This is a genomic window from Paraburkholderia rhizosphaerae, from assembly GCF_004366595.1.
Taxonomy (GTDB): domain Bacteria; phylum Pseudomonadota; class Gammaproteobacteria; order Burkholderiales; family Burkholderiaceae; genus Paraburkholderia; species Paraburkholderia rhizosphaerae.
Genome location: NZ_SORE01000008.1, coordinates 115344 through 230686 on the forward strand (window position 1 = coordinate 115344; position 115343 = coordinate 230686).

The 115343-nt window shown below is 64.0% G+C and carries 99 protein-coding genes and 3 pseudogenes (2 of these 102 cut by a window edge); 41 read left to right on the plus strand and 61 right to left on the minus strand.

Annotated features, from left to right (window positions below):
- Together BX592_RS12580 and BX592_RS12585 are read left to right on the plus strand one after the other, a co-directional pair.
- Positions 1–1378, plus strand: partial view of a sensor histidine kinase gene (locus BX592_RS12580; RefSeq protein ID WP_134192104.1) — the 3' portion only. It extends 1301 nt beyond the left edge of the window; 1378 of the gene's 2679 nt are visible here — the last part of the coding sequence; its start codon lies beyond the left edge, outside the window; the stop codon is at positions 1376–1378.
- On the plus strand, positions 1375–2076 hold the full coding sequence (locus BX592_RS12585) for a response regulator (protein WP_134192105.1): 702 nt from the start codon (positions 1375–1377) through the stop codon (positions 2074–2076). Before BX592_RS12580 ends, BX592_RS12585 begins: the two co-directional genes overlap by 4 nt.
- Positions 2077–2113: 37 nt before the next feature.
- Here BX592_RS12585 and BX592_RS12590 read toward each other — a convergent pair whose 3' ends face one another.
- A complete protein-coding gene (locus tag BX592_RS12590) occupies positions 2114–3841 on the minus strand; it encodes a SulP family inorganic anion transporter (protein WP_134192106.1) in 1728 nt (575 codons plus the stop codon).
- Positions 3842–3928: 87 nt separating this feature from the next.
- Positions 3929–4774: a polyphosphate kinase 2 gene (ppk2, locus tag BX592_RS12595; RefSeq protein ID WP_134192107.1), complete on the minus strand. Its 846-nt coding sequence runs from the start codon at positions 4772–4774 to the stop codon at positions 3929–3931.
- A gap of 608 nt (positions 4775–5382) precedes the next feature.
- Between ppk2 and BX592_RS12600 the strand changes: the two genes are divergently transcribed.
- The 9 genes from BX592_RS12600 to BX592_RS12640 all read left to right on the plus strand — a co-directional run bounded on the left by BX592_RS12600 (position 5383) and on the right by BX592_RS12640 (position 16137).
- Positions 5383–7854 carry a DUF3141 domain-containing protein gene (locus BX592_RS12600; protein WP_134192108.1) on the plus strand — a complete coding sequence of 824 codons (2472 nt, stop codon included), beginning with the start codon at positions 5383–5385 and terminating at the stop codon, positions 7852–7854.
- Between the two features lie 82 nt (positions 7855–7936).
- Positions 7937–8875: a phosphate acetyltransferase gene (locus BX592_RS12605; RefSeq protein WP_134192109.1), complete on the plus strand. Its 939-nt coding sequence runs from the start codon at positions 7937–7939 to the stop codon at positions 8873–8875.
- 4 nt (positions 8876–8879) lie between these two features.
- On the plus strand, positions 8880–10064 hold the full coding sequence (locus BX592_RS12610) for an acetate/propionate family kinase (RefSeq protein WP_134192110.1): 1185 nt from the start codon (positions 8880–8882) through the stop codon (positions 10062–10064).
- 41 nt (positions 10065–10105) lie between these two features.
- Positions 10106–10900 (plus strand): enoyl-ACP reductase FabI, encoded by a 795-nt coding sequence (gene fabI, locus BX592_RS12615; RefSeq protein ID WP_243849506.1) that lies wholly within the window; start codon positions 10106–10108, stop codon positions 10898–10900.
- A gap of 44 nt (positions 10901–10944) precedes the next feature.
- Positions 10945–11202, plus strand: a complete 258-nt coding sequence (locus tag BX592_RS12620) for an RNA recognition motif domain-containing protein (RefSeq protein WP_134192111.1) — start codon at positions 10945–10947, stop codon at positions 11200–11202.
- Positions 11203–11234: 32 nt separating this feature from the next.
- Positions 11235–12272: a hypothetical protein gene (locus tag BX592_RS12625; RefSeq protein ID WP_134192112.1), complete on the plus strand. Its 1038-nt coding sequence runs from the start codon at positions 11235–11237 to the stop codon at positions 12270–12272.
- A gap of 284 nt (positions 12273–12556) precedes the next feature.
- Positions 12557–14152: a class I tRNA ligase family protein gene (locus BX592_RS12630; protein ID WP_208327895.1), complete on the plus strand. Its 1596-nt coding sequence runs from the start codon at positions 12557–12559 to the stop codon at positions 14150–14152.
- A 189-nt stretch (positions 14153–14341) separates the two neighbouring features.
- Positions 14342–14989 (plus strand): cysteine hydrolase family protein, encoded by a 648-nt coding sequence (locus BX592_RS12635; RefSeq protein ID WP_134192113.1) that lies wholly within the window; start codon positions 14342–14344, stop codon positions 14987–14989.
- Positions 14990–15279: 290 nt separating this feature from the next.
- Positions 15280–16137 carry an oxidoreductase gene (locus BX592_RS12640; RefSeq protein WP_134192114.1) on the plus strand — a complete coding sequence of 286 codons (858 nt, stop codon included), beginning with the start codon at positions 15280–15282 and terminating at the stop codon, positions 16135–16137.
- Positions 16138–16305: 168 nt separating this feature from the next.
- Here the strand turns inward: BX592_RS12640 and BX592_RS12645 are convergent, their stop codons facing one another.
- Together BX592_RS12645 and BX592_RS12650 are read right to left on the minus strand one after the other, a co-directional pair.
- Positions 16306–16689: a VOC family protein gene (locus tag BX592_RS12645; RefSeq protein ID WP_134192115.1), complete on the minus strand. Its 384-nt coding sequence runs from the start codon at positions 16687–16689 to the stop codon at positions 16306–16308.
- A gap of 446 nt (positions 16690–17135) precedes the next feature.
- Positions 17136–18338, minus strand: a complete 1203-nt coding sequence (locus tag BX592_RS12650) for an MFS transporter (protein ID WP_134192116.1) — start codon at positions 18336–18338, stop codon at positions 17136–17138.
- Between the two features lie 272 nt (positions 18339–18610).
- Between BX592_RS12650 and BX592_RS12655 the strand changes: the two genes are divergently transcribed.
- Together BX592_RS12655 and BX592_RS12660 are read left to right on the plus strand one after the other, a co-directional pair.
- Positions 18611–19027, plus strand: a complete 417-nt coding sequence (locus BX592_RS12655) for a universal stress protein (RefSeq protein ID WP_134192117.1) — start codon at positions 18611–18613, stop codon at positions 19025–19027.
- Between the two features lie 150 nt (positions 19028–19177).
- Positions 19178–20188, plus strand: a complete 1011-nt coding sequence (locus tag BX592_RS12660) for a PTS sugar transporter subunit IIA (RefSeq protein WP_243849507.1) — start codon at positions 19178–19180, stop codon at positions 20186–20188.
- A 63-nt stretch (positions 20189–20251) separates the two neighbouring features.
- Here BX592_RS12660 and BX592_RS12665 read toward each other — a convergent pair whose 3' ends face one another.
- The 5 genes and pseudogenes from BX592_RS12665 to BX592_RS12685 form a co-directional block, all read right to left on the minus strand.
- A complete protein-coding gene (locus BX592_RS12665; protein WP_134192118.1) occupies positions 20252–20971 on the minus strand; it encodes a glutathione S-transferase family protein in 720 nt (239 codons plus the stop codon).
- Between the two features lie 250 nt (positions 20972–21221).
- Positions 21222–21944 (minus strand): HAD hydrolase-like protein, encoded by a 723-nt coding sequence (locus BX592_RS12670; RefSeq protein WP_134192119.1) that lies wholly within the window; start codon positions 21942–21944, stop codon positions 21222–21224.
- A gap of 145 nt (positions 21945–22089) precedes the next feature.
- Entirely contained in the window at positions 22090–23010 is a 921-nt protein-coding gene (locus tag BX592_RS12675) for a pirin family protein (RefSeq protein ID WP_243849508.1), read from the minus strand.
- A gap of 512 nt (positions 23011–23522) precedes the next feature.
- Entirely contained in the window at positions 23523–23855 is a 333-nt protein-coding gene (locus tag BX592_RS12680; RefSeq protein WP_134192120.1) for a DUF4148 domain-containing protein, read from the minus strand.
- Positions 23856–24277: 422 nt separating this feature from the next.
- Positions 24278–24687 (minus strand): annotated as a pseudogene (locus BX592_RS12685) (AtzH-like domain-containing protein).
- Positions 24688–25147: 460 nt separating this feature from the next.
- Between BX592_RS12685 and BX592_RS12690 the strand changes: the two are divergent.
- From BX592_RS12690 to BX592_RS12700, 3 genes and pseudogenes are all read left to right on the plus strand, one after another.
- Positions 25148–25391, plus strand: a pseudogene (locus BX592_RS12690) (ABC transporter permease); the annotation flags it as partial.
- A 177-nt stretch (positions 25392–25568) separates the two neighbouring features.
- A complete protein-coding gene (locus BX592_RS12695) occupies positions 25569–27401 on the plus strand; it encodes an SLC13 family permease (protein WP_134192121.1) in 1833 nt (610 codons plus the stop codon).
- Positions 27402–27479: 78 nt separating this feature from the next.
- The gene (locus tag BX592_RS12700; protein ID WP_134192122.1) at positions 27480–28952 is read left to right on the plus strand and encodes an alpha/beta hydrolase; all 1473 of its coding nucleotides are present in this window, start codon (positions 27480–27482) and stop codon (positions 28950–28952) included.
- Between the two features lie 111 nt (positions 28953–29063).
- Here the strand turns inward: BX592_RS12700 and BX592_RS12705 are convergent, their stop codons facing one another.
- Positions 29064–29537 (minus strand): hypothetical protein, encoded by a 474-nt coding sequence (locus BX592_RS12705; RefSeq protein WP_134192123.1) that lies wholly within the window; start codon positions 29535–29537, stop codon positions 29064–29066.
- A gap of 156 nt (positions 29538–29693) precedes the next feature.
- Here BX592_RS12705 and BX592_RS12710 point away from each other — a divergent pair, with 156 nt between their 5' ends.
- The gene (locus tag BX592_RS12710; RefSeq protein ID WP_134192124.1) at positions 29694–30506 is read left to right on the plus strand and encodes an AMP-binding enzyme; all 813 of its coding nucleotides are present in this window, start codon (positions 29694–29696) and stop codon (positions 30504–30506) included.
- Between the two features lie 119 nt (positions 30507–30625).
- Here the strand turns inward: BX592_RS12710 and BX592_RS12715 are convergent, their stop codons facing one another.
- From BX592_RS12715 to pcaD, 7 genes are all read right to left on the minus strand, one after another.
- On the minus strand, positions 30626–31507 hold the full coding sequence (locus tag BX592_RS12715; protein WP_243849509.1) for an amidohydrolase family protein: 882 nt from the start codon (positions 31505–31507) through the stop codon (positions 30626–30628).
- Positions 31508–31615: 108 nt separating this feature from the next.
- Complete coding sequence (locus BX592_RS12720) at positions 31616–32839, minus strand: sugar ABC transporter substrate-binding protein (RefSeq protein WP_134192125.1); 1224 nt, start codon at positions 32837–32839, stop codon at positions 31616–31618.
- 47 nt (positions 32840–32886) lie between these two features.
- Entirely contained in the window at positions 32887–33933 is a 1047-nt protein-coding gene (locus BX592_RS12725) for an ABC transporter permease (RefSeq protein ID WP_134192126.1), read from the minus strand.
- Entirely contained in the window at positions 33930–34937 is a 1008-nt protein-coding gene (locus BX592_RS12730; protein ID WP_134192127.1) for an ABC transporter permease, read from the minus strand. The genes BX592_RS12725 and BX592_RS12730 overlap by 4 nt, the downstream gene beginning before the upstream one ends.
- Complete coding sequence (locus tag BX592_RS12735; RefSeq protein ID WP_243849510.1) at positions 34934–36481, minus strand: sugar ABC transporter ATP-binding protein; 1548 nt, start codon at positions 36479–36481, stop codon at positions 34934–34936. Before BX592_RS12735 ends, BX592_RS12730 begins: the two co-directional genes overlap by 4 nt.
- Positions 36474–37232, minus strand: coding sequence for an SDR family NAD(P)-dependent oxidoreductase (locus tag BX592_RS12740; protein WP_134192128.1), 759 nt, complete (start codon positions 37230–37232; stop codon positions 36474–36476). Before BX592_RS12740 ends, BX592_RS12735 begins: the two co-directional genes overlap by 8 nt.
- Before the next feature lie 15 nt (positions 37233–37247).
- Positions 37248–38054 (minus strand): 3-oxoadipate enol-lactonase, encoded by an 807-nt coding sequence (gene pcaD, locus BX592_RS12745; protein WP_134192129.1) that lies wholly within the window; start codon positions 38052–38054, stop codon positions 37248–37250.
- A gap of 18 nt (positions 38055–38072) precedes the next feature.
- Between pcaD and BX592_RS12750 the strand changes: the two genes are divergently transcribed.
- The 4 genes from BX592_RS12750 (at position 38073) to BX592_RS12765 (ending at position 46199) form a co-directional block, all read left to right on the plus strand.
- Positions 38073–39047, plus strand: coding sequence for a GntR family transcriptional regulator (locus BX592_RS12750; protein WP_243849511.1), 975 nt, complete (start codon positions 38073–38075; stop codon positions 39045–39047).
- A complete protein-coding gene (locus BX592_RS12755; RefSeq protein WP_134192130.1) occupies positions 38974–39663 on the plus strand; it encodes an MBL fold metallo-hydrolase in 690 nt (229 codons plus the stop codon). The genes BX592_RS12750 and BX592_RS12755 overlap by 74 nt, the downstream gene beginning before the upstream one ends.
- A gap of 533 nt (positions 39664–40196) precedes the next feature.
- Positions 40197–45710: a trifunctional serine/threonine-protein kinase/ATP-binding protein/sensor histidine kinase gene (locus BX592_RS12760; RefSeq protein ID WP_134192131.1), complete on the plus strand. Its 5514-nt coding sequence runs from the start codon at positions 40197–40199 to the stop codon at positions 45708–45710.
- Positions 45711–45914: 204 nt separating this feature from the next.
- A complete protein-coding gene (locus BX592_RS12765) occupies positions 45915–46199 on the plus strand; it encodes a hypothetical protein (RefSeq protein ID WP_134192132.1) in 285 nt (94 codons plus the stop codon).
- A 78-nt stretch (positions 46200–46277) separates the two neighbouring features.
- On the opposite strand, the gene BX592_RS12770 is transcribed toward BX592_RS12765, so the two are convergent.
- The 22 genes from BX592_RS12770 to BX592_RS35150 form a co-directional block, all read right to left on the minus strand.
- Positions 46278–47282 carry a sigma-54 interaction domain-containing protein gene (locus BX592_RS12770; RefSeq protein WP_134192133.1) on the minus strand — a complete coding sequence of 335 codons (1005 nt, stop codon included), beginning with the start codon at positions 47280–47282 and terminating at the stop codon, positions 46278–46280.
- A gap of 208 nt (positions 47283–47490) precedes the next feature.
- Positions 47491–50526, minus strand: coding sequence for a DUF6519 domain-containing protein (locus BX592_RS12775; RefSeq protein ID WP_134192134.1), 3036 nt, complete (start codon positions 50524–50526; stop codon positions 47491–47493).
- 29 nt (positions 50527–50555) lie between these two features.
- Positions 50556–52760 carry a hypothetical protein gene (locus BX592_RS12780; RefSeq protein WP_134192135.1) on the minus strand — a complete coding sequence of 735 codons (2205 nt, stop codon included), beginning with the start codon at positions 52758–52760 and terminating at the stop codon, positions 50556–50558.
- Positions 52761–52779: 19 nt separating this feature from the next.
- On the minus strand, positions 52780–55674 hold the full coding sequence (locus BX592_RS12785) for a putative baseplate assembly protein (protein ID WP_134192136.1): 2895 nt from the start codon (positions 55672–55674) through the stop codon (positions 52780–52782).
- Positions 55671–58370, minus strand: coding sequence for a putative baseplate assembly protein (locus BX592_RS12790; RefSeq protein ID WP_208327896.1), 2700 nt, complete (start codon positions 58368–58370; stop codon positions 55671–55673). Before BX592_RS12790 ends, BX592_RS12785 begins: the two co-directional genes overlap by 4 nt.
- Positions 58325–58693, minus strand: coding sequence for a GPW/gp25 family protein (locus BX592_RS12795; protein WP_134192138.1), 369 nt, complete (start codon positions 58691–58693; stop codon positions 58325–58327). Before BX592_RS12795 ends, BX592_RS12790 begins: the two co-directional genes overlap by 46 nt.
- 40 nt (positions 58694–58733) lie before the next feature.
- The gene (locus BX592_RS12800; RefSeq protein WP_134192139.1) at positions 58734–59045 is read right to left on the minus strand and encodes a hypothetical protein; all 312 of its coding nucleotides are present in this window, start codon (positions 59043–59045) and stop codon (positions 58734–58736) included.
- Between the two features lie 11 nt (positions 59046–59056).
- Entirely contained in the window at positions 59057–59605 is a 549-nt protein-coding gene (locus tag BX592_RS12805) for a phage baseplate assembly protein V (RefSeq protein ID WP_134192140.1), read from the minus strand.
- The gene (locus BX592_RS12810) at positions 59602–60732 is read right to left on the minus strand and encodes a hypothetical protein (RefSeq protein WP_134192141.1); all 1131 of its coding nucleotides are present in this window, start codon (positions 60730–60732) and stop codon (positions 59602–59604) included. Before BX592_RS12810 ends, BX592_RS12805 begins: the two co-directional genes overlap by 4 nt.
- On the minus strand, positions 60732–61115 hold the full coding sequence (locus BX592_RS12815) for a LysM domain-containing protein (protein WP_243849512.1): 384 nt from the start codon (positions 61113–61115) through the stop codon (positions 60732–60734). Before BX592_RS12815 ends, BX592_RS12810 begins: the two co-directional genes overlap by 1 nt.
- On the minus strand, positions 61112–61762 hold the full coding sequence (locus BX592_RS12820) for a hypothetical protein (RefSeq protein ID WP_134192142.1): 651 nt from the start codon (positions 61760–61762) through the stop codon (positions 61112–61114). The genes BX592_RS12815 and BX592_RS12820 overlap by 4 nt, the downstream gene beginning before the upstream one ends.
- On the minus strand, positions 61759–65751 hold the full coding sequence (locus BX592_RS12825; RefSeq protein ID WP_166676347.1) for an eCIS core domain-containing protein: 3993 nt from the start codon (positions 65749–65751) through the stop codon (positions 61759–61761). The genes BX592_RS12820 and BX592_RS12825 overlap by 4 nt, the downstream gene beginning before the upstream one ends.
- Positions 65748–66032: a hypothetical protein gene (locus BX592_RS33775; RefSeq protein WP_166676348.1), complete on the minus strand. Its 285-nt coding sequence runs from the start codon at positions 66030–66032 to the stop codon at positions 65748–65750. The genes BX592_RS12825 and BX592_RS33775 overlap by 4 nt, the downstream gene beginning before the upstream one ends.
- The gene (locus BX592_RS12830; RefSeq protein WP_134192144.1) at positions 66029–67891 is read right to left on the minus strand and encodes an ATP-binding protein; all 1863 of its coding nucleotides are present in this window, start codon (positions 67889–67891) and stop codon (positions 66029–66031) included. Before BX592_RS12830 ends, BX592_RS33775 begins: the two co-directional genes overlap by 4 nt.
- Positions 67888–69135 carry a Pvc16 family protein gene (locus tag BX592_RS12835; RefSeq protein WP_134192145.1) on the minus strand — a complete coding sequence of 416 codons (1248 nt, stop codon included), beginning with the start codon at positions 69133–69135 and terminating at the stop codon, positions 67888–67890. The genes BX592_RS12830 and BX592_RS12835 overlap by 4 nt, the downstream gene beginning before the upstream one ends.
- Positions 69132–69728 carry a hypothetical protein gene (locus tag BX592_RS12840; protein ID WP_134192146.1) on the minus strand — a complete coding sequence of 199 codons (597 nt, stop codon included), beginning with the start codon at positions 69726–69728 and terminating at the stop codon, positions 69132–69134. Before BX592_RS12840 ends, BX592_RS12835 begins: the two co-directional genes overlap by 4 nt.
- Positions 69725–70429, minus strand: coding sequence for a T4 family baseplate hub assembly chaperone (locus BX592_RS12845; protein ID WP_134192147.1), 705 nt, complete (start codon positions 70427–70429; stop codon positions 69725–69727). The genes BX592_RS12840 and BX592_RS12845 overlap by 4 nt, the downstream gene beginning before the upstream one ends.
- 11 nt (positions 70430–70440) lie before the next feature.
- Positions 70441–70965: a phage tail protein gene (locus BX592_RS12850; RefSeq protein WP_134192148.1), complete on the minus strand. Its 525-nt coding sequence runs from the start codon at positions 70963–70965 to the stop codon at positions 70441–70443.
- Positions 70966–70974: 9 nt separating this feature from the next.
- Positions 70975–72519, minus strand: coding sequence for a phage tail sheath family protein (locus BX592_RS12855; RefSeq protein ID WP_134192149.1), 1545 nt, complete (start codon positions 72517–72519; stop codon positions 70975–70977).
- Between the two features lie 37 nt (positions 72520–72556).
- Positions 72557–72931 (minus strand): hypothetical protein, encoded by a 375-nt coding sequence (locus BX592_RS34385; RefSeq protein WP_134192150.1) that lies wholly within the window; start codon positions 72929–72931, stop codon positions 72557–72559.
- Positions 72932–72963: 32 nt separating this feature from the next.
- Positions 72964–73203 carry a hypothetical protein gene (locus BX592_RS12865; protein ID WP_134192151.1) on the minus strand — a complete coding sequence of 80 codons (240 nt, stop codon included), beginning with the start codon at positions 73201–73203 and terminating at the stop codon, positions 72964–72966.
- Positions 73204–73554: 351 nt separating this feature from the next.
- The gene (locus tag BX592_RS35150; RefSeq protein WP_134192152.1) at positions 73555–73854 is read right to left on the minus strand and encodes an acyl carrier protein; all 300 of its coding nucleotides are present in this window, start codon (positions 73852–73854) and stop codon (positions 73555–73557) included.
- A gap of 117 nt (positions 73855–73971) precedes the next feature.
- On the opposite strand from BX592_RS35150, the gene BX592_RS12875 reads away from it, so the two are divergent.
- Entirely contained in the window at positions 73972–76200 is a 2229-nt protein-coding gene (locus BX592_RS12875; RefSeq protein WP_134192153.1) for an NADP-dependent isocitrate dehydrogenase, read from the plus strand.
- A 124-nt stretch (positions 76201–76324) separates the two neighbouring features.
- On the opposite strand, the gene BX592_RS12880 is transcribed toward BX592_RS12875, so the two are convergent.
- Positions 76325–77005, minus strand: a complete 681-nt coding sequence (locus BX592_RS12880) for a VIT1/CCC1 transporter family protein (protein ID WP_134192154.1) — start codon at positions 77003–77005, stop codon at positions 76325–76327.
- A 556-nt stretch (positions 77006–77561) separates the two neighbouring features.
- On the opposite strand from BX592_RS12880, the gene BX592_RS12885 reads away from it, so the two are divergent.
- From BX592_RS12885 to BX592_RS12915, 7 genes are read left to right on the plus strand one after another with little or no spacing between them, the layout of a single operon-like run.
- Positions 77562–78593, plus strand: coding sequence for a universal stress protein (locus BX592_RS12885; protein WP_166676350.1), 1032 nt, complete (start codon positions 77562–77564; stop codon positions 78591–78593).
- A 51-nt stretch (positions 78594–78644) separates the two neighbouring features.
- Positions 78645–79121, plus strand: a complete 477-nt coding sequence (locus tag BX592_RS12890) for a universal stress protein (RefSeq protein ID WP_134192156.1) — start codon at positions 78645–78647, stop codon at positions 79119–79121.
- Between the two features lie 29 nt (positions 79122–79150).
- Complete coding sequence (locus tag BX592_RS12895) at positions 79151–79342, plus strand: DUF2964 family protein (RefSeq protein ID WP_134192157.1); 192 nt, start codon at positions 79151–79153, stop codon at positions 79340–79342.
- 39 nt (positions 79343–79381) lie between these two features.
- Entirely contained in the window at positions 79382–80518 is a 1137-nt protein-coding gene (locus BX592_RS12900) for an ABC transporter permease (protein ID WP_134192158.1), read from the plus strand.
- An 11-nt stretch (positions 80519–80529) separates the two neighbouring features.
- Positions 80530–81228 carry an ABC transporter ATP-binding protein gene (locus BX592_RS12905; RefSeq protein WP_134192159.1) on the plus strand — a complete coding sequence of 233 codons (699 nt, stop codon included), beginning with the start codon at positions 80530–80532 and terminating at the stop codon, positions 81226–81228.
- Positions 81225–82310, plus strand: a complete 1086-nt coding sequence (locus tag BX592_RS12910; protein ID WP_134192160.1) for an HlyD family secretion protein — start codon at positions 81225–81227, stop codon at positions 82308–82310. The genes BX592_RS12905 and BX592_RS12910 overlap by 4 nt, the downstream gene beginning before the upstream one ends.
- Positions 82288–83772 carry an efflux transporter outer membrane subunit gene (locus tag BX592_RS12915; RefSeq protein ID WP_377681470.1) on the plus strand — a complete coding sequence of 495 codons (1485 nt, stop codon included), beginning with the start codon at positions 82288–82290 and terminating at the stop codon, positions 83770–83772. The genes BX592_RS12910 and BX592_RS12915 overlap by 23 nt, the downstream gene beginning before the upstream one ends.
- Positions 83773–83805: 33 nt before the next feature.
- Here BX592_RS12915 and BX592_RS12920 read toward each other — a convergent pair whose 3' ends face one another.
- Positions 83806–84231 carry a hypothetical protein gene (locus BX592_RS12920; protein ID WP_134192162.1) on the minus strand — a complete coding sequence of 142 codons (426 nt, stop codon included), beginning with the start codon at positions 84229–84231 and terminating at the stop codon, positions 83806–83808.
- Between the two features lie 283 nt (positions 84232–84514).
- On the opposite strand from BX592_RS12920, the gene BX592_RS12925 reads away from it, so the two are divergent.
- The gene (locus BX592_RS12925) at positions 84515–85117 is read left to right on the plus strand and encodes a hypothetical protein (RefSeq protein ID WP_134192163.1); all 603 of its coding nucleotides are present in this window, start codon (positions 84515–84517) and stop codon (positions 85115–85117) included.
- Between the two features lie 139 nt (positions 85118–85256).
- Here BX592_RS12925 and BX592_RS12930 read toward each other — a convergent pair whose 3' ends face one another.
- A complete protein-coding gene (locus BX592_RS12930; protein WP_134192164.1) occupies positions 85257–85700 on the minus strand; it encodes a hypothetical protein in 444 nt (147 codons plus the stop codon).
- 243 nt (positions 85701–85943) lie between these two features.
- Here BX592_RS12930 and BX592_RS12935 point away from each other — a divergent pair, with 243 nt between their 5' ends.
- Positions 85944–86252 carry a DUF1488 family protein gene (locus BX592_RS12935; protein ID WP_134192165.1) on the plus strand — a complete coding sequence of 103 codons (309 nt, stop codon included), beginning with the start codon at positions 85944–85946 and terminating at the stop codon, positions 86250–86252.
- 138 nt (positions 86253–86390) lie between these two features.
- On the plus strand, positions 86391–87422 hold the full coding sequence (locus BX592_RS12940) for an Acg family FMN-binding oxidoreductase (RefSeq protein ID WP_134192166.1): 1032 nt from the start codon (positions 86391–86393) through the stop codon (positions 87420–87422).
- An 11-nt stretch (positions 87423–87433) separates the two neighbouring features.
- Here BX592_RS12940 and BX592_RS35155 read toward each other — a convergent pair.
- The 6 genes and pseudogenes from BX592_RS35155 to groL all read right to left on the minus strand — a co-directional run bounded on the left by BX592_RS35155 (position 87434) and on the right by groL (position 96311).
- Positions 87434–88434: pseudogene (locus BX592_RS35155) on the minus strand (chemotaxis protein CheB).
- Between the two features lie 28 nt (positions 88435–88462).
- On the minus strand, positions 88463–90121 hold the full coding sequence (locus BX592_RS12950; protein ID WP_134192167.1) for a bifunctional aminoglycoside phosphotransferase/ATP-binding protein: 1659 nt from the start codon (positions 90119–90121) through the stop codon (positions 88463–88465).
- A complete protein-coding gene (locus tag BX592_RS12955) occupies positions 90105–92513 on the minus strand; it encodes a serine hydrolase (protein ID WP_243849516.1) in 2409 nt (802 codons plus the stop codon). Before BX592_RS12955 ends, BX592_RS12950 begins: the two co-directional genes overlap by 17 nt.
- Positions 92514–92524: 11 nt before the next feature.
- Positions 92525–93706, minus strand: coding sequence for a putative glycoside hydrolase (locus BX592_RS12960; RefSeq protein WP_243849531.1), 1182 nt, complete (start codon positions 93704–93706; stop codon positions 92525–92527).
- A 92-nt stretch (positions 93707–93798) separates the two neighbouring features.
- Positions 93799–94692, minus strand: coding sequence for a polysaccharide deacetylase family protein (locus BX592_RS12965; RefSeq protein ID WP_134192169.1), 894 nt, complete (start codon positions 94690–94692; stop codon positions 93799–93801).
- A complete protein-coding gene (groL, locus tag BX592_RS12970; RefSeq protein WP_134192170.1) occupies positions 94692–96311 on the minus strand; it encodes a chaperonin GroEL in 1620 nt (539 codons plus the stop codon). The genes BX592_RS12965 and groL overlap by 1 nt, the downstream gene beginning before the upstream one ends.
- 317 nt (positions 96312–96628) lie before the next feature.
- On the opposite strand from groL, the gene BX592_RS12975 reads away from it, so the two are divergent.
- Genes BX592_RS12975 through BX592_RS12985 form a run of 3 tightly spaced genes read left to right on the plus strand, consistent with a single transcriptional unit; the run spans position 96629 to position 100425 of the window.
- Positions 96629–97474: a universal stress protein gene (locus BX592_RS12975; protein WP_166676351.1), complete on the plus strand. Its 846-nt coding sequence runs from the start codon at positions 96629–96631 to the stop codon at positions 97472–97474.
- 34 nt (positions 97475–97508) lie between these two features.
- Complete coding sequence (gene ftsH / locus BX592_RS12980) at positions 97509–99476, plus strand: ATP-dependent zinc metalloprotease FtsH (protein WP_134192172.1); 1968 nt, start codon at positions 97509–97511, stop codon at positions 99474–99476.
- Positions 99469–100425 (plus strand): universal stress protein, encoded by a 957-nt coding sequence (locus tag BX592_RS12985; protein WP_243849517.1) that lies wholly within the window; start codon positions 99469–99471, stop codon positions 100423–100425. Before ftsH ends, BX592_RS12985 begins: the two co-directional genes overlap by 8 nt.
- A gap of 176 nt (positions 100426–100601) precedes the next feature.
- Here the strand turns inward: BX592_RS12985 and BX592_RS33785 are convergent, their stop codons facing one another.
- A complete protein-coding gene (locus BX592_RS33785) occupies positions 100602–100757 on the minus strand; it encodes a hypothetical protein (protein WP_166676352.1) in 156 nt (51 codons plus the stop codon).
- Positions 100758–100872: 115 nt separating this feature from the next.
- Positions 100873–101988 carry a PAS domain-containing sensor histidine kinase gene (locus BX592_RS12990; RefSeq protein ID WP_377681480.1) on the minus strand — a complete coding sequence of 372 codons (1116 nt, stop codon included), beginning with the start codon at positions 101986–101988 and terminating at the stop codon, positions 100873–100875.
- A gap of 166 nt (positions 101989–102154) precedes the next feature.
- On the opposite strand from BX592_RS12990, the gene BX592_RS12995 reads away from it, so the two are divergent.
- Together BX592_RS12995 and BX592_RS13000 are read left to right on the plus strand one after the other, a co-directional pair.
- Positions 102155–102370 (plus strand): hypothetical protein, encoded by a 216-nt coding sequence (locus tag BX592_RS12995; RefSeq protein WP_134192174.1) that lies wholly within the window; start codon positions 102155–102157, stop codon positions 102368–102370.
- A gap of 272 nt (positions 102371–102642) precedes the next feature.
- Positions 102643–103077: an Hsp20/alpha crystallin family protein gene (locus BX592_RS13000; RefSeq protein ID WP_134192175.1), complete on the plus strand. Its 435-nt coding sequence runs from the start codon at positions 102643–102645 to the stop codon at positions 103075–103077.
- A gap of 63 nt (positions 103078–103140) precedes the next feature.
- On the opposite strand, the gene BX592_RS13005 is transcribed toward BX592_RS13000, so the two are convergent.
- Both BX592_RS13005 and BX592_RS13010 read right to left on the minus strand, forming a co-directional pair.
- Positions 103141–103809 (minus strand): nitroreductase family protein, encoded by a 669-nt coding sequence (locus BX592_RS13005; protein ID WP_134192176.1) that lies wholly within the window; start codon positions 103807–103809, stop codon positions 103141–103143.
- Between the two features lie 86 nt (positions 103810–103895).
- Entirely contained in the window at positions 103896–104486 is a 591-nt protein-coding gene (locus tag BX592_RS13010) for a rhomboid family intramembrane serine protease (RefSeq protein WP_134192244.1), read from the minus strand.
- Between the two features lie 147 nt (positions 104487–104633).
- Here BX592_RS13010 and BX592_RS13015 point away from each other — a divergent pair, with 147 nt between their 5' ends.
- The 3 genes from BX592_RS13015 to BX592_RS13025 all read left to right on the plus strand — a co-directional run bounded on the left by BX592_RS13015 (position 104634) and on the right by BX592_RS13025 (position 106121).
- Positions 104634–105284 (plus strand): BON domain-containing protein, encoded by a 651-nt coding sequence (locus BX592_RS13015; protein WP_134192177.1) that lies wholly within the window; start codon positions 104634–104636, stop codon positions 105282–105284.
- Positions 105285–105390: 106 nt separating this feature from the next.
- Positions 105391–105627, plus strand: a complete 237-nt coding sequence (locus BX592_RS13020; protein ID WP_134192178.1) for a UDP-glucose 4-epimerase — start codon at positions 105391–105393, stop codon at positions 105625–105627.
- A 44-nt stretch (positions 105628–105671) separates the two neighbouring features.
- Entirely contained in the window at positions 105672–106121 is a 450-nt protein-coding gene (locus BX592_RS13025) for a CBS domain-containing protein (protein ID WP_134192179.1), read from the plus strand.
- A gap of 222 nt (positions 106122–106343) precedes the next feature.
- Here BX592_RS13025 and arcD read toward each other — a convergent pair whose 3' ends face one another.
- From arcD to BX592_RS13045, 4 genes are all read right to left on the minus strand, one after another.
- Positions 106344–107831 (minus strand): arginine-ornithine antiporter, encoded by a 1488-nt coding sequence (arcD, locus tag BX592_RS13030; RefSeq protein WP_134192180.1) that lies wholly within the window; start codon positions 107829–107831, stop codon positions 106344–106346.
- A gap of 98 nt (positions 107832–107929) precedes the next feature.
- A complete protein-coding gene (locus BX592_RS13035) occupies positions 107930–108187 on the minus strand; it encodes a hypothetical protein (RefSeq protein WP_134192181.1) in 258 nt (85 codons plus the stop codon).
- A gap of 166 nt (positions 108188–108353) precedes the next feature.
- A complete protein-coding gene (locus tag BX592_RS13040) occupies positions 108354–111272 on the minus strand; it encodes an AMP-binding protein (protein ID WP_243849518.1) in 2919 nt (972 codons plus the stop codon).
- 54 nt (positions 111273–111326) lie between these two features.
- The gene (locus BX592_RS13045; protein WP_134192182.1) at positions 111327–111824 is read right to left on the minus strand and encodes a hypothetical protein; all 498 of its coding nucleotides are present in this window, start codon (positions 111822–111824) and stop codon (positions 111327–111329) included.
- A gap of 371 nt (positions 111825–112195) precedes the next feature.
- Between BX592_RS13045 and BX592_RS13050 the strand changes: the two genes are divergently transcribed.
- Entirely contained in the window at positions 112196–112516 is a 321-nt protein-coding gene (locus BX592_RS13050) for a hypothetical protein (protein WP_134192183.1), read from the plus strand.
- A 70-nt stretch (positions 112517–112586) separates the two neighbouring features.
- Here BX592_RS13050 and BX592_RS13055 read toward each other — a convergent pair whose 3' ends face one another.
- The 5 genes from BX592_RS13055 to BX592_RS13075 all read right to left on the minus strand — a co-directional run.
- On the minus strand, positions 112587–112958 hold the full coding sequence (locus BX592_RS13055; protein WP_134192184.1) for a DUF3564 domain-containing protein: 372 nt from the start codon (positions 112956–112958) through the stop codon (positions 112587–112589).
- 81 nt (positions 112959–113039) lie between these two features.
- Positions 113040–113387 carry a c-type cytochrome gene (locus BX592_RS13060; protein ID WP_134192185.1) on the minus strand — a complete coding sequence of 116 codons (348 nt, stop codon included), beginning with the start codon at positions 113385–113387 and terminating at the stop codon, positions 113040–113042.
- Positions 113388–113591: 204 nt separating this feature from the next.
- Positions 113592–114377, minus strand: a complete 786-nt coding sequence (fnr, locus tag BX592_RS13065) for a fumarate/nitrate reduction transcriptional regulator Fnr (protein ID WP_134192186.1) — start codon at positions 114375–114377, stop codon at positions 113592–113594.
- Between the two features lie 28 nt (positions 114378–114405).
- Positions 114406–114789: a response regulator gene (locus tag BX592_RS13070; RefSeq protein WP_134192187.1), complete on the minus strand. Its 384-nt coding sequence runs from the start codon at positions 114787–114789 to the stop codon at positions 114406–114408.
- A gap of 150 nt (positions 114790–114939) precedes the next feature.
- Positions 114940–115343, minus strand: partial view of a response regulator gene (locus tag BX592_RS13075; protein WP_134192188.1) — the 3' portion only. It continues 244 nt past the right edge of the window; the window shows 404 of its 648 coding nt (coding positions 245–648); its start codon lies off the right edge, out of view — the gene reads right to left on this strand; its stop codon occupies positions 114940–114942.

Genomic DNA, 115343 nt, shown 5'->3' on the forward strand with positions numbered 1-115343 from the left:
GCTGAACGTGGTGCTGCTATCGCTGCGGCTCGGGCGTCTCGCGGGAGCATGGGCGGCGTTACTGTCGGTCGGCAGCTTCGATTTCTTCTTCGTTGAGCCACGCTTTTCGTTCGCGGTGTCGGATACGCAATATCTGTTCACGTTCGTGCTGATGCTGACGGTTGCACTGGTCACGAGCCAGCTTGCGTCGCGGCTGCGCTACAAGGCCAAGGTCGCGACAGCCGGCGAGCGCCGCGCGACGGCGGTCGCGCGTGTCGCGCGTGATCTGTCGAGTGCGATCCGCCCTGCGCAGATCGCCGCGGTGTGCCGGCAAACCATCGCGCCGTTGTTCGATGCACAAGTCGCGCTCGTACTGCCCGATCCGAAAGATTCGACGCTGCGTGATGCGGCCGATGAATTCGTCGATACGTCAGTCGCGCAATGGACGTACGACCATGCGGAAGCTGCCGGCGCCGGCACGCAGACGCTGAGCGGCACGCGCGCACTGTACTTGCCGTTGAAAGGCCCGATCTGCACGCGCGGCGTGCTTGCGATCTGCGCGGAGCAGGGCGAGCTATCGAACGACGCGGACGACCGGCGTCTGCTCGACGCATGCTGTGTGCTGATTGCGCTGGCGCTCGAACGTACGCATTTCATCGAGATTGCGCAGGACACGCAGGTCCGCATGGAAGGCGAACGACTGCGCAATGCGCTGCTTTCCGCGGTATCGCATGATCTGAAGACGCCGCTCACCGCGATTCGCGGCCTCGCGGAGACGCTCGAGCAGGTCGGCGATCTGCCCGACACCGAGCGCACAGCGGTGTCGCGCTCGATTCGTCTGCAAACGGAAGAGCTGCACCGGCTCGTGACCAATCTGCTCGATCTCGCGCGCATGCAAAGCGAAGGCGTGCGGCTGAACAAGGAATGGCATGCGCTCGGTGAGATTGCCGGCAGCGCGCTGGCGCGGCTTGGCACCACGCTTGCCGCGCATCGCGTGCGCACCGAGTTGCCGGCTGATCTGCCGCTGATCGAAATCGACGCGATCGCGTTCGAGCGCGTGTTCGTCAATCTGATCGACAACGCTGTCAAATATACGCCGGCGGGTTCGACGATCCAGATCCGCGCGCGTGCGGTTGGCGACACGATGCATCTGTTTATCGAAGATGACGGTCCGGGCCTGCCGAACGTGGACCCTGAACGCTTCTTCGAAGCGTTTACGCGCGGCGTGCGCGAGTCGACGATCTCCGGGGTCGGCCTCGGCCTCGCGCTATGCCGCACGATTGTCGATGCACATGAAGGCGCGATCGACGTCGAGCGGCGTCTGCCGCAAGGCACGCGTTTCGAAATCCGTCTGCCGCTCGGCGCGCCGCCTGTTATCGAAGAGGAGAGGGGCACATGAAAAAGCCACGCATTCTGCTTGTCGAAGACGAATCCGATATCCGGCGTTTTATCCGGATGGCGCTCGAGCGCGACGGGATGACCGTATTTGAAGCCAGCACGGCCGCGCAGGCGCGCATCGAAAGCGCGAGCCGGCAGCCGGAATTGATGATCGTCGATCTGGGCCTGCCGGATGAGGACGGCAAGGTGTTGATACGCGATTTGCGTAGCTGGTCGCGTGCGCCGGTGGTGGTGTTATCGGCGCGAGACCGCGAGACGGAGAAAGTCGAAGCCCTGAATATCGGCGCGGACGATTATCTGACCAAGCCGTTTGGTGTGCCCGAACTGATTGCACGGGTGCGCGCTCAGTTGCGGCGCGCGAGCCTGGTTTCGAGCGACGGTCCGACCGCGTCGACGGTGCACTTCGGCGATGTGTGCGTCGATCTTGCGACTTATGAAGTCACGCGCAATGGCGCGCCGGTCCATCTGACGCCGACCGAATTCCGCTTGCTCGCTGCGTTGATTCGCGGCTATGGGAAGGTGATCACGTATCGGCAGTTGCTGCTCGACGTCTGGGGGCCGGGGTACGCGGACCGGCCGCAGTATCTGCGCGTGTATATGGTGACCTTACGGCAGAAGCTCGAGGACGATCCGACACAGCCGCGGCATCTGATGACCGAGTTGCAGGTGGGTTACAGGCTCGCGGGGCTTGCGACATAGCCTGGTGGCCAGGTTCGCCGGAACCATTTGAATACACTCACCGCGCGCGCCCCATATCGCTCGCCTCACCCAGCACCGCGGTCCGATAGTGATCCACCGCCTGCTCGAGATTGTGAAACATCCGCTCGCGCCCAAGCGTTTCGCCAAGCGGCGTACGCTGCACCAGCGCGAGCACTTCCGGATTCAGCGCAGCAAGCCACAGCGTAATGCCGCGCGCACGCAACCGTTGTTCCGCATCGATGAACATCTTCAGCGCGGTGTACTCGATATCGAACACCCCGCTCAGATCGACAATCACCGTTTGCGGCGCGGCCGCCGCGATCAGCCTGAGTATCTTCTGGCCGATCTGCTCGACGTTCGCGAAGTAGATGCGTCCTTCAGGCAGCAGCAGTAACAGACCCGGCCACGTCTCGTCATTCGGATGCGCATCGGACACCGGCCGGAACACATCGGTATTGCGCTTGCGCGCAAGCACATACACCGGCGGGTCCGACACCTGATGCGCGAGCGCCGCAAGTGACACGATAATCGCGACCACAATGCCTTGCAGCGTGCCGACTACGACCACTCCGCCAAGCGCGACGATTGCCCAGAGGAATTCCATGCGCCGCACGCGCGCGATCGCGCGAAATTCGATCGGATCGAACAGGCCAATCGAATAGACGATGACGACGGCGGCCAGCACCGCCTGTGGGATCAACGCGATCAGCGGCGACAGTAGCAGCATGGCAGCAAGCGCGACGGCCGCGGTCACCAGCGACGCGGCCTGGCTACGCGCACCGGCGCGCCGGTTCACCGCCGTTTGCGTCGTGCCGCCACCGCCCGGCATCGCACCGAACAGCGCGCCGACCAGATTCGCGAGGCCGGTCGCAAACAGCTCACGGTTCGCGCGCGGCGCCGGCTCGCCGTGATGCGCGAACGCGCGGCCGGCCGCTACCGTTTCAGTGAAGCTCATCAGCGCCATGCCGAGCGCGATCGGCCATAGCGTATCGGCCAGCGCGAGCACCGGCAGCCGAGGCGCGGGCAGTCCGGCCGGCACGGCGCCGACAGTTTCGACACCATGAGCGTGCAGATCGAGCAGCTTCGACACGACGATCGCGACCGCCACGACAACAAGCGGCGCCGGCACGCGCGGCACAAAGCGCCGCAGCACGATTAGCGTGACGAGCGCGAGCGCGGCGACGATCAGGGTGGGTGTCGAGGACCGGGGAAGGCCTTCCGCGATCCGGAGCAGGTTATAAAAGAACTCACCCTTGACGAAGTGAATGCCAAGCAGCTTCGGCAACTGATCGACGAAAATAACGACCGCGATGCCGGCCTTGAAGCCGACGAGCACCGGCGCCGAGATGAAGTTCGCGACGAAACCGAGGCGCAGCAACGACCCCACCATCAGCATCGCGCCGACCAGCACACCGAGTGTCGCCGCGGCCGCTAGCAGTTCGGCCTGACCGCCGCCCGGCGCGACGCGTGCGAGCGCCGACGTTGTCAGGATCGCAAGCGTGGTGGTCGTGCTGACGCTCAGCACCCGCGAGGTGCCGAGCAGCGCATAGATCACCATCGGGATAAACGCCGTATACAGACCGGCTTCGACAGGCAGTCCGGCGAGCGTCGCATACGCAAGGGCATTCGGAATGACGACCGCAGCCGCCGTCAGGCCGGCGATCACATCGCCCTTCACCCAATGGCTGCGGTAGTGGCGCAGCCATTCGGGCACGAGTAGCGCGTTGGGTCGGGAGGGTCGTCGAGGCGGTACGGACGGCGGCATGGCGGAAGGCGGGAAAGAAAATGCAAGCAGCCGCGCGCCAATCGCACGCGGCACCAATGCCGGTATTGCACAGTAAGCGCGGTTCCGTCAGAACTTCTCGTGAACGTATTTGAAAGAATAGTCCGGCTCACGATAGTCACCGCGCTTCTGCCGTTTCGGCAGCGTGATTTTCGCACGCGGCATCGCCTTATACGGAATGGTCGACAGCAGGTGACTGATCAAATTCAGCCGCGCGCGCTTCTTGTCGTCCGAGCGGACCACGTGCCATGGCGCGACGCCGGTGTCCGTTTCGATAAACATCTCATCGCGGGCGCGCGAATAGTCGTACCAGCGCTCGTATGAGCGCAAGTCCATCGGCGACAGCTTCCAGAGCTTGCGCCCGTCGTTGATGCGCGCTTCCAGCCGACGCGTCTGTTCCTCCTCGCTAACTTCGAGCCAGTATTTGAGCAGGAGCACACCGGATTGGATAATCGCGCGTTCGACCAGCGGCACGCTTTTCAGGAATTGCCGCGACTGCTCTTCGGTGCAAAAACCCATCACACGTTCGACGCCGGCGCGGTTGTACCAGCTGCGGTCGAATATCACGATTTCGCCGGCGGCGGGTAAGTGCGGAAGATAGCGCTGCAGATACATCTGCGATTTCTCGCGTTCGGTCGGCGCGGGCAGCGCAATCACGCGGAACACACGCGGGCTCACGCGCTCGGTGATTGCCTTGATCGTGCCGCCTTTGCCGGCGCCGTCGCGGCCCTCGAACACGACGCAGATTTTCGCGCCGGTCTGCACGACCCACTCCTGCAGCTTGACCAGTTCGACGTGCAGCTTCGCCAGCTCCTTTTCGTATTCCTTGTTCGCCAGCTTCGTGGGCGGGCCGGCTACGCCTGTGTCGCTGCTGGCTTCGACTGCTTCTTTCGCGGCCTTTTTGCTGTGAGCCATGACGGGGTCCTCGTACGATCAAACGGATGCACGATGAAGTGCCATATCGAGTATGGTCGTGCGACAACGCCGCCGCAACTGGACTTTGGTCCAATGCCGGCGTGCCCCGCGCAGCCGCATTGGCGGCTGCAAAACCGCCTGCCCAACGCGTTATGCATAGCGCCGGACGCAAGTCTGCGGCGGGTATAGAAAATGGTTATCGGCTATTCCATTTCGAAAGCGCGACGCTTAGTTCGACTTAGATCAACCGATACCCTTTTTTCCCATCCGGCACGCGTTACACCGTGAAATACTGCATGAGAACGCGACCCGCACGGCACACGTCAGCAAGCGCCGGAGCTATGGGACCTTGGTCCAATTGACCCAAAAGGCAATCGCTCGCAAGAATGCATTAGCGCTTGACGAGCGCTGTGTGCGCTGCGCGCCGTCACAGTGCGCACCTCCCGGACGATGCTCAATTGTTTCCCGGTTGACATTGCGACGACGCCCGCGTCGTATACATTCAAATGTGCGGTTAAGCGTGTTTCCCAACGAGGCATCGGTCACGAGCCGGCGCCGGTTGCCCGTCGCCCACGGCCATGCCGTTCTTCGACTACGAGGTCCACGTTATGAACGCAGGTACCCAGTTCGCACAAAGTCAACAGATTGGCGCAAAAGTCGCCCGTATTTTCCAGAAGCGCGCGCAGATCGCGCAGCAGAATTTCAACGAACGGGTGCACGAAGCACTCGACACGAAAACCGGCAATGGCGATGCGGCAGGCACCGCGTCAGACGCATTGAACGCGCCGCTATCAGCGCCTCTTGCCACTGCTTTCACTGCTCCTTTCGCTAATCCATTCACCGCCGCGTGGACGAAATCGTTTACCGCGCCGTTCACCGCTCCGTTTAGCGGCACGTTTGGCGCGGCGGCGTTCGACCCGCTTTCCGGCTACCGGTATGCGCTCGACTTCGCCCAGCGCACCGTGCTCTTCTGGGACACGCTACGCCAGCGCGGCAACCAGTTCGTCGACCAGACCGCGCAGGGCCTGAAGCCGGTGCTGCATTTCGACTATGAAACGGTGCTCGATGGCCGCACGTTCGACCATCCGGTCAACTATGCGTTGTTGCGCATTCGTCCGCCCGAGGGCGTGACCATCGATGCGCGCAAGCGGCCGTACGTGATCATCGATCCGCGCGCGGGGCACGGCCCCGGCATTGGCGGGTTCAAGGACGATTCGCAGGTCGGCGTCGCATTGCGGGCGGGCAGCCCGGTGTATTTCGTGGTGTTTTTCCGCGATCCGGAGCCGGGCCAGACAATGCTCGACGTCTGCGCGGCCGAGCAGCGTTTTGTCAGGAAAGTGCGCGAACTGCACCCGGACAGCCCGAAGCCGGCGATCGTCGGCAACTGCCAGGGCGGCTGGGCCGCAATGATGATTGCGACATCCGACCAGGACGATACCGGCCCGATCGTGATCAACGGCGCGCCGATGTCGTACTGGAGCGGCGCATGGAGCGAAGGCGAGGGCGACAACCCGATGCGCTATGCAGGCGGGATGCTCGGCGGCACCTGGCTCGCGTCATTGTCGGCGGATCTCGGCAACGGCAAGTTCGACGGCGCTCATCTCGTGCAGAACTTCGAGAACCTGAACCCCGCGAACAGCCTGTGGGACAAGTACTACCACGTGTTCGACAACGTCGACACCGAACCGCCACGCTTCCTCGATTTCGAACGCTGGTGGGGCGGCTACTACCTGATGAACCGTGATGAGATCGAATGGATCACGCGTAATCTGTTTGTCGGCAACAAGCTGTGGGCCGGCGAAGTGCGCGGCACTGGCGGCGCTGCGTTCGACCTGCGCGATATCAAGTCGCCGATCGTGCTGTTCGCGTCGCTTGGCGACAACATCACGCCGCCGCAGCAGGCGTTCAACTGGGTCGCCGATATCTACGGCAGCACCGCTGAAATCAAGGCGCGCGGTCAGGTGATTATCGGCCTGATGCACCAAAGCATCGGCCACCTGGGTATTTTCGTGTCCGGCAAGGTCGCGAAGAAAGAACATACGCAGATCGTCTCCGTGCTCGAAGCGATCGAGGCGTTTCCGCCGGGCCTCTATGGGATGGAAATCACCGAGCACAAGGGCGCGGACGGCAAACCCGAGTATGAGGTCAACTTTCACGAGCATCGTCTCGAAGATATCGCGGCGAAATTCAACCGCTTCAAGCGCGTCGACGAGTTGCCGTTCAATGCGGTCGAACAGGTGTCGGACTTCAATCAGCGTGCGTACGAACTGTTCGCGCAACCGTTTGTGCAGGCTTGCTCGAACGAAGCGACGGCGGGCCTGCTGCGTCAGTTCCATCCGTTGCGCGCGCAGCGCTGGATGTTCTCCGATCTGAACCCATGGCTCGCATGGCTCGGGCCGGCGGCCAACGCGGTGAAAGCGAACCGCGCGCAGAGCGACACGGACGGCGCGAACCCACTGCGTCAGGCCGAACGGCGCGGGGCCGAGCTGGTCAGCGCATCACTCGATTTTTACCGTGCGATGCGCGATGCGGCGACGGAGAGCCTCTTTTTCGGCATCTACGGCAGTCTGTTTGCTGCGCGTTCGCCGCATCCGCTCGATCTGGACGATCCGCTGGCGACGCCGGTTGCCGACCCGAAGGAGCTGCCGTTCGTCAAGGCCGCGCTTCTGTCGATTGCGGAAGGTGGCTACAACGAAGCAATTGCGCGGACCGCGTGTCTGCTCGCGCGTCACGGCGAGCCGCTGCCGCTGACGCGCCTCGCACTACGCAAAGAGCTCGCGGAAGAATATGCGGAGTACTTGCCCGCACTCGAACACGATCAGTGGCGCCGCCTGCGCGGCGAGCAGGAGATTATCGTGCGCTATGAACCGGAGCGCGCGCTCGCGTCGCTGCCGACGCTGCTCACCGAGCCCGGCGACCGCAAACGATTTCTCACGCTTGTCGAGAAACTCACCGAAGACGAGCGCCTGCAAGGTCTCGCGCCAACGGCCGCGCAGCGCGAGATGGTCGAGCGGATTCGCTCGCTGCTGCCGGTGAAACCGAGTCGTGGTGCGCGTCCGGCGTCATCGTCCGTGCATTGAGTCCGTGCATGAAACCCGTGCATCGGCATTGACCCGATCGACAGGCCGGTGCGCCGCACCGGCCGCTTGCGAGGACATGTTCATGGAACCCAGGCACGAAAAGTATCAACGGCTGATCAACTATTGCAAATCGCTGCCGCCTACGCCAACCGCCGTTGCGCACCCATGCGATCAGAGCTCGTTACAGGGCGCCGTCGAAGCGGCGCAGTTGGGGCTGATCGCACCGATTCTGGTCGGCCCGCGCGAGCGGATCGTCGGTGTCGCCAACGAGCACGGTATCGATATCTCGTCTTATCCGATCGTCGATGCGCCGTTTAGTCACGCGGCGGCAAGCGCCGCCGTTCAGGTGGTGCGCGAAGGCAACGCTCAAGCGCTGATGAAAGGCAGCCTGCATACCGACGAACTGATGAGCGCAGTCGTCAATCGCGACACGGGGCTGCGCACCGCGCGGCGCGTTAGCCATTGCTTCGTGATGGACGTGCCCGGCTACGGCGAGCCGTTGATCATCACCGATGCCGCGGTGAATATTGCACCGACGCTCGAAGAGAAGATCGACATTTTGCAGAACGCAATCGATCTCGGCCATGCGCTGAAGTTCGAGCAGGTGCGCGTCGCGATTCTGTCCGCGATGGAAACGGTCAACCCGAAAGTGCCGTCGACGATCGAAGCGGCCGCGCTATGCAAGATGGTCGATCGTCATCAGATCACCGGCGCGCTGGTCGATGGTCCGCTCGCGCTCGATAACGCAATCGACCTCGAAGCCGCGCGCATCAAGAAGATCGATTCGCCGGTCGCGGGCCGTGCGAACGTGCTGATGGTGCCCGACCTCGAAGCGGGCAATATGCTCGCGAAGAGTCTGTCGTTTCTGGCTGGAGCGGATGCGGCAGGGGTCGTGCTCGGTGCGCGCGTGCCGATCATCCTGACGAGCCGCGCGGATTCCGTGACGACGCGTCTGGCGTCGTGCGCGGTCGCGGCGCTGGTTGCGCAATCGCGCGCTGCAACGGCCAAAGTAATGGGGTAACGCAATGACCGATGTGATTCTCGTATTGAACGCGGGCTCGTCGAGCATCAAGTTTCGCTCTTACGCGATCGAAGGTGACGAACTCGGACTCGGACTGCATGGGCAGATCGAAGGGCTGTTTACGTCGCCGCGTTTCATCGCTTACGACCGCAACGGTGACCAGGCTGGCGAGAAGCGCTGGGGCGACGGCACTGCGCTGTCGCATGAGGACGGCATTCAATACATCTCGCAGTTTTTGACCACCCATCGCGGCGACAACCATCTGGTCGCGGTCGGACACCGTGTCGTACATGGCGGCGAGAAGTTCACGAAGGCGGTGCTCGCGACACCGGAGGTCGTCGACGAACTCGACAAGTTGACGCCGCTCGCGCCGCTGCATCAACCGCACAATCTGAAGCCGATCCGGATCGTTGCGGCGATGCATCCGGATTTGCCGCAGGTCGCGTGCTTCGATACCGCGTTTCATCGCTCGCAAGCCGAACTGGCGCAAGCCTTCGCGCTGCCCGAATCGATTACATCGCGCGGTGTGCGGCGCTATGGTTTTCACGGGCTGTCGTACGAATATATCGCGCAGGCGCTGCCGAATTTCTCGAAACGCGCCGCGCAAGGACGCACGATCGTCGCGCATCTGGGCAATGGCGCGAGCATGTGCGCGATCGACGCGGGCCGCAGTGTCGCGAGCACGATGGGCTTCACTGCCGTCGACGGGCTGATGATGGGCACGCGCTGCGGCAGTCTCGATCCGGGCGTGATGCTCTATCTGCTCGAAGAACTGCACATGAGTACGCAAGCGATCGAAGACCTGATCTACAAGGAGTCGGGCTTGCTCGGCGTGTCGGGTGTGTCCGGCGATATGCGTAAATTGCTTGCAAGCGATGCGCCGCGCGCGCGTTTCGCGATCGATCTGTACACATACCGGATCGGGCGTGAGATTGGTTCGCTTGCGGCGGCGTTGCAAGGGCTCGATGCACTCGTGTTTACCGCTGGCATCGGCGAAAACTCCGCGGAAATTCGTCGACGTGCGGCTGCGCAGGCGGCGTGGCTCGGTATCGAACTGGACGCCGCTGCGAACGATGCCAGCGTGCCATGCATCAGCGCGCCTTCGAGCAAGGTCGAAGTGTGGGCTATTCCGACCGACGAAGAACGGATGATCGCGCGTCACACGCGCGCGGTCGTCGATGCATTGTGACGGCTGTGATCGGCTATGACCCGCCAACAAGGAGCTCGACCATGACGCAAGACGCTTCTGCGATGCCCGCGCGCCCGATCCTGAAAGACATGAAGGCGCTCGTCACCGGCATCGCAAACGAGCATTCGATCGCATACGGATGCGCGAAAGCCTTCCGCGAGTTAGGCGCCGACCTCGCGATCACCTATCCGGACGAGAAGTCCAGGCGCTTTGTCGAACCAGTCGCAACCGAACTGGAAGCGGATATTTTCATGCCGCTCAATGCATCGAACCCGGACGATTTCGACGCGGTCTTTTCGCGCATTCGATCGGAATGGGGCAAGCTCGACATCCTCGTGCATTCGATTGCATGGGCGCCGAAGGATGATCTGCAAGGCGGCTTGCTCAACTGTTCGGCCGAAGGCTTTACGATTGCGATGAACATTTCGTGCCATTCGTTTATCCGGATGGCGCGCCTCGCGGCGCCGCTGATGAAAGACGGCGGCTCGATGTTCACGATGAGCTACTACGGCGCGAACAAGGTCGTGCCGAACTACAACGTGATGGGCCCGGTGAAAGCCGCGCTCGAAGCGAGCGCGCGATACCTCGCGTACGAACTCGGGCCGCAGCGGATTCGCGTCCACCCCATTTCACCGGGGCCGCTCAAGACGCGTGCGGCGTCGGGCCTGAAAGACTTCGAACTGCTGCTGACCGAAGCGGCCGAGCGCGCGCCGCTTGGTGAACTGGTCGACATCATGGACGTCGGTTTCACGTGTGCGTTTCTCGCGACGCCATATGCGCGGCGTCTGTCGGGCGAGACCGTGTACGTCGACGGCGGCGTGCACATCATGGCTTAGCACGGCGAGCATCGCCGTTTGTGTGAAAGGGAAGGAGATCGGCAATGGCTGACATGGTGATTGGCAATATCGAAGACGGCACCTCGGATGAAGAGATTCAGGAACTGCTCGTCAAATACGGCTTTCCGGTCTACGACCATATCGAACATGTGCCGGGCGACGGATCGCGCCCTGCGGTGCTGTTGAGTTTCAAAGGAACCGAGCCGGCCGCGTTACGGATGCTACAACCGCGGATTCACAACCTGTTCTGGAAGAATCGCCGGATCAATGTCGTAATCATGCAGGAACGCAGCGACGACTGATCCTGACGGGCGGGGCAGCGGATATGGGCTTTTTGAGCAGACTCTGGCGCGGTGCGAGCGGCACGGAGCACGGCGATACGCATGCGCATGCATCGAAGCACAGCGCAGCGGAAGTCACGCAAACGATCGCGCGCATTACAGGCGCGATTCCGCAACTGCAGCTCGCGCGGCAATACGACACGCGCCTCGCACCCGCGGTGCGCGGCACGCTCGACTATGCGACCGACCTTGTCGCGGCGCTGCCGGCGCCACGCGACGCGGCGGCAAGCACGTGGTCGAGCGACCCGTATATTCACGCGTTCTTCGCAACATCCGACGATGTTTGCACGACGTTCGGCCACTCGCAGGAATTGCGCGAATGGTTCGACGATCATATCGATTGCGCGGAAGTGTACGCGGTGCTCGGGATGGATATGGTCGAGCGCAGTGTGCTGGGTGTCGAGCAACGGGACGGCAAGACGCGCACCGACGTGCAGCAGACCACGGTCAGCTTTAGCGATCACCGGGTGCGGATCTGCGGGCGCAGCGAAGCCGAACTGCACGACGAAATCGTGCGGCGTCTGGTGGATCAACTGGCGCTCGAGGCGCTCGAGCAGATTGCGAGCGACAAGTCGCGCCGTGACGCACTCGAACAGGAGCGCGCGTTGTTGAAAACGCGCTTGCAGTTGTTGCAGCGGCAGGGCGCCGGGATGCATGCGGTGATTGGCGCGGCGCCGCTCGAACTGGCCGAGGTCGCGCGGCTCCAGCGCGAGATCGAAGATAACGAACGCAACCTTGCGGAATTGGGCTTCAAAACCGAGGCTATTGAACGGCAGTTCGATCTGGTGCAACGCATCTATGCGGACCCGGCGGTGCACACGTATGTGACAGTCAAGCAGTTGCGACTCGACCAGATGAATGTGGTGGTCGATGCAAAATCCACGCGGCCCGCTGCGGATATTGAGCTGCGTATTGCGCGCATTCCTGCGTATCCGTCTGAAATGCGTGCGTTCGCGATTGTGCGCTTCAAGCGTGCGGATTTGCCGCCGGCAGCGAGTCTGTTTGGGGATACGCGCCGGGTGATCGTTTGACAGCGGGGTTGGCGTGGGCGCGCGCACGCACGGTACGCCGCGCGCTTTTTTCCTGTCGTCACGACGCTTCAATGCGGCATCATTGACCGTCCAGCATGATCGACGAATCGGATCGCCTTAACGCTAGACAGGCGGAAAGTTAACTGGCAGGATAAACCCCTCGCGGATAAAGCCGTTCTGAATTGTCGTGAAGTTCAACTCAATGAAAATCCACGCTCGCCAAGCTCTCGTGCATTCGATGCGTATGCCCCAGGAAGGGTATTCCCCCGGGCGCTGAGGGCTTTTTGCTTCTAAAAAAGGGACGCCGCTGGCGTCCCTTTTCATTTTTGGAGCGGCAAATGACTTACCGTTACATCACCACGCCGATTTATTACGTGAACGACCGGCCCCATCTGGGGCACGCTTACGCGAGCGTCCATGCCGACATCATGGCGCGCTACCTGCGCGCGGCGGGCCATCAGGTAGTGCTGCTGACCGGTGCGGACGAGCATGGCGAGAAAATCGCCAAGGCTGCGATGTTGGCCAACGAAGCGCCTCGCGCGTTCGCGGAACGCCATGCAAGGACGTTTGAAGAAGCGTGGCGGCGCCTGGCGGTCGAACCGGACCTGTTCATTCGCACCACCGCGCCTGCGCACGCGAAGGTTGTCTCCAATTGCCTGACGCGGCTTTTCAAAGCGGGTGAAATCTATCTGGCCGACTATGAAGGGCTTTACTCGGTCGGCCAGGAGCGGTTTGTCACGGAAAAGGAACTGGTGGACGGCAAACTGCCCGAGGACAAGGAACCGCCCGTGTTGCGGCGCGAACCCAACTATTTTTTCCGCATGGAGGCGCACCGCGACTGGGTGCGCCAACTACTGCTGGATACCCCGGACCTGATTCAGCCGACGCAATACCGCAACGAAATCCTGAAGCTACTGGAAGAGCCCATTGGTGACCTGAGTATCTCGCGCCCGGTGGATCGGCTCGACTGGGGCATCCCGATTCCGTGGGATGCAGGACATGTGACTTACGTCTGGTTCGATGCGCTGCTCAGCTACGTTTCGCCGCTCGGCTATCCGGAACATTCCACCTTCGGTGATTACTGGCCGTCGGTGCGGCACGTGATCGGCAAAGACATCCTGCGCACACATACCCTGTTCTGGCTGAGCATCACGCATGCGCTGGGAATCCCGCCATATCGACGGCTGCACGTGTCCGGGCATCTGCTCGGCTCCGATGGTCGCAAGATGAGCAAGTCGCTCGGCAACGGTGTCGATCCGCTAGAGGCTGCGGACACGTACGGCGTCGATGCATTGCGCTACACGCTGATCCGCGAGGTCAGCTTCGGCTTTGACGGAATAATCAGTCACGCCGTGATTGAACAGCGGCTCAACCGCGACCTCGCTGATAACCTGGGCAACCTGGTGGCCCGTACGCTTGCGATGGTGATCAGGTACCGCGGCGGATCAGTGCCCGCGCCGAAGGTTATCGAGGCGTCGGAACATGCGCTTATCGCGCGGGCGAGCGAGTTGCCAGGCGCCGTTCTGGCGCTGGTCGAAGAGATGAAACTGGGCCGTGCCGCGGAGCGGGTGATGGAGTTCGTAACAGAGCTAAACGGCTATGTCGCGAGCAGTGCGCCATGGGCGCTCGCGAAAGACAGCGGGGCGTCCGACCGGCTCGATACGGTGCTCCATACGCTGTTGGAGGGGATATACAGTGTTTCGAACCTGCTTTCTCCGGTGATGCCCGGCAAGATGTCCGAGTTGCGATCCTTACTCGGCGTCTGCGCCGCACCGGTCTGGAACTTGCGTTGGGGCGAAGGCGTGAAACCGGGAAGCAGAATCAACGAGGGCATTCTGTTTCCGAAGCGAATCAGCACGGATATCGTAGAACGTGAATAGCCGTATGACGATGGCGAAGAACGCCGGACCCGTTGTCTGAGCATCGTCACGTGAATGTCCGCGGTGCTGCGGCGATATTTGCCGCTCCGTCGTTGCCTTTCAGTCCTCCATTTCCTAACCTGACCAGAGTGGCTCGCATCGCTGATCGTTGGCGATCCATCAGATCATGCGTTCTATTGGAGGTCCAAAGTGTCCTTTGATCAAACCGGGACGGGTGTCGTTTTCATCGATCCGCAAGTCGACGTCTTAAGCAAGAAAGGCAAGAACTGGGGCGCGGTTGGAGCAAGCGTCACAGAGAATAAGACCGTGGAAAACATGGTACGAATTTTCAAGGCGGCAAAGTCCGCGAAGTTCCCGGTGTTCATATCGCCGCATTATTTTTTCCCGACCGATCGTGCATGGAAATTCAATGGACCGCTCGAGGCGGATGAATTCGCGACCGGCACCTTCGCGCGCAGTGGTTCGCTGAGTCTGGACGGTTTCGAAGGCTCAGGCGCCGACTGGCTCGATGAGTTCAAGCAATACATCAACGATGGCGAGACGGTCGTCGTCAGTCCGCACAAAGTGTTCGGACCACAGACCAACGATCTCGTCCTTCAGTTGCGCAAGCGGCGAGTGAGAACGGTGGTACTTGGCGGCATGCTCGCCAACATGTGCGTGGAGTCACATCTGCGCGATCTGCTCGAACAGGGCTTTGAGGTGTATGTGGTCAGCGATGCGACGGCCGGGCCGCGCCATCCCGTTTGGGGCGACGGATACAAGGCGGCGATGATCAACTACGCATTTCTCGCACACCGCGTGATGACCACCGATGAAGTTGTGGCTTCAATGAAGTGATGCGTCGGAACGAGCGCGTCACATAGCGAACGCCGACGAGGCCCAGCCAACCTTGCGCGAGTCGCATCAATTCCGTTTCCTCGCACAACATGACCGCATGCGTTCGCGTATCGCGAACGCATGATCCAATCTCTCCAATCAAATCCAGTCATGCGACGTCCCACATACGAGGAACGTTTATCGCTACTCGTCGCGCATACGTTTACGATTTGAAGACAAGGCGAGGCCTTAGGTAATATCGCTTCCTTGGTTCGCTGGCTCAATCTTTCTTCATTTCTGGAGACTTCATCATGACTTCATCGACGACGCCCGTCTGGTTCATCACCGGTTGTTCGACCGGCTTCGGCCGTGAACTGGCGCAGGCGGTGCTTGCGCGCGGCTGGCGCTGCGTGGCGACCGCGCGTAACAAGGCGTCGCTCGCTGATCTTGCGGACGCCGCGGCAGGCGACAGGCTTCTGACGCTCGATCTCGACGTGACCGACACGAAGCAGATCAGTACGAGCGTCGATGCGGCGCTCAGGAAATTCGGCGCAATCGACGTGCTGGTCAACAATGCGGGTTATGGCTATCAGACGTCGATCGAGGAGGGCGTCGAGGCCGAAATTCGCGCGCAGTTCGACGTCAACGTGTTCGGCCTGTTCGCGATGACGCGCGCGGTGTTGCCCGCGATGCGCGCGCGCCGCAAGGGTCACGTGCTGAATATCACGTCGCTCGCGGGTCTCGCTGGCTACGCGGGCTCGGGTTATTACGCGGCGAGCAAACACGCTGTCGAAGGCTGGTCGGATTCGCTTGCGGTGGAAGTCGGTCCGCTTGGCATCAAGGTCATCTGTATCGAGCCAGGTCCGTTCCGCACCGACTGGGCTGGCCGGTCGCTGAAGCAGACGCCGAACCGCATCGCCGACTACGCGGAAACCGCTGGCAAGCGGATGCAGGTCACCGCGCAAAGCAGTGGCGGGCAGCAGGGCGACCCGGTGCGCGCGGCGCAGGCGATGCTGACGATCACCGAAGTCAGCGATCCGCCGCGCAATCTGGTGCTGGGTGCGGCGTCGCTCAATGGCGGCACCGAACGGCTGCGCGCGTTGCTGGCCGATATCGAAAAGTGGCGCGACCTGAGCCTCGGCGCGGATTTCCCGGCAAGCGGCAAGTGACGCAACAAGGTCTGGCTGCTGGTGGCCCTGCAGCGGTCAGATCATTTGCATGGACCCGCGATCCGAAGTGTGTGCTCGGGGCGCGGGCCATTAAAGCCTACGCAGCCAATGCAGCCAATGCGCCCACCATCGCCTGACGGCGCCGATCCGCGCTGCGCCGCAGTCCGCTTAAGCGTCAATCTGGTAAGGCCGGGTCATGATCTCAAGAAAATGACCGTCTGGATCGTCGAAATAGACGCCGCGGCCGCCGTTGTGCCGATAGGTTTCGCCCGCGCGCTGCTTGCTGGGATCGGCCCAATACTGAAGCCCTCGTTCACGAATTCGAGCAAACGCGCGGTCGAATTCGTCCTCGCTGGCCAGAAACGCATAGTGTTGCATTGAAATCGGGCCGTCCCTTTCGAAGAAGTCGAGCGACACGCCGTTGTCGAGTTGAACGACCAGCATCTGCCCGAATGGAACGGGAGCCGGAAGCCCGAGGATATCGATGATGAAGCGGGTCGACTTCTGCTTATCGCTGCACCAGACGATCGTGTGGTTTAGCTGTATGCCCATGTTGCGGCCTCACTGAACGCGACTGCGCGAGCCGATCCGACTCGTCACTGCTCGCTGGCACTCGATTCACTCGTTTGGCGATACGCACGAATGACCGGATCGCGCGACAGCGAAGCGCTCGAGCATGAGCATCGCGGCGCGCTGGAACCGACACCCGCGTTGCAAGAAGCGGTTTGGCCAACTGGACAACTTACGTTGCATATCTGATCTTCGTTGTCGTTCGATGCGACACACGACGATTGCGCGATAACGGGTGGCGAAAGCATCGCAAACGACATCGGGAGCATTATCAGCAGCGCATGCTTGCAGATCATTCGACGCATTCTTGCCTCCCATTGAGTTGTTCGACGCTTTAACAAGGATAGTCGTCGCCAGATGGATTTCCAGGCTAACAGCAAGCCCCCGGGCGATTGCTTCCGCCTGTTTGTGGTTGGTCGGCCTATCGTTTATTGGACAATGCGCGGCCGCGGAATCAGCGCGCACAGCGCTAGCGGCGGGACAGCCAGCGCGGCGCCCGCGAGAAACGTAACCGATGCGCCGTGACGATCCCACAACCATCCGGCAATCGCGCTAGCGAGCAGCATGCAAAGGCCCGCGACCAGGTTGAATACGCCAAAGGCCGTGCCGCGCAACGTGGACGGCGACGCGTCGGCCACCATCGCGGCCAGAATGCCTTGCGTGAAACCCATATGCAGTCCCCATACCGCGACGCCTGCGAACACGGTGAAGAGGGTCGGCCGCGCCGCGAGCAGCAGATCGGCGGCCACCAGCAGGCCCAGACCGCACGCGAGCAGCGCGCGCGGGTCGATGCGGTCGGCAAGCCGTCCCGCCGGATACGCGGACAGCGCATACGCGGCGCTCATCACGACCATCGACGCGGGAATCCAGGCCAGATCGAGTCCGGTCTGCTGCGTACGGAGAACGAGAAAGGCTTCGCTGAAGCGCGCGAGCGTGAACGTCGCGCCCGTTGCAACCACGAGCCAGTAACGTCCTGAAAAAGCGCGCAGCGCCCGCCAGTGCAGTGGTGGGCGAAAGAGCCGAGTCGCCGTGGCGTGCTCGGGCTCGCGCACGCACCATACGATCACCGAGACGGCGGCCAACGCCGGCACCACCGCGAACCAGAGCACCGCACGGATCCGATCGGCGAATAGCAGCATCAGCACGATCGCCAGCAGCGGCCCGGCAAACGCGCCGATCGTATCCATCGACTGCCGCAGCCCAAAACATGCACCACGGCTTTCCGCCGGCGCGACATCGGCGACCAGCGCATCGCGCGGCGCGCCGCGGATCCCTTTGCCGACCCGGTCGATCAGACGCGCGGCCACCACAACGGCAGGCGTGGTGGCGAGCGGAAAGAGCGGCTTCGTCAACGCGGCGAGCCCGTAGCCGAGCAACAGCAGCGCTTTTCGGCGCTGCAACCAGTCGCTCAGCGCTCCCGAGAAGATCTTCACGATCATTGCGGTGGCTTCGGCTGCGCCTTCGAGGATGCCCAGCGCGGCCACGCTCATGCCCATCGTGCTAACGAGGAAGATTGGCAGCAACGCATGCACGAGTTCAGACGACAGGTCCATCAAAAGACTGACGAACCCGAGCGCCCACACTGCGCGTGGAATGACAGGCTTCGATACGGATGTCGTGCGGGAAGTCATCGATTGTTCCTGGGTCGTCGCACCTTGACTGGCCGACTCGCGCGCGGCAAGTTTGGCCGACGCGGCGTTAACACACTCTTAATGGCGCGCCACGGGCTCGCCATCCAACGGACGCGCTCGGGCCAGCCTGATGTTGAATCCGCACGGCGACGACACGGTGACCGCCACGCAATTAACAGCATTTTTATATATTGCCGCTGATATTTTGCTGTGCGTTGACGCGCCAGTTGCTCCAATAGAGGCGGTACTTTTGACTGTCGGACGGACGCTCCATGTTACGGCTGCTGATTCCTGTGATCCATCGCGACGGCGCGCTGCAAGCGGCCCGCCACGCGGCGTTTCTGCACGCGGAGCGCTGCGTGTCCGAAGTCGAAATCGTCGAAGTGCTCGAACCGCTCGACTGGGGACGCACCGCCGCGTTCCATTCGCAGGGCGCGCTGCGGCTGCACGAAAGGCGCGGCATGCTGAGCGCGCTGATGAGCACACGCGCGATTCTCGACGATGCAGGCGTGCCGTACCGCTGGAGCCGCGCATTCGGCCCGGTCGCGGAGACGATTGCCGCGCGTGCCGCGTTGCAGCAGTCCGATGTGGTAATCGTCGACGCGAGCCAACTGGGCTTCCTGACCCGCTGGTGGATCATCGCAAGGTTGTGGCGGCTCACGCGCGCGCCGGTCACGATGTTGCACTAGCAGCCTTGCTCGGCCTCGACGGCCCCTGCCGCGCTGTAAACCCGTGCCGCTGATCTTCAACCTCGTTTTTATACCGACGAAAGCGGCTTTTACGCAGCTTTTGCGCGGCGTCGGATATCCTTTCAACAAGTAACGAACCGTGAGGGCGACATGGCGCACCCATTGGCGGGCCTGCGAGCGCTGCTAAAGCGCAGCAGACCGGAAAACCGCGCGGAGAATCACACCCGATCGGGCCGCGAGCCCGGGCGCAACGTGATGCTGCATGTAACCGTCGATGCGCAGCATACGACGCCGTTTCGCGAAGCGCTGATTCGCGATTGCGGCAACCAGCAATGGACGTTGCGTGTCGCGCCGCTGCGCGATAGCGGACGCGTGCGGCTGTCGCTGTACCTGCCGAAAGCCGATGTCGGTCATGCGATGCGGCGTCTGTCGCAGCTGACGCCCGACGCTGAAGTCGGGCAGGTAGTCGAGATTCCCGATACACCGAGCGACGCGTGGCGCAGTCTGATCCAGGCGGAAGCGCAAGGCGATGTGCCGCGGCCGAAGCACGCGGGCGCACGCAGTGCCGACGCGGTGCTCACCGAACCTCGCGATCGATCGTCGCGCGCGACCGATGCGCAAGTCGCCGCGGCCGCAGCCGAAGCCATGATCGAAAACATCCTCCCCACCCAGCCAAGCCTTGCGCAATTGCTGCCTGCGAGCCATGTGCTGCTAGGCTTGCGTGTCGATGGCCGCGAGCAGTTATTCGCGCAATTGAGTCAGTCTTTCGAAACGCTCGGCGACGTGCCGGCCGGCACCGTCACCGCCGGCCTCGCGTCGCGCGAAGCGCTAGGATCCACCGGACTGGGCCGCGGCATCGCCGTGCCGCACGGTCACATCGAAAACCTCGCGCAGCCGATGGCCATCTACGCGCGTCTGGCCGAACCGATCGCGTTCGATGCGCCGGACGGCCAGCCCGTCAGCGACGTCGTCGCGCTGCTGGTGCCGCAATGGGCCGACAGCGCGCATCTGCATCTGCTCGCGGAGGTCGCGCAATGCTTCTGCGATCATCAGTTCCGCGACCGTTTGCACGAATGTGTGGACCCCGCTGCCGTGTGCCGGCTGTTCAGCGGCCGTGAGACGCTCGAGCACGCGGCGCGTGGCAACCAGCGCCTCGTTTGAACGCGCGGCTTCGTCACGATGTAACGGGGCGGCCAGTTCGGCGGGCGTTCGCCGGAATCGTTTTCAACCGGATTGGCGCGTCGCCGCGCCACCTTGCGCGACTGCGTCCCGCAACGCCACGCAGTACTTCACCAGTTGCGGCTGTGACACAACGAACTGCTTGAGCGGCGTGTCAATGTCATAAAAATAGATATTCGCGACAAATCCATACGCGGCCGCATCGATGCTCGACGGCCGCTCGCCGAACAGAAAGCCGGTGTCATGGATCAGATGCGCGATCACCTGCAGGTCGCCGACCCCGCGCGCGTAAACCTGATCCGGCTGATAGCGGCCGATTCCCTGAAAGTGATACCGGTTGAAGTTGTACTGCCGTGCGGCTTCGAGCGCGTCGGCGCCGATGTCCGGGTGCTGCGCGAGCAATGCCGCGCGAAAGGTCGGCCAGAAGCGGTCGTCGCGCCAGCGCGAGTACGACATCACCCAGTACAGATCATCGAGCGTGCGCCGCAGCATCAGATCGAGGTCACGCTGCGCATCGGTCAGCGCCGCATCGACCGGCAACGCGTATTGGCGCTTCAGATAAGACAGAATCGCGTCGCTGTCGCCGATTGTTTGCTCTGCGTCGACTAAATACGGTAGCTGCCCGCGCGGCGCCGCTTTCGTGTCGAGCACATGACGGTGCTCGAACGGCAGTCCGCACAGGCGCAGAAACGCGAACACTTTCAGGCCATACGGATTGTTATCTTCGAGGCCGTACAGTTCCGGGTACGAGTACAGGGTAATCATCCGTGTGCTCCTTACGCGTCTTTGCGGCGCGACCCGTCGCGCCGCCCGCAAACACGATTTTATGCCGCGCCCGCTCGCGTGCCGCGCATCATCTCGGTGCACGCGCATCCACGCGCGCCATTACGCTGATGAGCATTCTTTAGCTTTAGTTCAAGCACCATGACGCGCTGATCAATCGCCTCGTCAACACCATGCTGCGCATCGACACCGCGGATGCGCAGCGCACGTCAGGCGTAATTGAAATTTTCAGTCATGACCAGTTGCCGCGGCTGTCGTCGTCGTGCCGGCGAACCAGCCGCACCGGCTCGGGGACGGCCACATCGGTCGGCGGCAGCGCGTCGGGCGTACGCGTATTCACGCTCGCCAACTCGGAAGGCGCACGAAAAACCATACCTGGATTCGTTTGCAACAGCGCATCGAAGCGGGTGTAACCCCACGCGACCGCGCCGAACTGCATGCCGACGCGTCGCGCCGCTTCGGCGTCGCGTAACTCGTCGCCGATGTAAATCGCCTGCTCGGGCGCAGTCGATGTCTGTTTGAGGATACGGCGCAAACGATGCGCCTTGCCGAACAGCGTCGACCCGCATTCGAGCGCCGCAAACCGTTCCGTCAGTTCCCGGCCTAACACCGCATTCACGTTATCGGCCGTGTTCGATGTGGCAACCGCGAGTTCGACGCCGTGATCGAGCAGGGCTTCCAGCGCGGTGACGATGCCCGCAAATGGGTAAACCTCGTCGATCCGGTGGCGCATCATCTTCCGGTAATCGGAGAGCACCGCGGGCACGCGCCACAACGGCAAGCGCAGTTCGCGCAAGATCTCGGCCGCGCTCATCGCACGCATGCGCAATTCGTCTTCCGGCACGACCTGGCGAAACCGGTGTTTGAGCGCGAGTGTATTCAGCGACTCGCCGAATACCGCAAACGTATTGGCCAGCGTGCCGTCGAAATCGAAAATCGCGAGTTTGATCGTCATCTTTCTGCGCGGTCGGCCCGGGTGCCGATGGAGCGAGGGTCGTCATTATGACGGTGTCGGAACAGGCCCGTGCGCAATCGCGCGCTGCGCGACACAAAAAACGCCCAGGCCGGCGACCGTCCATGCGATCGCGGCGGCCGGTTGCCTAAGCGCGAGAGCGCATTCTTTGCGCAATACTGGCGGCCTGTTCGGCGTCGAGCCGGCCTTCGCTGCGCATTTGCGCGCCGACGCGCGCGATTTCGAGTTCGCCGAACTGTAGCGCAGCGGCGTTCGTGTGAACGGAGAAATAGCCTTCGACGACATCGAATGGACTACGTTGTGCCGACCCGAGCATGAACCCGCAGTTGTCGTCCGCGATAAAGTCGACGCCGCGTTCTGATTCGTTGAAAACGATCATTTCGCCCGCTTCGACGCGTTCACCGGCCGCATCGAGCGATCCGGAATAGACCGCGATCCACAGCACGTCGTGCCCGGACGGCGGATCATAACGCCAGTGCTCGCCGGCATTCAGTTCGACGTGCAGGTAGGTCATCGGCATCGAAACGGGTAGCGGGCTTTCGACGCCGTTATATTGCCCGAGCAGCACGCGCGCGGGACCCTCGATCGGAATCTCGCTCGCGGGCAAGAATGTCTCATAGGGTTCGGCAAGCTCGAGCTCCGGCGGCAACGCGATCCACAACTGATAACCGCGCACGACGCCGGTCGGCGTGACCGGCCCGCCGTGCCAGGTGCCGCGGCCTGCCTGCATCCATTCGATCGCGCCGGGCGTCAGCATCTGGGGTTTGCCTTTGCTGGTCAGGATTTGCAGTCCGCCATCGAGCAACGCTGTCAAGGTTGCGATGCCCGAATGCGGATGAGGCTGGAAATGGATCGGCGTCTGCGCATTCAACTCGATACGATCAATCAACACGAATGGCTTGATCGCCTGGCCGATGTCCGACGGGCTCGCGAGCCGCGTCGACGGACCCTCGGTCCGGCCCTTCGTTCGCAGAAAGATGGTTCGCGCCGCTTGCAACTGGTCAGGTGTTTGCGCATCCATCATGGCCTTTTTGGCTGTTGCCCCCATAAAGCCCTCCAATTCGAAACGTTTAACGAATGGTTCCGCGCGATGTCGTCTGAGGAACACGCGGCACGACGGACCCATGTGAGAGTCAGTTGAGAATCAAAACACTTGATCTCGGCGTTCTATTCTGTGAAAACCAAAACGGAATGCCAGATAGCGCTGAATCGGCGCGTGCGGCTGACGGCGCGACACGACATGATGAAGTCGCGGCGCGGGCTTGCCTCGCGTCGCATGTTGCTTATTGCGCATTGCCTATTGCGCGTTGCTTACGCACGCGTTGCCGGTCGGGCAACGAAGCGAATCGGAGCGTGATGTGAAAGCGGGGCGTTTCGTTCGGCATCTCAAATGAGCGACGCAAGCTCGACCCGATGGTTATGTGAGGCAACGAGATGACTCTCACAGACAAATGCAGCGTCCTGAGCGTACCGCGTTAGAGGTGCGTGTTCGAGTATGCAAATGGCAGAGCGAAAGAATCGAAACCGGCAGCCATGCCGGTTTCGTATCGCCTGCGACGATCAGTGATGTTGATAAATCCCGTTGTTCTGCACCGCAATCGGCATTGCGCGATTGCCGCTTGCCGCGGTACCGCCCACGCCGGGACCGTAGTCGCTGCTGGCCGTTGTGTCTTGCGGGTGCTGCCTGCTTTCTACGGCCTGTACGTCAGCCGGATAGTGCGGGCCAACTTTGTGCGGGTCATAGCCGGCCTGTTCCACCCGCGCGAGATCGGCTTGCACGTCGGCTCGCGTGACCGGCGCATTGGACGATTGCGCTTGCGCGGCAAGCGGCACACTAACGGCGCAAACGGTGAAAAGGGCGGCAATAAAGGTGGTTGCGCGAGCGTACTTCATCGTGATGTTCTCCTGAATGGGGTACGTCGAATCGAAATGCGGCAGCGTCAAATCGCACGACATGAGTCAGATTAATTCCCGCACACGTGTTGATCGATGGCACCGATGTCATTGCATTGATGCGTTGCCGTCATCGATTCCTGTGCGCATGCAACGTATTCGATCACTAGAACAGCTGAAAATTGCGATCCATTCCGGCGAAGATCTTTTCGCGAATCCGCAACAGTCGGGTGCAAACGACAGGCTCCGTTTCGATACGAGGCCGCACACCCAATGCTCAGCGCGCTCGAGGATTGATCGCGGAGGATCGCTGACGGTAAAGCCGATCGTTGCGTGTGCAACCAGCGGCCATGCGGCAACAGGCTGTCCGCGTGCCCGCTGGTTCTGCTCACGCATCGCGCCGGCGCGGCGACCGCTCACCGTCATCGTTTATCGATCTGGCTCACGTGCGCGGCGACGATGCGCCAGCTACCGTGCAGACCCGCTTCCGGCTGCGAATCGGGGCCGACCTTGGCCCAGGTTTGCATCTGGCGGCCGATCTGATCGGTGTCGATGCTGACGAAGTCCGTACTGACCGTGGCGAAATCGGTGCGAACGTCGTGATTACCGTGCGCTGCAACTGGCGCGTTTTCGACACCGGCGCGCAGGTTTTGTGAAACGCGCGGATCTGGTCACAGCCGTGCTGCCTGTCGGCGATGCCGTAACGCACGGTGTCGGGGCGTTGCCAGAACAGCGCATTGATCATGAAGTTATCGTGGTCGACAAGCGCGCGCTCGTACGCGCGGAACGCAGCGTAAACCTCCGCTACGACATGGGGAAGATTGAGTTGCATCGCGAAATGTCCTCACGGGTTGAAGGGCGTACCGGTTGATCGCGCAACGCGATACCGGATGCCGTGATGACAGTTCGGCTCGGTGAATTATTCCGGATGCGGGTGTGGGGCACCGCAGTGCGAACAGCGTGATGACGCTTAACGGCATTCTGTATGCGAAGCGATTGCGCGTTTTGCGAAGCCGATGCACGGTTGGAACTGGATAGTGCATAGCAGCTATGAATGCCGCTTGATGGCTTGAGTACGTCGATTCGCCAACACTTGCGGTAAATCCATCTGATGCGCCGCACGTTATGTGAAAGCCGTCTATTGTGAAGGCGACCTTTGATTACTGGTGTCGCCCGGCTGGCCGGCTCTAACGTCGCGTCGAACCATAACCCGCCGCGCATAAATGTAGCGGGCGTCGGTTGAAGCGCGCTAATGCCGCCAATGCGCGGCATGCCGCGGTTCGCGCATGCCGCTGGTGCAATTGCCATTGCAAATGCTGTCGGGCGGCAACACGCCGCGTGAAAGCATGCCGCCCGTCGTGCAGAACGCTGATCGCGCCGACCACGCACTTCGTCGAATTGAGCCAGGCCATTCTGTATCGCGGCGCCGGCATCGGCGTCGTGTGGCCGCCGTTCCTCTGGCTCGCGGTGATCGGCAGCATGCTGTTCGGCTTCTCGTTGATGCGCTTTCGCAAAACGCTCGGCCAGATGGCCTGATGCAGCGCGCTTCGAGGTCCGCGTAACCTAAGAACATATCGATGAATACCGCATGCATGCCCTGGTAGACTCTGCAAAAACGTTGACTTACAACTAGACTAGTTCGTCGATCTTCAATCTCCGGCACTTCCGCGGTACGTGTGGCCCCTGTGGCCAATCGAATGGCGAAGCGAGACCATGTCTTTCGACCTTCTGATTACCGTTGCCTGCCTGGCCGTCGCGGTCGTGATGTTCCTGCTCGGGAAGCCTCGTGCGGACGCGGTCGCGCTGATCATGATCGTGGCGCTGCCATTGTCGGGAGTGGTCAGCGTCAATGAGGCGCTGGCCGGGTTCTCCGACCCGAACATCATTCTGATTGCCGCGCTGTTCGTGCTGGGTGACGGGCTCGCGCGCACCGGCGTCGCGCAGCGCGTCGGCGACTATTTGATCGAGCGGGGTGGTTCGAGCGAGCGCCGCCTGCTCACGCTGATCATGTCGATTGTCGGCATGATGGGCGCGTGGATGAGCTCGACTGCGGTGGTCGCGATCTTCATTCCGATTGTGGTCCGCATTGCGCGCCAATCGAACATTCCCCGCGCGCGGCTGCTGATGCCGATGAGCATGGCCGCGTTGACGAGCGGCATGCTGACGCTGGTTGCGACATCATCGAATCTCGTGATCAACAGCGCGTTGATTTACCGCGGCTTGAAAGGCTTCCCATTTTTTTCGTTTACGCCGATCGGCTTGCCGATCCTCGCAGCCGTCATCGCATATATGGTTTTCGCGAGCCGCTTTCTGAAAGGGGCAGCGGGCACGGAGGCGACCCACCGGCCGTCGGTAAACGATTGGGTCGCGCGATATTCGCTGCAGGGCCGCGCGTTCCGCCTGAAGGTCGCGCTCAATTCGCCGCTGGTCGGAAAGACGCTCGGCCGCGGCGGCCTCGGCGACAATCCAGATGCGCACGTGGTCGCGATCGAACGGCGTGCGGGGATGGGCACGAGCCTGCTGCTCGCCACGTCGGAAAGCAACATTGCCCCCGACGATGTGTTGCTGCTCGACGTCGATGTCGCGGCGTTCAATGTGCAAAGCTTTTGCGAGCGCTTCGCGCTGGTCTCGCTCAGAATGTCCGGCGCGTATTTCACCGATCAGCGACACGATGTCGGCATGGCCGAGGTGATCGTGCCGCCGGACTCGAGTCTGGTCGGCAACTTCGCGCGCAGTTCGGTCGCGTTGCGACGCCACGGGCTGACGGTCGTCGGCTTGCGACGCGCCGACGCCGCAATCGAACACGACTTGCAGACAACCCGCCTTAAAGTCGGCGATACGCTGCTCGTCGTGGGGCCGTGGATCAATATCTTTACGATGCAGTCGGTCGAGCACGACATCGTTTGCCTCGCGATGCCCGTCGAAAGCGAAGCGTACGTGCCCGCTCCGCATAAGCAGGTGTATGCGGTCGGCTGCATGGCGCTCGTCATCATCCTGATGCTGATACCGGCGGTGCCCAATGTGCTCGCGGGGCTGATCGGCTGTCTGCTGATGGGCTTTCTCGGCTGCGTGAGCCTCGATAGCGGATACCGCGCGATTCATTGGCGCAGCCTCGTGCTGATCGTCGGGATGCTGCCGTTCTCGATTGCGCTGCGTCGTACCGGCGGCATCGACATCGCCGCCGACGCGGTGCTGAGTGTGGCGGGCGGCTGGGGGCAGCATGGCTTGCTTGCCGCGGTATTCGCAATGACGCTGATCGTCGGACTCGTGATATCCAGCACCGCGACGGCGGTGCTGATGGCGCCGGTTGTGATCGCGATCGCCGAGCATCTGCATGCATCGCCTTATCCGTTCGCGATGACGACCGCGATCGCGGCATCCGCGGCGTATAGCTCGCCCATTTCCACGGCCGTCAACGCGCTGGTCAATACCGCCGGTGGCTATCGATTCCAGGAGTTCTTCAAGGTCGGCTTGCCGGCCGCGATCGCGTCGCTCGTCATTACCGTCGCGATCGTGCCGCTGTTATGGCCGGCTTATCCGCACTAGTGCCGCATTAGTGCGGCACGAGCGCCGCAGTCGCGGCGCACTATTGCGGGTCACCCGTTCGCGAGGCAACGACCGCACATGCCGAATATCAGAATGAAAGCATTCGCGCTGCGCTGGATCAAGCGGCTGTCAATTGTCGTGCTGCTGATCGTCGCGACGATCGTCGGCGTGCGGATGGTCGACACGCAGCGCAAACCGCCGTTAGCGTTGTGGCACACCTACGTGCCCGAAGAAATGCACGCGCACGAACTGGATCGTGCAAGCTGGGACGATTACATCGCGCAGGAGAACCGGCTGTTCGATGCGGTCAGAAAAAACGTGACCGACAAGTTGCCGCCCGACCAGCGCGTTCCGGCGAATCGCTATTTCGCAGGAAGCCCAGTGTTTCCCGGGCACTTTAAAATAGACTGGAATCGTTCGTACACGCTGGCGCCAGAAGGGACGCCGCGTGGTGTTGCCGTGATGTTGCACGGGTTGACCGATTCCCCATTCAGCTTGCGCCACATCGCCAGGCGCTATCAACGCGACGGCTTTGTCGTGGTGGCGATCCGTCTGCCCGGGCACGGCACCGTCCCCTCGAGCCTGACCGACGTCACCGCCGACGACTGGGAAGCGGCCACACGGCTCGCGGTACGCGAAGCGCGCCGCCGCGTGCCGGCACCCGCGCCACTGCATATCGTGGGCTTTTCCAACGGCGGTGCGCTCGCGCTTGAATATTCGCTTGAAGCGTCGCAGGACTCGCGACTGCCGCAAGCGGACCGCCTCATTCTGCTTTCACCGATGATCGGTATCACGCAATTCGCGCGCTTTGCGGGCGTCGCCGCATGGCCGGCGGTACTGCCGTCGTTTGCGAAGGCTGCGTGGCTCGACATCGTGCCTGAATTCAATCCGTTCAAGTACAACTCGTTTCCGGTGAGCGGCGCGCGGCAGTCGTGGCGGTTGACGCGAAAGATCCAGCGGGAAGTCGCGCAGGCCAACAATCGTGGACAGCTCGCGTCGTTGCCACCGATCTTGACGTTTCAGTCGGTGATCGACTTTACGGTCAGCACCAGCGCGATCATCAGTTCCTTGTACGCGCAACTACCGCCTAATGGGAGCGAGCTCGTACTGTTCGACATCAACCGGACCGCGCAATGGAGTCCGCTGCTGCGCGCGGCGATGCGTGACGCGTTGCGCCGTCTGACGCCGCCGCCGCCGCTGCACTATCGGTTCACGGTCCTGACTAATGCGTCGACCACGTCATCGCAGGTCGTCGAACAAACCATCGAAGCAAGCACGAAAACCGCCACGGTGACACCAACCGGGCTCGATTATCCAGGCGACATTTATTCGCTGTCGCATGTGGCGCTGCCGTTTCCCGAGACCGATTCGTTGTACGGACGTACGCCCGATCCCAGCGATGACCTGGGTGTACATCTTGGCGCGCAATCGATAAGAGGCGAAACCGGCGCGCTGATCGTCGGCGCGGGGCTGTTGACGCGACTCTCGTGGAATCCGTTCTATTCGTACATCGCGGCGCGTATCGACCAGTTGAACGGCGCACCGCAGTAGTCGATGCCCAACGGGTCGATGGGCGCGCGTCGCGGCGTCTGAAAACACGATCAATTGATGGTGTACGTCGGCTGGGATATCCGGTGATCCGCACCGGAATCCGGTGCTCTTCTACTTTGCCGCGCCGACCAGCGAAAACGCATCCCACTTCGGGTCTTCCGGCGTGTGCGGATTGTGCGTCAGCGCTTCTTCGACGAGCGGCTCACACGCGCCGTAGTCGGAGCCGATACTGTCACTATGCGCTTGCGGGAAGTTCACGGCGAGCACCTTGCCGCCCCAGCGTTCGACCGTCGCGGTCATGCTGCATTTGCCCGCACCACCCACCTTGATGTCGAGCACGAGCGCGTTCATATCCAGCGCGGCGTCGGAGTTCGAAAAATTCCATTGCGCTTCCAGCCGGTCATTCGGTCCACCCGTGTCGACCAGTTTCATTGTCTTGTCGGGAATGCCGACGGACTGCGCCAGATCGAGAATGTTCGAGCCGACCAACTCGCCTTGCGGATCACGTGCTTCGTGAGTTCTTAACGCGCCACATGCGGTTAGCGTGGTTAAAAGTAAAGCAAAGGGGATCGTCAGGCGTCGCATGCATGCTCCTGGAGGCATTGAACGTAATTTGTATGGAATCGCGAGCAGGTGCCCGGTCGACAGGTCGCGTTTGTCAAACAGGCTGACCGCGGCTGACCGGCACAAACGGTATGTGCGACAGGCAAATGCGGACGGGGTTCCGTGAATGGCGTTGCAATGCGCGATCCAGAAGATCGCGTAGCAATACGGCTTTGCGAGTCCTGTCCACTTGAGCCGCGCGTTCAGGATACGCTACGGCATGATGTTCCAGTGTCATTCGGCCATCGACCAGCAGCACCCCGAACTCTGCTTCGCTCCGTTGCTGCGCATTCACTCCAGCAACCTTACAGGTGGCGAACCATGAGCCAATCAATTCGTAATATCCAGCCCGCTCGTTCAACCTCGGATCCCGGCGTTGTCAGCGCACTGTTTGCACATGCGCGTGCTTGCCCGCAGGCCCCGGCATCGGCGCGAGGCGAACAATGCCTGAGCTTCGCGGAGGTTGCGGCTCAGGTGTGCAGGTTAGTCAATGGCCTTCGCGCATTCGGTCTAAAGCCGGGCGATCGCGTCCTGCTTCAGGATCCGAAAATCGACGGCTGGTTTCGCACCGGCGACATGTTGTGGATGGACGATATCGGCGAACTCCACTATGTATCCCGCAGAAAGCTGCTGCTGATCCGCGACGGTGAAAATATCTCGCCTGTTGAAGTCGAAGCGGCGCTGCGGCGTCATCCGGCGATCGAGGATGCGGCAGTGGCGGGCGTGCCCGATGCGCAACTCGGGCAACGAGTAATCGCGTTCGTCGTGCCGGGCGACACGGTCCGCTTTTCGGCCGAAGCGGTGTTGAGAGACCTGTCCAGCGAACTGTCGGACTTCAAGATGCCCGAAATGCTGGTCATCGTCGAACGCATCCCTCGTACGCCGTTGCGCAAACTCGATCGGCGCGCGATCGACCAATTGGCGCTCGAACAAAGCCTGCCTGCGCGATAGCCGGCCGATATCGCTGCAAGGATCGGCGGCCGCCATTATTTGAGTTTGATGCCGCAGGTGACTTACGCTCGTGCGGCATCGTGCGCGTCATCCTGCATCGATGTGCGCCGGATGCGATCCTATGAGCTGTACGGCTCGAACCCGTACAGCCTCTCCGGGTTATCAACAAAGATGGCCTGTCTCACCGCGGTGTCGTCGACCCATTCATTAAACTGATCGACAAGCTCCGTGTCGTCGGGCATCGGCACCGCGATGGCCGGATGCGGCCAGTCCGTGCCCCATACGAGTTGCCGCGCGTTCGCGTCGATCAGCGCATCGATAAACGGGCGCGTATCGACGTACGGTGTCGCGTGAAGCCCGGTGCTGCGATAAGTGCCCGACAGCTTGACCCACGCGAGTCCATCGCGAACCAGCGCAAGCAGGTTCTGGAAACCCGCATCGCGAATGCCCTTGTGGGCCGGCACATGGCCGAGATGATCGAACACGGCGGGCACCCGAAGGCGCTCGACAAAGCCCGTCAGATCCGTCAGCGTCGACACGTCCGCGAGAAATTGCAGGTGCCAGTCAAGGCCTTGAATCCGCTTCGCTAAGGTCTGTGCGGTCTCGAGGGCGAGCCCTGCGCCAAACAGCAGATTAAGCCGCACGCCGCGCGCGCCCAGCCGATGAAATTCAGCGAGATCGTGGTCGCTGACGTCGGGCTCAACCACCAGCACCGCGCGCATCGGTAGACGGCTCTCCGCGATCGCCTGCAGGCTACGCCGGTTATCCATGCCGTACGGACTTGGCTGGATGATCACCGAACGCGCGATGCCGAAGCTGTCCGCGAGGGTTTCGTAGTCGGCTAGCGTCGCATCGGGCGGCGTATAGCTGCGGCCCGGCGCGTAAGGCCATGCACGCTCCGGCCCGAACACGTGGAAATGACAATCGACGGTGCCGGCCGGCAGACGCTTTTTAGGCGCACGAGATAGTGGGCGGGCAGGGGCGCAGACAGGAATGCTCACGAGAGCGGCCTCCAGGGACAGCAGGGAACGAACCAGGAAATCAAAGCGGCGCGGCGGGCCGGCTGCGCAAAGCCGCACGCGGCCCGCTGACAGTCGCTCATGCAACGCTTAAGGTTTGACCGTCGCCGACACCTTCGTCAACTTGAACAGGTCCGCCGGTGCCTCGCAGTGCTGGCAATTCACCCCCGGCACGTTCGGCGCTTGCTTCACGATATTCGCCGGCAGTGGCTGAATCGTCGCGCCCGGCGTCGGCGTGCCGTGCAGCGCCGAATTCAGCGACAACTCCGGCGTCAGCACCGGATCGAACACTTCGGTATTGAACGAGTCGGGCACTTTGGTCGACGGGAACGCGTTGCAGCCGTTGACGAACGAATCGCCAGTGCAGACCTTCACCTTGTCCGCCGGCACCCATGGCAGCGGGTACTCGATGTTGTGCACGGTTACTTTGCGCTTGCCGGTCAGCTCTTCCATCATCAGCTTGAACGCGTAGCCCGACACGTTGATCGGATCGCCCGACGAGATGCCATCGAGCCCGCGTTTTCTGAGGTCCGGGTTCGCGAGCGCAAGACGGAAGCCATTGGTGTTTTCGCCGGTCACCGGCACGAGCTTCTTCTGGCCGCTTGCCAGCATCGCCGCGACGATACCGTCCTCGCCGTTCTCGCCGAAGATCGCGTCGACATCCGGATGCGCGGCGAGCGCCTTCGCGGTTTCCTGCTGCGTGGTCTGGCTGTTCCACATGCCGTAGTACTCGGCGACGACCTTGATATTCGGGTATTGCTTGAACACGCTCATTGCGCCGTCGTAGTTCATCTTGTCGACCGAGTTGCCGGCCACGCCGCGATCGATGAACACGTTGCCTTTACCGTTCAGTTTGTTCACCAGCCATTGCGCGGTGTTTTGCGCAAAGCCCGCGGTGATGTAGCTGACCGTGCGTGCGCATGGCTCGGTCACGGTGCCGCTGTATGTGTACACGAGCACATGTTTTTCGCACGCTTCATGGATCGCGCGGTTCAGGCCGGTCGATGAAATCGGGAACGTAATGATCGCGTCGGCGCCCGCCGACACCATGCTTTGATACGCGGCCGCCTGAGCCTGCACGTCGGTGCCGGAAATCACCGTTTTCAGATCCACCAGCTTGTCATACGGAGGAGTCGCCGCAAGCGCCTTGATCAGATTCGACGTTTCTGTCTGATAGCCATTGCCGCTGTAACTCATGCTCAGATAGACCTTGTACTTCTTCGGCGGCGTTTGCGCGTGCGCGGCGGCGCCGGCAAGGGCCGCAATGGCGGTGAGCGCGGCGGCGCCTTGCGCAAGAATCGAGCGGACTTTCATGTTGCCTCCGTATGTATTCCGGGTGTCCCGGTTGTTAGGGTTGTGCGTCAGGAATGCTTCGATTGCGATGTGATGCGACTGCGTTTGAAGAGCGTCGCGAGGTCGTCGCGCAACAGCACGAGCGCGACGAAAATCACCACGCCATAGACGATCGTGCGCCAGCCTTGCGCGATGCCAAGCGATGCGACGATGGTCGACAGGGTAGTGAGCAGAATGGCGCCGGCCGCCGCGCCGAGATACAGCCCGCGCCCGCCGACGATCGATGTGCCGCCGATCACGACCGCCGCGACCGACGGCAGCAGGTAGCTCTGGCCGAGCGTCAGCGTGACGCCTCGCACGTAGCCCAGCATCAGGATGCCGGCGAGGCCCGCGCTCGCTCCGCTGATCGCGTAAGCGGCGATGGTCAGCCGGTGCACCGGCAGCGCGGCAACATACGCGGCGGTCGGGTTCGTGCCGAGCGCGTAGAGCTTGCGGCCGAAGCCGGTGCGCATCTGCAGGAAACAGCCGGCCGCGGTGGCCACCGCCATCAGATAGAGAATCGGCGTGCCGAAAGACGTGTTCGCGAACAGAGCGGACAGCGCAGCGGAAGGTTGCCCGGTCGGCGTGCCTTGCGTGAAGCCGAGCGTGACGCCGTACAGGATCACGCCCATCGCAAGCGTCATGATGAACGGCGGAATCTTCATCACGCTCACGCCAATCCCGCTCAACGCGCCAAGCGCCGCCGTGATCAGCAGAATGGCCGGCACGCCCCAGACCACCGCGGCGTCCGATCCGCCGATCCATTTGAACGCCAGCACGCCGCCCAGCGTCATCATCGACGCGATGCTCAGATCGAGGCCGCCGAGCAGGATCACCATCTGCTGCCCGAACGCGACCACCATCAGGAAGCTCGAAATCACGAGGATCGCCTTGGTCTGCGCGAGGCTGCCGAAATTCGGCCCGAGCACGCGCGATGCGGCAATCAGCGCGAACGAGATCGCAAACAGCGCGATCGCGGTGCGCACGTCGCGATCGAGCCGCGCGAACATGCCGGGCGTCGCGTGGCCGTCGCGCGTGTCGGCGGGCCGGCCGCCGGTCAAAGGGGTTTGGGTCATGCGTGGGTCTCCGCACGGGTCGACAGGCGCGCGAAAAATACCGCGACCACCACCGCCGCGATCATCACCACGCCCTGGAAAATGCCGGTGTAAAACGACGACACACCTGTCGAAAACAGCACCTTCTGCAACAGCGTGAGCGTCAGCGCGCCGAGCATCGAGCCGGCTACACCGCCGCGGCCGCCTGCGAACGACGTGCCGCCGAGTGCGATCGCCGCGAACACCAGCAGCAGGTACGGTTCGCCCGCGTTCGGCGTGCCGGTCGATGTCAGCGCGGTCAGCATGAAGCCGGCGAGTCCATAGCAGACGCCCGCGAGCGTGTACGCAATCAGCTTCACGCGTTTGACCGGCACACCCGCGAGCAGCGCGGCCGGCTCGTCGGCGCCGGTCGCGTAAAGACCCACGCCCCAGTCGGTCCGCCGCAGCACGCGCCACAGCGCATACACGACGAGCGCGACGGCCAGCGCAACCGGCACGATGCCGCCGATGCGGTCGGTCATCGTGTAGGTCATGAAGTCCGATACGTCGCCGCCAGGCGCATCGAGAATCAGCAGCGTGACGCCCGAACTGACGATCATCGTCGCCAGCGTCAGCGCGATCGACTGCAGGTTCCAGTAGGCGACCAGATAGCCGTTGATCGCACCGACTGCCGCGCCTGCCGCGACCGCGATCGCGGCGCCTTGCAGCGCGCCCCACGGGCCGCTGCCGCCGTGCACGGCGACCAGCACGTTGGTCAGCGATACGACGCCGGCCACCGACAGGTCGAAGCCGCGCGTCAGCACGACGAGCGTGCCGCCGGCCGCGGCCAGCGCGAGCGGCAGGCTGTTGTTCAGGATGTCGGTCAGCACCGACGCCGTGAGCGCATCGGCTTGCGTGGCCGCGAAGATCACGGTCAGCACCGCGAGAATCGCGATGATGATCGTGGTGCCGTCGCCGAGTGTGCGCCGATACCACGGTTGCGGGCGCAGCTTGGCAATCGCGTGAGAAGAGGACGTGACATTCATCGGGTGTTCGCTCCATGTCCTGCGGCGAGCGCGACAAGGCGCGCTTCTGACAGGTGCTGGCCTGCCGCTTCGCCGGCAACCCGTCCGCCGTACACCACCACGCATCGATCGACGAGATGGATCAGTTCGGCGAGTTCAGTCGAATAGACGAGCGCCGCGCCGCCTTGCGCGACGAATTGGCGGATCACGTCGTAGATCACCGCCTTGGTGCCGACATCGACGCCGCGTGTCGGATCGAACAACACCAGATAGCGCGCGCCCGACATCAGCACGCGGCCGATCAGCGCCTTCTGCTGATTGCCGCCGGACAGGGCGCCGATGCGCAGTTTCAGATACCGGCTCGCGAGATCGACGCGGCCCGCTTCGCTGTCGACGGCGGTCTTTTCGCGCGCACGATCGATCACGCCGAAGCGGGCAAGCCGCCCGAGCACCGGCAGCGTCATATTGGTGTCGGTGCGCAAGCCGAGAAACACGCCTTCGGTTTTGCGTTCTTCAGGTACGAAGCCGATGCCGGCTTGCGCGGCGGCAGCGGGACTCGACAGGCGCACGCGCTTGCCATCGACGCGGATTTCGCCGCTGCGTGCCGGCGTGAGCCCGGCAAGCATCCGGAACAGATCGCGCTGGCCCTGGCCTTCAAGGCCGGCCACGCCGACTATTTCCCCCTTGCCGACGCTTAACGTGATGTCTTCGACCGTGCCGCCAGCGAGGTGCCGCACGCCGAACGCTTCAGGCAGCGATGTTTTCGGCGTGCTGCGCGCCGCATGCGTGCCGCGCGCGGTCGCGCCGACCATCATCTCGAAGATGCCGGCATCCGCGATGCCAGCGAGCGACACGGTCTCGATACTTTCGCCATTGCGCAGCACGGTGCCGCGCCGGCACAGCCGGCGCACCTCGGAAAGACGGTGCGAGATGTACAGCACGCCGGTGCCGGCGGCCGTCAGGCGTTCGAGGATGTCGAACAGCCATTGCGGGTCGGCGAGCGCGGCCGTCGGCTCGTCAAGCACGAGCAGGCGCGGCTTGCGCGCAACGGCGCGCATGATCTCGACGCGCTGCTTTTCCGCCAGCGATAGCGACTGCACCGGCACGCCGGGATGGATATGTGACAGGCCATACGCGGCGAGCATCGCTGCGGCGCGCTCGCGGCTTTGCGCGACCGACACGAGGCCCGCCACGCCTTTTGCCTGACGCGGCAGCATCAGGTTTTCCGCGACGCTCAGATTCGGCAGCAGGCTCAGTTCCTGAAACGCGGTCGACACGCCGGCGGCGCGGGCGGCCATCGGATCAGCGGGCGCATATGCGCGGCCGTCGAGCGTCAGCGAACCGGTGTCCGGCGCGACGATACCCGACAGCACTTTGACGATTGTCGATTTGCCCGCGCCGTTTTCGCCGAGCAGAGCGTGGATCTCGCCGGGGTCGATATCGAACGACACGCGGCGCACGGCAACCGTCGCGCCATACGACTTCGCGATGCCGCGGATCTCGAGAATCTTCTCCGCGCGGCCCGCGGAGCCGGCGGGCATCGGCTGCGCGAGCGCGTCAGCCATTGTAGACACCGCCGTCGATGCCGAACGATTGTGCGGTCACGTACGCGGACTCGTCCGACGCGAGATAGACAAATAGCGGCGCGATTTCAGCGGCGCGCGCCTGGCGGCCGAGCGGCACCAGCGCGGCGATTTTCTGCTGTTGCACATTCGCGCCGCCCATGAAGTCGATCGCCGGCTGATTGAACGCGGTATCGACCCAGCCCGGGCAGATCGCGTTCACGCGGATATTGTCGGGCGCGAGTTCCATTGCGAGCGCGGTTGTGAATGCAACCACCGCGCCTTTGGACGCCGAGTACGCGACGAGGCCAGGCCCCCCGCGCTTGCCGGCAAGCGACGACATATTGATGATCGAGCCTGTGCCCGAACGCTTCAGATGAGCAACCGCGTGTTTCGCGCCGAAGAAGTGCGCGCGTGCATTGACCGCGAAGAGGGCGTCCCAGTCCGTCTGGCTGAACCCGGTGATCGGCCCGGAGCGCTGCAAGCCGGCGTTCTGCGCGAGCACGTCGAGTCCGTTGAGCCATTCGACGCCTTGCGCGAGCAGACTCGCGACGCTCGCCTCGCTGCTCACATCGACCTTCACGAAGTGCGTCGCGCCGCCGAACTCGGCGACGACCGCGCGGCCGGCATGTTCATCGATATCGCCGATCACCACACGCGCACCTTCCGCGACGAAGCTGCGCACGGCTTCCTTGCCGATGTTGCCGATCGCGCCCGTGATGATGATGCGTTTTCCAGAGAGACGGCCTGACATGGTGGGACTCCTGACTTAATAGGTGGACTGGCCGCGCGAATGCGCAAGCAGGAAGCGTTCGAGCAGCGGGTTGCACAGATCCGGCCGTTCCAGCGTCGGCATATGGGCGGCGTCGGGAATGGTCTGCAGTTCGGCGCCGGGAATCGAGCGTGCGATGCGCTCGAGCACCGGCAATGGCGTCGAGGTGTCCGCTTCACCGGCGATCACGAGGGTCGGCACGGCGATGCGGCTGAGTCCTTCGGCAAGCGTCATGTCGCGGATTGCGGCGGCGCAACCGGCATAGCCGGCGAGCGAAGTGCCGAGCACCATCGCGCGCATCTGTTCGATCAGTGCCGGGTGCGCCTGCTTGAACGCAGGCGTGACGTAGCGATCGACGGTCGCTTCGACTAGCGGTGTCACGCCGATTTGCCGGGCTTCGACGATGCGCGCGTCCCACGACGCCTTCGGCGCGTCACTGGTCGTCGCGCATAGCGTGAGGCTGGCAAGACGCGCGCCGTGTGTGATGCCGAGTTGCTGGCCGATCATCCCGCCGAGCGACAGGCCGACATAGTGGGCCTGGTCGATATCGAGCGTGTCGAGCAGCGCGAGCACGTCGTGCGCGAGCAGCTCGAGCGTGTAGTCGCCGGGCGTCGCGCCCGATCCGCCATGGCCGCGGATGTCGTACGCGAGCACGGTAAACGAGCGGGACAACGCGTCGATCTGCGGCTTCCACATCGACAGGTCCGCGGCGAGTCCATGGCTTAGCACGACCACTGGCGCGCCCGCCTTGCCGGTCAACGTGTATCGGGTCTGGATGCCGTTCGTGTCGGCCAGTCGAATCATGTCTGCGGATCCTTTTTCTTGCGTTTCCCGGCCGCTCGCTTGGGTTGCCGGCAGAAGATGGAGAGCGAGTCTCGATTTTGTCGACAATTTTGTCAATTAGATTGTCTTCAAGGTAAACGCCAATGTTGTCAATCATCGACGCGGGTAGAATTGCGCGTCATAACGGCTGTAAGCGGAACGGGCGTCGGCAACGCGGCGGCGCGCGCAAAACAACGAAGCGAGGGAGAGGGCTTGGTTACACGGACGGACACACAGGCAGCGCAACTGGTCGAGGGCATCAAGACGGACATCATCATTGGCCGTCTGCGGCCGCATCAGCGGCTGGTCGAAGAGGAGATCAGCGCGCAGTTCGGCGTGTCACGCCACGTGCTGCGCGCGGCGCTGGTGCAACTGGAAGGGATGGGGCTCGTCACGCGGCGGCCCAACCGCGGTGTGATCGTGCGGGACTTTTCGCTGACGCAGGTCGAACAGATCTACGAGGTCCGGATAATCCTGCAGCGCGAAGCCGCGCAGCGCCTGCCGATGCCTGCCGAGCCTGAAGCACTCGCGGAGCTCGAAGCAATTCATGCCGAATACTGCCGCGAGCTCGACGCAGGCAATCTGCTGCAGGTCAATGTGCTGAACGATGCATTCCATCGACGCATCTGGGCGACCTGTCCGAACCAGTACCTTGCTGAAACCATCGAAAAATTGTGGGTCGAGACAACCGGTATCCGGTGGTACGGCGTCGGCGATCCGCAATTGCTCTCGCACTCGCGCGAGCATCACGCGACGATGATCGAGCAGCTACGCACCGGCGACCGCGACGGATTCGTCAAGCTGGCCGTCGACCACATTGTTCCTCCGCTCGATGCGTTCAGGCGCGCCCATCGCACGAGCGCATCGTTTATGGCGCCATCCCAGCCGGAACGGAGACCGGATGAAACCCACCTACGAGATTCTCGTGCAGGGAAACAACCTGCGCCTGAAAAACGACTTCCTCGGCATCGCTAATGTCACGCTGATTCGAGGTAAAGACGGCCTGATCCTGTTCGATACCGGCGGCTATATATCGCGGCTCGGGCTACTGAAGGCGCTTGCCGATCGCGGCATCGCACCGGCCGACATCAGCACGGTATTCCTGTCGCACCTGCATTTCGATCACGCGCATAACGTCGATCTGTTTGCGCATGCACGCTTCGTGGTCAGCGAGCGCGAATGGGAGTATGCGGCCCATCCGCATCCGCACGACATGCTTTTGCCGTGGGGAATCCGCGAGCAACTGTCGAAGTCGAAGGTCGAGTTTCTGACCGGAGAAGGGCAGCTCGACGCCGGCGTGAATTTCTTCCCCGCGCCAGGCCATACGCCTGGCTGCTACGGCATCGAACTCGAAACCGCGGACCGCGGTCGCGTGATTGTCGCCGGCGATGCGATCAAATACGCGAAAGAAGCGATCCTCAAACGCTGCGATATGGCGTTCGACGAAGTCGACGTCGGGACCCGCACGATCCGGCGCATACTCGAGCGCGCCGATCGCATCGTGCCGGGCCATTTTCCCGAACTGATCCGGCAGCCGGACGGCAATTTCATCTGGGAAGAGCCCGCGCCTTTTGAATTGCTTATCCGCTAACGGTCAATCCGGTCGCGCAGAGACGTGTGCCAATCGTCGGTCAGATAATTGCATTTGTAATATTGCACCCCTATGCTGTTCGCCGATGCAATGCGAACGAAGCCGAATCCCAGTCTGTGAATTCGGCTCCAGTCGCCGCGGAGCGCCGATCGCGCGTCGCGCTTTGCGATCTTCATTGCCTTTACCGCCGTACGTTGAGTGACCGTCGAGTGACAATCCGTGGCCGATTTTTAACACTCGCTACGGTGATCTCCTGATGACGGTACGGGCAGCCCAAACCAGAGCCGCAAACTATCTCGCCGAGCCTTGCACGCCTGCTGTGTCGGCGGCGTCAGGCAACGCGTTGCAACAGAAAAATTTGGACACACCCCTGCAAATTCAAACGTGCACCGTGATGAAAGCGCGCCGTCATTGGGCTAATGGCAGCGCGCACGGAACGGAGCCTAAAATAGACCGCCGCACCGCTGAAAGGAACCACGGCAAACGGCGAAGCATCGCCCGGAGTTTGGCAATACTACCGACACGATTGGCGCATGGGGTCACAGATGGAGTCGTTTGAGCTTTCGCATTCGCTGCTGCGGTCCGACGATGTCACGGTGCATCGAGGCAAACTGGATCGCAACCCGGTGCTTGTCGTGCAGCCTTGCGCTCAACCTCCCGCGCGTAGCGTCATCGCGCGGCTCGAACACGAATTCGAGCTGCGCCCGGACCTCGATGCAAGCTGGTCAGCTTGTCCGCTCGCGCTCACGCGACAGGAGGGGCGACTCGCGCTCGTGCTGGCGGACCCCGGCGGCGTGCCCCTTTCCAGCGAGGTCGGGCGACCGTTCGACATCACGCGATTCCTTCACTTTGCGATCGCGATGACGGCGACCTGTGGTCGCCTGCACGACCAGGGCCTCATCCATAAGGACCTCAAACCGGCGCATTTTCTGGTCGACGAGTCGCGGCGACGTGCATGGCTGACCGGCTTCGGCGTCGCATCGCGTCTAGCGTCGGAGTTTCAGAACCCGGCGCCGCCCGCGATGCTGGTCGGCACGCTCGCCTACATGGCGCCGGAACAAACCGGCCGGATGAACCGGTCCGTCGATTGCCGTAGCGACCTCTATGCGCTTGGTGTCACGTTCTACGAGATGCTGACGGGCAGCCTGCCGTTCGCTGCCGATGACCCGATGGAACTCGTGCATTGCCACATCGCGCGCCGACCGGTGCCGCCGCACATGCAGTTCGCGGAGATCCCTCAAACCGTGTCGGCGATCGTGATGAAGTTGCTGGCCAAAACAATGGAGGAGCGCTATCAGACCGCGCAAGGCGTCGAAGAAGACTTGCGCAAGTGTGTCGCGCAATGGGACAACGGCCAGGCGATCATTCCTTTTCCGCTAGGGGAGCGCGACCGTTCGAACCAGCTCCTGATTCCCGCGAAGCTGTACGGACGCGAGCAGCCAGCGCGGACCTTGCAGGCCGCATTTGCGCAGATGGTGACGAGCGGCACATTGGGCGTCGTGCTCGTGTCCGGCTCGTCGGGCATTGGCAAATCGTCGTTCGTCAACGAACTGCGTCACGCACTCGTACCGAAGAACGGCCTGTTCGCCGCGGGAAAGTTCGACCAGTACAAACGCGACATACCGTATGCGACGCTCTCCCAGGCATTCTCCGATCTTGTTCAGATGATATTGCGTGGCAACGAGAGCGAGCTCGAGCACTGGCGCGGCGAAATACTCGATGCGGTCGGCGCAGCCGGTAAGCTGGTCGTCGATCTTGTCCCCGATCTGGGCTTTGTGATCGGGCCGCAGCCGCCGGTCGCCGAATTGCCGCCGCGAGACGCGCAAGCCCGTTTCCAGAAAGTGATGGGGCGCTTTGTCAGCGTATTTGCGGCAGCCGGCCATCCGCTCGCGCTTTTTCTCGACGATCTGCAATGGCTGGATCACGCGACGCTGGACTTTATCCGGTACCTCGTCGCGAACCGGGAAGGCCGCCATCTGCTGCTGATCGGCGCCTATCGTGACAACGAGATCGAACTGTCGCATCCGTTTGCGCGCGCGCTCGACGCGCTGCGCGACAGTGGTGTGCCTATGCAGGAAATCGCGCTCGCGCCGCTGGATCTGAACGAGACCCGGCAATTGATCGTCGACACGTTTGGTTGCGAAGACCCGCGTGCGACCGAGCTCGCGAACCTGATCCTGACGAGGACCGGCGGCAATCCTTTCTTCACGATCCAGTTCATTTCGAAGCTGTTCGAAGATGGCCTGATCGCCTTCGACGATCAATCGGCGCGCTGGACGTGGGACTTATCACGCATCCGCGGTCGAGCGTACATGGACAATGGCGCGCAGCTGATCGTCGGACGGCTCGGCCGGCTGTCCGATGTCACGCGCGAAACACTTAGCCGGTTCGCCTGTCTCGGCAATGCGACCGACACGCAAACCCTCGCATGGATTGCGGGGCAATCGAACGGCGACGTGCACGACGCGCTGTCGGAAGCCGTCAATGCGGGCTTTATTCTGCGCACCACCGCGGACGGCTATGTATTCGTCCACGATCGTGTTCAGGAGGCTGCGTACCGGCTGATCCCACAGTCCGAACTGGCAGCGGAGCACCGACGGATAGCGCAAGTCCTCGTCTCGAAGATACCGCCGGAGGAACGTGGCGAGCGGATCTTCGACATCGCTAACCATATCAATCGCGGCAGCGCGCTGATCGCTTGCGCGGACGAAAGAGACGCAGCGGTGTCCATCAACATGGCAGCCGGCCTGCGTGCGAAAGCGGGTGCGGCATTCGCATCGGCGCTGACCTATTTCGAAGCGGCGCGCTCGCAGTGTCCGGACACCCGTTGGCAGGACAACTTCCAGACCATTTTCCGGCTCGAGTTCTATCGTGCCGAGTGTGGCTTTCTAAGCGGTGCGCTGGCGCCTGTCGGCGACCGTCTCGCATTGCTCTCCGAACGTGCGCAAACGCTCGAGGACAAGACCGCGGTCGCGCGCCTCGCGATCGCGTTTCATGCGATGACGGATGAGCTGGAGCGTGCGGTTGAAATCGGGCGTGCGTATCTTCGCGATGTCGATATCGGCTGGCCGGTGAAACCAACCGACCGCGACGTGCGGCGGGAATTCGAGCGGATGCACCAGTTGCTCGGAGCTCGCGAAATCGAGCAACTCGTGGACCTCCCGCGGATGACGAGCGATGTGTGGCTCGCCGTGATGGATGTTCTGGCGGAACTCGCCGGCCCCGCGGTGCTGACGGACATGAACCTGCGCGACTTCATCATCGTGCGGATGGTCAACATCACGTTGGAGCACGGGTGCTGTGACGCATCGTGTTACGCGTATAGCGCGTTGTCCAGCGCGCTCAGTTTGCGTTTCGGCGATTATCAACGCGCGTTCCGCTTTGGCAAACTCGGTTGCGATCTCGTCGAGACGACCGACATGAATCGCCTCCAGGCCAAAGTGCTGCAATGGTTTGGAGGGATGGTGCTACCGTGGTCGAAGGGTCTCGAGGAAGCGCGCGCGGTCGTCACGCGCGCGGTCGGGATCGCGACTGCACATGGAGACCAAACCACCGCAACCTTCGGAACGAAGGTGATGGTGGCGAACCTCGTTTTTGCAGGCGAGCAACTCTCTAAAGTCCGGCAGATTGCAGAGCAGAACGTCGCGTTCGTCGAAAAAATTGGCGCGGGGCGCTTTGTCGCCGCGCTAGCAGGCGAACTGGACGGGATACGCACGCTGGAGGGAATCGGGCCGGACGTTAAATACCTGGACCTCAGGCATTCCCTCGATGCGCGCATGGACCAGCAATTGGCATTGCCGATATCGGCATGCCATTACTGGATTCGCGAGACCCGGAAGGCGTTCTTCGCGCACGACTTTGGGTCCGGTGTCGACGCGGCACAAAAGGCCGAAGACGTGACGTACTCGATGATCGAGACGCTCGAACTCGCGGAATTCCATTTCTATGGTGCGCTCAACCGGGCGGCTTACTTCGATACATGCGCAACCGGTCAGCGGACTCAACTACTCAAGAAGTTGAGCGGGCATTGCCGGCAGATGACGGTATGGGCGGAACTGAATCCTGCGAATTTCGCGTGCCGTGCGGCATTGTTGTCGGCCGAAATGGCGCGCATAGAAAATCGCGTGCTGGATGCACAAAGGCTCTATGAAGAATCCGTTCAGCTATCGCGCCAGTACGGCTTTATTCACGTCGAGGCAATCGCGAACGAACTCGCCGGCAGGTTTTATCAAAGCCGTGGCGTCGATACGATCTACCGGACTTACATTCATCAGGCGCTGGTCTGCTACGCGCGCTGGGGCGCCGTGGGGAAGGTCAAGCAGCTCGAAGAACTGCATCCGCACCTGAAAGCGGAGGCCGTGCCGCACTACGAAGGCATCATCGGCACATCGGTTGACGTGCTCGATCTGGCGACGGTGCTCAAGGTGTTGCAGGCCGTTTCCGGGGAGATTGATCTCGACAGGTTAATGCGTGTGCTGATGACGATCGCGCTCGAGCACGCGGGCGGTGAGCGGGGCGTTTTGATCATGCCGCAGGAACAGGAACTGAAGATCGAAGCGCAGGCGTGGGTGCGGGGCGACAGCATCGATGTGCAGACTCAACGTGGCAATGTCACAGTCGACACGTTGCCGGTCTCGCTGATCCGCTATGTGGTCCGCACTCGACAGTTTGTGTTGCTGGACGATGCGCTCAAACCGCACGCGTTCGAAGAGAAGCGCTATTTTCAATCCACCCGGTGCCGTTCGATTCTCTGCCTACCATTGATCAAGCAGAACCGGCTGATCGGCGTGCTGTACTTCGAGAACAATCAGGTCTCTCATGTATTCACGCCCGCGCGGATCGCCGTACTCAAATTGCTCGCCGCGCAGGCCGCCGCGTCGCTGGAGAATGCGCAGCTTTATGCCGAACGCCGCAAGGCGGAGGAGGCGATGCGCATGAGCGAGGCGTTTCTGGCGCTTGGGCAGCAGATCAGCCACGCGGGCACATTCAGAACGAACTTCCGCACGGGACTGATCGAAGGCTCCGCGGAGCTCTATCGCATCTACGGCAGGGAGCCTGACTATCAGCTCACCACCGCGGGTCATCTGTCGCGTATCCATCCGGAGGATCGACCGCGGATCGAGCAGGCCTTAGCCGACGCAGTACGTGACGGGAAGCCGTACAACTATGAATTCCGGATCCTGCTGCCGGACGGAACGATCAAGCACCTTCAGACCATGAGCCAGCTCGATCAACGCGCGCCGGATGGTCTGCAGTATGTCGGCGTAACGATGGATGTCACCGAACGCAAGCAGGCAGAAGAAGCGTTGCGCGACACTCAGGAAGAATTGGCGCGTGCGCTGCGTCTGGCGACCATGGGCGAACTGGCGGCGTCGATCGTGCATGAGATCAACCAGCCGCTCGCCGGCGTCGTCACCAACGCCGAGGCCGGCCTCAGATGGCTGAGGAGAAGCCAGCCTGCGCTCGATGAAGCGGAGGCGTCACTCGCGCGGGTCGTTCAGGACGGGCGGCGCGCGGCCGACGTGGTGTCGGGTCTGAGGTCGCTCGCGAGGAAGTCCGGTCCGAACCTGACCGACGTCGATATCGACGATGCGATCGCTGAGGTGCTGGTGGTATTGGGCGGTGAAATCAAACGCGAAGGGGTATCGGTCAATGCCGGTGGTCTGAGGCTGAAGGAGCGGCTCGTGCTTGGCGATCGCGTGCAACTGCAGCAGGTTCTATTGAATCTGATTCGCAACGGCATTGAGGCCATGACTGAGGTGCAGGACCAGGAACGGGTGTTGACGATCTCGTCGCGGCCTTTTGACGAAGCGCATGCGGTGGTGTCGGTCGAAGATAACGGAAGCGGGCTGTCGCAAGCTGTCGTCAAGCGCTTGTTCGAGCCGATGTTCACGACCAAGTCATACGGTATGGGGATGGGGCTGCCGATCTGCCGTTCGATTGTGGAAGCGCATCGTGGGCGTTTGTGGGCGGCGCCGCGCGAGCCCAAAGGGGCGGACTTCCGGTTTACCGTGCCGTTCAGCCAGCAATGCGCGCGGGCCGGCTGAGATTGCTCAGCGCCACGTGAGACGACCCGCCGGCCCCACCTTCAGTGTGCGGCCGTTACTTCGACCGGTTCCACTTCTTTCGGCGCCGCATGAACGCGCCACCATGCGAGCATGAGAGCGATCGCGAGGCACACCACGAAGATTGCGAAGCCAATGCGCAGCGACTGCGCCCAGTCGCCTGTCAGATGCTGGACCGCAGACCGGATGCTGCCGAGCGCGCGCATCGCAAACGCGCCGACGCTCGCGCAGGTGCTGACGCTCGACGTGCCACGCGAAGACAAACCGGACATTGCCGAGCCTTCCGGTCGCTTCACGCATCTGTCATTGAGCGAGTCGCTCAACGATCTGCAGATGAGTCTGGTCGCCGGCAATGCGCGCCGTTTCGGGCTCGACCCGCACCAGGTGCTGGCGCCGATGGGCACGCGGGCGCATGCGATTGAATTTCTGAGTCGCATCGTCGCGCATAGCATGCTGACGACGGAAAAGTGACGGGTAGGGGAGGCGGTGATGGTGTGTTTGCTTTAAACGCAACCGGATCATGGTTCGTGAGTCACAATCGGGTGCGAATCAACCCGCATGTTTCCTGATGAGCCGGCAGAACGCGCTGCGCTCCTTGCCCGCCATGCGCGCGGCCGCGCTGATATTGCCGCCGGTGCGCGACAGCACGTCGTGCAGATAGGTCCGCTCGAACTGCCTGACCGCCGCGGCCTTCGCGCTCTTGAAGTCCTGCGGCCGCGCATCCAGCCATGCCGTCTGCTCGAGACGATGCCGGCTCGCGTGGGTAAGCCGGATGAACGGCCCGCTACCGAACACGTATTCGCGATGAATCATGTTCTCCAGTTCGCGCACGTTGCCCGGCCACGCATAGCTTTGCAAAAATGCGATCGTGTCGTCATGCAGTTCCTTCAGCGGCTGCTCGTATCGCTCGGAAAGACGCCGGCAGAATTCGCGCGCGAGCAGAACGGCATCGCCGTCGCGCTCGCGCAGACTCGGCAAGCGAATTGCGAGTACGTTCAGTCTGAAATACAGATCGCTGCGAAAACTTCCCGTGCGCGTAAGTGCCTCGACATCGGCATTGCTCGATGCGATCACGCGTATATTCGCGCGACGGTTCACCTTGCCTCCGACCATCCGGTAATGATGATCCTGCAAAAACCGTAACAGCACGATCTGCGCCCGCGGGCTCATCGCCTCGATTTCATCGAGCAGAAGCGATCCGCCGTCCGCCTGCGCGACGAGTCCCACTGACGCTTCGCGCGCATCGGTGAACGCGCCGCGCTCGTGCCCGTAGAGCTCGCTCTCGAGCAGATGATCGGGAATCGCTCCACAGTTGATTGGAATGAAGGGCGCATCGTGGCGCGCGCTCATGTAATGGATCGCGCGCGCGGCCAGTTCCTTGCCGGTGCCGGTTTCGCCTTCTATCAGCACCGTGGCGCCGCATTGTGCGGACTTGCGGATCAGTTCCATCGCGTGCAGGAACGCGGGCGACTGTCCGATCAGGTTACTGCCATCGGACCTTGGTTCAAGGTCGCGCGCGGGTTGTGACGAACCGTGACGAATCGACTGCCTCATGACCGAACCTCGCGATTCCCGGCCACATGGCTTGCGTCTCCATGCACTGGCCGTCAGGCAATTGACTCGAAGACGCGAGCCGATGCTCGCGCCGTTCCTGTAGGCCAGTATATGAAAAATATAAGGAAACTGTAGGGCTTCGAGGTGTGCAAAGTTTATTGACTTTGCGCGTTCCATTGCGCATTGCTCCAGTCCGCCGCGGCGCGCGTCACAACGATGTTTTGTAGTTGAGCGCGCTGACTGTCTTGCCGTTCAGCACGATACTGCCGGTGCTGACGTTGCCGATCACCGCGCCGGGATTTTCATCCACGGGCTTGTTGGTGAGCAATGCGGAAAGCCTTCTCGATCCCTTGATTGTGTTGTTGTTCACAATCAGCGATGTCGCGGTGACGACGACGTCGGCATAGCGCTCCGAGTCCACTTCGAACCTTCGCAAGATCGTCGACTGGTTGTTGCAGTAGTGGAAGGTATCGATATTTTCGACCAGCGCAGCAATCGCGTTGAGCCGCGCGCCGATCTGGTTCGAGTGCACATTGGCCGCGCAAGGCGACGTGGCGTCCGTCGCCGGGCCGTCAGCTTGCCTCCCGATGCCCTCGATGTGAATGCCGCACCAGGCCGGCGCATTGCCCTCTGCTGACGCTGCGGTGACGCCCTGTGTGATGAGATTGCCGCTGACATCGACCGCGCCGAGCGCCCGTATGATCGCTATCGCGGTGACTTTTGTGCCGTCGATGTCGGGCAGCTTTTGCGGTCCGATATTGAACATCTTGTTGCGGCTGATCTGCACCGTCAGGCAACTGTCGATCAGCACGGCTGCCATGGCGCCGGTCTTCGGACCCTGACCGATGAAGTCCAGGTAGTTGTCCGCGATCGTGACGGCTTGCACCCATTGCGCTTGCAGGCACTGCACGCCGGCGTTCTTGCCGCACTGGGTGAACGTGTTACCGACGATGTCGAAGCCGCCGCCTTCATAGCCCGCTACGTTTACGGCCAGGCCGCACTGATCGATCGTATTGCCGGCGATTTCCGCATAGGCGCTGTTCGTGCTGGCAAAGACCTCGCTGGTGCGGGTACCCATGATCGACACTGCCACGTCCGCACTCCCGACAATGCGGTTGCGCCGCACGTGCACGAGCGGATGAGCGTCTACCGGCGCCGTCGATTGAAGCGAGATCGCTTGCGCGGCGCAGTTGAACTGATTGTCGTCGATGTCGAACGCATCGAGATTGACCGGGCCTTCGCGCAATACCACGCGTTCTGCCTGCAACTGCTTCAGCGCTTCCTTTACATCGGCAGCGGGCTCGACGAACGCGAGGCAGACGATGCCAGTCGGCGTGCGCGCACGGCAGTTCGACATGCGAATGTCGTCGATCGTGCTCGCGGCGGGGATCTCCCCGTCGGGCACGCCGAGCCGCGACGTGGCGCAGGCCAGCGCCGCAAAGCTAGTCGGCACGGAACCTCGCTCTTCGACGGACTGCGCGTCGAAGCTCAGATCGTCGATGCGGATGTGCTGACTGTCGTAGAGCAGGATGCTCGCGCCGCTCGTTGCGTTGTCATCGCGAGCGGGGCGCACGATCGCCTGCATCGCGAGGCGCTCGAACGATACGTTTTGCGCGCCGATCACGACGAATGCAAATGGCGAGCTTGCGATGAGCCGCGTCGCATCGCCTTGCCCACGCAGCGTAATCGGCTTGCCCGCCGGAATCACGATCGTTCTTTCCAGCTCGTAGTCGCCGGCCTCGAGACAGATCGTGCCGCCATTGCCCTTTTTCCGTATCGCGAGGATCACGTCCTGCAGCTTCGCGGCGTCGCGCGGGCTCACGCACTCAGTGCACGCGCAGTGATCGATGACGGCGGGCGGGGGCGGCTGCTGCGCGGTGGCGGGTGGCCAGAACTGCCGGCAGTCTGACCTCGTAGTGCCGTCATCGACGATGCCGATCCGCGCGTAATGGTGGTGAATGCCACGCGGCGGCGCGTGGTCGAGCACTTCAATGCTCGCATCGACCGAGCGTGCCGCGAACAACCAGTAGTCGCCCGCCTTGAACTCGCCGCCGGCCTTCGCCACATCGAAACTGACCGCGATGCCGTTCTCCAGCGCGATGGCCGTCTTGTTATCCGCCGGCACGGCAATCACACCCTGGCTGGTATCGACATCGCCGAGCGTGGTGGGCGGCGTGGTGTCGGCGCGCAGGATCTTGCCAGCCTGGTCCCAGCGACGGATGCGTGTGCATAGCGCTGCGTCCGGCGTGCCGGCGGGCAGCGCGACCGGGGCGGGCGGCGCTTCGACGACGATCTTGCGCGTATCGTGAAACACGCCGCCATCGGCGATTCTGAGCATCGTGCCCGGTTCATTCGCAAGTTCGCGGCGGTTGTCGGTCAGTTCGATCCAGTCGCCCGGTTTGAATGACTTGAAGTCATCCTTTCCCAGACTGTCGACAATGAAACTCGTCGCGTTCACGAAGCTCAGCACGCGCGCCTCGATCGATGCATTCTCGCGCGACCATTTGAAGTTCGCCTTGCCGGGCACGCCGCCCTGATGAATCTCGATGCGATACAACTGGTTTTCGAGGCCCGTGTAACCGCCCGCGGGCGGCAGGATGCACGGATCGTCGGATGCGTATTTCGCGGTGAGTGTGCTAAGCCGCCCAGCCGAAGGCGCGATCAGCGTTTCCCACGCGTCGATGTTCGACGTGCAGTCAAGCTCACGCGACTCGGCGTTGCTCAGGTCGAGCACCTTCAGTTGCCACACGGTCTGGATGCGCGTGGTCGTATCGACGCCGAGCGCCTTCTCGACTAACGCCGGCGCCTGAAACTGATTCACCTCGCGCTTCCACACATCGAGATACACGAGATGCGGACCGCCTTCCGGCAGCGGCGGCGGGTCGAGTAAATACGGTTGCTGCTCATAGGGCGTCGGGTCGGCGCCGGCGCTTTCAGCGAGCGCGGCGTCCCAGCTGTCGGCGCCGGTGCCGTGATTCTCGACGAGCAGGCCGTCCACATACATGCGGCCGCGTCCGATCATCAGCGTCGGGCCGCTCCAGGTGAGCTTGAACGCGTCCTGCGTATTGAGCGGCACGACCGCCGCGCCACCGAAGGTGTCGAGCGAAGTGGCCTGCGCGAGCCGGAAGGTTTCCTCGACCAGTTCGTTCCAGTCCCAGTCGCCAAGCGGACGCCCCTGTTGCAGGCGCACGCCGCGATAGTCGCACTCGGGCTCGAAAGGCCAACGGCTGAAGTCGCCATTCATGCTTTGCTCCCTGGCCGCCTGTCGACGGATCAGTTTTCGTAAAAGATGCCAGCTTCGAGCCCGATACGCAGATACTCCGCGAGCCGCACGCGCAGGTTCGTCTCGCGCTGCATGCCGGACAGGAAGTTAAATGCGCCGGGCTGGCATTCGTCGTCGGCGCCTTGCAGCAGCCACGCACCCGACGATGCTGCGAGTTGCCCATAACCCGGCGTGCCGTAGCGCAGCGAAGTGAAGTTCGGGACAGCGAGCGCGGCGCTCGGCGCGATCTCCGGCAGGCAGCGATAACGCATCGGCACGCGCGCGGCCGGCGGCACATAGCTGAACCGCACGCAGCCTTCCTGCAGCCGCTCGGCGATCACGGGCGCGTGCCACAGCGCTTCCGGATCGCGCGCCAGCAGGATCGTGTTGCTGACGAGCGGCAGGCTGCGCGCGTGCACCTTGCCGATCACCGTGCAGCGCTCGAGTCGCAGCGGCGCGCCGGCCGTCTCGTCAACACCGACCGCATACGCGACGCGTTCCGGCGCGGTGGCGTCGATAATCGTGTCAGTGGCGCATACGAGGCTTTGCGCGTCGACGTCCAGCCTGCCGACGATCGAACGCGCGAGCGTCACGTTCACGCCGCCGACCCCGACGACAACGCTCGCCGCGCCGGCGCTGACCGGCGCCGCGTCCGGCTGCAGCGTGAGCCCCGGCACGAGCGTGCAATGCGCGATGGTCAGCGCTTCGAGCGCGTTGCCACCGTCGTTGCGGGCGACAATCGGATGGCCCGCGATCAACAGCCCGTGCAACTCGACCTTCGATTCCGCTGCGCCGGACACGGTCAGATCGCCTTTCAGAACGAGCGTCGGGCGATGCCGGTCGACGGCACGCAACACGAGCTTGCCCTTTGCCGGCACGCTGATCGACAGCGTTTCCTCGTATCGCCCGCTGTCGCCAATTTCGATCACGCCGCCGGTCGCCTGCAGCTTGTCGAGCGCGTCCTGAATATGCGCGAATTCGCCGGGCACGCTTAGATGCACGGGCGGCGGCGCATCGTCGTCGGGCGGATCGTCGATCACGTCGGCGCTGCGGTCGTATTCGCCGCCGCCCAGATCCGCGCCGAAGCCGTAGCAGAAATCGACCAGCACGCGCGTCGTCGCAGGCAGGTCCGGCGGCGTCGCAATGCGGCCGAGCACCGGATCGATCGCGTATTGCGCGTTGGTCGTCGGCAGATGCGCCCACGTTGCGCCGCTGTCGCTCAGATTGCAGATGTGGATGCGGCTGATATCCACCGCATCGGGCAGCGCGTCGCCAGCCTTCAGTTCGTAAAGATGCAGGCTCGGCTCCTGATCGTTCACGCTGTCGTAGTAATCGCGCAGACGCGCATTCAGCACGCGCCGGCTGATCGGCTCGGGCACGTCGAATGGCGTCGACAGGCCGTCGAAATCGTCGCGCGGACGGGGCCGCGTGTAGAGCGGCTGATCGATGCCCAGCGGATGAAAGCGCAGCCGCCGCGCATCTTCCGCGACCGCTGGCGAGTGGCTGAGCGTGTACGCGTCGAGGCTCCACAGAAACAGGCCGACGTTCGGAATGTTGAAGCGGCCGCGCCCGCTCGCGATACGCCGCACGTCGGGCGTGCGCATCACCGTGTCGAATGCGCTGCCGATGCGCTCCAGCGGCTCCCACTGCCGCAAGTCGGGTGTCGCGGCGCAGAACGGCCGCAGGTGATTCAGATACTGCGTGACGATCAGATGCTGGAAAAACTCGACGGCCGTCGCGTTCCAGCCGGTGACGTCGCGTGCCAGTTGCTCCAGCACGGCGACCGTGCCCTTGCGGCGCCGATAGCCGATCGTATGCGCGACTTCCGCGCGCGGGCTCGCGATCTTCGGCGCCACGCCGTGCAGCACGCGATAGCCGATCAAGTCTCCGATATACGGCACGGCCCAGCCGGCGCAGGTCTCGATAAACTGGTCGTCGTAAAGCTGCTCGATATTTTCGGCGAGCGCGGCGAGTTGCCCGGCGAACAGCGCGATCGCGCTGACTAGCGGACCGGCCATGCCTTTCTCGCGCAACTGCCACCAGTCGTCCTGGTCCTTCTTCGTCGCGACGCCTTTGTCGATCGCGGATTTCAGGCGGATGTACTCGGCGCGGTCGTCCGCGTCGAGCACACCCAGCGAGAACTCGCCGAGCGCGGCGTCGCGCACGCGCAGCACGGCGGGCAGCAAGGCGGCGATGTCGTGTGTGCTCACGCTCATGGCGTTGTCTCCGCGGCGTTCATTGCATGACGCCGATGTCGATCGGCGCCGCGTCGAGCGTCAGCAATTCGGCCGCGCTGACGGTGCCGTCCGCCTGCAGCGACGGCAGCAGAGCGGCGAGCTTCGCGGCGGGCTGCGGCGCGACGGGGCCGGTGCGCATCGTGTACAACTGCGAGATATCCGCGGCGAGCACGCCTTCGACATGCTGGATCACCGCATAGAGCTCGTCGAGCGTGACGCTCTGGCCGAAGTCGCGCGCGTCGAACGAGAACGCCTGGCGCAGCGCCGCGAGCACCGCTTGCGGCACGAGGTCGGGATCGGCATCGCCGGTGAGTCGCAGCGCGAGCTTCAGCGTGAAGGTCGTGTTCGTATAGGTCTGCACGCGAATCGGAATCAGCGGGTCGCCGTGGCGGCGCAGGCTGTCAACGAGATTCGCATAGGTGTCGCTGTCCGTCGCGACGGCGCGGCCGTCCGGACCGGCCACCGTCAGATACACGCCGCGCGCGAACCCGCTGCCGATCCATAACGCACACGCGCGAGCGATGCCCGCGAAGCTGCGCGCGTAGTTCGCGTAGTCGGCGGCGGACACCGCGCGCTCGAGCGTGAGAATCGGCAGCGGCGCATTGCTGCGCGTTGCCTCGGGCGCTTCCGGGTCCTGGCCGCCGGTCGCATCGTTTGCATTGATCACGGAACGCACACCGAGCGGCCGTGTGAGCAGCGTCGTGAGCTGGCCGGTGCGCAGATTGCCCGCGACGCCGAGGCCCTTGCGATATCGCAGCCGCACGTTGTTCTGTCCGCCCGGCAGACGCGCGCCTTCGATGCCGTCGCCGAAACGCAGCGTGGTCACCGCGTTCTCGTCGCGTTCGAGCGCGTAGACGTGTGCGTTCGGCGGCTGCGCATAGAGCGACGCCGCCTCCGTCCACAGCAGGTCATTGACACGCACCTGCAGCGTCGCTTGCGCGCCGTTGGCGGCGCTCGCACTCGACACATAGGTCAGCGGTAACTGGCGCAACTGGAACGTCTGGTTCGCAAGCGCTGCATTACCGCTGCCCGCGATCTCGTTGACGGTTTCACCCTGCGTCGCAACGGCGACGTTGGCGTTGACCGCGAAGCTCAGGCGGTCGTAGCAGTGCGCGAGCGCGGCCTTCAGGCGCAGCGTCGTGAGTCCGGACGTCGCGACGACCGCATCCGGCGCATCGTCGATCAATACGACTTCGCTCACCGGCAGGTCGCTGCTAAGCGCATCGATATAGACGAGCATGGCGGTCGGTGTCTTCACGCCGACGGTATTGCCGTCATCGTCGAGCAGGGACCAGCGCCAGGTAATTTCGACGACCGGTATCAGGAAGCCGTAAGTCGGGTCATGCCTGAGCGTGCGCACTGCCTGCATGCGCGCCGGCGCGAGCAGCCGGAACGATTCGCCGGAGACCGGCTTGCGCGTGCTGCCGATGAATTCGATGCCGCCGGTGTCGACCGGAAACGCGACGCGCTGCAGCTTGCCCGTCACAGCGAGCGCCTGGCCGGGCGCGAGATCCGGCTCACTGACACCGAGCGTCAGCGTGCTGCCCGACACCGGTTCGCGGATCGGGCGCGCGACGGGCGTGAACTCATCGCTCTGCGCGAACACGATCGTGCTGCGCAACGGAACGCTGGACAGCCCGTCGGCGAATTGCGGCGTGATGCGGCTGACTTTCGCGGACAGCGCGAAGTCGCTGCGCGCGACTTCCTGCACCTGTCGCACGCGCAGCAGATACGTGTGCGGCGCGGCGACGAATCTGGAGCTGGACACCGGCTTCAGATCGTCTTTCAGGACGGCGGCGGCAACCTTGTCCTGAATCTGCGTGATCTCGGCGAGCAGCTGCCCCTTGGTCACCAGGTCGCTGTATATCGTCAGTCCGACGTCATGGCGGAGCACAATCCAGCTCTGATCGACGATCTTCGGATATAGCCCGTCGAGATCGATCGGACCATGCTCGCCCAACTGGAAGTCTCGCCATTCGTACGGCGGTGGCTCATCGCGGTTGAAAAGTCCGGTGCCGGGCTTGAACACGAGGTTCGCATTGGGCGCCGCGGCGCCGAACAGCGATGCGCGCTGGCGAAACACACAAACGCGCGCGATCGCCGCAGGCGGCGAACTCCACTTCGCATCGAGCGCGTTCGTCCACGCGAGCCGCGTGATGCCGCGCGCCGTGTCCTCTTCCACGTCATTGAGCCGCAGCACGGTATAGAGGCCGCTGTCGGTGCTACTCGCGTAGCGGTCCGACGCGATCAGTGCGATCGTGTCGCCGGGCTGGATCTGCAGATGGGTGCCCGCCACATAGACATCCGTGACGCCCTGCGACAGCGCGGGCAGCATGCCGGTTTGCGCGGGCAGCGCGTTCCATTCGACGCGCCCCCGAATGTCCTCGACCGTCTCGAAGGTCTGCGCGGTCTGCCCCGGATCGGGCACGCTCTGCATGCGCGTGCCGGCCGGAATCACGACGGGCCGCGCGGCGAGCGCCGGTTGACCGGGCGACGTCTCCAGCGTGAAGGCGACGCGCGTGCTTGCGGCGACGCCTGGCGCGGGGCGGTAGCCGATCAACCGCGCCAGCTCGATCAGCGACCGATGCTCATTCGCCGTGCGCAGAAACGCTTCATTGACGAGCCGCTCCTGGTAGAACGTGAGCACGTCGGCCGCGCACGCGAACGCGTCGCACAGCGCGAGGGTCCAGTCGTCGTCGGTACGAGCGGTGAGGGCGCCGAGCGCGGGATAATCGCTGCTCGACAGGCGCGCCAGCAGGCTCGATTTGAAATCCGGTTGCGTACCGATCCGATAGGCGACGTGGCGCAAGCCCGGCGCGTTGCCGACGGTCTGCGGCGTTTCAACGCCGATGCCCGCGCAGCAGCTGCAATCGTCGGCGTCGGTGGTCATCATTTGCCCCCGTGGATGTCGAGCTCGAGCACGCCGTGCTCGGGATAGTTCGGATCGTTGTCCATACGCGCGATCTCGAACGGACCGATCGGAAACTCGCCGCGCATCAGCCAGCTCGGGTCGTCGGTGCCCTGGCGCTGGAACTTCGTGACCTGCACCGCCGCGACGCCCGGCACGTTGTGCGCGGCTTCGTAGAGCTGGCTCATGAAGACGCTCTGGCCGAACGTGTAGTTGTCCGGGTGAAACAGCGCGCGCTTGCGGTCGGGCAACGCGCGGTTGCTGAACAGCAGCATCAACTGACGGCGCACCTCGCTGCGGAAATAGTCGTCCATCACGCAGACGTGCAGCCCGATCTGCAGCGATACGTAATGCGGATCGTTGCATTCGAGATCGACGCCCGCCATCCGGTATGGATCGACCTCGCCGGGCAATCCGGCCTTGACGTCGGACGCCTGCGCACCTGCGACCGGATCGACGGTCAGAAAGACCGTGTACCAGCTTCCGGTCCAGCGCATCGACGCGGCCGCGCGCTGCACGCGTGTATCCCGGCCGGCGACGCGCGCGTAGTCGTCGAGCGTGACCGCGCGCTGCTGCGTGCGGAACGCCTGGGGCGCGTGACGGCGCACGCTCGCCGCGTCTTCGGCATCGACGCCACCGCGCGCCGCGCACGGATTGCGCACACCGAGAATCGCGCCCGTCGCGCCGACAATGTGCGCGATACTCTCAGGCCCGACGTTGCCCGCCGCGCCGTTGCCGATGCGGTACGACGCCGAGAACGCGGTCGTGCTTTCCGGGCGCATGCCGAGCGTGTTGTCGCCGAAGCGCAGCGCAGCGTCGCCGGCTTCGTCCACCTCGACGACGAAGTCGTGGTCGTTCGCCTTGCTGCCGAACAGATTGCGTCGCGCGCTCCATGAATTCGTCGTGCCCTTGTACACGCTGGTCAGATCGAGCTGCGGCACGACATTGCGCATATCGGCATCGATCGCGTGTGCAGCCGGACCGAACGAATCGAACGGGTACGGCTGCGTGCCTTTGAGGCCGCCCGCGGCGTCGACGAATTGGCCGGCCGCCTGCGTGAGCGGCCGTTTCGCGAGAACCGGCCGATAGCGCGGCGGGATCGCATCGGGCGGCGGCGGCTTGCACGGATCGACGCAGCATGCGGCCACGTTGATCAGCGACGGTTGCGGCACTGTGCCGAGCTTCTCGGCGTCAAGCGTTTGGCCTGGATCTCCGGAGGTGATCGTGCGGCCATGATCAACCAGCACGATGTTGCCGCGCGCGACGCCGATATTGTCGAGATAAGTCATCTTGCCGTGGTTATCGCCGCTTACACAGAGCGAAAAGGGCAGCGCGTCCGCGGACGCCCAGCTGATCTCCGTGATTGCTTGCCCGCCGAGCGGATCGTCGCGGGTCTGCGCGCCGGTGAGACGCACGGCGTGACGATGCGACGGATCCGCATCGCCGGGCTCGCCCGTCAGCGGGCCAACGCGTTCTTCCAGCACGAGCACGTCGCCCTTCGCCAGCGCGGGGAACGCGCCCTTGAGCGTCGCGCGCGTCGCACCCTGCTGAAGACAGCAGCTTTCGTCGTCCCATGTGTAGAAGCGCATCTCGTTGTGCGCCGCGTACAGCGACTGGCGATATTCGTCGGCATTGGCGCCGTTGCGCAAGCGCGGATCGAGCATCGCCTCGAAGACGAGCGGGCTGGCGCGCATCGCCGCTTCGAGCTTCGGGCCGGGCGCGATTTCCGGATCGAAGTCGCCGCATTGCGTGAGGAAACGCAGACCCGCAAGCGACAGTGACAGACTGTCCGCCGAGGTCTGTACCTGCACCCACGCGCGCGCATTGCAGCCGTCGTGCATCGGATAGTCGACCAGCACCGCGTGCCGGCGCAGCGACACGCGCCGCCGCGCGGTATTCAGATACGCCTCGGTCGCGACCGCGTCCTGCTGATAGCTCAGATGGTCGCAGACATACGCGAGCAACTCCGCGACGGCCACACCCATATCCGCCTCGCTGCTCTTGCGCCACTGCGGCACGAGTTGCGACAGGCGGTCGAGAATCAGACGCCTGAAGCCGGGATAGTCCTTCGCGAGATAGTCGATTTCGGGCGGCTCGTCCGTTTGTGGCACGCAGGTGCGAGGCGGCGCGCAATCGAAATCCGACGGGCACTGCGCCTTGAACGCGAATGCGACTTCCTGCAGGCACGGATCGAAGCCTTCGGGCGGGGCGTCGCTGTCTGGCGAGGCGACCAGGCGCAGCGTGTACGTGGAAAAATCGCCGGCCTCGTCGGTGCGCACGACGAGCGTACCCGGACCATCCTCGAGTCGATTCACGAGCGCGAGTGTCGGCGCTTCCGCGGCGGCCGTGTCAGGCGGATCGGGCGCGACGAGCTGCGTCGGCTCGGGCGACGCAGCGGCGGCCCACAACACTTTGACGTCGCGAATGCGCTCGCCGCCGTCGATGCGCACGTTCGCCGCTGTGAGCGCCTTCTTGCCGGTGGGCAGCGGCTTGAAGAAGTGCACGAGCAGCGTGCGCTGACGCAACGGGTCGTCGTGCGCGAGATCGTGGTCGATCACCTCCAGATAGTCGATGCCGTTGAGCGTTGGGTCCTCGCTCACTTTCAGGCGGCGCTGTTCGTGGCAGCAGCGGTACTTCATTGCGCGCTCCCCATCGGATGCGGGAACGACTGTGTCTGCCATTGCGAGTCCTGCACCGCGCGCCACGTGACGGTGATGAAGAGCGTCGCGCCATTTGGCTCGACGCTCACGTCCTGCACGACGATCAGCTCGCCGAGCCAGCGTTGCAGCGCGCTCTGGATCAGCAGGCGCGTCGCACTCGCCAGTTCGAGCGCGTTGGGCGCCAGCACGAGCTGCGCGACGCCGCTGCCGAACTCGGGCAGCATCACGCGCTCGCCGGGCCTCGTGAACAGCACCTGTTCGATCAGGTCGCGGATATGCGTGTCGTCGACGCTCGCGCCGGTGCGTCCGCGATGATCGAACTGATAGGGAAAGATCAGGTTCACGTTGGCCTCCGCGATGCGACGGGCGTCATCGGGTCCGCGCTCAAGTGGCGAGCGCCCGCGCCTGCGCAACGACCGGCATCATCGGCGAACCGGTCGGCGCGCAGACCGATACGCCCGACTGGATCGCGAGCGGCTGCCCGAGCGCGAAAACGCGTGTCGCGCCGACCACCCACTGGCCGGTCGCGCACGGGGACGTGCCGGTGAGGCCGCAGCCCGCGACGGCATAAGGTGCGGCGATCGTCGCGACCGGCTGACCGCCCACCAGCACGCGGCCCACCGGCGCGGTCGGTGTAGCCTGGCCGCCGTGCGCGCACATCACGGTCGCGCCGGCGTGCAGAATGGGTCCGGGCATCAGCGTCTCCTTCAGGTCACCACCAGCGCGCCGAGATTAACGTTGACCATGTTCGCGGTCAGCGTGATCGACGCGCCCTTGCCGTTGTCGATAAAGATGCCCATGTCGTTGACGACGATCTTCGCGCCCGTGAGGCTCTTGAGCACGATGCCGCCCGTCTCGGGCGAAGGCACCATATCGCTGAGCATCAGCATGTGCTGCCCCAGCGTCTGCATGCAGATGTTCGGCGACGCGGGCAGCCCGATCGTCGCGGACAGCGGAACGTCGGCGGACGAGCCCCAGCGGCAGCCGACCCAGATCGGCTTCTCGGCGTCGCCTTGCTCGAACTCGACCCACACTGCCGCGCCGATCGGCGGGACCACGTACATGCCCATCGGCAGGCCGGTCGGGCCGGCCAGCGGCACGACTGGCTCGGCCCAGTTGGTCGGCGTCTCTCCGGTGACATCGGACACCAGCAGCGTTAGCCGTCCGCGCCGCTCCGGATCGACGTTGTTCAAGACCGTGCCGCGATACTTGCCGTAGAAATTGCGCGCAAGCGCGGAGCTGACCGAAAGCGTCATGGACTCACTCCCGAGACGTTCGCGACGAGGCCGTCGCGCGACAGATTGAAGTTCTGCTTGTATTCGCCGCGCTTAAGCGAATGCGTGACGGAGTTCACGTAGTAGAGCCCGTCGTACGCGATACCCGCGCCGCGTACGCCGACCATCATGCGCGAGCGCAGCACGCGGCCGTAGCGCAGCACGTCGAGCGTGCCGGTGCCGGTGATCGAATCGTTCGCCTTCAGCACGATGCCAAGCGCGCGGTTGGCGGCGTCGGCGAGCGAGAGCCCGCCTGTGCCGTCGCCGAACTCGACCTTGGCGGGCAGCGCCGGGCGCAGTCCCATCGGCGGGCGCAGCGCGCTGAGGTTCGGCACCGGCACGGGAATCGGAATCTTGCCGGTCAGCGGATCGAGCACGGTGATCACCGTGATCTTCTTCGCGGTGCCGTCGAGGCTGAAGCTGAGCGTCTCGACATTGGACGCGGCGTCCATGTCGACGGTGAGCGCGGGCTGCGGATCGGGAATGCGGATATCCGGCCCGAAGTACGCGATGCTGCTGCCCGCCGCCGGCCCCGGTTCGATGTAGAACACAAAGCCGCATTGCTCGGCAAGCTGCTTCACGTACGCGAGATCGGTGCCGGATTGTGTCGGGATCTTGTCGATCGGCAGCGTGATGTCGGGCAGCAGCGGCGGAATCACGAGCGGCGCCATGCCAAGCACCGCGTATTTGGCGAGCAACAACAGCACGCGCGCGGAGATCGGCATGCCGGGATAGCGCATGAACGGCATTTCGACCAGATCCATCATCCGGCTGAGGTCTTCGCCGGTGATGGTGAGCGTCGACTGGCCGACCGCGTTGCTCGGGCTCAATTCCTGGCGCGTGACGACGCCGTCCATGATCACGTTCGGCTGCCCGTTGACGGTGACGATCAGAATCACCCGCGTGATGATCGGATCGAAAAAGCCGGCCGGCACGCGCGACGCGATCAGACTCGACGTGCGGCCCGCCTTGAACGTGAGCTGGAACGCGCCGAGTTGCGACGACGTGGTGACCTGCACGGCGTCGAGCGCATCCATCACGTCGGCGGGCGCGGGCGTGGCCACCGCGGGGCCGATCAGCATCGACAGATGAATGCCGCCGTTGAGCATCACACGCCTCCGCCGGGCGCCGGCACGTGCTCCGGCAGCGTGATGCGCAGCACGCTGCCGATGGTGCGCGTGAGATCGGCGGGATACATCGCGCGGTTCGCGTCGCAGATGCGCCAGTATTGCAGCGGGTCGTTGAAGTACTGGAACGCCAGATTGTCGATGCGCTCGCCCTGCGCGACCGTGTGATGCTGCAACGGCGCGAAGCGCTCCGGCGGCGGCACGAAGCGGCGCGCCACGCACGCGACGGTGCGGCCGTCGGGGAGCGTCACGGTGAGCGTCGGCAGGCCGTAGTAGCGGCTGTTGGGCGCGAAGGTCTGCGGGCCCGCCGCCGAGCCTTGCAGGATCGATTCGAGGGTCTTGAGCGTGTCGGCGGCGGCGCTCATCCGATTTCTCCAATGCCGAGCGCGGACAGCGCGGGCGAGGGCGCTTTCGCCGACAGCCGTTCCTTCGCCTGCAGATAGTTGAGGAAGATCGCGCTGCCGCGATGCGTGAACGGCAGGTCGTCTACCGACAGCGTGCGCATGCCGAGCGAAAGCCGCGCGCGGATCGGATTGAGGGACGTGTCGAAGGCTTCTTCGGTCACGCTGAATTCCGTGATGCGCACCGGCACCACGCGCTGCGCGCTCCACACGAACAGCGTGAGCGGCGCCTCGCTCGGCGCGATTTCGAGCGTGCCCGCCTGCGCGAGCGTGTTCTGGTTGACGAGTTCCACTGAGGTCGGATTCAGCACCGATTCGAGTGCCGCGATCTGTGGATGCAGGCCCAGCGCGACGACGTCCGGGTTGCTGTCGGGGAACTCGAGCTGGTCGGTGGCGTCGAGCTCGGCGTCGAGCCGGAAGGTTTCGATCGCTGGTCCTTTGAGGCGTAGCGCTTCGGAGCGGTCGCCGCTTTCGCCGATGCCCTGAACTTGCAGCGTGCGCGTGACCGAATCGGGGTTGTACTGCATGCTGATGACGCGCGACACCGTGCCGCTGACTGGATCGACCAGCACGATGCCCGCTTTCAGCACATGCGGTAAGGGCTGTGTCATTGCGGTTTCTCCTTTTTGTCCTGATCGCTCGCCTTGAAGACGTCGTCGATGAGCCGTCCGGGGTTAATGTCGGGCTTTGTGATCTCGATGTCGGACGGGCTCGGAATTTCGAAGCTCTTGTCCGAGCTGTACTTGAGCTTCTTTTTGAGCTTGACGCCGAGTTGCAGACCCGTGTCGAACTTTTTCTGCGCGAGCGTCCAGCGATACTCCGTGCCGACCTTGAACGGACCGAAGCCCGCGGATGCGTGCACCGAGGCCTCCAGCGCAAGCAGGATCGCGAGTCCGATCGACGCGGAGAAATCGGCTTCGGCCCAGTAGCGTGCGTCCGCGTAGTTGAGTTCCACAGTGGACGACACGTCGCCGTTCAGCAGCGCGCTCGCGCTGACCGTGAGTCCGCCTCCGACTTCGGCCACATACGCTTTGAGCACGATGGAGCCGGTAACCGAACCCTTGATTTCGGCGGAAGCGCCGATCCACAACTGGCCACTCGCCTTGAAGACGAGATTCGGGTTCTCCTCGAGCGGGTTCAGTTTGACTTCGGCCTCGGCGTTGCGAATCTCACCGGGACCTATTTTGTAACCCGCTTCCAGACCACCCTCGATCCGCGCGTTGACGCCCACGCCCGCGATGTTGGCGCCCGGAATCGGGATATCGACTTTGGCGGTGAAGATGTTGGCGTGGTGTCCGAAGGCGTCGAACAGTTTGATCGGCTTGGTGAAAGCAACCTTGCCCGTCACGCGCACCACTTCGTGCTCGTCGAGCTCCACGCCCGCGGTCGCCTCCAGCCCTTCCTTGATCTGGATCGTCAGCTGGCCGCTGCCTGTGAAACGTTCGTCTGGCGTCAGCTTTACGTCGAGCTTGCCTTTGACGCGCTCGTGTTCGATCTTCACCTGGCCTGCGCCGGAAAATTTTTCGTCGCGATACCTGAGATCGATGCTGCCGTCGAATTTTTTGTACTTGAAGCCAATACCCTTCAGATCACCCGACAGATGTTCACCGTCGTACTCGATGTCCAGCCTGACCGAGTGCAGGCGCGGCACGTCGAAGGTCGCGCCGCCCCTGAAAATCCAGCGTCCGCCCTTATTGACGAGAGCAAGCGTGGCGTCGCTGGCATGCGGCAGGTTCAGATTCACGCTGCCTTGCGCGTCAACCGCGAAGCCGCTCTTGCCATCGTTGCGAAAGCTCACTGACGCCTTGCCACCGGTCACGAATTTAAGTTTTTTCTTGAGATCGTCGACGTTGAGTTCCGCCTTGCCCGACCAGCCCTGAGCCTTGCTGTAGTCGACGTGGCCGTTGGCCGATTCGACACCGGGCAGATACGCGCGAAGGTCGCCGCCGAAGAGAAAGCCGTTGGCGTCGGCCTTCGCGTTGAGCGACAGGTCAAGCAGCTTTCTGTTGGCCCGCGTGTAGGACATCGCGAGTCCACCGCTGGCTTCGAGCTTCGGCAGGAAGGCGAACTTCACGTCCGAGCGGTCAATCGCGAGGCCCGGCACCGGCAGCTTCATCTCTTTCGGATCGAGTCCCTTCGTGATCCACAGCTTGCCCGCTTCGTATTCGAAGCCGAGTTTGCCGAGGAAGGGAATAGTCGGGCTCAGGTTGCCCGCGAAGTCAGCGCCATCCTCGCCGGGCTTGATGCTCGTGATTTCGCCTGGCGACATCCCCTTGAATTCGATGCGAATGCCCTTGGCTTTCTTCGGTAACGCGAGTTCGAGCGTGTTGTCGGGCTTGACCGGAAACTCGATCTTGTCGATACCCTTGAGATTTTTGATTTCATCGCTCACCTCGAAGGTCATCGTGTCCGGCTGGGCAGCGGCCGGTTTGCTCCTGGCGCCTTTTCTGGCCGCCGGATGCGCGAGAGTTTTCGCCCGAAAGCTCTTGATGAAGCCGGCGGCCTTCACGTTTTCACCGGTGTCGAGCGCGACGGGCGGCGCATCGGGCTTGTCCCTGAACGATTGCGGCACCTTGAAGTCGACGCTGATCCTGTCGCTGGCCTTGACGGTGTAGGTCGCGGTTTGCTCCGGCACGGCCGCAGCCGCGCTGCCTTTGCCGTTCATCGCGCAGTCTTCGATTGCGAGACAACTCGACGCGGGCGTGACCACGCCTTGAGCGTCCTTGCCCTTGTCGCAGGTTTCTTTGCCGACCACGCCGCTCGTCTTGCACGGTGTATCGGGCGAGTCGCCCATCTGTGCGCCGGTGAAAATCATGCGGATGCGGGTGACGTCCTTGTCCTTGTACGCATTCCTGACGCGATACTCGACGATCTTCTGGGCGATGCGATACACCTGATTCTTCAGCGTCGATCCCGAGGATCGATTCGGACAGCTGTCGAGCACCTGAAAATTCGGCGCGTCGTCCTCGCCGCCGAGTTGCAACTCCACGATGTGATCGAGGTCGCACGGCTTCGGCACGTTGTTCACGTTGCGATTCGGGAAAGTCGTCGCGCCGCCGGCGTTCGCCCAGTTCTGGTCCGCGTTCGCGCTGGTCCAGCCGACTTGCTGGAGCCATTTCTCCCGTCTGCGTTCGGAACCTGTCTCGTTGCGCTCGTTGACGTTGTGCGGCTTTGGCTTGAGTTCGACGGTTGACGACAGTTTCCCGGGCGGCGACGTGCGTGCCTGATAGATGGGAAGGACTCGCTGCCCCTTTGCGATCGGGATGTACAGCGGTTTGATCTGATAGGGAATCGCACCATCCTCGATCGTTCCGGGATCGCGGGTGACGGTGTATTCCAGGCCGGACAGACGCGACAGGTCATCGACCTTGATCTTCTCGTCCTTTAGCTCGGGGGCGGATTCTCGCGCGATCGTGTTCGCCGGCGCCGTGCTCAACGGCGCGACCACGCCGGCCGCGTCCTGTCTGCGCATCGGCATCGATGCGGCCGTCGCATGCAGCGGCGCCGCGCCCTGTTGCGCGACGTGCGCCAGTTCATGCGCGAGCAGACGCCGCCCCGATTCCGTGGCCGGATGATATTCGCCGCTCGCGAACACGACGTGCTCGCCATAGGTAAACGCGCGTGCTTTCAACGCATCGGTGGCGCGCGCGCTGCGCGGCCCGGTGTGAATGCGCACCGCCGAAAAGTCGCGTCCGAAGCGCTGCTCCATGAAGCGGCGCGTCGCACTGTCGAGTGCATCGCCGCTTTCGTCGATCGTGTCCGCGACGGGCGACGGCGCTTCCGCGCGACTGTTCGCCTTGCGTTGCACGGGCGTGGCTGCGTCCTTCTTACGCGGTTCCAACGGCGCGGGCGCTGGCGCATGAATCGACGCCGGCAGCGGGGCGGCCGGCACGAGCGCGCCGGGCGGGGCGGACTGCGCGGATGCCGATGCGGCGGGCGCCTTCGGCTTCCATCGATCAAGCTCCGCGCGCATGCGCTCGGTCTGGGCGCGATATGCCGCGGGGTCGTGCGCGGGCGGTTTGGTGGCTTTCGGTTCCCCCGACAGCGGCCCCGAAAGCGTCGCGCCGACATAGGTCGGCGCGCTCACCGGTCCTTCATAACGCAAACCCGCGCGCAGGCCACTCTGGCCGAGCGGCACGGCCGGCGGCTGAAATGGCAACGGCTGGCGCGCCGACGCGAGCCCGGCCACCGCGCCGCCGGCGATCACGCCCGCTGCTGCCGCGCCCGCCGGATGCGATAGCGCGCGCTTGCCCTGTTCCTCGCCTTTAGCGATGAGCTGTTGCCCCACCGGTGTTTGCGCGAGCGCTTCGCCAACCGTGCCGGCATCGGCCGGCTTGGCGCGCGGCTCGTCGTGCGGCGCGGCGTCGCTCGGATCGCGCTGGAATTGCCCTGCGGCCGGATTCAGCGCCGGTAGGGCGGCACGGTTCATTACGGCGTCGGCGGCGCGGTCGGCTTCGTATTCGAGCGGATCGCCGGGCTGCGACACGCGCGCCTTGTGCTGGCAATACGGACACTCGTCGTGGTCCGCGCCCTGCGCCTTGCGCGCAATGACCGGTTGCGCGGTGCGCGCACGCGCGGCAACCATCGCGCGCCGGCTCACGACGCGCTCCCGAGCAACGCATCGGCGAGCGCGCGAGCCAGTTGCGCCGGGTGCGGTGGTTGCAGCGATTGCGAAGCTTGCAGTGAGCGCGGCCACTCCGGCCATCGTAGCGATTGCGCGCCCCGAACATGGGCCCGCAGTACCGCGATGCGCGCATTGCGCCACCCGGCCGACGCCGCGCGCGCCCGCAGTTCGCCCTCGAGGCGCGCAAGCACTTCGCGCGCGGTGCGCTCATCGACGCCAGACAGGCACAACCGGTCGATATGGATATGCACGTTCATCGCGTACCGTCCTGGCGATCGTCGCGCAGCCAGCTTTCCTGCCACGGCTTGTCGAGCTTCTGGCACTCGGCGCGCGCGGCCGCGACCACATGCTCGAGCCGCACTGCGCCGCCTTGATGCACGGCGCGGCACGCCGCCGACCACGCAATGCCCGCGATATGCCCGCCCGCTAGCGGCGCGCGCGCAAGCCGCGCGAAATCGAGCCCGGCAAGCGGCATATCGGGTGGAAAGGCGCGCTTCCAGATGTCGACGCGCGCGTCCAGCGCGGGAAACGGAAATCGCACGACGAACGCGAGGCGACGCAGAAACGCGGCGTCCAGCGACTGATCCAGATTACTAGTGAGAATCGCGACGCCATTGAAGGTCTCGACCCGTTGCAGCAGATACGCGATCTCGAGATTCGCGTAGCGATCGTGACTGTCCTTCACTTCGGATCGCTTGCCGAACAGCGCATCGGCTTCGTCGAATAGCAGCACCGCGCCGCCTGCATCGGCGGCATCGAACACGCGCGCGAGATTCTTCTCCGTTTCGCCGATGTACTTGCTCACCAGCTTCGACAAGTCCACGCGATACAGATCGTGTCCGATTGCCGACGCGACGATGCGCGCGGCGAGCGTCTTGCCGGTGCCCGGCGGTCCGGCGAACAGCGCGGCAAGACCGTTGCCGCGTCCCTGACGGTTGGCGAATCCCCATCCTTCGCCGACCACCACGCGCGCCGCCGCGTGCATCGCGAGATCGCGCAATTGCGCGGTCTGCGCGGCGGGTAGCACGAGATCGTCCCAGGTCCCATGCGTGCCGATGCGCTCGCCCAGTCCCGCCATGCCGGCCTGCGTGAGCGCGCGGCACGCTTCGTGAGCGGTGGCCTCGTCGTGCGGGTCGAGCGCGAGATGCTCGGGCGCGCAGCGGTACTCGGCCGCGAGCCGCGTCGCGCTGTCTTCCGGCATCGCGGGATGACTCGCGCGCCAGCGCGCGATGCGCGTGCCGAGGTCGTCGTCGGGCAGGCGGATCAGCGCATGACGGCGGCATTCGAGATGCACCGGGGGAGCATCCGCGCAGACCACACAGGCGGCGAGCCGCTCCAGTGCGCGTGTCCAGCGTGCCGGCCATTCGTCGCCTTCGATCAGCAGGATGCGCGGCGCCAGCGCCGTTTCGCGTTGCCAGCGGCGCACGAATCCGGTGGGATCGGGTTCCATCTGCGCGGCGTCCGGCACGACAAAACGTAACGCCTGCGCGTGCAGCAGCGCGGCAGCGCCGAGCACGTGCGCATAGCGACCCTGCGCATTCGCGCCCGACAGAATCACGAGTGGATCGTCGTGCGCGGCGAGCGCGCGCGCCAATGCATGCGCGATTTCCGCACGTACCGGCTGACGCGCCGCAGTTTCGGGAACCGGCATTAACCACGGCACGAGCCACGCGTCGAGCGCGTCGTGATCCTGCAACGCGAAGATCAGACGTTCGTCGGCGTAGAACGGACGCCACATCAATGGGCCTTCGCCGGCGAAATGCAGCAGCTCGAATGCGCGCAGCGGCGCATCGGGCGCGAGCGCGGCGAGCTCGGGCGGCCCGAACAGTTGCACGGCGAGCGCGAGCGTCGGCCACGGACGGCGCGCGTCGCGGTGGACCAGCAGTTGCGCGATCTCGCCGTCGAGATCGGGCGCGCAGGCGAGCAGCAATAGCGCGCGCGCGAACGGCGTGAGACCAAAACGCTCGGCAATATCGTCGAGCGGCGAACGCGTGTCGATGTGCGACGGCGCAGGCGCGGCAGGCGGTGCATCGCCGCGCAGCAACGCCTTCAGGTATTCGAGTTCGACGCCGAGACCCGTCGAAGCATGGCCGATTTCCTCCGCCAGCGCGCTCATGACTTGATCTCCAGCATGGTCAACGGATCCAGCTTCGACTCCGCGCCGTCGACGCGGATGCGCAACGGCACCTTACCTGTCGCGGCGGTCTTCGGCACGGTAAAGGTGATACTCGTGGTGGTTGCCGTGCCGACCGGCGGGGCCGGGCGCGGCGGGACGACGAGCGCGGTGTCGCCCAGCAGGATCTGCACGTCCTGGTCGAAGCCGACCGGCGGATTCACATCGACTGTCACGAGTGCGCCTTGTTGCGCGCTATTGGGCACGTTGGCGAGCTTCGGAATCAACATGAAGGCCACCGTGTTCGACTGCGGGCCGGGACGCTCGCCGACCGCGGGGTCCTTGTCCTTGAAACTTACGCCCTGGTTTACGCTTGCCGTGTTGATGCCTGCACGCAGCGTGTGCGGCACGAGCATCTGCAATTGCAGGGATGTCGCGCCGGGTTGTATCGGCACTTCGACGGACGACAGCCGCACGTGCGTTGCAGCTGGCTGCCACAGTTGCGAGCCGCTGAGCGTGAGCATCTCGCCCGCTGCGAGCATCGAAGGCTGCACGTCGTCGATGGTCGGGCGCAGGAACTGCACGACCTCCAGGTTCCGGCGAACCACGGGCCGCGTCGCGCGCGTCGCCACGGTCGATTGGATCAGTACGCACGACGCGACATATGCGGCGCTGGTGCGGTACTTCGCACCGAACGCGGTCCACAGGCGTGAGATTTCCTCGGTGCTCAGCACCTCGGGCGAGAACTTCACGAGCTCGAACTGCTCGGCGAGATTCGATAGCGCGAGGGCGCTGAGATGATTGGGAATGTCCGGCACAGCGGGCGGTGGGGGCGGCGGCGGCGCGGCATTGATGCCTTTCAGCGCCTCGCGCAAGCCGTCGCGCGAGAGTTGCGGCGTGTCGTGGAGAATCTGCATTGCGTAGCCGAGCAGGATCTCCGAATGCAGCTCCTTCACGCCGTAGGCCATCAGCAGATAGTGCAGGTCGAGCGCGAGCGGCGGGTTCGAGATACGCTCGCCGGCTGCGCTGAATGACGGCAGGCCCATGTTGCGCCACGCGGCGTTTTCGGTGACCTGATAGAGAAAGAGATTGATCTGGCTGTGCGCATCGGTGCCATCGATGGCGACGCGATCCGGAGGTAGCGCGGTCACGCGCACGTCGCCGACCTGGCCCGCGTCGAGCACGCCATCGACGAGCAGGTTCTTGAGCGCCTGGGTCACGGCGGCGACGGCCAGCGCGGTGCTCATCGGCGTTCGCTCCTTCGCGTGAGATACTCGGCGAGCGTGAGCGGCGTGGTTTTGGTGCGTGCCGGCGTGGGCGAGGGCGTCGTGCGCGTGGTGGCGGGCGGCACGATCTCCAGCTTGCCGATGTGGATGTCGACACGCGTTTGCAACGGCAGCTCGGTTGCGACCCGCGGCTGCGCGTTTTGTTCATAGGGTGCGCGCGGTAGTTGCGGGTGCGCCTTCGGCAGCGGCGGCGCTACGCGCGCCTGGCGCGCGGCGGGCGCCGGTGCGGGCGCGGACAGCGGCTGCGGCGTGGCGCGCGAGGCTTCGCGATGTGTCGCGATGCCCGGTTGCGCGGGCGCGGGTGCGGGTTGCGCCGCGCTCGTTGCTGGCTGCGATGCGCGAACGGGTACCGGCTCGTCTTGTGTGGGCTGCGCCGGGCGATGCGCGGTCGGTTCATCGACTCGCGGCGTTTCGGCGCGCACAGCGACGGCCTCGGTCTCGAGCACCTCCATGCGCGGCTCGACGCTGCCGGCACGCACGCGGTAGTCACGCCGGGGCCGTACACGCGCGGCTTCGCCGCGAGCACGGGCTAGCACGCCGCGCAAGAAGTTCATCGCGCCTCCGCACGGTCGAGATAGAACTGGCGGCGCCAGTTGCTCATCGCCAGCACCTGCGCTTCGCTCCATGCGTACAACGTGCAAAGCCGCGCAACGACATCGAGTTCGTCCTCGGCCCAATGACCGATACGCTCCACCGCGAATTCTCCCGCATCGAATGCGAGCGTGTCCGCGTGGCCGCATGCCGGGCATTGGACCGCCAGTGCGAGATTCGCGAGCGGCGCGAGCCGGTCGAGTTGCGCCTCGCAGCGCTCGCGCAGCGCTGGCGGGATCTCGCGCGCGGCAACCGCGTGTCCGTCGCGTTCGGCGAAAGTCACGCAGCGCGCGAACAGCGCCGCTTCGCTGTCTTCGCTGCCTGCGCAATCCAGCGCGAACGCGACGTCGCGCGCATGCGGGACGCGCAAGCCGATGCGCCAGCCGTCATGCTCGATTTCGTCGCGTGTGTCGGGAGCGGCATCGAGCGCGGTCATCGGCAGCGCGATATCCATGCGCTCGCCGCACTGCGCACAACAGGCCTCGGCATCCAGCGTGCTGCCGGCGATCGCGGCGCATAGCCGCAACGCGTCGCGCTCACGCTGACCGATATCGAGCGACGCCGCATCGGCTTCGTGCAGCGCCGCCAGCAACGCGGTGGCGCGCTGGCCGGGCGACTGCGCCGCAGCCGTTTCCCACGCGCACAGGAGGGCGGATGCATTCATGCCGGGTGTCGTCATGCAGGCAAGGTGAAAGTGGGCTCGGTCGGCTCGTTTACTTCGAGATCGCGTTCCCAGCCTTCGTTTTCGAGCTTGATGTGCTGGATCGCGACCGCGTTCGCATTGGCGTCGAGATCGGGCAGCGCCTGGAATTCGGAAACCCACGCGCGATAGACGCGGTACGAGATGACGAGCTGCCCCGCCTCGTTATAGACCTCGATGATCAGGTTCTTGCGGAAGTCGCGCAGCGACACTTCGGCGCCGAGCCCCGCGTTGAGCTGCCATACCTTGTTGGCCCATTGCTCGAACGCGACGTCGTGCGTGACGCCGCGTTCCAGCGTGATCGCCTCGTATTTCGAGCGCCCCGGCGACTTGCGCGGCGACGAAGGATCGCCGCCTTCGCGATGCTCGATCACCTCGGTCGTGCGCTTGAGCGCGCTGCACTTGGACACGCCGGCGACATAGCGGCCGTCCCATTTGACGCGGAACTTGAAGTTCTTGTACGGATCGAAGCGCGTTGCGTTGACGGTGAACTGGGGCATGCCGGTCTCCTAGGAGGTATGCGCCGTTTTTTGCTGGATCTGGATCACCACGAACTCGGCGGGTTTGAGCGGCGCAAAACCGACGATGATGTTGACCACGCCGTTGTCGATATCCGTCTGCGTCGTCGTCTCGCTGTTGCACCTGACGAAGTACGCATCGCTCGCCGACTTGCCCTGAAACGCGCCCTGGCGAAACAGCGTCTGCATGAAATCGCCGATGTTCATCCGGATCTGCGCCCACAGCGGCTCGTCGTTCGGCTCGAACACGACCCACTGTGTGCCGCGATACAGGCTCTCCTCGATGTAGAACGCGAGCCTGCGCACGGGCAGGTATTTCCATTGATCGGCGAGCGCATCGGCGCCGCGTCCGGTGCGCGCGCCCCACACGACGCGCCCGATGACCGGGAAGCTGCGCAGGCAGTTCACGCCGAGCGGGTTGATGCGGCCGTTGTCCGGATCGGTGAGCAGCGCGGGATTCTCGCCGTCGAGTGTGAGGCCCGCGACATTCACGAGCGTCGCATTGATGCCGGCTGGCGCCTTCCACACGCCGCGCTGCGTGTCCGTGCGCGCGCAGATGCCGGCAACGACGCCGCACGGCGCGAACGCGGCAAGCCGGTTTTCGATCAGCGGATCGGGAATCAGAAGACGCGGGAAATAGATCGCGGTGTTGTTTACGGGCGCGATGAAATTGTTGGCGTTCATGTCCGCGACGGCGACAGCCACCGAAGTCCATTTGTCCGGGGCATCGACGATCAGTACGGCGCGCCGGTCAAAGCAGTAGGCGGCGGCCAGGTCCCAGGTGGCCGGTTTGAGATCGACCCCTCGCTGTAGCGGCGGAATGCACATCAGGTTGAGCAGATCGACATGGTCGAGCAGGTGGTAGCCGCCCACGCCCCCTGTCCCCGTGATCTCGTCATCGGTAATGGGCGCGCCGTCCGAGCCGGGGCCGAACGCCGTATACCACGCCGGATTGCTGAACGGATCCTTGTTCGGATCAGGCTTGCCGCTTTCCGCGGGGCGGGTCGCGGGCATAGCCGTGACGCGCGCGAGCAACGACTGCTGCTTGAGCACGGTCGGCAGATAGCGCGCGTCCGTGTTCTTCACGCTGACATTGCGGAAGGTTTCGGTCGCGCCCGTGCCGCCGTCCCTCAGAAACAGATTGAAGAGCGCGGGGTCGCCCGGGCGCGTGTCCCAGTCGACGCGCGCCATCAGCTGTTCGCCCCACTTTCCCTCGCTAGCGGCGCTCAGGTTCAGACCAGCGGCGAGCGTGGCAGTCGAGGCCGCGGCGTCTTTCTGCACGCGCACGATGACAGCCTGATTGCCGCCGTTCGTAAAGAACTGCTGCACCGCATAGCTGAGTGTGCTGTCGGCCCACAACGCGCCATACAGACGCGTGAAATCGGCATAGCTCGTGACGAGCATGGCCTGATCGGTCGGGCCGCGCAGCGTGCGACCGATAAACGCGGTGATCGAAGTGGCGACGCCGGTGACGGTATGGACATCGCTCGGCCGTTCGTCGATATAGACGCCGGGATAAGATAACGCGACGGGCATTGCGACCCCCTCGAAACGGATGAATGTCGTGGCCGGTTCAGCTCGCTTTGCGACCCACCAGAATCTCCAGCGTGACGTCGGCGCCGGAGCCGTTCGTGAAGTCGAGCTTCGCATCGCCGGTGCCGAGCAGAGACACGGCGCCGGTGCCGACCAGCAGGTGCGTGCCATTGATCCTGGTGTCGACCTTGCCGACCTTGTAGCTCAGTTGCTCGCCCGGCTGCGATGCGCTGATCAGCACCAGCGATACGCTATCCCATGTGCCCGGTCCGATCTTCACGGTGTGCGACTTGCCGTCGGCGGGCAGCACGACGTCGAGCTTGTCGTAGCCTTCCACTTCCAGCGCGGCCGCGCCGCTCAGTTGCGGGCCTCCGGTGACGTTGACGGAGAGGTTCCAGTTCAGTGTCTCTGGCATGGGAACTCCAGACTGTGTGAGAGACGGTGCCGTCAACCGCTGCGATGCATCGCACCGTACACCGCATGTCCGTCGGACAGCACGGTGCGCGCGACCACGCCTTCCGCGACCAGTTCGTCGAGCGCCTGCTCGACGACTTGCGGCGCGACCTCGCCGCCCTGTAGCCACCAGCGATGAATGCCGCCCGCACTGTCTGCCGCGGCAGGGTGTTGCCGCAGATAGTCGGTGATGCGCTGCTTGGTGGCCCGCAAAACGTGGCTGCCATGCTTCATGTCGTCCGCCGTCGATCGCGCTTCGAAGACGCAAGGTGCATGCCATCGAGAGGACATCCCGTAGTCGCAAGCTTTGTTTGATGCAACGCGCGATTCAGGTAAGCGCGGCGACAGGAAATGCCATATGCGGATCACGCGACGCGCTGACGACACGGGCCGTGCAGGCTGTGGTGCGTGCGCCGCACCTGTGGCAAAAAGGCCGTAAACATGCAGGCGCGGCCGGTCAAGCGAAACGCGTGACACGATACGAGGCCCGACAGGCGACGACGTGTGTCGAAACGAGGGGGAAGGAGAGGGTGTCGACGTACGGCGGCTAAAACGCAATTGACCATTGCGCAGTCCGCCCTTTACTTATCGGCAGTTGACGATGAACCCGGTGAGTGCCGCAAAGGTGGAACAGTCATACAGCGCGGTTTCGCTGATCTGAATACCGAGCTTCTTCTCCAGATACATTGCCAGTTCCAACGCGTATTGACGGCGCTGAGCATCATCTGGTTGGCGTGTCGGTCGCCCAACATCCGTGGACCAGCTACAACAGCTGTATGCCCGTCCTTTCGATGATGCGCTGGTTTTACGGCAACCAGGAGGGATATGGGCAAGGGCAGGAGAATTGGCCGCTTGACAAGTTCGCCGGCCAAGGCATTCGTCCATGATGGCAGATCCGCCGCGAACGGGCTAAACCGGCTCGCGGCGGGCAAGAACGCTGCAAGCTCCCGCCAGATCAACTAAAATCGCGCGTTTGATCATTTTGTAAACGCCGAATCAGATATGTCCACGCCGCCGAAGATTATCTACACCCTCACGGATGAAGCCCCTGCGCTCGCCACGTATTCGCTGCTGCCAATCGTCAAAGCCTTTACGCGATCGTCCGGCATTACCGTCGAAACCCGCGACATTTCGCTTGCGGGCCGCATCATCGCCGCGTTTCCCGACTACCTGAAAGCTGAGCAGAAAGGTCCCGACGATCTGGCGGAACTCGGTCAGCTCACCACGCGTGCTGACGCGAACATCATCAAGTTGCCGAATATCAGCGCTTCGGTGCCGCAGTTGAAAGACGCGATCACCGAACTGCGCGATCTCGGCTACCGGTTGCCGTCCTATCCGGACGAAGCGAAGACCGATGTGGAAAAGGACGTCAAGGCGCGCTACGACAAGATCAAGGGCAGTGCCGTTAATCCGGTATTGCGCGAGGGGAATTCGGATCGCCGTGCGCCGCTGTCGGTGAAGAACTATGCGCGCAAGCATCCGCACAAGATGGGTGCGTGGAGCGCGGAATCGAAGACGCACGTCGCGCACATGAGCCACGGCGATTTCTACGGCAGCGAAAAGTCGGCGCTGATCGGTGCAGCCGGTAGCGTGCGGATCGAACTGACGGCCGCCGACGGCGCGAAGACGGTGCTGAAAGAGAAGGTGGCGGTGCAGGCGGGCGAGATCATCGACGCGTCGGTGATGAGCCGCAATGCGCTGCGCGCGTTCCTCGAGGCGCAGATCGCCGATGCGAAGGAGAAGGGCGTTCTGTTCTCCGTGCATCTGAAGGCGACCATGATGAAGGTCTCGGACCCGATTCTTTTCGGCGAGGTCGTGTCGGCGTTCTACAAGGATGTGCTGGCCAAACACGCGGAAACGCTGGCGGCCGCGGGCTTCAATCCGAACAACGGGATTGGCGATCTTTACGCGCGGCTCGCAAGTCTGCCGGCCGACGTGCGCGATGCGATCGAAGCGGATATCAACACGCAGTACGCGCAGCGCCCGAATCTCGCGATGGTCAATTCGGACAAGGGCATTACGAATCTGCACGTGCCGAGCGACGTGATCATCGACGCGTCGATGCCGGCCATGATTCGCGAGTCGGGCAAGATGTGGGGCGCGGATGGCGCACTGTACGACGCCAAGGCGGTGATTCCGGACCGGTGCTATGCCGGCGTTTATCAGGCGGTGATCGAAGACTGCAAGCAGCATGGTCGGTTCGACCCGGTCACGATGGGCAGTGTGCCGAACGTCGGTCTGATGGCGCAGGCGGCTGAAGAGTACGGCTCGCACGACAAGACCTTCCAGATCGCGGCGAACGGCGTGGTTCGTGTGACCGATGATGCCGGTCATGTGCTGCTCGAGCACGCGGTCGAAGCCGGCGACGTCTGGCGTATGTGCCAGACCAAAGACGCGGCCGTGCAGGACTGGGTCAAGCTCGCCGTGAATCGTGCGCGCGCATCGAATACGCCCGCCGTGTTCTGGCTTGACGCGAACCGCGGTCACGACGCGCAGCTGATCAAAAAGGTCGAAGCGTACCTGCCGCAGCACGACATCAGCGGTCTCGACATCCGGGTGCTCGCGCCTGTGGACGCGACGCGTTTTTCGGTCGAGCGTATCCGCGCGGGCAAGGACACGATTTCGGTGACAGGTAACGTGCTGCGCGATTACCTGACGGACCTGTTTCCGATCATGGAACTGGGCACGAGCGCGAAAATGCTGTCGATCGTGCCGCTGATGGCCGGCGGCGGCATGTTCGAAACGGGCGCGGGCGGCTCGGCGCCGAAACATGTGCAGCAACTGGTGCAGGAAGGCTTCCTGCGCTGGGATTCGCTCGGCGAATTTCTTGCGCTGGCGGCGTCGCTCGAACATTTGAGCGCTGCATACGGGAATGCGAAGGCCAAGGTGCTGGCGACAACGCTGGATGAGGCGACCGGCAAACTACTGGACCTGAACAAGTCGCCGGCGCGCAAGGTCGGCGGGTTGGACAACCGTGGCAGCCATTTCTACCTGAGCCTCTATTGGGCCGAGGCGCTGGCCGGGCAGAGCGAAGACGCGGTGCTGAGCGAGCAGTTCAAGGGCGTTGCGGCGGCGCTTGCGGAAAATGAAGCACGCATCGTCGAAGAGCTGGGCGCGGCGCAGAGCAAGCCGGTGAACATCGGCGGCTACTATCGTCCGAACGTCGAGCTCACGAGCAAGGCGATGCGGCCGAGCGCCACGATGAATCGGGTGATCGACTCGATCGCGTGATGGGTTGAGGACGCCGGGCATCAGATGATCTAAAGGCGGGCCCGCGCATGACGCGGGCTTTTTTACGCCCTCGGCGATGGCGAACCCATTGGGCGAGTCGTAATACCGCTTGTTACGGATGGGGTTACCCACCCAATGCAATGATCGCTATGGTGAGCAGAACGCCAACCGCGATCATTGCGAAGCCCGCTTTTATCGCGCCCCCGCCGGTGTAACGTCCCAGCGAAAACCCCGCCGCAAAAAGTATCATGAGTGTGAGGGTACGCGAGGCGACGAGTGCAGTTGTGACATCCTCGATGATCAGAAACGGCAGCGCTACCGGGAAGGTTCCCAGCACAACAAGTAGAAATATGCCGAGCGCGCCGACGAAGTCGTCACGCACGAGACTCGCTCGAGGCGGCAGAGTCGACGCCTTCGCGAGGCGCGCACGAATGCGTTCGAGGTCAGCGTCTTCAACGAGCTGGTCCAGTGTCTGCGGCAACGCGTCACGTAGCGCACGCACGGCGAGCGCTTCGTCCTTCTCTCGCTGCACAGCCAGTCCGAGTTTCAGGCGCTGTCCCCTGTCGGCAAGGGTGCGTACCAGATACATCACGGCGTCAGCGAGGCCCCACGCAAGATTGCATCCGAATGCGGCGAGGAACATCTTGTATCCGGCGTCGACGCCGGCGCTGACAGCCTTGACTGCACCGACGAACGTCAGGGCCATGAACAGGCCAAAACAAAGTTCGCAAACGCGGTCGACGGTATTGAGAATCTGGATGCGCCGTTCGGGTTCGGTGTGTCCGGCCGGTGTGATCGTGCTCATGTTAGCTCCGACTCAGTCTGGGCAATGCGAGCCTGTGTTCAATGCATCCGCCGAACCGACGGCCTGTGGCGCAAACCGGTCGATTCGAAAATCAGCCATGCTGAGGGCGGGAACGCTATACACGTAGCCTACCTCTCTGCCTTACCCTTCCGTTGACCTGAGTCAAATTGGCAGTTCGACGCGAGCGGTGACCTTCCATGCGCATCGCTGAGCCAGTCGCGCTCGCCCGCCCCACGGCACGAAGCGGGGTCGAAGCTTTCCGCATAAGGCTCATTGGCCGGAGGACGTTCTATCGCCGCGGCTGCCTGAGTACAGGATTCGCTTGAGACCGATCCGCATCCGATCACCCTTTGCGCGCTGTAATGAAGGTTTCGAGGCCTTCCTGTTACGTCGCAACGCGCTATGGGATGCACCTGTTCGGCTGCGAGCGCTAAACGCGACCGCTTGATTTACGTCAAGTGGCCTTCCATCGTTGCCACCCATCATGAACCCGTAACAGCACACCGCGTCCCGGTGTTGCTCGCACGGTTAATCGCTGCGCCTGATGGAGCTACTCATGACGGATCCCGAGGTCGAGGCCGCCGCCGGCCACACTGCCTTTAGCCGCATCGTCGTTGCGTGCGAACGCGGCAGCGGCCTGCAAACGCTGGCCCGCTTCGCTCATCTGTTTGCTGCAACGGGGGGGACCGTCAGGCTGGTGGATATCGTCTGCAATCCTGCCTTGCTGTTTCCGACGCTGATGTTGAGCTACCCGGATTGGTGCGAGGCACATCGCGCGATGACTCATGCCGCACTGACAATGCTCAAGCATGCTTCAACCGAACTGATCGCAGCCGGCATTCGCGCTGAAACGGAGCTGATCGATGCACCGGCACTGCACGTCGACGCCGCCACGATGCTTGGTCGCGCCGCTCGATGCTGGCACGCCGATCTCGTCGCGATCTCCTCGCCGCCAAGGCGGCACCATTGGGCCTGCCACTTCGACCCGGAGGAGGTAGCCGCCGCGACTGGCTGCCCGGTTCTGTATGTGCCCGACGCTCGGCTTGCGGCCGGCGTCCCGCGACGCGCGCGCGTGCTGATCGCGGTGGACGGCACAGAGGTTTCGTTGCGGACGCTGCGTGCCGCTTTGCCGGCGCTATCTGCGGCCGTCGCGCTAAAAGTGGTGTACGTGATCGATGGAGCGCTTCATCTACGCAAGTGGTATCCGCACGACCTGTTCCGGCACGCGGGTGAGCGTGCGCTCGATCGCGCAGCCGCGCTGCTGCATGAATGCGGTATCGAATCGGAGACGGCGCTAGTCGAAACTGAAGACGAACTCGACGACGTGCCGGATGCGCTTTCACGCGAAGCAAAGCACTGGGCGGCGGACGTGATCGTGCTCGGTTTGCGCAGCCGGCCCGCGACGGTGGACTCGTTGCCGGGGCGAATAGCCTCGCGCGCACTGCGCGATCCTCCGTGCGCGCTCCTCGTCTATCCGCCGGCGTGGGTCGAAGCGGTGCTCGGCCGGCACCCGGATTCTGCTGCCGCGCTCGCACCGGCAGGCCCGCCGCCGGTCTTCCCGCCGGTCTTCCCGCCGGTCTTCCTTTAGACAGTTTTGTCGCGCTTCTGGCAACGACTCATTACCCATAGGAGGTCTGTCATGTACGAGAAAATTCTGGTCGCCGTCGACGGCAGCGAAACGTCAAAGCAGGCGTTGAACGAAGCGGTGCGGATGGCGGCGCTGTCGCACGGCAAACTGCATGCCGCTTACGTGGTCGATCAGGCGGCACTCTTTCCGTACGCCGGCTACTACGATCCGGTCGCGATGATCGACGCATTCCGGCGCGACGGGCGCGCGGCGCTCGATGACGCAGCGACCCGATTCGCCGCGGCAGGAGTTACCGGCGAGACCGAACTGATCGAAACCGACAGCGTCGGCGAGGATGTCGCGCACTGCCTGCTCAAATGCGCGAAACGGATCGGGGCGGAACTCGCGGTGATGGGCACACATGGACGCCGGGGCGTGCGCCGCGCCATTCTCGGCAGCGTGGCGGAGCGATTCGTCCGTCTGTCGGAATGCCCGGTGCTGCTGGTGCGAATGGACGACGCTCACACGTCCGCGGCGGCGCAAACCTGAACCCTGTGAGATTGATCTGGAGTGCCGTCATGAAGTTCGATCAATGGCGAATCTCGTTTGCGATGATCGGCGTACTCGTCTCGATGCTGGGTCTTGTGGTTTCGTTGCACGGCATCGTGACAGGCCAGCAGGTGGCTTTTTACGTTGGCACCGGGGCGTTGTTCGGCGGTCTCATAACGGCGATGGTGCTGCTCGAAAAAATACGCAACCGGCGAAACTGAGCGTTGCGCGACTCATTGCGACGCGATGGATAGAACAAGATGAAAGGCATACTCAGGCTCGCGTTCAAACTGCTCGTCAACGACAGCACGAAGTTCACCGCGCTGATTATCGGCATTACGTTCGCGGTGTTCCTGATGGTGGAGATGACCTCGCTGTTCGCCGGCATTCTGAACAAGTCTTCGTCGACCGTGATCAACATCGGCGCGAAGATGTGGGTGATGGACCCGGCAGTGCAGACAATCGCGAGCAGCATCGGCATGCCGGATTACGTACTCGACGCGGTGCGCAGCATCGACGGCGTGAAGTTCGCCGTGCCGCTCTATTCGGGGGCCGCGCTGGTGCGGCTGCGTGACGGCACCTACCAGGCCGTCACGGTGATCGGCCTCGACGATACGACGCTGTACGGCCGGCCGAAAATGAAAGCGGGCCGCATCGAAGACATCTATGCCGAGAACGGTTTCCTTGCGATCGACGATGCGGAGTACGGCAAGCTGCATAGCCCGCCGCTCGGCGCCGATTTCGAGCTGAACGACCATCGCGGCGTGGTCGTCGGCATTGCGACGGTCTCAAGCAGCGGGCTGTTCGGCACACCGACGCTGTATACCACTTACACACGTGCGATCCAGTACGTTCCGCCGACCCGCTACACGACCTCGTACATTCTGGTGGAACCGAAGTCGCCGGCCGACGTCGCGCATATCAAGGCGGCGGTCGCGGCGCTCGGCTACGTCGCTTACACGAAAGCGGAATTCATGCGGCGCATCTCGCACTTCTACAAGTACGAGACCGGCCTCGGCACGAACATTCTGCTGATGACGGTAATCAGCTTTATCGTCGGGCTGTCGATTTCGGGGCAAACGTTCTATACGTTCATCCTCGAGAATCTCGAGAAATTCGGCGCGTTGAAAGCGATCGGTGCAAAGAGGCACGAACTCGTCGCGATGATCCTGTTCCAGGCGACCTTTACCGCGCTGACCGGGTACGGCCTGGGCGTCGGCTTGTGCGCGGGATCGATCAGCCTCGCGCGGCTGCGCATTCCGGGCTACGCCGCGATGATCACTTACGGCAACCTCACGATGGCATTCGCGATGGTCATCGTGATTGCCGCGTTGTCGAGCTATCTCGGTGTGAGCCGCGTGCTGCGCATCGAGCCGTTCGATATCTTCAGGGGCTGAAGGGGCGGACGATGGCGGCGCTGGCGATCGACGCGCAGGGGCTCGACAAGTGGTTCGGCGAAGGCGACGCACGCACGCGCGCGCTGTCGGGCGTGACGATGGAAGCGCGCTTTGGCGAGATGCTACTGATCGTCGGCCCGTCGGGTAGCGGAAAGACGACGCTGCTCAGCGTCATTTCCGGCATCTTGCGGCCGGACGCCGGTACGGTGGTGATCGACGGCGTCGATCTGTGGCACCAGCCCGAAGATGCGCTCGCCGAGTTTCGCCTGAGCCGGATCGGCTTCGTGTTTCAGGACTACCACCTGTTCCCGCGTCTGACCACACTCGAAAACGTTGCGATCCCGCTGATTCTCAAGCGCCGCGACTGGGACGACGCGCTCGAGCACGCGCGGACCTGGCTCGACGTGGTGGGCCTTAAGAATCGCGCGAATCTGCCGCCGGTCAAGCTGTCCGGCGGTGAGCAGCAGCGCGTCGCGATCGCGCGCGCGATCGTCAGCGAGCCCGATCTGCTGATCCTCGACGAACCGACCGCATCGCTCGATGGCGATACGGGCCGAACCATTATTGAATTCGTCAAGCACCGGGTGTTGAACGAGCGGCGCTGCATCGTCGTCGTCACACACGATAGCCGCATCTTCGACTACGCGGACCGTATTCTGCATATGGAGGACGGCCAGCTGCGAAGCATCGAAGCGGGGGGCGGCAAATGAAGCTCAAGCTGCTCTTTGCCGCCGCACTGGTGGGTTTTCTCGTCAGCATGGTGGCCGCGTGGGTGTACGGCTTGCAGCAGCCGCCCGAGCCACCGGTCTTCGATGCCGCGTCGAACCCGTACGCGCACGGTGTCTATGCGATCGGGATCGTCGAAAGCGACCAGCCGGCGGGCGCGAACGTGAACGTCTATCCGGACGTCTCGGGGCCCGTGACCCGCCTGTTCGTGCACGACGGCGACCGGGTCAAACGCGGCGACGCGCTGCTGACGATTGACGATTCCGTGCAGCGCGCGACCGCCGCCCAGCTGGCCGCGCAGGCCGACGCGGCGCAGGCGCTGCTCGACGAACTGCGCGCGCAGCCGCGCCGCGAGACGCTCGATGTCGCGAAGGCGCAGGTGCGCGCCGCCGCCGCGAATCTGAAGATGGCACAGGACCAGTTCGACAAGCAACAGCATGCGTTCGCAATCGAGCCGAAGGCGGTCAGCCGGGACACGCTGGATAACGCGGCCAATAGCGTAAACGTCGCGCGCGCGAATCTCGAGGTCGTGAGCCGGCAGTTGCGTCTGACCGAGGCCGGCGCATGGGTCTACGACGTGCGCAATCAGGAGCGGCAGGCGGCCGCGCTCAGAAAGGCCGCCGATGCGTCGGCGGCGCTGCTCGAGCGCTACACGCTGCGCGCGCCGGCCGACGGCATGGTGCTCGCGCTAAATGCGGCGATGGGCTCATACCTGTCGCCGCAGGGCGTGTACGACACGTATGCGCAAGGCAGCGGCCCGGTGATCGTGCTTGGCACGAACGCGGACCAGCTCGCGGTGCGCTGCTATGTCGACGAGATCCTGATCGGCCGGCTGCCCGATCCGCACGCGCTGACGGCGCGCATGTTCATACGCGGCACCTCGGTGCAGGCGGCACTGCGGTTCATGCGGATCCAGCCCTATGTCACGCCGAAAATCCAGTTATCGGATCAGCGGACCGAACGGGTCGATGTACGCGTGCTGCCGGTGATTTTCCGTGTCGTGCCGCAACCGGGCTTGCGGCTTTATCCTGGGCAGATCGTCGATGTGTACATTGCCGCGAACTGATCGGATGCGCGTATGCCACGGGCGGGCTTCGCGCGCTGCACTGGGGCTGTGGGCCGCCTTGTCGCTGGCCGCGTGCGCGGTCGGTCCGAATTTCTCGCGGCCGCCCACGCCGCATGTGGAACAGTTCGTCAACGGCGCCGCCCCCCCGACGACGCTGACGGCGGCGGGCGGGACGCAAACGCTGCGCGCGGGCGAGCCGATACGCAACGACTGGTGGACGCTTTTCGCATGCCGCGCAATCGACGACGCGGTCGACGATGCATTGACCGGCAATGCGACGCTTGCGGCCGCACAGGCGACGCTGCGGCGCAGTGAACATGAATTGCGTGCCGGAGCGGGGGTGTTTTTCCCTCAGATCGACGCGCAATTCAGCGCGTCGCGTCAGAGATATTCCCCATTGCGCGCGGGCATCGATCTGCCGCCGTCGATCTTCAATCTGTTCACGCTGTCGGCGAGCATTTCGTATGCGCTCGACATCTGGGGCGGCCAACGGCGCTATGTTGAGGCGCTCGCCGCGCAGACCGAGGCGCAACGCTATGCCGTTCAGGCTGCCTATCTGACGCTTACGACCAATGTCGTGAACACGGTGATCGCGCGCGCCGCGTACCGGGACGAAATCGTCGCGACCGAGCAGATCATCGCGCTGGTGGCCGAACAGATCGCTATCACTAACGCTCAGGTCAGCTCAGGCGCGAGCGCTTACGCGGCGGTGCTGACGCTCGAAAACGAGCGGGCGACGCTGCAGGCGTCGCTGCCCGCGCTGGCGCAAAAAGAGGTGCAAGCCGGCGATCTGCTCGCGTTGCTGGCCGGACAGTTTCCGGTCGAGTGGCGTGCGCAGCCGGTGTCGCTTGCCGATATCTCGCTGCCTGCCGATCTGCCGCAAACGGTGCCGTCGTCGCTCGTGCGCCGACGCCCGGATATTTTGCAGGCGGAGGCTGCGTTGCACGCTGCGAGTGCGAACGTCGGGGTTGCCACCGCGGCGATGTTTCCCGACCTGACCTTGAGCGCAACCGGCGGCTACGACAATACCGCGATGCATGGCCTGACCGATAGCAAAGGGCAGGTCTGGAGCATCGGCGCGAGCCTGACCGCGCCGCTGTTTCAGGGCGGGACGCTGTGGCATCAGCGCAAGGCCGCGCTCGCTGCCTTCGACGAATCGAACGCGACCTACCGGCAAACCGTGCTTGCCGCGTTTGCGCAGGTGGCCGATACACTACGTGCGCTTGAGCACGACGCGGCCGCGCTCGATGCGCAAACGCGCGCGGTCGATGCCGCGGCCGAAGCGTTAAGACTGCTGAAAGTGGGTTACGAGGCGGGCACTGTCGGCTATCTGGAGATTCTGATCGCGGACCGCCAGTATCACGAGGCGCGCATTGCGTGGCTCGAAGCGAGTGCACGGCGTCTGCAGGATACGGTTGCGCTCTACGCGGCACTCGGGGGAGGCTGGGGCGATGCGTCGTAGAGCATGGCTCCGTGCGATGCGGTGACCGGCGCGTCACGCAGCCCGTTCGAGACGCGCGCAGCTCAGGTTGAACTGGCGGGCAATCGATGTCAGTCGGGTTTCCCATTCCGACACGGCGAAGACGTCGTGCACGTTCTGCAGGCAACTCAGTAATTGGACCATCCGCTCGTCGTAGACGTTGATCTTCGCGCGCAGCAACGCGCGACGCAGTGCGGCAACGCCGGCGTCCATGTAAGCCGGTCGCGACAGCGGGTCGGCGTTCAGGAAACGGACCGGCACGCCTTCGATCGTCGATGTGTAGTCGGACGGACGGATGAAGCTGCCGATCGGGCAGCCGCCGCACCCGGTGCGATAGGCGGCCCCGCCTCGCGGCAACAACGCAGCGTGGCGCTGGTCAAGGAGATGATCGACAGCGCGGTCGAAGATGGCCTGAGCGGTCAGAAACTGGATGGGTCGCATGATGGGTCTCCCGGTTCTGTCTACGCTGGCGGGCGAGAGGGTGTGTCCGCGATTCAAGTATTGGCGAGCCCACCCGCAGCGCCAATCAGCCGTCGCGGAGACGCGGGTCAGCATTGCGCGGCGGTTGTCGGAGAAGGCTGACACGCAACGACGAATATGCGCGGGATGCACTGCCTACGAATCATGTGCGCTATATCGCGCGGCGTTGAGTGAGATCAAGTTCAGCGGCTGGCTGGCCGATAGGCTTTGAGCTGTCGGTCAATCGATGTCCGGGAGCGCGATTATGAAACGTAAATGGTCCTATAACGTTCTTGCGGCCGCCGCGGCTGCGCTGGCATTCGGCGTCACGATCGCATTGCCCAGCGTTGCCGGGCCGGCAAGCGAGGCTGGCACGGCGCCGATTTTCTCAGGCAAAAGCGTGACGCGTTCGAATGCGATGGTGCTCGGCGTGGACCCGCAGCGCAACAGCATCACGCTCTGGCAGGACAACGGAGAGCCGGTCGATGTCGTGGTGGACCCATCGCTCGGCAAGGTCAAGATGCTGCAGATGGGCGACAAGGTGGAAATCACCTATAGCCGTGCGTTATTGCTGCGTGCGAACAAGCCGGGACAGGACGCGATTCGCAAACGCGTCGATTCCGATGTGACAAGCCGGGCGTCGCCGGGCTCGTCGATGTCGATGCACCGCGTCGCGGCGACCGCGGAGGTCACGAATATCGACCGTGACAAACGGATGCTCACGTTGCACGGACCAACCCGCACGGTGACCTTGCAGGCATCGTCGGCGCGTATGCTCGACGGACTGAAAGTCGGGGACACGTTGCGGGTCGATTACGTGGAGGCCACGGCGATTCACATCACGCGCGATGGCATGCCTTTGCGGTAAGAATTCGCAGCAAGAATTCGCAGCAAGAAGCGCGCAGGTCGAGGCACGGCCGAACGCCGGTACCGTGTCCGCCACGCCGCTCTGTGTGACCATAAGGTCCGCAATCTTCGTTTCTGGTCGGGTCCAAGCGCGGCGCCCGCTACTGCGCGTCGGCCACCCACGCTGGCGGCACGGCCGGCAGGCATCCCCAATCGAGCGGCACGAACACATTGCCGCCCGATGCCCCGATCTGCTCGACGAACGCGGCCAGCGTGGTGCCCGCCATGATGTGCAACGGCTCGCCGTCGAAGAAGCTTTCGGTGCGCAGCCATGGCGATACGCGCTGGTTGAGTTCGAACACGCTGCGTGCATGACCGTCGCGGCCGGACTCGGGTGGAAAGAGCGGTCCATCGAACGCGACTTTCAAAATCTGATCGGGGCTGTCCGAATAAGGAAGTCCCGCATGCAGCTGATAGGGCGCGCGTTCCCAGCGGTCGCCGCTTTGCTGGTCGAGCGCGAGCCGCGTGAAGAAGGCCCATGGCATGCGCACGAAGCAAAGCTTGTACACGTCGCACACGCCGCTCAGGTCGACTTGAAGTCGCATGGTCGCCTCTCTGTTGACCGGCGTCGCACCACTCGCGCCAAGCGTGTCGATGTCGCCGGATGTGCAACAGTCAGTGTCGGCGACGCCTGCGCACCGTCGGTTGACGCAGGTCAAGGGCGCAGATGGACGCTGCGCGCCGCGCTTATGCTTGACTTGCGTCAAGCGCCGCGTACCGCGCGTCCGTATGCTGGATGCGGGCTCCCGATTCGGGGAGTGCATTCATGTTTCGCACAGGTGGCCACCATGCGTGTTTCCTTCCCACTCGAGGCGCCGACGTATCTGGCGCGCGACCTGGCGATTGCTTTCCCCGCGCTCGTCGATGGCAACCCGGTTCAGTGCGCGATTACCGCGGAAGCGCTCGAGGACCACTTCGGCGCCGCATCGCTGCGCGAGCCAGACCTGATCGGTGCGTTCAACGCGCATCGCTTCGAGATCGAGCAGGCCGCGCAACGGATGCTCGACGAAGTCGGTGGCAAGCCGGTGCTGTTGCATAGCGGGTACTTCCGCTTTTATTACGACGATTGCCCGCCGACGTCGCATCGAACGGTATAGGTTTCGCACGTTCGCTGTCGCCGGTATCCATCAATCCGGATGGCGCTACACAGTACGGAATCTTGACGAATCTGCCAGTGCTCCATCCGGGGCCGGCAGGCAACGCTGCCTGACTGCATTGGGCAAGGGGTGTTCGAGATGAGCAACGAGACACGGCGGTCCTGCTGGGAAGTGGATGAACATCGGTTCGACGCATCCTCTCCGATGGATCAGCAATTGCGCTTCGCGCTGCAATATGCAGTGCTTGCGCCATCGAATCACAACACGCAACCCTGGCGCTTTATCGTCGACGCGGACACCGTCCAGCTGTGCGCCGATCGCACTCGCGCATTGCCCGTGGTCGACCCGTTCGACCGGGAATTGCTGATCAGTTGCGGCGCGGCGTTGCTGAATCTTCGCGTCGCGCTGAATCATTTCGGGCTGTGCTACGCGATCACGCTTTTTCCGTCGGAACTGGACCCCGACATCATCGCGCAGGTCAGGGTATCGCACGATGGATACCGCGACGCCGCCCTGGCGGAACTCTTCGACGCGCTGCCCCGCCGCGTGACGACGCGTGCACCGTACGTCGACGAAGTTATCTCGAGGCCGCTGCAAACGAAACTGATCGACGCATGCGGCGCGGAAGGGGCGATCGCATGCTGCGTCGACGCACGCTCGACCCGTCAGGCGATCGCGGAACTGATCGAAGAGGCCGACCACATCCAGTTCGCGGACCCGCGCTTCAGGCGTGAGCTGGCGAGCTGGATCCATCCGGCGCGCACGGCCGACGGCATGCCGGCGTACGGCGCCGCGGTCGGACACATGCTGGATTTCGCGGCGCCGTTCGTTACGTCCGCAATCCGGATATTCGATGTCGGGGCGGGGACGCCCGCCACCGATCAGCGGTTCGTCGAAGGATCGCCGCTTGTGGTTGGCATCGGCACGCGGCAGGATAATCGCGAAGGATGGGTCGCGGCGGGCCAGGCACTCGAACGGATGCTGCTCGTCGCGGCGTCCGCTGGACTGACCGCGTCGTACCTGAACCAGCCCATCGAAGTCAGTACGCTGCGCGAGCCGCTCAGGGGACTGTTGCAGATCGACGCGATTCCGCAGTTGCTGCTTCGTGTCGGTCGCGGTCCGCGCGCGGACCACGCGCCAAGACGGCCGTTGACGGACATGGTCGACTGATTGCGAACGCCTTACTGCTGATCCGGCTCGGGGCTGTTGCACATCCACTGCCAGATCCGTGCCGCATCTCGCTCGGCCTTGCCGATGCGTGCGGCGAGCGTGGCGCTCATGGCGTCGTCGCGACAGATCGGGGTGCCCAACAGGCGCCGGCTGAGCATCGCTTCTTCATGCAGCGAGCCAAATAACGCAGCAAGCTGGTTCTCCATGGTTTCGGCCTGCAGCGCAAGCAGGCTTTGTGCGGAGAATGCGTGGCCGGCGCGGCATCGAAAGCGCAGTATCCGCTCGTCGCGTACTTCGAACAGCACGTTGCGGCAGTCGGGACAATTGAATCCGGACGGGCTGCCCGACCTCTCGAATGCCGACCACTCGTCAGGACCCAACACACCTTCGGCGATACGCGTTTCGATCCTGATCAGCTCGTCGTGCGCGTCCGGCGCGGTAATGGACAAATCGTCATGGGCCAGCATCACGAGCAGATCTCCCATTTCGGCCAGTGCGCAGCAGTGGTCGACGCCGACATGGGCCCGCGCGCTGAGCGGCATCGACGGCGCGAGCGCCTCCGACGGCTCCTGCACGATTGCCATTCCGCCCCGGTCCTTGACAGCCAGCAAGCCGGCCGTACCGTCGTCGAGATGCCCGGTCAGCACGACACCGACGACCGCCGGACCGTACGCGTTGGCGCTGAGCGAAACAGCGGATCGAGCGCGGGCCGCGTGTGATTTTCGCGCGGGCCCTGCGACAGGCGGATATGGTCCCGCTGCACTAGCATATGGTGGTCCGGAGGCGCGACATAAATGCGCGCCTTCTGGATAATCTCGCCGTTTTTCGGATGAACCGCCGGCAAGCGGCCGGCCCTGCTGAGAATGCTGGGCAGCGTGCCCGGGCTGCTGGCGCCGATGTGCTGCACGACGAAAACCGGCGCCGGAAAGTCGGCGGGCAACTGCCTGACGAGTTTCGATAGTGTGTCGATGCCGCCATGCGATGCACCTACGACGAAAATTCTGTCTTTCATGATCGACCTCGTATGCCAGGCATGCGCTTCATGATGTCCGTGAAGTTGCCGCCGGCCGTTGATGTTCGTCAATCTTGAGCACCAGCTCCCAATACTGGGCGGATTCGATGACTGGCAGCGCAACCTCGGTGTCGCACGCAATCGCGATCGCGAGTTCGCCGACGCTCAGTGGTTCCGCAGCGGCGCGCTGCGCGTCCAGCACGGCGAGGTCGGCATCCGACAGATCGGCGCGCGAGCGCGCGCGTGCCGCCACGCGCGACGCGATGCACGCGTCGCTCGCACGAAAATCGAGCAGCCGCGCCGGCACACCCAGTTCGGCTGCGAGATCAATGAACGCCAGGCGGTGCTTGCGCTTCAGGAACGTCGCATCGACGATCACGCTATAGCCATTGCGCAAGATTTCGCGTGCCGTATCGAGCAGCCGCGCGTAGGTGAGGTCGATCTCGCTGGCGGTGTACGCCGCGGCGGACAATGCCCGCTGCCGCAGCGGCTCCAAGGCTCGAGTCCGCTTGCGAAGCGCATCGCTCGACACGCGTATGGCCGGATAGAGATCGGCGAGCGCACGGCTCGCCACCGATTTCCCCGAGCCGGAGTAACCGTGGCACAGCAGCAGCGCGCGTGGCCGTGCGGCCGCCGGCTCGTTCATCGCGGCGATGGCGGTTGCAAGGTAACGCTCGCTCGTCGCGCGCGAAGCGGGAGTATCGGCCCCGAGCCGCGTGACGTACGCGCGCACCAGCGCCCGGTATGCAATGTACAGCCGCAGCGGCACGAGTGCGCCGTAGTCGCCGGTTGCGTCGAGCCAGCGGTTTAGCAACCGGCTCGCGAGGTCGGCGCGGCCCTGTGCGCGCAGATCCATCAGCACGAACGCGAGATCGCTCGCGACGTCGATCCAGCGCAGCGCATCGTCGAAATCGATGCAATCGAACATCAGCACGCCGCACCGCCAGCGGACGATATTGTTCAGATGCAGATCGCCATGGCAGCTGCGCACAAAGCCCGAGGCGCGGCGCGCGTCGAGCGTACCGGCGACGCGGGCGTATTCGTCGCCGCACCAGCGGCGCAGCGGTTCGATGCGGGCTGTGCCGATGCGAGTCGCGCAACCATCGAGCACCGCGTCGAGCTGCGAGCGCAACAGCGCGGCGCTTCCCAGCACGCGACGCGGCACGTCGCGCGGCGCATGCAGATGGGACATCGCGAGCCGCGCCGCTGCGTGGTCGACATCGGCAAGCTGCAACGCGTGACGCTCGAGCAGATGTGAAAACAGCATCCGCTCGTCGAAGCGGCGCATTCTGACCGCGTACTCGTCGACGGCGGCGCCGCGTCGCGAAGACCGGTTCGCAGGCCAATTGGAGCCGACCCGCACGAGACTGAGATAGAGCGGCCGCGCAAGCACGCGGTTCAGGCGTAGCTCGGCTTCGCAGCTGCGCCTGCGGGCCGCCGGATCGGTGAAGTCGACGAATCCGAACGCGACGGGTTTCTTGATCTTGTAGGCGAAGCGGCCCGCGAGATACACGATAGAGAGATGCGTTTCACGGCGCTCGATGCATGCGGCCGGATGCGCGTAAAAGCTGGGCCGGCGCATCGCGCGGTCGAGCGCGCGCAACGCGCGGCGCGTCTGGCGCTGCCGGGCCGAACTGCGCTGCCGGGCTGTGCCACCCGGGGGCGCTGCATCATCGGGATGTCGCATCGTCGGTGGGCCTCGTATCGGTGGAATCGTCGCGATAGATCAGATAGTGCTCGCGCAGCGGCATGAACGCGGCGCTATCGCTCGCGGCAACGCTGGCGGCATCGGCTGCGCTGGCGTCGCGCGCAAGCGCGGTCCAGACGCGTGTCGAGCCGATTGCGTCGCGCGTGGCCGCGAAATCGAACTGCTCGGGGTACAGGCGCCGCAGCGTGGCGAGCAGCGCCAGGCCAAGCGATCCCGGCTCGCGGCGCGCGTGTGCACTGGCTATGCGCACGCCATGGCAAAGTGCGCCGCGCCATGTCGATTCGGTCGGCACGAAGTCGATGGGCGCGAAGTGGGCATCGCTGGAAGCCGCATTGAGCGCAGCGGCGAGCGCCACGCCATCGATCCACGGCGCGCCGATCCATTCGAACGGGTTCGGCGTGCCGCGCCCAACGCTGAGGTTCGCTCCTTCGACCAGCGCGACGTCCGGATACAGATCGAGCGCCGCCGGTGACCGCAGGTTCGGCGACAGCGGGACCCAGCCGAGGCCGGTGTCGGCGAAGCGCATCGCGCGCCGGTAGCCCGCCATCGGCACCACGCGCAGATCCGCGCCGATCCGGCGTTCGCCGTTGAAAAGCGTGGCCAGTTCGCCGAGCGTCATGCCAGGCATGAGCGGTAGCGGAAAGTAGCCGGTGAACGACTCGCGCCCGGCATCGAGCCGCGGACCGCCGGCGCGGTCCGCGCCGAGCGGGTCGGGCCGGTCGAGCACGAAAACCGGAATATGGCGCGCCGCCGCGGCTTCGAGCACGAAACCCAAGGTCGTCTCGTACGTGAAGAAGCGCACGCCCGCGTCCTGAATGTCGAACACGAGCGCATCGAGGTTCGCGAGCGCATCGGCGGGAACACGCCGGGACTCACCGTACAGGCTGCGCACGACGAGGCCGCTTTGCGGGTCCCGCGTGTCGGCAACCGGCGCATCGACGTTGGTCGCGAGTCCATGCTCGGGCGCGAACAGCACGGCGAGCGCGACGCCGTCCGCGTGCTGCAGCAGATCGATCGTGCGTTGGCCGGTCGCGTCGAATCCGCTGCGGTTCGTGACGAGCCCGATGCGCATGCCGGCAAGCGGTGCGAAGCGCTGTGCGACGAGCACGTCGATGCCGGTCCGGACTGGGCCGCTCGAACGCGGCAGCCGCGTTGCCGCGTCGATCGCCGCCCGCACTGACGGCAGCCGCTGCTCGATGCCGGCCGTCGCGACCGGCGCCGACAGGCTCGCGACGAGCGAAGACAGCTGCTCGCGCAGCGGACCGGCGTCGCCGCTTCCATCCGGATAAACACGATTCGTCAGCACGATCAGGAAGCGTTGCGTGACGAAGTCGATCCAGATGGCCGTACCGGTGTAGCCGGTATGGTAGATCGATCCGGCGGGCGGCAGGCGATCCCGGTTCGCGGCGAGCGGCGCGGCGAGCGCCCAGCCGAGCCCGCGCCACGGGAGCGCGTCGAGCGGGCTGGCGGGCGCGGCCAGTTGAACGATGCTGTCGGCGCGCAGTACACGCGCGCCGCCCAGCGTGCCGCCGAGCAGCATCATCTGTGCGAAGCGCGCGAGGTCGTCGGCGGTTGAAAAGAGGCCGGCGTTTCCCGCCACGCCGCCCATGCGCGCGGCAAGCGGGTCATGCACGCGAGCGCGGCGCATCTGTTGTGCGTCGGCGCTCGTCGGTGCGGCGCGCCGCGCGAGCGCGCTTTCCGGCACGAACGTCGTGTCGCGCATGCCGAGCGGCGCGAAGATGTGGCCACGGCAGTACGCATCCAGCCGTTCTCCGGTGACGCGTTCGACCAGCGCGCCGAGTACGAGAAAGTTGACGTCGCTGTAAAGCACCTGCACGCCGGGCGGCGCGCGCGGCGCCAATGCGCTCGCGGCGCGCAGCGTCGCCGCGCGTGATGCAACGCCGGCGCCGTAGCGCGACGGCAATTCGGCCGGCAGCCCGGACGTGTGCGCGAGCAGTTCGCGCACGGTAATCGTGCCCTTGCCGTGCGCGGCGAAAGCCGGCCAGTAGCGCGCAACCGGCGCATCGAGCTGAAGGCGTCCGTGTTCGGCAAGCTGCAGCACCGCGGTCGTGGTCGCGATGACCTTGGTCAGCGACGCCAGATCGAACACGGTGTCAGCTGTCATGGCGTCGTCGCGTTGCAGATGCGAGCGGCGGCCGGCGGCCGTGCGATACAGCACGCGTTGTGCGTCGCCGGCGATGACGACCGCGCCGGGCACATGGCCGGCTGCGATTTGCGCGTCGACAATCCGCTGCGATTCACCGCGCGCCGTTGCATTGAACGGTTCGGGGTCGCCCGCTGCCGCGGGTAGCGATACGAAGGCTGCCGCGCAGATCGACACTACACGCGCGAACCGCAGGCGGGTGCGCATCGACCAGCCGGTTAGCGCGGCAATTGTTCGGGGTCGTAGCGGTTGCGCGGATTCCATAGCATCCAGCCATTCGTGTGCTCGGCATCCGCAGCGTCGACCTGCGCACGGATCTCGTCGGCGTCGAAGTCGCGATGATCGAATGCATAGTCGCGAAACGCCTGCAGCCATGGCCTGAAGCGCACGCCGGGCAGTCCGGTGCGTTTTTGCGCCTCGGCGAGGGAGCGGCGCACGATCTGGCCGGGATCGGCGGTCGGTTTCGTGCAGCCGGGCAGTCCCCATGTGAAACCGGACGGATAGAGCATCGGCGAAATATAGTCGAGCGGCGCACCAAGCTGTTCGATCTGCTGACCGATCGCCGTATCGTCGAGATTCCAGCACACGTAGCCGAAGATGTCGGCGGATACGAAGACGTTGTATTGCGTGAGGCGTTCGCGCGCCGCGGCGAGAAAGCCGGTGATCGCCGCGGTGCGGTTCGCGCGCGTGTTCGGCTGTGCGAAGCGCAGGCCAGGTGCATCCGGAAAACGGACGTAGTCGAACTGGATTTCGTCGAAGCCGAGTCGCGCCGCTTCTTCGGCGACGTCCAGATTGTGCGCCCACGCGTCGCGCTCGAACGGGTCGATCCACCGCAGCTGTTCGCGATCGCGCCAGATGTTTCCGTGCTCGTCGCGTACCGCCCATTCGGGATGCGCGTCGGCGAGCGGGTCGTCCTTGAAGACAACGATGCGCGCGATCAGATAGAAGCCGTCGCGATGCAGATCGGCGACCAGCGCAGCGAAGTTGCGCATCGGCGCCGGATGCGCGGGCAGCCTCGTGGTGGCGCCTGTCGCGACACGCGCGGCGCTCGGGTACGGTGTGATGCCGCGATCGCCCTTGACGTCGATCACGAGCGCGTTGATGCCGTTGGTGTCCCGCAGGTTCACCGCGGCGTCGCGCAACGTCGGGTTCAGAATGCCGTACACGGACAGATAAACGGCCTTTGGGCGGAACGGTGTCAGCATCACCGTCACCGGCGCGTCGCCCGACACCTGCGCGCGTGCACGCAGATAGCCGGGCGCGCGCGCATCGATCATCGGCGCGAGCGAGTCGCTTGCGAAGCGGCCGTCCGCCGCGGCCCGCTGGGCCGCGCCGTCGATCGTGACCCATGCGCCCGGCACCGGTTCGCGCGTCGCCGCGTTGAGCACGATGCCTTGCATCTGCGCGGCAACCGGCGCCGGCCCGGCAAGCACGGCGCACAGCGCGAGGGCCAGCGTACGGATGAGCGCGGCGACGCGCATCGGCGAGTGCGTCATTGGCGCTCCCCGTCGGCCGGCGGGCGTGTTTCCGTCTCGCCGAGCAGACGGCCGAGCACGCGCGGCGTGCACCCATCGACCATCAGGAAGCGGGGCAGGCTCAGCAGCGCGTCGCTGCGCCGCAGCCGGCGCCCTTCGATCGTCACCCCGGCGACATAGCCGGCCGACTGCGCAAGCTCGACGAGCTCATCGTCATGAATGCCGAACGGCCACGCAATCATGTCGACATGGCCGCCGACTTCGCGCTCGATCAGGTCGCGCGAATGCGTGAACTGCGTGGTCGCGAAGCGGCGGAATGCGTCCGGCGACCGGCGGCGTTCCTCGACATCGAAGTTCGGATGCCACCATGTATGCGATTGCACATCGAAGAACCCGGTCGCTTTTAGCGCGCGCAACTGGTCCCAGCTCAACGCATAGGGCGCGTTCGAGATCGCCGAAGGATAGACAAACAGCGTGACGGGAATGCGCTCGCGCACGACGATCGGCATCATCACGTCATACACGGAGCGATGGCCGTCGTCGACCGTCACCGCGACCGCCTTCGGTGGCAGCGTCGCTGAGCGGTCGCGCAGCCACGCGACGATGTCCGCGAGCGGCACGATCCGGTAGCCGTGCTCGCGCAGAAACGCGAGCTGGGCCTCGAACGTGACGACGCGCACCGTCATCGAGTCATCGGCGCTCGCCGCGAAGCGGTGATAGACGAGTATCCCAATCATCGGCGCTGCCTGGCTGGCCGTGACGGTGCCGTCCGGCAGCACGGCGAGCACGTCCGGCGCCATCGCGGCGAGCGACAGGCATAGCGCCCACGCGAAGCCGGACACGATGCGCAGCAGCAGGCCGCGGCGGGCGCGCGGCACGATCGGGCGGGCGTTGACGAGGCTGCGGGCCATCAGAACTCCCGCGCGAATGCATCGTTGCCGTCGATACCCGCGTGCCGCGCAGGCGGGCGCGCAATCATGCAGTCCGTGGTCAGCAGCAGCGACGCAACGGAAATGGCGTTCTGCAGCGCGATGCGGGAAACCTTCACCGGATCGACGATGCCCGCTTCGAACATGTCGCCATAGGTGCCGCGTGCGGCGTCGTAGCCCCATGCGCCCGTTGCGGCGGCGACTGCATGAACCACGGCCTGCGCATCGGCGCCGGTATTAAGCGCGATCTGCCGCAACGGCGCCGCCAGTGCGTCGCAGAGAATGCGCGCGCCAGTGCGCAGTGCCTCGGTGCCGCCATCGCCTTCCAGTACGCTGCGCGCGCGCAGCAGTGCGACACCGCCGCCCGGTACGATGCCTTCCTCGACTGCCGCGCGGGTCGCATGCAGCGCGTCTTCGAAACGGTTCTTGCGCTCGCGCAATGCGGTTTCAGTTGCTGCGCCGACCCGAATCACCGCGACGCCGCCGGCCAGTTTCGACAGACGCTTCACTAGCGTGTCGCGCTCGCGACCGGCGCCGGCGGCATCGATGCGCTTTCTGAGCCCGGCGATGCGCTCGTCGACGCGCGCCCGGTCACGGTGGCCGATCACGATGGTCGTCGTGTCGCGCGTAATCTCGACGCGCCGGGCGGTCCCGAGGTCGGCGAGCGTCGCATGCTCGAGCGTGCGTCCGGCTTGCGCGGAGATCAGATTGGCGCCGGTCAGCGCCGCGAGGTCGGCGAGCTGGTCGCCGCGCGCGTCGCCGAATCCCGGTGAGCGGATTGCACACGACTTCAACGTGCCGCGCAGATGGTTGACGACCAGCGTCGCGAGCGCTTCGCCTTCCACTTCATTCGCGACGAGCAGAAGCGGCTTGCCGGTGCTGCTTAGCGCCTCGAGAATCGGCAGCAACTGTGCAAGCGAGCTGATGTTCATGTCGCACAGCAGGATGCGCGGCTCCTCCAGTACGACTTCGTGACTGTCCGCCGGCACGAAGAGCGGCGACAGGTAGCCGCGTTCGATCAGCGATCCGTCGACGGTCTCGAGTTCGTCTTCGAGCTTCGAGCCGTCCTCGATACTGATCGCGCCTTCATTGCCGACGCGTTCGACTGCTTGCGCGACCAGCGTGCCAATGCTCGTGTCGCCGCTCGCGGAGATCGTCGCAATCTGCCGCATTTCATCCGCGCTCGAGCACGGTTTCGCAATGCGGCGCAGTTCGTCGACGACGCGCTTACCGGCCGACTCGAGCGCGCGTTTTAGCGCCATCGGGTCGTGCCCGGCGGCGACGCAGCGGTTGCCTTCGATCATGATCGCCTGCGCGAGCGTGGTGGCGGTCGTCGTGCCATCGCCGGCGATCTCGCTGGTGCGGGTCGCGACCTCCCGCAACAGCCGCGCGCCCATTTCGGCAAATGGTTCGGTAAGGTCCACGGCGCCCGCAACGATCACTCCCGAGTTGGCGACGAGCGGCGCCTGATCCGGTTTCTCGACGATCACGTTGCGCCCGCCCGGCCCGAGCGTGACCTTGACCGCTTCGGCAAGGGCATTGACGCCATTGAGCAGTAGCTGGCGCGCATCCTGATGGAACACGAGGTTTCTGGCTGTCACGATGGGCTCCATGAAGTCGTTCTGGCCGGTGACGGAGCACGGCGCACGCGGCGCGTCGGTTTTCGCTGGTCCCGCCTTTGTCCATTGAACCGGCGCGGCGCACGCGCGCTATTGATCTGAGTCAAGCGTCCCGACGCTGCGCGCCCCGGCGACGCGTGCATTGATCGATATCAAGCCGCATGCCGCGGACTGCGCGATGCTTGTCGTCGGGCACTGTGCGCCGGCCCGGCGACAGGCCGACAGAGGAGCAGGCCAATGAAGCTCGATGCCAGCTTCGGGCGCATCGCATCGTATGTGGCGCGCCGGCGGAGGTTCGTATGAGCACGCAGGACCATCCGGCCGCCGCGTGCGACTCCGGTCGCTCGCCGGCGGGCCTTCCATACTGGCGCGTGCTGATCGCCGCCTGGGGCGGTCGGCTGCCCGCGCACAGCATCGACTACGCGTGCGCGGCGCTGAATCCGGGTGCGATGTTCCATGTCGTCGCGGCGGTGGCGCCGCACGATGCGGACGATCCGGATGCCATGCCGCGCGCGCGGTGTCAGTCAGCAAACATGATGCAGGCCGCGTGCAATCTGCTGGTCGCGCGCGGCCGTCATGCAAACGGCGAATTGCTGACGCTGCCGCAACGGGACTCGAACAGTGCCGAGTTGCTCGCCGCCGCCGCCGCGCGTTGGGGCACCGACCTTGTACTGACGTCGTGGTCGAGTCCGGCGCATGTCGCGCGTTTTGCGCGTTGCCCGGTGCTGCTGCTGCCTGACGTCGGGACGAGCCATTACGGTGCTCCGCCGCGCCGCTTCTTCGTCGCGAGCGATGACAGCGACGCGTCATGCGCCGCCGTGGACGAGGTCACGCGCATCATGGCGCCGGGCGACGAGCACAGGATCGCGCGAGTCGCTCTCGACCCACGCAACGCGCCGCCTGCCGATACTGTCGATGCGGTCGTGCTGCAGGCGTCTGCGCATGGCGGCAATCTGGCGCGTGCGATCGCGGCCGCCGCGCTCGAATGGCAGGCGGACCTGCTGGTGCTCGGTACGCATGCGGGCGAACCGTCCGACAAATGGCGCTTCGCGAGCATCGCGGAGCAGGTCGCGCAGATCAATGAGCTGCCGTTGCTGCTGGTGCCGCTGGTACCACAAGTGCGGTCTGGAGCACGCGGCAGGTGACGCCGCGCGCTTGCCACACACCACGGGACGCGCGATGAAAAATCCGCTGAAAGACCTGACGAACCCGATCAAGCCAGGCTTCGACTTCGCGACGCTCGCCGTCATATTCGGCCTCGCGCTGCTGTTCGCGGTTCAACTGATCGGGCTGAAGAGGGTAACGTGGCCAATCGCGTACAGCGACTTCGTCCGTCTGGTCGATGCCGCGCAGGTCGACGACCTGGAAATCAGTCCGACGCGCATCACGGGTCGCCTGAAAACGCCGGGGGCGGCGAAATTGCTGCCGGCGTCCGACGCGGCCGCATTCGATGCGCAAGGCGCGCCGTGGAGCTTCGAGACGCTGCGCGTCGCCGACGACCGGCTTACCGCGAGGCTCGACGCCGCGGGCATCCGCTACAGCGCGGTGGCCGATGGCACATGGCTTGGCTCGCTGATCGCGTGGGCCGCGCCGCTGGTGGTGCTGTTCGCGTTATGGACATGGGTCGCACGACGCTCGAGCGGCCTGCGCGACTATGCGGGCATCGGCAAAAGCAAACCGCAACTGTATGCGCAGAGTGAGACGGGCATCACCTTCGACGACATTGCGGGTATCGACGAAGCGAAGGCCGAGCTCAAGCAGATCGTCGCATTTCTCTGCAATCCGGAGCGCTACCGGCGCCTGGGCGGGAAGATTCCGAAAGGCGTGCTGATCGTCGGTGCGCCGGGCACCGGCAAGACGCTGCTCGCGAAAGCGGTGGCGGGCGAAGCCGGAGTGCCGTTTTTCTCGATCAGCGGTTCGGCGTTCGTCGAGATGTTCGTCGGCGTCGGCGCGGCGCGGGTGCGCGACCTGTTCGAGCAGGCTCAGCAGAAGGCGCCATGCATCGTGTTTATCGACGAACTCGACGCGCTGGGCAAGGTGCGCGCCGCCGGCTCGCTGTCGGGTAACGAGGAGCGCGAGCAGACGCTTAACCAGCTGCTCGTCGAAATGGACGGCTTCCAGCCGAACTCCGGCGTGATCATCATGGCGGCGACCAACCGGCCGGAAATTCTCGATCCCGCGCTGCTGCGCCCTGGGCGATTTGACCGGCATATCGCCATCGACCGCCCGGACCTGATGGGACGCAAGCAGATTCTGGCGGTTCATACGCGGCGTGTCGTGCTTGCCCCGGACGTCGATCTCGCGGAAGTTGCGTCGCGCACGCCCGGTTTCGTCGGTGCGGATCTCGCGAATGTGGTCAACGAAGCCGCGTTGCACGCGGCGGAGCAGGACAAGGCCGCGGTCGGCATGTGCGACTTCGACGAGGCGATCGACCGCGCGATGACCGGCATGGAGCGCAAGAGCCGCGTGATGAACGCGCAGGAAAAGCTGACCATCGCGTATCACGAAGCAGGGCACGCGCTCGTCGCGCTCAGTCGCGCGCATTGCGATCCGGTGAAGAAGGTGTCGATCATTCCGCGTGGCATCGCGGCGCTCGGCTATACGCAGCAGGTGCCGACCGAAGACCGCTACGTATTGCGCCGCAGCGAACTGCTCGATCGGCTCGACACGCTGCTCGGCGGCCGCGTGGCGGAGGAAATCGCATTCGGCGACGTATCTACCGGTGCGCGGAACGATCTGGAACAGGCGACCCTGATCGCCCGCCACATGGTCGCCCGCTACGGAATGAGCGCGCGAGCCGGCATCGCGACGCTTGGCGACGTCGACGGCGACGACCTTCAGCCGGCCCTCGCCCGGCTGCGCGGTGCGAGCTGTAGCGAACACACCGCGCAACTGATCGACGACGAAGTGCGCGAACTGCTCGCAGACGCGCACGAGCGCGTCAAGCAGACGCTTGTCGCACAGCGCGCGACGCTGGAGCGGATTGCACGGGCTCTGCTCGAGCGGGAAGTCCTCGAGCGCAGCGAATTACTGAGTCTGGCCGGCGACTCGGCGCGTCACAGCGTCGGCGTCCGCGAAGCCGCAATGAGCCGGCGCGTTGCCGGCGCGAAGTCACCCGGCGTACTGGAGGATCACGACCATGAATGAAATCGCAGCTACACCCGCTGCCGGCTCGGTGCGCGCGATCGTACGAGTCGAGTTGGCCGTCGATGCGTCGCTGGCATCGGAGCGGCTCGCCGCCTATGTACGCGATATTGTGCATCCGGGCATGCACGTGTCGGTGGTCAGCATCGCCGAGAACCCACGCGTGCTGACGCCGCAGTTGAGCTTCATCGATGCGGCGCTCGATGCCGCGCGCGACGAATTGCGGTGCGATGCGCGCGACGCGCTCGGACGCGCGAGCGGGATAGTGAGCACCAGCGGCGCGGACGTCGATGCACGCCTGATCGATCTTTCGCGTGAAGGAGGCGTGGTCGCCGATGCACTGGTTGCCGACGCGCTCGCGTGCCACGCCGACCTGCTCGCGGTGGGCGCCGGGCAGCGTCGAGGCATGTTGCGCTGGACCGACGCCAGCGTGTCCCGACAGGTCACGCGCGACGCTCACTGCTCGATGCTGATCGTGCCGGAGGACTTCGAGCGTGACAACGCCGGGCCGCTCACGCGCATCATGTTCGCACTGGACGGCAGTGCCGCGTCGCTGTACGCGATGCGTTTTGCGTTGCCGCTCGCGTCCGCGCAAACCGGTCTGCTGGCCGCATACGTGGTTGACCGCGCAGTGCGGCTCGTCGATATCGCACCGACGGCGATGCTGGAAAACGCTTATATCGCTGAGGGCGAACGCGCGCTTGGCCATGCGGCGACGATCTTCGCCCGCTATCCGAATTCCGCCAGGACCGCGCTGCTTTCGACCCGTCTGATCAACGACGACGTGGCGCATGCGCTCGTGCGTGAAGCGGTGCGAGCCGGTGCCGAATTGCTGGTGGTCGGCACGCACGGACGACGCGGACTCTCCGGCTGGCTGCTCGGCAGTGTCGCAAGACGCGTCGCGCGCTTGTCCCATGTGCCGGTGCTACTGGTGCGGCCGCCGGTGAACTGAACGTGCTTGAGCGCAGCCGCGCGATACGCACGCGTGTCGTTCATGCGCGCGTGGCGGCGACGTGCCGCTGACGGAGCTTCAAGAACGCACGATGCTGCGGGCCTGCTTCGATGAGCGCATGCACGGACGCGCCACGGGCCACTTTCGTGCGGACTTTCTGTCTGCCGTGCCTGACGTCAACGTGTGTGACTCCTGACGAGCGAGCGCAACTGCGTCAGTCCGGCCAGCTCGGCAAGGGCAGCACGGCAGCGCGGATGCGCGCACGCGACCGACACCAGTACCAGCGATCCCGGTAGCGCGAGAAAACCGATCAGTAGAATCCGCTTGAGCACGTCGCGCCTCGTTAGCCGATGGATGACGATCTCAGCGTAGGACACCGCGGCGCAAGAGCGCTTGACGCATGTCAAGCGTCGCCAATCGCGTTCCGGCCGTGCGCGCGTCGCTGTATCAGCTGGACCGATCGCCCTTTAGCGACGACTCCGGAAAGCAGATATGCACACTGAAGCCCGCGCCGGGCTTCGTATCGAACGTGATGGTTCCATGCAATTGCCTGACGCGTTCGCGCATGCCGAGCAGGCCGAACGATTTGCGATCGCGGGGCGCCGTGGGGACCGGCGGCGCGCCCACACCGTCATCGGAAATATCCAGCATGCAACCATCCTCCGCGCGTTTCAGGCTGACGACGACCGTGTGCGCCTGCGAATGCCGGGCAACGTTGGTGAGCGCCTCCTGCACGATGCGGAAGATCGTCAGCGCGGCGAACTCGTCTGTGTCGCTATCGGTCGGTACGCGCGCTATGGCGCGAATGCCATATCGCTTCGAAAAATCCTCGACGAGCCAGTCGAGCGCTGACGACAGACCGAGATCGTCGAGCAGTGGCGGGCGCAGGTCCGCGGAAATGCGGCGCAGCGATGCGGCCATCGTGTCGACCTGCGCCTGCAGCTCGCGTGCTTCCGCTAGCGGTTCGGTCAAGCCCGTCACCATCTGAAGGCGGGTCTGCAGCAGCGCGACGCCCATTTTCAATGCGGTCAGTTGCTGTCCGAGATCGTCGTGCAGTTCGCGGGCAATGCGCTTTTGTTCGTTTTCGCGCGCGATCTGCATTTGCGTCGTCACCTCGCTTGCATGTTCGAGCGCCGCGAGGCGCGTCCGTTCAGTCATGTCGCGCGTCACTTTCGCAAAGCCAAGCAAGGTGCCCGATGCATCGCGCACCGCCGAAATGACTACATTGGCCCAGAACCGCGAGTGGTCACGGCGCACTCGCCAGCCTTCATCTTCGACGCGCCCGGTTGTGGCGGCGATTTCCAGTTCGCGAGCGGGCTTGCCGGCCGCGATGTCCTCGGGCGTGTAAAAGGTCGAAAAATGCCGGCCGATGATTTCGTCGGGGGAATAGCCTTTGATGCGCTGTGCGCCCGAATTCCAGCTGGCAACCCGGCCGGCCGGGTCCAGCATGAAGATCGCGTAGTCGCGCACCGCATCGATCAGCATCTGGTAGCGGTCTTCAATCGCAATATCCGAATACGATCGATTTCCACCCGCCGATGAATCGTGTGAAGGCATTGTCAGTCATCTCCACTCAGGACGAGCCGGCGGGCACTGGCAACGCTGCCTCGGCACGTGCACAGCATCAACAAAGACTGATCTGCATCAGGCAAGTTCCGGTCGCGCGGACCGAGTATTGGATACAAGCGTCACGCGCGGTGCGTTCGCATTGTTTTCAGAGGAGGCAGCAATGGGACTGGACTTCCGCGTGCTGGAGAAAGTCGCGTTTTCTCTCGTTGTCGGATTCGCCATCATTCTGCTCGCATTTATCGTTTACGCAAAGTATCCCGGTCTGATCAAGCAGATCGACGACGCGGTGCCGACCATGGGCGACTATCCGCTGTTGTGTCTCTTTCGGGAAACGGTCGATTGCCCGCTGCGCTTTACCGGCATGTGCTGCGCTTGACATACGTCAACTGTGGCCTCGCAGGGGCCGGTACGCTTGGTAAAACCATGCGTCGCTGCAGGCGGGCGGGGCATCGGACAAGAGCAGAAGACGAAGACCGACATGCAACTGAAGAAGGACGTCGAGCACGAACTCGAATGGGATCCGGCGATCAACGCCGCCGGCCAACCGACATGGCGGGCCGGATAGGCAAGTTGTGTCCAAACCGCGCTGGACCGGCGCGTTTCCGGTCCATCCCCATCGCATCGATGGATTTTCAAGGAGAACACGTGATGAGCAACCTGACACGATATGACCCATTTTCGATGGATCCGATTCCTGACCTGTTTCAGGGTCTGTTCCGGCCGATGCGCAGCATCCTTAGCCAGCAGGACACCGAACTGGCGACGATGAAAATCGATGTATCTGAAAACGATAGCGCCTACATGGTAAAAGCGGAGTTGCCCGGTATCGACAAGAAAGACATCGACGTGCAGATCGACGGCAACCATGTATCGATCAACGCGAAAGTCGAGCGGAAGGAAGAGCAGAAGGAAGGCGAGCGTGTGATTCGCCGCGAACGCTATTCGGGCTCGTTCAGCCGCGCGTTCTCGCTCGCGGGTGACGTCGACGAGAATGCGGCGAGCGCTGAGTACAAGGATGGCGTGCTGTCGCTGACGTTGCCGAAGAAGGCGCCCGCTGACCGCAAGCGTCTGTCGATCGGCTAAAGCGTGAGTCGCGTGACTCGCCGCGGGCTGCGTTGCGAACGCGGCCCGCGTTTTTTTGCGTCTTTAGTCGGCCAGCGACGTCAGTACCGTCGCGCGCTTGCCCACCGTCTGCGCGAGGATCGGCAACTCGTCTTCGTTCAGGCTGAGCGCATTGGCCAGCAGCCGGTGATTGATCCAGCCGCGCACGACGGTTGCGAGTCCTGCCGACGCACAGTACAACGATACGTTCTGCGAGATCGCGCCGGCGGACACTGCGGCAAAGATGTCGCGCTGCTGCGGCGCCATCTCGAGCAGCTTCGACATGCACACGACGTAGACGAGGTCGAGCGGCGCCGTGCCGACGAAGTCCTGGTAGCCGGTCATATTGCGCGCATCGACCGCGTGCTTGAGCACCAGCCGGTGCCCGGGCGCATCGTATCGGTAGACACCTTCTTCCAGCACCGCATAGACATCGACTTCGCGGAACGCATGCGCGGAAGGCGCAGTGCGGCCGCCGGTGGCTGGCCGGTTCACGCCGTTGGCGGCCCACAGAATGCCGCCGAGGGTGCCTTGCGTCAAACGGTCGTCGGCGAATTCACGCGTGCTGGCGCGTGTCCAGAGCGCGGTCATCAGCGACACCCCTGAATCGGTATCCGGCTGCGGCAGGTCGATCACGGCAGGTGCGTGGCTTCGCGGCGTAACCTCGCGGGCGGACGGCGAAGGCTCGTAAGTCAACAGTTCGATTTCGGTCATGTCACACTCCATTGAAGGCGGTCGATCCGCGTGAGCGCGCGGCACCGCCTTACACGATAACGACGGCGTGAGTGCGCCATTTGATTTCAGTCAAGCTGACCGTGCTGCGCGCGGCGCGTCCAGTGCAGCACCAGCGCGAGCGCAGCGGCCATGCCACCGAGATGCGCAAAGTGCGCGATTCCCGGCGCGCGGCCGGTCAGTCCGAGCGCCAGTTCCAGCAGCGCATAACCTGTCGCGAACAGCCAGGCCGGCATCGGGATCGGCGGGAAGAGCAGTACGACCGGTTCCTTCGGAAATAGCAGCGCATAGGCGAGCAGTACGCCAAACACACCCGCGGATGCACCGACGGACGGGTAGGCGCCCGCGGCCGACAGCAGCGCGACCGCTGTCTGCGCGAGCGCGCCGGTTACCACGCTGGCGACATACAACTCGCCCATTCTTCTGGCCCCGAGCGCGCGCTCTATCGGTCTTCCGAACATATAGAGCCCCCACATGTTGAACGCCAGGTGAGTAGCGCTCGCATGCAGGAAACTATAGGTAACAAGTTGCCAAAGATGGAATCCGGCGGCGCCGCCGGCATGTGGGGGCCATAGTGCGAACCGCATCACGGTCTCGCGATCGCCTGCGGATTCGAGCGCGAAACCGAGCAGATTCAATGCGATCAGGATCAGCGTCATGATGGGCTGGCACAGTGGCGTTCGGTATTCGAATGACTTCACGTTACCGTCGCGTTCATTCACGGCTTTGACCTGCATCAGATCACGCAGCGCCGCATGTGCAATGCTGGGTTGTATCGGGTACCCGTATCAAACGAGGAGCATGCGATGAAATCGGACAAACAACTGAAGCAGGAAGTGGAAGAGGAACTCGAATGGGACCCGGCCGTCACGGCGACCGAGATCGGTGTCGAGGTGACGGACCGCGTCGTCACACTGTCGGGCCATCCGGTGAGCTACGCGGAAAAACTGGCCGCGGAGAAGGCCGCACACCGGGTTGCCGGCGTGAAAGGCGTCGTGGTGGAGATGACCGTGCTGTTGCCGCAGGCGGATAAGCGCAGCGACTCCGATATCGCCGAAGCCGTACACGCGATTCTGCACTGGACGGTGGGGCTGCCCGACGACGCGGTCAAGGTGCAGGTCGAACGTGGCTGGGTCACGTTGAGCGGCACGGTCGATTGGGCCTACCAGAGCCATATCGCGGTGCGCTCGGTTTCGCACATGCGGGGCGTGGTCGGCGTATCGAATCAGATCGACATACGCGGGGACGTCGGGTCCGACGACGTCGGCACGAAGATCCGTGAGGCGATGCAACGGCATGCGCAGCGGGAAGCCAACCATATCGACATCGCGGTGCGCGACGGCACCGTGACGTTGAGCGGCAAGGTCGATTCGTATGCCGAACGCTCAGTCGCGCGCGGTGCAGCGTGGAGCGCGCCAGGCGTGCGAGCGGTGGTCGACGATCTTCGCGTTGAATGACCTGACAATTGCGCGAATACGGCGCGAACGGCGAACCATCGAGGCAATCGCACGGCCGGAGATGCGGGCCGCTCGTGATACTTCGATTGCTTCAAAGGAGACTGGTATGACACTGGCTGGCAATGCACATGAAACCGAGTGGTCCGTGGACGTTACTACGTTCGCCGCCGAGCAGGGGTACCGAAGCAATATTCGCGTGTCCCATCAATCCGCAAGCGGCGCGTTTGCGCACGACTTCCAGCACAGCGGCATCTTCGCGACTGAACGCGAGGCGCTACTCGAGGGGTTGCGCGAAGGCATGACGTGGGTCGAACTGAAGCTATCCGGCGCACTGCACGTTTGACGTCTGCCGCATCAGCCGCACTGATGCACAGGAGAAAGCCTGCCATGGACGCAGCACATATCTGTACACCGGACGTCGTCGCGTGCCGTCGTGACACGTCGCTCGTGGAGGCGGCGCGATTGATGCGCGACTGCCATGTCGGCGATCTGATCGTTGTCGAAGGGGCAGCGGGCGACGCGTCGCCGGTTGGTATCCTGACCGACCGCGACGTGGTGCTTGCGGTCGTTGCGGCCGGCGTCGATCCGGCCACGCTATACGTCGGCGAAGTGATGTCGACGCCCGCGGTCGTCGCTTACGCGTGGGAGGATCTGTGGCAGGTCGCGGGCCGCATGCGCCTGCACGGCGTGCGCCGTATGCCCGTGATCGGCCAGACGGGAGCGATGATCGGTGTGATCGCTTTCGATGATCTGCTGGAAGCCGGATCGAACCTCGTGGCGTCGCTTTGCGGGACCGCCGGCCGCCAGCCGTATTTCGAACAGAAACGGCGCGCGTAACGAACGAACGGAACGCGCGTAACGACGACGATGCGCATCCCCGCGTGGAGGATGCGCATCCGTTTGCTTCCATTTCCCCAGTCTTTCCCCAGTCTCCCCCCAAGTCTCCCGTCTTTCCGCTCTTTCCGTTCTTTCAGAACTGTGCCGGCGGTGCATCGCGATCCGCTTTGCGCGCAGCGAAACCTGCAACGGACCTTCACCGGCACCACGATTGCGATGCTGTCACAGGCTCAGGCCGCCTGTCGCGAGCAGCACGGCTGCGCAAGCAGCGAGCGCGAGCAGCCCGACCAGAATCAGCATCTCGAACGGACGGAACATGCGTGTGCGTTGCTCGCGTTTGGACCATGCGTACACGATCACACCCGGCGCATAGAGCAGCGCGCTCAACAGCAGGTATTTGAGGCCCGCCGCGTACAGTAGCCAGATGCAATAGAGGGTCGCCGAGGCGGCGATCAGCGTGTCGCGGTGACGCACGGCGGTGTCCGTTGCCGCATACCCGTCGCCGCGCCATGCGATCACACAGGCATAGACCGCGGAGAACAGGTAGGGCACGAGAATCATCGATGTCGCGAGCGAGATCAGCGCAAGGTAGGTCGCGTTCGAGACGAGCGCGACGACCAGAAACAGCTGCACCAGTCCGTTGGTCAGCCACAACGCGCCTGCCGGCACGCCTTGCGCGTTTTCGCGCGCAAGACGGCGCGGCATCACGCCGTCCGATGCAGGCGTAAAAAGTGTCTCCGCGGCGAGCAGTGTCCATGCGAGCAATGCGCCGCCCACCGATACCAGCAAACCGAGATTGATCACCACTGCTCCCCACGTGCCGACGACGTGCGCGAGCACTCCGGCCATCGACGGATTTTTCATCGCCGCCAGTTCGGGTTGGCCGACTACGCCGAGCGACAGCAGCGATACGCCCATCAGGAGCGCCAGCACGATCACAAAGCCGAGCACGGTCGCGCGGCCGATATCCTTCCGGTTTTGCGCGCGCGCGGACAGCACACTTGCGCCCTCGATGCCGATAAAGACCCACACGGTCACGAGCATCGTGCTCTTGACCTGTTCGAGCACGCCAGGCAGCTTCGCATTGCCCCAGAAGTCGCTGCGAAACTGTACGCCGCGAAACGCAGCCGCGACCAGCACGATAAACAGCAGTAGCGGCACGATCTTCGCAACCGTGGTTAGCCCATTCATCACCGCTGCGCTGCGGATGCCGCGCAGGATCATCGCGTGCATGATCCACAGTACGATCGATGCGCCGGCGATCGCGGCCGGCGTGTTGCCGTCGCCGAACACCGGAAAGAAGTAGCCGAGCGTACCGAAGACGATGACGAGGTAGCCGACGTTGCCGATCCACGCACTGACCCAGTATCCCCATGCGGAATTGAACCCGACAAAGTCGCCGGCGCTCGCGCGCGCGTACGCGTAGATGCCGTTGTCGAGTTGCGGCGCGCGAGTCGCGAGTGTCTGATAGCACAGCGCCAGCATCAACATGCCAACCCCGGTAATCAGCCAGCCGCTCAGCACTGCGCCGGCGCCCGCGCCGGCGGCCATATTCTGCGGCAACGAGAAGATACCGCTGCCGATCATCGAGCCGATGACGACCGCTGTGAGCAGCGAAAGGGGGAGTCTGCCCTGAGGGGCGGTGACGCTTGCCGTTTGCGGCGGCGCGCTGGACGGTGCTTGTCCGAGATGCTCTACAGGATGGCTCATGATGAAGCTCCCTGGTTCAGGAGACTTCATTAAGTCATGCAGACGGCTTAGCACAATTGATGCAGATCATCCTTTGATCGGGTGACGACGCGGCCCGCTCACGCCGGGTCGCATTCGCGCGGCCGGTTGCCGACACTGGCTGCGAAGCGGCGCAGCGACGCGAGCGATCCCACCACGCTTTGATATTTTTCGCGGCCGATCTGCGCATCGAGAAGCACGAGCATGCCCGCGTCGCGGGCGAGTTCGAGCAATGCGTCGGGTTCGTCGAAGATCGGAAGCTCGCCGCTCGCACCGGCCGTCAGCGCAGGCTGTGCAGTAACGGTGGAAAGAGCGCAGGCACTGTTGGCGTTCGACATGTTGGTCTCCTCTGTCAGGCGCCCGGGGCGGTGTTCGCTGTGTCCGGCAACCGCTGCGTCCGACGCAACCGAATGTATGGCTGAAGTATGGTGCGCAGTGCGTGCTGATCCAATCAGGTGCGGCTGAAGTCGACGTAGTCCTCGTCACTCGTCGTGCGGCGTATTCCTACAGTGCATGAGTTGCGGTGGAAGCGGGCAGGCGAGAGGCCGCCGGCGATGCGATCGGACCCGCTGTATCCGGCTCGCCGCAGTTCGCGACAATGGCTGCGCGAACGCGCTCGCGCAGCCGCGCGGTTGCGGCGAAGTCGGCGCCGTCGGGCGCGATCGTCGGCAGCACGGAGATCGAGATGGTGCCGCGTCGCGGCACCCATTCGCCGTCGCGCATCGCGGTGCGCGCGCCGCGCAGCGCGACTGGTACGACCGGATAGCCGCTCATGCACGCGCAACGAAATGCGCCGAGGTGAAACGCGCGCAAGCCGGCCTCGCGCGTAAAGGTACCCTCGGGAAAGAACAGCAAGCGCTCGCCTGCTTTCGCGAATTCGATCAGTTGTGCTTCATCGGCAAGACTGCCCGCATAGCTGCCACGTTCGACGAATCGCGCGCCGATCGCGCGCAGCAGCGGACCGGCGAACGGATGGTGCGCGAGCTCGCGCTTCGACACGAAGCCGACCGGCGCAGGCAATGCGGCAACCAGCGCGAGCACGTCCAGATAGCTCGTATGATTCGACACGATCACCGCATGCGGCTCGCGCGCACCGTCAAGGTCGCCCGCAACGATGACGCGCAGTCCCGCTGCGCGCAGAAACAGACGGCAGCCTTGCGCGAGGATGCGCCAGTTGCGGGCCTTGTCGTGGCGAAACGCGATGCGGACGAACACACTCGCGGCAATCGCCGCAAAGACGCTCCAGCACCTGACGCCATGCGCGGCGTGCCGTGCGCGATCGGCTTGCCGGCGCACCAGCGCAACGCCGCTGGTGCGCAGTGTGTCGGCGACTTGCCGCCAGAATGCGGGTGGCGCGAGTACCTGGCCGCTTTGCAGAAAGCGCTCGAGTGTCGCCGCGTGGCGTATCTTGCCGCCCGGTGTCCTGACAATGCTGCGTCGGGGCACCAGTGCAAGCTGTTCGGCCGGTGCGCCGTAGAGTGCGATCGCTGCCGCATTGATCCGCGCCTTCAGGCGGCTGCGCGCGTCGGCGTCGTCGCTGGACAGCGTGGTCTCCGCGACGATGACGACCTGCTCGGTGCCGCTGAGCTCGTCACGCGCGCCGCAGACGGCGACCCCGCCATGTACGACGCCCGGCAGGCGGCCGATCGTGTCTTCCAGTTCATACGGGAAATAATGGCGGCCGCCGCGGATGATCATGTCCTTCACGCGCCCTGTCACAAACAGCTCACCGTCGGCGATATAACCGAGATCACCGGTGTCAAGCCAGTCGCCATCGAACAATGCTTCGGTCTGCGGCGCGTTCTGCCAATAGCCGCACGTGGCCGAGGAGCCGCGAAACTCGATGCGGCCGATTCGCCGCGTCGGCACCTCGCGGCCGTCATTATCGACGATGCGCAGGTCGGTTCCGTCAAGCGGGTAACCGCAACCGACCACTTCGACGATGTCGTCGCCGTTCAGCGCGGTAACCGCATTGCCGGATTGATCGAGTGCGGCGCGCACGATCCGGTCGACATGAAGGCCACGCGACGGTGACGGAAACGTCAGGCCAAGCGTGTTCTCGGCCAGTCCATAGACGGGTGTCATCGCGTTCGGGTCGAGGCCGTAGGCGGCAAATCGCGCGGCGAACTCGCGGATCGTACGCGGATTGACCGGTTCGGCGCCGCAAAACGCGAAACGCAGCGACGACAGATCGACCCCGGTCAGATCGCCTCTGGCGAGCCGCTGCACACAGCGCTCGTAAGCGAAATTCGGCGCCGCGGTGATCGTACCGCGGTACCGCGCGATCGCGTGCAGCCAGTTTTCCGGCCGCGCGAGAAACGTCAGCGGCGATATCACAACCAGCGTCAGGCCGAAGTAAAGCGGCGCGAGCCATGCGCCGATCAGTCCCATGTCGTGATAGAGCGGCAGCCAGCTGACGAGCACGTCGTTCGCGTCGACGCGTATGCGTTCGCCGATCGCACGCACGTTCGCAAGCAGATTCGCGTGGCTAAGCATCACTCCCTTCGGCGTGCCGGTGCTGCCCGAGGTGTATTGCAGCAGCGCGATATCGTCGGCGCGCGCGGCAAGTGGCGCCTGCATCGGTTGCGGCGCGATCTGCGCGGGCGAAAGCACGCGACGCAGTGTCGGCACCTGAAGCGCGAGCAGCCGCGAGATCAGGCCGATCTCACCGGCTGCGATCAGTGTGTTGACGCGCGCATTGGCGAGAATCGCAACGTTGCGGCGCATATGATCTTCGAGATCGAGACGATGCGACGGCGGGTAAAGCGGTACCGGAATCGCGTTGCAGAAGAGGATCGCGCAAAAGCATACAAAGTAGTCGACGCTCGTCGGTAGCATCAATGCGATCGTGTCGCCGGGGGCGACGCCAAGTGCACGCAGACCGCCCGCAGCCAGCAGCGCCTGGCGGTACAACTGCCCGGTGCTGACGCGCCGTGCGCCGCCGGCCTCATCGAGAATCACGAGATGTGCGCGTTCGGGATAGCGTATTGCGTGCCACTGCATCACTTCGGACCACGTGCACGCGACATTCGGCGTATCGACCGATGTCGCGGCGCGTACCGCCTGCGCAGCTGGTGCGGGCGCGCAAGCGCCGGCGGTCGCCAGGCGCATCGGCGAGGTCAGCGCGTCGAGGACGTCCGCCGGCGTTTTTGCCGAGGCGAATGCGTCAACGGGAAGATTCGTTCCGAATGCTTGCTCGACGCGCGTAAGCAATTCCGCACGCACCAGACTGTCGAAGCCGAGATCGCGTGCGAACTCGGTATCCGGCGTGATCGGCGCGCGGGCCTCGTTGCGCTTCCCACCGTCTTGCGCCGGCGGCACGCCGTGAAGCTCATCGCTGAGTGTCCGAACGATGTCGAGCAGCTGGGCTTGCGCGAATTCGGCCCGGATCGAGTCCTGGCCGACGTGCGTCATGGTCGTCATTCGATGTCTCCTTGATGGCGGTTCTGGACGTGCGCTCGCGCGGTCCAGTACGCTTCAGATGCCGCGCGACGGATAGCGATAGCGTCCATGCGCGCGCGCCTGATCTTCATGCCATGGCCGCGCTGAGCGCTTCGCCGGGCCGAGCCAGCGAGGCCTGCTTGCGAGCTTCGCTGCATCGCTCGGCCGCTGCCCGGCGCCGGTGGCGATGAACGGTGGGAGCGGGCGCGCTGCAGGCGGAGTCTTGAGCCGGGCAGAGAAGATCAATGAGCCCGGCTTCACGCGTGTTCTGTCGCGAGAGACGACGCGATCGACCAGCGCCAGCAGTTCGACCGCACGGCGCAGGCGCGCCGGGCTCAGCGCACCGGACGTAAACGCTTGAGCGTCGGCATCGATGTGCGTGGCGTGGCGGATTTCGATGTGGCATAGCTCGCCTGTGCAGCCAAGCGAAAACGCGACGTCGTAGCATTGCGCCCGGCGCCGCTTCGGCTCGTAGCGGAAGCGGAATTCGGCAACCGGCACGCGGCGGTGCAACAGTGGGATGGTGCGTGCCATTATCGTGTCCGCTGTCTGCCTCGCCCACACGCATCGCGAGTGAGAGGGGGTAACCGAATGCGCGTATGCGCATCGGCGGCACAAAGCGCACTGCACAGACAGGGCGGCACGCGCATCAGCATCTGCATGAATTTCATCGGTCGAGAGCCTATGTCTTTTGCAAATCGTGGCCAGTCCATTCGACACCGCCGCGCGCGGCGCTCCATTGACATGCATCAAGCTCGCGCGCGACGAAGCGCGGATGTCGCCCAGTTGACGCACGTCAAGCCGTCGATGATCGTTGCGGCGATCATCGAGGCAGCAAGTTGCGCAATACTCCACTCAGGTGGCGACGGCGTGAATGGCGAACACATTGCGCGGGAGAGGCCATCATGGGAGTGGGCATGCAAATCGTTTATCTCGGCTTTGCCGGCTCGAAGGATCTGGAGAGCGAAGCGGGTGCTCAGCTGGTGCGTCTTGAGCGCTACAGCAATCTGTTGTCTGGCTGTCATCTGGCGATCGAGGCGCTGCGCTGGCGCAGCGGGCATCCGGTCTATGATGTGCGGCTCGACCTTCTGATGCGTACGCTCGGCCTCAAGCCGATCAATCATTGCGAGAACGAAAATCCGCAGAAGGCGATCCAGCAAGCGTTCGATCTTGCCGAACGGGAGTTGCAGGCGCTAATGGCGAGTCCGAGGACCCACATTCACTGAACGGGAAAAAAGCAACCGTATGGTTCACGCGGTCCGGGGTCCGAGCGTGAAGTTAGGGGCCCGCGCGCGGTCAGATTTCATCGTCCGCGAACACGCCGCGTTCGGGCGCGGTGGCGGTTGCGTCGATACACTGGACGTGCCAGTGCCCGACCACCGGCGCGTGATGTGCATAGCGATGCCACAGCGCACGGCCGCTTTCTCCTTCGAATGGCCCGCATAGGCCCGAGAGATTAAGTCCCTCGAGCACGCAGACCGGATGTCCGCCATGCTGAGCAGCGATGCGCGTATCGCTCCCGCTGCATTCGAGCGTCCCCCATTCGGGCAGATCGATCACCGCATGGCCCTCGCGCGACCATTTGCGTGCATCGACGTCGAGCCAGAGAATGGCGTACACGGACGGGTCCGCACAGTTAAATGTATCGAGGTGCACGGTAATACGCATTGCTTTCTCCGTTGCAGCCCTCCGTTCTCGCGGAGCGTCTCGCCGTGAGGGTCGTCCGACGAGAGTCCGGGCTGGCGAGCATCACTGGCTCATCACCCATTCGATCAGCGTGCGTGCGTCTTCGGGGGACAACGGCGGGCCGCCTCGCTCAGCGGAGACCGGCATCGGCATGTCGCCCCAATGCGCGCGCCCGCCGGCGCGCAGCTTCTGCTCGAGCATCAGGTTCGCATTCGGCACGTTCCGGTAGCGCTCGGCAATCTGGTGGAACGCCGGCGCAAGAAACGGAGCGTCGGACGTATGGCAGAACATGCAGTGTTGCTGATCGACCAGTTCGGTTGGCTCGTTGCGCTGCGCATAGGCGCCGCTGCACACGGCGCCGGCCGTCACGGCCACGCCGATGGCCAGCACGCGAAGAAGCAAAGTAGACATGGTGAAGGCTCCGTCGGTTCGTGATTACTGTAGCCTGACGCTCGCGAATGCCTTTGACGTGTATCAAGCGTCGCGGCGGCGTCAGGTGAGGCGAAGAGCCTCATGCGCACCGCGTGCGGACGGGGCCGCCAATCGTCGGGGATTCAGGCTGAACAGGCGATCGGCGGCTAGCTTCGGCGGACAATCCGGCGCTCGCACTTGCAGTCAGATTCGCGACAGTCCGTCCGGATCGACAATCCGGATCTGCTTGCCGCATGTCTCGACGAGCCGTTCGCGCTGGAATTTCGAGAACATCCGGCTCACCGTCTCGAGCTTCATGCCGAGGTAACAGCCGATTTCCTCGCGCGTCATGCGCAGATTGAATTCCGCAGGCGAATAACCGAGCGCCTTGAAGCGCTTCGACAGGTTCAGCAGAAACGCGGCGACGCGCTGCTCGGCGGTCATCGTGCCGAGCAGCATCATCAGAGACGACTCGCGCACGATTTCGCCGCTCATCATCTGGTGCACGTGGTGCTGCATCGTGCGAATTTCGCGGCAAACGGCTTCGAGCTGCGCGAACGGAATCACACATACCACGCTGTCTTCCAGCGCAATCGCGTCGCAGCTGTGGCGGCTCGTGCAGACGCCGTCGAGTCCGAGTGCTTCGCCTGCGATCTCAAAGCCGGTTACCTGTTCACGGCCGTCACGATGCATCACAACGGTTTTGAACGATCCCACACGCACCGCGTAGATGCTCTGGAAAGTATCGCCCGCGCGATAAAGCGCATCGCCGCGCCTGACCGGCCGGGTCGAGCAAATGACGGAATCGAGCCTTGCGAATTCGGCAGCAGTCAAACCGGCAGGCATGCAGACGGTGCGCATCGAGCAGCCCGAGCAGCGCACGCTGGTGCGCTTCGCCGTGTCTGCGCGCGGTTCGGAGTGAATCGCATGGATGGCATGGATCGCGTTCCGTGGGGATGGCGCGACCAGTTGGGCTGATATGGCTGTCATGATCAACTCCTCTCTCTTTCACAACGCACTATCGGCGCGCGGATACAAGGGTTTCGATGGTGCGGCAGGCAGCATCGATTTCAGTGGTCTTATCGAAGAAGTAGTGCACGCCCGCTGTCTTGCACGCCGCGCGAAAAGCCGGTCCTGAATGGTTGGTGAAAGCGATGGTCACCACGTCCGGCAAAGCGTGTGACAGGGCCGAAATCAGCTCGATGCCGCTGCCGCTCGATAGCCACAGATCGATGATCGCGACATCGGGGCGGCGAGCGGAAATCTCACCGAGCGCCGTTTCACTGTCTTCCGCCTCGCCGACAACCTGCACGCCGGCAATCATTTCGAGCAGGAGGGCGATGTTGCGCCTGACCTGCGACGCATCTTCGACGAGATAGACAGTGACGATTCCGGTTTCCATGCGAAACAGTATCGGCACCGCTATCTCAAAAAAGAATCAGCAGCGGTTGAAGTTCCGGTAGGACGTACCGAATCGTTGTAGGTGAAGTCCTACAACGGACGCGTCCGATGAATCAGGGGATGCAGCGCAGACAGAGCAAAGACCCCAGGGTTAGAGGTCGTCCTGGTCGTCGAACAGCTGGTGACGCAGCGCGTAGCGCACCAGCGCGGCTTCGTGCGGCATTTGCATTTTTTCGAGGATACGGGTTTTGTACGTGCTGACCGTTTTCGCGCTGACGCACAGTTCCTGTGCAATCTCGGTGATGGTCTGGCCGGCGGCGATGCGCCGGAACACATCGAATTCGCGGTCGGAGAGCCGCTGATGCGGCAACGTATCGGCAGGCTCGTTCAGGCTTTGCGCGAACCGCTCGGCCATCGCGAGGCTGACGTAGACGCCGCCCGACGCGACCTTGGTGACGGCGCCCACCAGCTCGGCGCTCGCGCTTTCCTTCGTCAGGTAGCCGGATGCGCCGGCCTTGAACGCGCGCACCGCGTATTGCTGTTCGGCGTGCATGG

Bases quoted from the DNA above. Each gene is read 5' to 3' on its own strand.
- BX592_RS12610 (WP_134192110.1), top strand. From the start codon at position 8,880: ATGACCGATGTGATTCTCGTATTGAACGCGGGCTCGTCGAGCATCAAG.
- BX592_RS12680 (WP_134192120.1), bottom strand. From the start codon at position 23,855: ATGAAGTACGCTCGCGCAACCACCTTTATTGCCGCCCTTTTCACCGTT.
- BX592_RS12590 (WP_134192106.1), bottom strand. From the start codon at position 3,841: ATGCCGCCGTCCGTACCGCCTCGACGACCCTCCCGACCCAACGCGCTA.
- BX592_RS12785 (WP_134192136.1), bottom strand. From the start codon at position 55,674: ATGATGACCACCGACGCCGACGATTGCAGCTGCTGCGCGGGCATCGGC.
- BX592_RS12875 (WP_134192153.1), top strand. From the start codon at position 73,972: ATGTCCACGCCGCCGAAGATTATCTACACCCTCACGGATGAAGCCCCT.
- BX592_RS12605 (WP_134192109.1), top strand. From the start codon at position 7,937: ATGGAACCCAGGCACGAAAAGTATCAACGGCTGATCAACTATTGCAAA.
- fabI (WP_243849506.1), top strand. From the start codon at position 10,106: ATGACGCAAGACGCTTCTGCGATGCCCGCGCGCCCGATCCTGAAAGAC.
- BX592_RS13050 (WP_134192183.1), top strand. From the start codon at position 112,196: ATGGGAGTGGGCATGCAAATCGTTTATCTCGGCTTTGCCGGCTCGAAG.
- BX592_RS12925 (WP_134192163.1), top strand. From the start codon at position 84,515: ATGAAACGTAAATGGTCCTATAACGTTCTTGCGGCCGCCGCGGCTGCG.
- BX592_RS12740 (WP_134192128.1), bottom strand. From the start codon at position 37,232: ATGTCAGGCCGTCTCTCTGGAAAACGCATCATCATCACGGGCGCGATC.
- BX592_RS12890 (WP_134192156.1), top strand. From the start codon at position 78,645: ATGTACGAGAAAATTCTGGTCGCCGTCGACGGCAGCGAAACGTCAAAG.
- BX592_RS12820 (WP_134192142.1), bottom strand. From the start codon at position 61,762: ATGACACAGCCCTTACCGCATGTGCTGAAAGCGGGCATCGTGCTGGTC.
- BX592_RS12940 (WP_134192166.1), top strand. From the start codon at position 86,391: ATGAGCAACGAGACACGGCGGTCCTGCTGGGAAGTGGATGAACATCGG.
- BX592_RS12600 (WP_134192108.1), top strand. From the start codon at position 5,383: ATGAACGCAGGTACCCAGTTCGCACAAAGTCAACAGATTGGCGCAAAA.
- BX592_RS12855 (WP_134192149.1), bottom strand. From the start codon at position 72,519: ATGCCCGTCGCGTTATCTTATCCCGGCGTCTATATCGACGAACGGCCG.
- BX592_RS12955 (WP_243849516.1), bottom strand. From the start codon at position 92,513: ATGCGCACCCGCCTGCGGTTCGCGCGTGTAGTGTCGATCTGCGCGGCA.
- BX592_RS12735 (WP_243849510.1), bottom strand. From the start codon at position 36,481: ATGGCTGACGCGCTCGCGCAGCCGATGCCCGCCGGCTCCGCGGGCCGC.
- BX592_RS12850 (WP_134192148.1), bottom strand. From the start codon at position 70,965: ATGCCCCAGTTCACCGTCAACGCAACGCGCTTCGATCCGTACAAGAAC.
- BX592_RS12775 (WP_134192134.1), bottom strand. From the start codon at position 50,526: ATGAATGGCGACTTCAGCCGTTGGCCTTTCGAGCCCGAGTGCGACTAT.
- arcD (WP_134192180.1), bottom strand. From the start codon at position 107,831: ATGAGCCATCCTGTAGAGCATCTCGGACAAGCACCGTCCAGCGCGCCG.
- BX592_RS13070 (WP_134192187.1), bottom strand. From the start codon at position 114,789: ATGGAAACCGGAATCGTCACTGTCTATCTCGTCGAAGATGCGTCGCAG.
- BX592_RS12880 (WP_134192154.1), bottom strand. From the start codon at position 77,005: ATGAGCACGATCACACCGGCCGGACACACCGAACCCGAACGGCGCATC.
- BX592_RS12660 (WP_243849507.1), top strand. From the start codon at position 19,178: ATGGCGCACCCATTGGCGGGCCTGCGAGCGCTGCTAAAGCGCAGCAGA.
- BX592_RS12815 (WP_243849512.1), bottom strand. From the start codon at position 61,115: ATGAGCGCCGCCGCCGACACGCTCAAGACCCTCGAATCGATCCTGCAA.
- BX592_RS12765 (WP_134192132.1), top strand. From the start codon at position 45,915: ATGCTGCCGAGCGCGCGCATCGCAAACGCGCCGACGCTCGCGCAGGTG.
- BX592_RS35150 (WP_134192152.1), bottom strand. From the start codon at position 73,854: ATGGACGAATGCCTTGGCCGGCGAACTTGTCAAGCGGCCAATTCTCCT.
- BX592_RS12770 (WP_134192133.1), bottom strand. From the start codon at position 47,282: ATGAGGCAGTCGATTCGTCACGGTTCGTCACAACCCGCGCGCGACCTT.
- BX592_RS12905 (WP_134192159.1), top strand. From the start codon at position 80,530: ATGGCGGCGCTGGCGATCGACGCGCAGGGGCTCGACAAGTGGTTCGGC.
- BX592_RS12790 (WP_208327896.1), bottom strand. From the start codon at position 58,370: ATGGCAGACACAGTCGTTCCCGCATCCGATGGGGAGCGCGCAATGAAG.
- BX592_RS12585 (WP_134192105.1), top strand. From the start codon at position 1,375: ATGAAAAAGCCACGCATTCTGCTTGTCGAAGACGAATCCGATATCCGG.
- BX592_RS12665 (WP_134192118.1), bottom strand. From the start codon at position 20,971: ATGATTACCCTGTACTCGTACCCGGAACTGTACGGCCTCGAAGATAAC.
- BX592_RS12645 (WP_134192115.1), bottom strand. From the start codon at position 16,689: ATGGGCATACAGCTAAACCACACGATCGTCTGGTGCAGCGATAAGCAG.
- BX592_RS12670 (WP_134192119.1), bottom strand. From the start codon at position 21,944: ATGACGATCAAACTCGCGATTTTCGATTTCGACGGCACGCTGGCCAAT.
- BX592_RS13060 (WP_134192185.1), bottom strand. From the start codon at position 113,387: ATGTCTACTTTGCTTCTTCGCGTGCTGGCCATCGGCGTGGCCGTGACG.
- BX592_RS12900 (WP_134192158.1), top strand. From the start codon at position 79,382: ATGAAAGGCATACTCAGGCTCGCGTTCAAACTGCTCGTCAACGACAGC.
- BX592_RS12720 (WP_134192125.1), bottom strand. From the start codon at position 32,839: ATGAAAGTCCGCTCGATTCTTGCGCAAGGCGCCGCCGCGCTCACCGCC.
- BX592_RS12950 (WP_134192167.1), bottom strand. From the start codon at position 90,121: ATGCGACATCCCGATGATGCAGCGCCCCCGGGTGGCACAGCCCGGCAG.
- BX592_RS34385 (WP_134192150.1), bottom strand. From the start codon at position 72,931: ATGCCAGAGACACTGAACTGGAACCTCTCCGTCAACGTCACCGGAGGC.
- BX592_RS12830 (WP_134192144.1), bottom strand. From the start codon at position 67,891: ATGAGCGCGCTGGCGGAGGAAATCGGCCATGCTTCGACGGGTCTCGGC.
- BX592_RS12695 (WP_134192121.1), top strand. From the start codon at position 25,569: ATGTCTTTCGACCTTCTGATTACCGTTGCCTGCCTGGCCGTCGCGGTC.
- BX592_RS12915 (WP_377681470.1), top strand. From the start codon at position 82,288: ATGTGTACATTGCCGCGAACTGATCGGATGCGCGTATGCCACGGGCGG.
- BX592_RS12920 (WP_134192162.1), bottom strand. From the start codon at position 84,231: ATGCGACCCATCCAGTTTCTGACCGCTCAGGCCATCTTCGACCGCGCT.
- BX592_RS12965 (WP_134192169.1), bottom strand. From the start codon at position 94,692: ATGGCCCGCAGCCTCGTCAACGCCCGCCCGATCGTGCCGCGCGCCCGC.
- BX592_RS12655 (WP_134192117.1), top strand. From the start codon at position 18,611: ATGTTACGGCTGCTGATTCCTGTGATCCATCGCGACGGCGCGCTGCAA.
- BX592_RS13045 (WP_134192182.1), bottom strand. From the start codon at position 111,824: ATGGCACGCACCATCCCACTGTTGCACCGCCGCGTGCCGGTTGCCGAA.
- BX592_RS12620 (WP_134192111.1), top strand. From the start codon at position 10,945: ATGGCTGACATGGTGATTGGCAATATCGAAGACGGCACCTCGGATGAA.
- BX592_RS12780 (WP_134192135.1), bottom strand. From the start codon at position 52,760: ATGAGCGTGAGCACACACGACATCGCCGCCTTGCTGCCCGCCGTGCTG.
- BX592_RS12935 (WP_134192165.1), top strand. From the start codon at position 85,944: ATGCGTGTTTCCTTCCCACTCGAGGCGCCGACGTATCTGGCGCGCGAC.
- pcaD (WP_134192129.1), bottom strand. From the start codon at position 38,054: ATGATTCGACTGGCCGACACGAACGGCATCCAGACCCGATACACGTTG.
- BX592_RS12800 (WP_134192139.1), bottom strand. From the start codon at position 59,045: ATGCCCGGACCCATTCTGCACGCCGGCGCGACCGTGATGTGCGCGCAC.
- BX592_RS12810 (WP_134192141.1), bottom strand. From the start codon at position 60,732: ATGCTCAACGGCGGCATTCATCTGTCGATGCTGATCGGCCCCGCGGTG.
- BX592_RS13010 (WP_134192244.1), bottom strand. From the start codon at position 104,486: ATGACGCTGATCCTGATCGCATTGAATCTGCTCGGTTTCGCGCTCGAA.
- BX592_RS12710 (WP_134192124.1), top strand. From the start codon at position 29,694: ATGCGCGATCCAGAAGATCGCGTAGCAATACGGCTTTGCGAGTCCTGT.
- BX592_RS12675 (WP_243849508.1), bottom strand. From the start codon at position 23,010: ATGGGGGCAACAGCCAAAAAGGCCATGATGGATGCGCAAACACCTGAC.
- BX592_RS13005 (WP_134192176.1), bottom strand. From the start codon at position 103,809: ATGACCGAAATCGAACTGTTGACTTACGAGCCTTCGCCGTCCGCCCGC.
- BX592_RS13035 (WP_134192181.1), bottom strand. From the start codon at position 108,187: ATGTCGAACGCCAACAGTGCCTGCGCTCTTTCCACCGTTACTGCACAG.
- BX592_RS12760 (WP_134192131.1), top strand. From the start codon at position 40,197: ATGGGGTCACAGATGGAGTCGTTTGAGCTTTCGCATTCGCTGCTGCGG.
- BX592_RS13040 (WP_243849518.1), bottom strand. From the start codon at position 111,272: ATGACGACCATGACGCACGTCGGCCAGGACTCGATCCGGGCCGAATTC.
- BX592_RS12895 (WP_134192157.1), top strand. From the start codon at position 79,151: ATGAAGTTCGATCAATGGCGAATCTCGTTTGCGATGATCGGCGTACTC.
- BX592_RS12910 (WP_134192160.1), top strand. From the start codon at position 81,225: ATGAAGCTCAAGCTGCTCTTTGCCGCCGCACTGGTGGGTTTTCTCGTC.
- BX592_RS12960 (WP_243849531.1), bottom strand. From the start codon at position 93,706: ATGCAAGGCATCGTGCTCAACGCGGCGACGCGCGAACCGGTGCCGGGC.
- BX592_RS12650 (WP_134192116.1), bottom strand. From the start codon at position 18,338: ATGACTTCCCGCACGACATCCGTATCGAAGCCTGTCATTCCACGCGCA.
- ftsH (WP_134192172.1), top strand. From the start codon at position 97,509: ATGAAAAATCCGCTGAAAGACCTGACGAACCCGATCAAGCCAGGCTTC.
- BX592_RS13015 (WP_134192177.1), top strand. From the start codon at position 104,634: ATGAAATCGGACAAACAACTGAAGCAGGAAGTGGAAGAGGAACTCGAA.
- BX592_RS12805 (WP_134192140.1), bottom strand. From the start codon at position 59,605: ATGACGCTTTCGGTCAGCTCCGCGCTTGCGCGCAATTTCTACGGCAAG.
- BX592_RS12700 (WP_134192122.1), top strand. From the start codon at position 27,480: ATGCCGAATATCAGAATGAAAGCATTCGCGCTGCGCTGGATCAAGCGG.
- ppk2 (WP_134192107.1), bottom strand. From the start codon at position 4,774: ATGGCTCACAGCAAAAAGGCCGCGAAAGAAGCAGTCGAAGCCAGCAGC.
- BX592_RS12985 (WP_243849517.1), top strand. From the start codon at position 99,469: ATGAATGAAATCGCAGCTACACCCGCTGCCGGCTCGGTGCGCGCGATC.
- BX592_RS12705 (WP_134192123.1), bottom strand. From the start codon at position 29,537: ATGCGACGCCTGACGATCCCCTTTGCTTTACTTTTAACCACGCTAACC.
- BX592_RS12975 (WP_166676351.1), top strand. From the start codon at position 96,629: ATGAGCACGCAGGACCATCCGGCCGCCGCGTGCGACTCCGGTCGCTCG.
- BX592_RS12930 (WP_134192164.1), bottom strand. From the start codon at position 85,700: ATGCGACTTCAAGTCGACCTGAGCGGCGTGTGCGACGTGTACAAGCTT.
- BX592_RS12835 (WP_134192145.1), bottom strand. From the start codon at position 69,135: ATGAGCACCGCGCTGGCCGTCGCCGCCGTGACCCAGGCGCTCAAGAAC.
- BX592_RS12725 (WP_134192126.1), bottom strand. From the start codon at position 33,933: ATGACCCAAACCCCTTTGACCGGCGGCCGGCCCGCCGACACGCGCGAC.
- BX592_RS13055 (WP_134192184.1), bottom strand. From the start codon at position 112,958: ATGCGTATTACCGTGCACCTCGATACATTTAACTGTGCGGACCCGTCC.
- BX592_RS12730 (WP_134192127.1), bottom strand. From the start codon at position 34,937: ATGAATGTCACGTCCTCTTCTCACGCGATTGCCAAGCTGCGCCCGCAA.
- BX592_RS12640 (WP_134192114.1), top strand. From the start codon at position 15,280: ATGACTTCATCGACGACGCCCGTCTGGTTCATCACCGGTTGTTCGACC.
- BX592_RS12885 (WP_166676350.1), top strand. From the start codon at position 77,562: ATGACGGATCCCGAGGTCGAGGCCGCCGCCGGCCACACTGCCTTTAGC.
- BX592_RS12840 (WP_134192146.1), bottom strand. From the start codon at position 69,728: ATGAACTTCTTGCGCGGCGTGCTAGCCCGTGCTCGCGGCGAAGCCGCG.
- fnr (WP_134192186.1), bottom strand. From the start codon at position 114,377: ATGACAGCCATATCAGCCCAACTGGTCGCGCCATCCCCACGGAACGCG.
- BX592_RS12865 (WP_134192151.1), bottom strand. From the start codon at position 73,203: ATGAAGCATGGCAGCCACGTTTTGCGGGCCACCAAGCAGCGCATCACC.
- BX592_RS13025 (WP_134192179.1), top strand. From the start codon at position 105,672: ATGGACGCAGCACATATCTGTACACCGGACGTCGTCGCGTGCCGTCGT.
- BX592_RS13000 (WP_134192175.1), top strand. From the start codon at position 102,643: ATGAGCAACCTGACACGATATGACCCATTTTCGATGGATCCGATTCCT.
- BX592_RS13020 (WP_134192178.1), top strand. From the start codon at position 105,391: ATGACACTGGCTGGCAATGCACATGAAACCGAGTGGTCCGTGGACGTT.
- BX592_RS12995 (WP_134192174.1), top strand. From the start codon at position 102,155: ATGGGACTGGACTTCCGCGTGCTGGAGAAAGTCGCGTTTTCTCTCGTT.
- BX592_RS33775 (WP_166676348.1), bottom strand. From the start codon at position 66,032: ATGAACGTGCATATCCATATCGACCGGTTGTGCCTGTCTGGCGTCGAT.
- BX592_RS12845 (WP_134192147.1), bottom strand. From the start codon at position 70,429: ATGAATGCATCCGCCCTCCTGTGCGCGTGGGAAACGGCTGCGGCGCAG.
- BX592_RS12755 (WP_134192130.1), top strand. From the start codon at position 38,974: ATGAAACCCACCTACGAGATTCTCGTGCAGGGAAACAACCTGCGCCTG.